The organism is Streptomyces sp. NPDC017448, assembly GCF_044330565.1.
Classification (GTDB): domain Bacteria; phylum Actinomycetota; class Actinomycetes; order Streptomycetales; family Streptomycetaceae; genus Streptomyces.
In genome coordinates this window covers 36,036-149,440 of record NZ_JBIRLM010000009.1, presented here as the reverse complement: position 1 = coordinate 149,440, position 113,405 = coordinate 36,036, and the positions used below count along the sequence as shown (strand labels likewise).

Here is a 113,405-nt window from a genome sequence, read left to right as displayed (position 1 = left end):
AGGTCGAGCACTGGTTCGGGCCGATGGTCCGCGAGCCGGGTTTCCACCGGGCGGTACGCGCCCACATCCGTGACGGGGCGGCCCTGGTGGCCGAGGCCGCCGGGCCCGCGACAGCCGTGGCCCCCGGCCTGTCGGGCGGCCTGCTCTTCGGGCCGGAACCGCCGACCTACCACGTGCACTGGCTCGTCACCTCCGCACACCTCAGGGGCGCCGGCGTGGGCCGGCTGCTGATGGCGGAGGCGCTGCGGCGGTACGTCACCGGGCCCGGCACCGTCGAGGTGATCACCTTCGGCCCCGACCACCCGGGGGCCGTGGAGAGCGGGGCCCGCCTCTTCTACGAGCGGCTCGGCTTCCGCCCCGGCGAGCCGGCCGGCCCGGGACCGGAGGGCGGCTCCCGCCAGCTCTACCGCCTCGACGTACCCGCACGGCAGGGGTGAGGCGACCGTGCGCGGGGGAGGCGCACGCGCGGGGAAACGCCGGAGCCCCCGTTCCCGAGCGAGGTCCTCGGGAACGGGGGCTCCGGCGTACCGGCGGAGGGCGGAGGCTACTTCGCCTCGGCCTTCCGGAGCTCGGCCAGCTCCTCGTCCGACTCCCGGCCCGGGGTCGGCAGGTTGAACTTGGTGATCGCGAAGCGGAAGACCACGTAGTAGACGGCGGCGAAGCAGAGGCCGACCAGGACCAGCAGCCACGGCTTCGACGCGATGCCCAGGTTCAGCAGGAAGTCGACCAGACCGGCCGAGAACCCGAAGCCGTCCTTCATGCCGAGCGCCCAGGTCAGGGCCATCGACACACCGGTCAGCACCGCGTGGATCGCGTACAGCACCGGGGCGACGAACATGAACGTGAACTCGATCGGCTCGGTCACACCGGTGACGAACGAGGTCAGCGCGAGGGAGAACATCATGCCGCCGACGACCTTGCGGCGCTCCGGACGGGCGCAGTGGACGATCGCGAGGCAGGCCGCCGGAAGGGCGAACATCATGATCGGGAAGAAGCCGGTCATGAACTGCCCGGCGCTCGGGTCGCCCTCCAGGAAGCGGGCGATGTCGCCGTTCTTGCCGTTGTACTCGCCCGCCTGGAACCACGGGAAGGAGTTCAGCAGGTGGTGCATGCCGACCGGGATCAGCGCGCGGTTGGCGACACCGAAGATGCCCGCGCCGACCGCGCCGGAACCGACCAGCCACTCACCGAAGTTGTGCAGACCGGAACCGAGGACCGGCCAGATCAGACCGAAGACGATACCGATGACCAGACCCGCGAGGGCGGAGAGGATCGGGACCAGGCGGCGGCCGCTGAAGAAGCCCGCCCAGTCGGGCAGCTTGGTCCGGTAGAACTTCTGGTAGAGCAGGGCCACCACGAGGCCCATCACGACACCGCCGAGGACCTTGGCGTCCACCGGCGCCTCGGTCATGACGATCTTGCCGTCGACGACCTTGGCGACCTTGGCCAGGTTCGGGTCCGTGAAGGTGGCCAGCACGTTCTTGAAGACCAGGTAGCCGGTGACGGCCGCGAGGGCGGTGGAGCCGTCCGACTTCTTCGCGTAGCCGATCGCGATGCCGACGGCGAACAGCAGCGCCATGTTGTCGAGGAGCGCGTTGCCGCCCGCGGCCATGTAGCCGGCGAGCTTGGTGACGAAGGTCGGGAACGACGGGCGGCCCAGCATGTCGTCGGCGCCGAGACGGACCAGGAGCGCGGCGGCCGGCAGCACGGCGACCGGCAGCATGAGGCTGCGGCCGATGCGCTGCATGACGGCCATCGCGCCGGCGCCCTTCTTCTTCTCGGCCGCGGGTGCGGTCTCAGCCGTGGTCATCAACTTCCTCCAGGGGGACACGGTGCCGCCCGGGTCGTTGATGAGGGGAGGCGGCGACGGCTCGACAGACGGCGGCAGACAGCCGTGGTCTGGACCACTCAGTGGTGTAGACCAGTTTTAGCACGGTGAGGGTTAGATAAGGAACCTTCGATTCCCTCCTTGATTCGCAGTAGCAGACGCGGCACGTTCGGTGACATGGCGAGGGCCCCCGGACCAGGTGGTCCGGGGGCCCTCGCCGAGCCCTGCGCGGCGGGGCCGGAGCCCCGCCGTCCTGCGATCCGACGCTACTTCGTCAGGTCCTTCTCCATCTCCTTCTCGATCTCCTCCGGTTCGCGCCCCGGCGTCTTGAGGTCGAACTTGGTGATCGCGAAGCGGAAGATCACGTAGTACACGACGGCGAAGCCCAGCCCGATCGGGATGATCAGCCACGGTTTCGTGTCCAGATGCCAGTTGACGACGTAGTCGATCAGCCCGGCCGAGAAGCTGAACCCCGCGTGCACCCCCAGCAGCCAGGTGATGCCCATCGACGCCCCGGTGAGCACCGCGTGCACGCCGTACAGCAGCGGCGCGACGAACATGAACGAGAACTCCAGCGGCTCGGTCACCCCGGTGACGAACGAGGTCAGCGCCACCGACACCATCAGCCCCGCCACCTCCTTGCGCCGCTCGGGCCGCGCGCAGTGCGTGATGGCCAGCGCGGCGGCGGGCAGACCGAACATCATGATCGGGAAGAAGCCCGAGGTGAACTGGCCCGCCGACGGGTCCTGCGCGAAGAACCGGGAGATGTCGCCCTGCACCGTCTGGCCGTTCGCCCCGGTGAACTCGCCCGCCTGGAACCAGAAGAACGTGTTCAGGAACTGGTGCATGCCGATCGGGATCAGCAGCCGGTTGGCGAAGCCGAAGATCGCCGCGCCCCACGAGCCGAGATCGATCAGCTGCTTGGAGAACCAGGTCAGCCCGTCGCCCACCGGCTGCCACAGCAGCCCGAACAGAACACCGAGGATCACGCAGAGGAACGCCATCAGGATCGGCACCAGCCGCCGGCCGTTGAAGAAGCCGAGCCAGTCGACCAGCTTGGTCCGGTGGTAGCGCTGCCACACGACGGCGGTCAGCAGGCCGATCAGGATGCCGCCCAGCACGCCCGGGTTCTGCGGTTCGCCGTCCGGAAGTTCGGCGGTCACCGAGCCGTCGATCGGGAAGGCCGTCAGCACCCCCCGGTAGACCAGGAAGCCGACGACGGCCGCCAGCGCGGTGGAGCCGTCCGCCTTCTTCGCGAACCCGATGGCCACGCCGATGCAGAACAGCAGGGGCAGGCCCAGCTCGCCGTCGAGGATCGCGCCGCCGCCGTTGAGCAGGACCTTGGACGTCTTGTCCCAGAAGTCGCCGTGCAGATAGGAGCCGAAGAGGTTGCCGAGGCTGACGAGCAGGCCGGCGGCGGGGAGGACGGCCACCGGGAGCTGGAGGCTCCGCCCGACCTTCTGCAGGCCCTGGACCGGTCCGTTCCACCATTTCTTCCGCGGGGCAGCCGCGGCGGCGCTCGAACTCATGGGCGTCCTCCCGGAACACTTCACGTTTGGCGGTCGTTGCAAACTGGTGTAGACCAGTTGCGTCACGGCCCGGAGTCCGTACCGGAAGGCAGGGCGCCGGTGATCGTTATCTTTCGGGATCATCCGGTTACCTGCCCGTGAAGTTGGGCCAACCGTGCGTTACCGTGACGAAACGGACCCGCAGCGGGCGGCCGTCTGCGCGTGAAACAGGGAGAAGGACATGGCCACCAAGGCTGAGAAGATCGTCGCCGGACTCGGCGGCATCGACAACATCGACGAGATCGAAGGCTGCATCACCCGCCTCCGCACCGAGGTCCACGACCCCAGCAAGGTCGACGAAGCCGCCCTCAAGGCCGCCGGCGCCCACGGCGTCGTCAAGATGGGCACCGCGATCCAGGTCGTCATCGGCACCGACGCCGACCCGATCGCCGCCGACATCGAAGACATGATGTGACCGGCTGACCCCCCGCCGGACCTTCACGGGCCCCGCCCTCCCACCCCGGAGGACGGGGCCCGCGCCGCACCCTCACCCGGGAGAGCGGACCGACGCACCCGAACGGAGCCACCCCCGCCAGCGGATAAAGTCGGCCCCATGTCTCGCATCGACGGCCGCACCCCCGACCAGCTCCGCCCCGTCACCATCGAACGGAACTGGAGCAAGCACGCCGAAGGCTCCGTCCTCATCTCCTTCGGCGACACCAGAGTCCTCTGCACCGCCTCCGTCACCGAAGGCGTCCCCCGCTGGCGCAAGGGCAGCGGCGAGGGCTGGGTCACCGCCGAGTACGCCATGCTGCCCCGCTCCACCAACACCCGCGGCGACCGCGAAGCCGTACGCGGCAAGATCGGCGGCCGCACCCACGAGATCAGCCGGCTGATCGGCCGCTCCCTGCGCGCCGTCATCGACTACAAGGCCCTCGGCGAGAACACCGTCGTCCTGGACTGCGACGTCCTCCAGGCCGACGGGGGCACCCGCACCGCCGCCATCACCGGCGCCTACGTCGCCCTCGCCGACGCCGTCGCCTGGGCCCAGGGCAAGAAGATCGTCAAGGCCGGCCGCAAGCCGCTCACCGACACCGTCGCCGCCATCAGCGTCGGCATCGTCGACGGCACCCCCCTGCTCGACCTCTGCTACGAGGAGGACGTCCGCGCCGAGACCGACATGAACGTCGTCTGCACCGGCGACGGCCGCTTCGTCGAAGTCCAGGGCACCGCCGAGGGCGCGCCCTTCGACCGCAGGGAGCTCGGCGCGCTCCTCGACCTCGCCACCGCGGGCTGCGTCGACCTCGCCGCGCTCCAGCGCGACGCGCTCGCGACCACGCGCGACGCGTAGCGACCCACCCCACCCGGGTGAAGAAGCAACCGAACACGCACCGCAGAGCGTCGTTACGGGCACGGGCGCACGGGTCGAACCGTGCGTCCGTCCACGTACCGACCCCCCGGGGAGGGACCGCATCATGGCTCCGCGCCGCCACCGACGCACCGCACTCGCCACCGCCGCCGCCCTGCTGACGCTGACCACCGCCGCGGGCTGCGCCGGCCTCGACAAGGCGCTCGACTGCGTCCGCACCGCCGACGCCATCGCCACCAGCGTCGGCAACCTCCAGCAGGCCGTCTCCACCGCCTCCGAGGACATCACCCAGGCGTCCGAGTCCCTGGACGAGATCGACCGCGAGCTGAAGAAGCTCGGCGACACCACGGACAACGCCGACCTCTCCAAGGCCGTCGACGACCTCCAGACGGGCGTCACGGAGGTCCGCACGTCCATCGAGGCCGGCGACGCCACCCCCGACGTCACGCCGGTGACGGAGGCGGCCAAGGAGATCGGCAAGGTCTGCAGCCCCTAGCCCCCCGGTCCCCCCGGAGCGGCGCGGGCGGAGGACCGTACCGGCACGAGGGCGGACGGGAGCCGGTACGGAAGAGGCCCGTACGGGCCGGGGGCCGGGCGGGGGCCGGGCCGGCCGCAGCGGCGGTCCGGCGATAATCGCCCCATGAAGCGCCTGATCCTCGCCACCCGCAACGCCGGGAAAATCACCGAACTCCACGCCATCCTCGCCGACGCGGGGCTCGACCTCGACCTCGTCGGCGCGGACGCGTACCCCGACATCCCCGATGTCAAGGAGACCGGCGTCACCTTCGCCGAGAACGCGCTCCTCAAGGCCCACGCCCTGGCCCGCGCCACCGGCCACCCCGCCGTCGCCGACGACTCCGGCCTGTGCGTGGACGTCCTCGGCGGCGCCCCCGGCATCTTCTCGGCCCGCTGGTCCGGCGCCCACGGAGACGACGAGGCCAACCTGAACCTGCTCCTGGCCCAGCTCGGCGACATCGACACCCCCCACCGGGGCGCGTACTTCGCCTGCGCCGCCGCCCTGGCCCTCCCGGACGGCACGGAACGCGTGGTCGAGGGCCGCCTGAACGGCATCCTCCGCCACGCCCCGTCCGGCGCCCACGGCTTCGGGTACGACCCGATCCTCCAGCCCGAGGGTGAGACGCGCACCTGCGCGGAGCTGACCCCGGCCGAGAAGAACGCGATCAGCCACCGCGGCAAGGCGTTCCGGGCGCTGGCGCCGGTGGTGCGGGAGCTGGTGGGCTGAGAGTGAGACAGGGCGGCTGCGACCTTCGGAACGAAGGTCGCAGCCGCCCTGCACCTGTGGGCCCGGTGGGACTCGAACCCACGACACACCGGACCTAAACCGGCGCCCTCTTGGCCAGCTGGGGTACGGACCCGCGTGCCCCACTCTACTGTGCGAGGCCGCGGCGATTCGCGAACGTCCGTGTCTGGCTGTGGCATGAGGGACACAGGTAACGGAGGTTCTCCCGGCGGTTGTCGAGCCGGTCGCCGTTGATGTGGTCGATCTCCAGGACGAGTCGTCTGCCTCGCCAGGTGTCTCCGGTGCCGCACTTCACGCAGACCTGAGGAACCCCGACCTCGTCCAGGGCCCGTCGTAATCGATCCGTCTTCGTCCGAGAGGCTCCGGAGTCCAGACGACGGAGTACCTCCGTCGCGGACATGCGGTTCGGTGAGCGCGTTCCGCGGCTGTGCCCCTGCCCGGTGAAGTGGTCCACTGACAAGCCGTAGGCTTCGATGTCCCGCTTCACCCGGGCGCGAGCGGCGTTGTTCTTGTCGCTCAGTCCCAGAGCTCTCAGGACACCGGCCAGACTGTGGGATGCGGCGACCGCCCGTGAGAGCTCGGCGCGCGGAGTCGAGGCCGTTCCGTACCGGCGGCCACTGGTGAAGTGGGACGTGTCGATGCCGAGCCGGTCCATTCTCGCGCGCAGGTAGCCGTAGGGGCTGTCGGTCGGCGGAAGGCCCATGTACGTGAACATCTCCCGGATGCTCCGCGAGCGCGAGGCGGCTTCGGCGAGGAGTTCACGCGGGTAGGCGCACCGCTTTCGCGGCGGGAGGTCTTCCTCCACGAAGTGGGAGGTGTCGACTCCGTAGTGCGCGAGCCGCTGTCGTACGTATCGCAGCGTCCGGCTGCCCGAAGGGGCGCCGAGACGGCGCAGGAGATCGACGAGGCTGCTCGATTCCGAGGCCGCCCGTGCCAGCAGCTCCCGGGGGTAGGTGGTGCTCACGCCGGGCTCCTGTGCTTGCGGCCCCGATAGGTATCGGTCGCCGCGTGGCAGTTGGGACAGAGGAGGCGCAGGTTCTCCGGACGGTCGTCCCACCAGTCGCCGTTGACGTGGTCCACTTCGAGCCGGAGCGGTTGCCCCAGCCACTCACCGGTGTTGCCGCATTCAGCGCATTCGTCCTCGACTCCTCGCCGGACGAGCTCTCTGCGGAGCCGGACGCCGGAGAGCCTGCCGTCCGCAGGCGTACGGAGAGTCAGGCGGTCTCCGGCCGGGCGTGTGGTCCGTCGTTCGCCGGACGGCACCGCGGTGAAGTGCGACGTGTCGATGCGCAGAGCGGTGAGGCGACGGCTGATGTGGGCGTGGTTACCGCCCACCGGGCTGATGCCCAACCCCCTTACGACGTCGGCGACGCTGGTGGAGCGTGCGACCAGGACGCGCAGCTTCTCTTCCGTGTGGCGTACGCGCGTGTTGGCGAAGTGCGTGATGTCCACACCCGCCTCCGCCATCTTCTTGCGCAGATAGCTCCGGCTTCCCGGTGTCGGCTTCCCGCCGCACCACAGGACCGCATCGGTGGCGTTCGTGGTCATGCGCGCCGCTTCCTCCAGCAGCTCGCGCGTGTAGCGAACCATCTCCGTCCCCTCCGGTCCCCGCCGCGCATGCGTTCGCGGCCTCGTACGGAGTAACGAACCGGTTATCGGACCGTCACGCCCGACATACGGCGATCAAGCGGAACGGTCCGCCCCGCTCAGGACGAGCGGGGCGGACCGTTCCTCCGAGGAAGGGGAGGCGGGGGGTCAGAACTTCGGGTCCGGTGACTGCGCCTGCACCAGTTCCGCGGCCTCCTCGTCCGTCTCCACCGACGGCGGGGAGCCGATCAGCGGCTGCTGGGCGGTCTCCTTCATGCAGGCCACCGCGATCACGCCGATCAGGGCCGCCGCCATCGCGTAGTACGCCGGCATCAGGTTGGAGCCGCTCCAGCTGATCAGGGCCGTGATCACCAGCGGGGTGGTGCCGCCGAAGATCGACGCGGAGAGGTTGTAGCCGACCGACAGGGACCCGTAGCGCACGTGGGTGGGGAAGAGGGCCGGGAGCGCCGCCGACATCGTGCCGAGCATGCAGACCAGGGAGAGGCCCAGCATCAGCATGCCGACCGTGATGGGGAGGATGCCGTCGATCCGGATGAGGAGGAACGCGGGGAGGGAGAGGAAGAGGAAGCCCAGCATGCCGGTCATCAGCAGCGGCTTGCGGCCGAAGCGGTCGGAGAGCTTGCCGACCTGGCTGATGATCAGCATCAGGAACACCATCACCGCCAGCAGGATCAGCAGCCCGTGGGTCTCGCTGTAGCCCAGCTCGTCGGAGAGGTACGTCGGCATGTACGACAGCAGCATGTAGTCGGTGATGTTGTACGCGCCGACCAGGCAGATGCAGAGGATCAGCGTCGGCCAGTACTGCCGGAAGATCTTGGCGAGGTCGCCCTTGGCCGTGGTCTCGACGCCGTCCGCCGCCTCCGACGCGTGCGCGATGCCGCCCTCCAGCTTCTGGAAGGCCGGGGTCTCGTCCAGCTTCAGCCGCAGGTAGAGGCCGACCAGGCCCAGCGGGCCCGCGACGAGGAACGGGATCCTCCACCCCCAGGATTCCATCTGCGCGTCGGTCAGCAGGGCGTACAGGGCCGTGACGAGGCCCGCCGCGCCGACGTAGCCGGCCAGGGTGCCGAACTCCAGGAAGCTGCCGAAGAAGCCGCGGCGCTTGTCGGGGGCGTACTCGGCGATGAACGTCGAGGCGCCGCCGTACTCACCGCCCGTCGAGAAGCCCTGGAGCATGCGGAAGAAGATCAGGAGGACCGCGGCCCAGACGCCGATCGTGTCGTGCGAGGGGATCAGGCCGATGGCGAACGTGCCGATCGCCATCAGGATCATCGTCAGCGCGAGGACCTTCTTGCGGCCGAGCTTGTCGCCCATGGGGCCGAAGAACATGCCGCCCAGCGGTCGTACCAGGAAGGCCACCGCGAAGGTCGCGAAGGAGGAGAGGAGTTGGGTGGTGTCGTTTCCGGAGGGGAAGAACACGTGCCCGATGGTGACGGCGAGGTAGGAGTAGATGCCGAAGTCGAACCACTCCATGGCGTTGCCGAGGGAGGCCGCTTTCACGGCCCGCTTGACCGCGGCGTCGTCCGTGACCGTGATGTCCGTCCGGCGCAGCGGGGGGTTCCGCCGTTTCCGGATGGCCCGGAAGAGGGTGGGGTGGCGTTTGACCGCTTCGGGGTCGGCCGCCTGGTGGGGGTCGGAGGCCGCCATGGCCGGGTCCTTTCCTCGGAGTGTGTTCCAGGAAAGGCTTCTGCGCGGAGATGGCGGTCGCAAACCGACTTCGGGGGGCGATGGGATCTCCCTCACACGATCTCGACGGGTTCTCCGGGCCGGAGAGGGTGTCGAGACCGTGTGCGGGCGGGAGGGGTTCCGGGTGCGGTCAGATGCCGAGGTCCCTGATGATCTTGGCCACGTGGCCGGTCGCCTTCACGTTGTAGAACGCGTGCTCGACCTTGCCGTCCTCGTCGACGACGACCGTGGAGCGGATCACGCCCGTCACCACTTTGCCGTAGAGCTTCTTCTCGCCGAAGGCGCCGTACGCCTCCAAAGTTTCTTTGGACGGGTCGCCCACCAGGGTGACCTTGAGGTTCTCCGCGTCGCGGAACTTGGCGAGCTTCTCCGGCTTGTCGGGGGAGAGGCCGATGACGTCGTACCCGGCGGCGGCCAGGACGTCGAGGTTGTCGGTGAAGTCGCAGGCCTGCTTGGTGCATCCGGGGGTAAGAGCGGCCGGGTAGAAGTAGACGATGACCTTGCGGCCCTGGTGGTCCGCGAGCGAGACCTGGTTGCCGTCGGCGTCGGGAAGGGTGAAGGCGGGAGCGGGGTCGCCGGGCTTCAGTCGCTCGCTCATCTGGTTCTCCTCGGGTGGTGCGCGGGTCGGACGGGACCGAGGGTAATAGGGGTGCCGCCGGGTGTGCGGGCGTTCGAGCTGACAGACTGTCGATGAAGGATCCAGACGAAGGTTTACCGGACGACGACCACGGAGGCGGCGCAGTGTCGGATGCCAGGACCCCTGCGCAGATCGAGGCGGACATCATCAGCAGGCGCAAGCGGCTCGCTGTGGTGCTCGACGAGATCGGGGTGCGCGTACACCCGAAGACGATCATCACAGACGCCAAGGCGAAGGCGGCCCAGTCCGTGGACCGGACGGCCGGCCGCGCCTTCGTCGCGGTGAACCGTTCGGTGTCGGAGGTGAAGGCGCAGTTCGTCGCGGAGGACGGCTCCCCGCGGTTGGAGCGCGTGGTTCCCGCGGCGCTGCTGGTGGTGGGCGTGGTGGGGCTGATCACCGTGTCGAAGCGTCGCGGGAAGTGAGTGGGGGGCCGGCGGAGGCGCCGCGGACCGGCCGGGTCTTCGGGGTGTGCCGTGCCGGGGCGCACCCGGAGGCGTGCGGTCCGGGGCGCGGCAGGTAGGTTGCGGGCGTGAGCGAGAACACCCGCGGAACCCCGCACGACGACAAGCTGCCCATCCGGATGCTGCACGACCGGGTGCTGGTGCGGAACGACACGGCGGAGGGTGAGCGGCGCTCCGGCGGCGGCATCCTGATCCCGGCGACGGCCGCGGTGGGACGGCGGCTGGCCTGGGCGGTGGTCGTCGCGGTCGGGCAGAACGTGCGGACGGTGGAGCCCGGCGACCGGGTGCTGTACGACCCGGAGGACCGTGCCGAGGTCGAGGTGCGGGGGGTGGCGTACGTACTGATGCGGGAGCGCGATCTGCACGCGGTGGCCGCCGACCGGTTCGAGGGTTCGGTGGATTCGACCGGGCTGTATCTGTAGTCGGCGCCGGCCGGGGCGGCCGCCCCGGCTGTTTCGGCCGTCCCGGCCGCCCCGGTTGTTTCGGGCGTCTCGGCCGAAAGGGCCTGGTGACCGCTGTCACCAGGCCCTTTCGCTGTTTTTTGCTACGGTGGGGCCACCCGACGAGACGCGCCGTACCGGGTTGGCAAAGACGACGCACCCGTTCTGTCCGCGTGGTTCTCGTCGGAGGTGCCTGTCATGGCGTGGGTTCTGTTGATCGTCGCCGGTCTGCTCGAAGTGGGCTGGTCGATCGGGATGAAGTACACCGAGGGGTTCACCCGGCTGTGGCCGAGCGTGTTCACCGGTCTGGGGATCGTGGCGAGCATGGTGTTGCTCTCCCAGGCGGCGAAGTCGCTGCCGATCGGTACGGCGTACGGCGTGTGGGTCGGTATCGGGGCGGCGGGGGCGGCGATCCTGGGGATGGTCGTGCTGAACGAGCCGGTGACCGCCGCCCGGATCTTCTTCGTCTGTCTGCTGCTGGTGGCCGTGGTCGGTCTGAAGGCGACGTCCGGCCACTGAGGGCCGGTCCGCCGTGACGGCCGGTTCCCCGTGTCGGCCGGTCCGCGGGTGGGGACCGGCAGCCGGGGCCGTCAGCCGGGGGACGGGGCGCCGGGGGCGCCCTCGCCCGTCGTGCCGCCCCCCGTGCTGCGGCCGCCCTCTGCCCCGCCGTCTCCTTCCCCACCGCCCTCGTCCGTGCCGTCGCCGGTTCCGCCGGGGGTGTTTCCGCCGGTCTCCGTGCCGGGTGGCGGCGGGGTGCTGCCGGGCGGGTCGTCCGGCGCCGTGCCGGAGGGGTCGGAGCTGGGCTCCGAGGAGGAGGACGGGTCCGGGGAGCCGTCGGAGTCCTCGTCGAGCGGGGCCTCGTCCTCGGCGGAGCCGGGGGCGGGCCGCAGGTCGAACTCCTGGGCGGGGGTGGAGCGGAGCGCCGCCTGCGTGTAGGCGGCCCAGGTCTCGGCCGGGGGGCCGCCCCCGTTGACGCGGGGCAGGCCGAGGGCTCCGTACAGCGGGGTCTGGGCGCCGGTGTCCGGGTTCTGGCCCATCACGGCGACGACGGTCGCGAGGTCGGGGGCGTACCCGGCGAACCAGGCGGCCCGGTCCTCCTCGGCGGTGCCGGTCTTGCCGGCGGCGGGCCGGCCCACCGCCCGGGCCGCTGCGCCGGTGCCGCCCTCGATGACCCCGCGCAGGACGGCGGTGGTGGTGTCGGCGGCTTCGCGGGGGACGGCCCGGGTGGTCGTGCGGGCGGGCAGGTCGATCTCCGCGCCGTCCTTGGTGACCTTGTCGACGAGGACGTGCCGGCCGTGCCGCCCGTGGTCGGCGAGGGTGGCGTACGCCTCGGTCATGTCGAGGACGCTGGCGTTGGCGGTGCCGAGGGCGATGGAGGGGGATGCGGTGAGGTCCGGGGTGTCGGCGGGGACGCCGAGGGCGACGGCGGTGGCGCGGACCTTGGCGGGGCCGACGTCCTGCGCCATCTGCGCGTAGACGGCGTTGACGGACTTGTCGGTGGCGGCCCGCACGGTGATGGAGCCGTAGTCGGTGTCGTCCTCGTTGGCGGGGGCGTAGTCGGTGGCGCCGAGGGGGCCGACGACCGCGCGTTTGTTGGTGCCGTCGTAGACGGTGTTCGGGGTGATGCGCCGGCCGTCCTGGGTGGTGGAGCCGTTGACGACGGCGGAGGTGAGGACGAACGGCTTGAAGATGGAGCCGACCTGGTAGTCGCGCCGGGTGGCGTTGCTGACGTACTGCTTGGTGTAGTCGATGCCGCCGTAGAGGGCGACGACCTCGCCGGTCTCGGGGACGATCGAGGCCCCGCCGACGCGGACGTTGCGGTCGGCCTCGCGGTCGGTGCTGGTCCTCGACGTCACGTGGGCGTCGACGGCCTCGACGAAGGCGTCCTGCTTGGCCTTGTCGAGGGTGGTGGTGATGCGGTAGCCGCCGGTGGCGAGGGTCTTCCCGTCGAGGATGCCGCGCTGGTCCAGGTAGTCCTCGACGGCCTGCACGATGTAGCCGCGCTGGCCGGAGAGGCCGGTGGGGGGCTTGGCCTCGCCGGGGGTGGGGAAGCGGGTGTCCGCCCGTTCGGCGGGGGTGAGCCGGCCCTCCTTGACCATGCCGTCCAGGACGTAGTTCCAGCGGTGCCGGGCGGCGGGCTCGTTGTCGGGGTGGGCGACGACGTCGTAGGCGCTGGGGGCGTTGAGGAGGGCGGCGAGGTACGCGCCTTCGGCGGTGGTGAGGTCCTCGACGTTCTTGCCGTAGTACGCCTGGGCGGCGGCCTGGACGCCGTACGCGTTGCGCCCGAAGTAGCTGGTGTTGAGGTAGCCCTCGAAGATCTGGTCCTTGGTCTTCTCGCGGTTGAGCTTGATCGCGATGATGAACTCCTTGGCCTTGCGCAGGAGGGTGCGTTCCTGGCCGAGGTAGTAGTTCTTCACGTACTGCTGGGTGATGGTCGAGCCGCCCTGCTTGCCCTTGCCGGTCACGGTGTTCCAGCCGGCGCGGACCATCGCCTTCACGTCCACGGCGCGGTCGGAGTAGAAGTCCCGGTCCTCGGCGGCGAGCACCGCGTGCTGGACGGTCGCGGGGACCTGGGAGAGCTTGACCTTCTCCCGGTTCACGTCGCCGTCGCGGGCGATGACGGTGCCGTCGTTGTAGAGGTAGACGTTGGACTGGGCGGTGGCGGCGGCGTTGGCGGCCGGGATGTCGACGAGCCGGTAGGCGGCGAAGATCCCGGCGCCCACGAGCAGGGCCAGGCCCAGAAGGGTGCCGAGGGCCGTCCGCCAGGTCGGAACGGCGCGCCGCCAGCCGGTGCGGCGGGGCCGCGCCTTCTTCCCGCCCCCGCCCTTCCTGCCGGGCGGCCTGCCGGACGCGTCCCCCGGTGGGGCCGCCGCGCCCGAGGGGTCGCGGGGGGCCCAGTGCTGTGACTCGTCGCTCATGTCGGTGGGGCTCCTCGGGCGTGGTCAGTGCTCCCATACTGCCCGTTTCGCCATGAAATCTTCGGTTAGCGACGTTTCGTTCCCTCCTCCGCCGCCCCGAAGGGTCGCCCGCCCGGCCGCCCGATATCCGGTCGCGGCGACCGGCGCCCCGCACTAGGATCGGACGCTTTGGCGCCGGGGGCCGGTGGCGGCGGGGGAGAGGGGACGGGGTGCGGCTCTACGCGGTGGTGGCGGCGGGCGGGTTCCGGCGCTACGCCACCTATCGGACGGCCACGGCCGCGGGAGTGTTCACCAATACGGTCTTCGGCTTCATCGTGGCGTACACCTACACCGCCCTCTGGGACGCGCGCCCGCAGCTCGGCGGGTACGACACCTCCCAGGCGCTGACCTACGTCTGGCTCGGGCAGGCCCTGCTGATGGCCTGCGCCATGATGGGCGGCGGTTTCGAGGACGAACTGGTCGAGCGCATCCGTACGGGGGACATCGCGGTCGATCTGTACCGCCCCGTCGACCTCCAGCTGTGGTGGCTGGCGGGGGACCTGGGGCGGGCGGCGTTCCACCTGCTGGGCCGGGGCGTCGTGCCGATGCTCCTGGGGGCGCTCGCCTTCGACCTGGCGCTCCCCGCCTCGCCGTGGACCTGGCTCGCGTTCCTCCTGTCGGTGTTCCTGGGCGTGGTGGTCGGCTTCGCGGTGCGCTACCTGGTCGCGCTGTCGGCGTTCTGGCTGATGGACGGGGCGGGCGCGATGCGGATCGTGTCGCTGGCCGGGCTGTTCTTCTCCGGGATGCTGCTCCCGCTGAACCTCTTCCCCGGGCTGCTGGGCGAGGTGGCGCGGGCGCTGCCGTGGTCGTCGCTGCTCCAGGTCCCGGCCGATGTGTTCCTCGGCAAGCACACGGGGTGGGGGCTGGTGGAGGCGTACGCGTTCCAGGGCGGCTGGGCGGTGGTGCTGCTGCTGGCGGGCCGGCTGGTGCAGGGAGCGGCGACCAGGAGGGTGGTGGTGCAGGGTGGCTGAGGACGCGGCACGGGCGGACGGGCCGGGTACGGTCGCGGCGGGCGGGGACCGGGCGCCGGCGGTGGCGGCCGAGGCTTTCCCGTTCCCGGAGCGGCGCCGGCTGCTGGAGGGCGTACGGGCGTACGGGCTGATCACGGCCATGTGGGTGCGCTCCACGATGGCCTACCGGGCCTCGTTCGCCATGACGGTGTTCGGGGACTTCGCGGTGACGGCCTTCGACTTCGTGACGATCCTGCTGATGTTCTCGCACGTCGACGCGCTGGGCGGCTACAGCCTGCCGGAGATCGCCCTGCTGTACGGGCTGTCGGCCACCGCGTTCGGCCTCTGCGACCTGCTGCTGGGGTCGATGGACCGGGTGGGCCGCCGGGTGCGGGACGGGACGCTGGACACCCTGCTGGTGCGGCCGGTCCCGGTGCTGGCGCAGGTCGCGGCGGACCGGTTCGCGCTGCGCCGGCTCGGGCGGATCACCCAGGGGCTGCTGGTGCTCGGCTACGCGCTCGTCGCGCTGGACATCGCGTGGACGCCGCTGAAGGTGCTGATGCTGCCGATGACGCTGGTGAGCGGGGCCGCGATCTTCGGGGCGGTCTTCGTGCTGGGGGCGGCGTTCCAGTTTGTCGCGCAGGACGCCTCGGAGGTGCAGAACTCCTTCACGTACGGCGGGACGACGCTGCTCCAGTACCCGCCCACGGTCTTCGCGAAGGACCTCGTGCGCGGGGTGACGTTCGTGGTGCCGCTGGCCTTCGTCAGCTGGCTGCCGGCGCTGTACGTGCTGGGCCGGGAGTATCCGCTCGACCTGCCGCAGTGGGTGGTGTTCCTGCCCCCGGCGGTGGCGGCCGGCTGCTGGGTGCTGGCGGGCCTCGCGTGGCGGGCGGGGCTGCGGGCCTACCGGAGCACGGGCAGTTGAGGGAAGCGGAGAGGGAGAGGGACGTGGGCGAGAGGGAGTCGGACGTGGCGGGCGTGGTGGCGCGGGAGGAGCGGGACGAGGGGGAGGGCGCGGGCGGCGACGGGTTCATCGCCCTCGACGGCGTCGAGAAGGTCTTCCGGGTCCGCCGCCGCACGGGGCTGCTGCGCGCCGAGCGCCGCGAGGTGCGGGCCGTGGACGGGATCAGCTTCCGGGTCGCGCGGGGCGAGATGGTCGGGTACATCGGTCCGAACGGCGCCGGGAAGTCGACCACGATCAAGATGCTGACGGGCATCCTCACCCCGAGCGGCGGCCGGTTGCGCGTCGCCGGCATCGACCCCTCCCGGGAGCGCACCCGGCTGGCGCACCGGATCGGGGTGGTGTTCGGCCAGCGGACGACGCTCTGGTGGGACCTGCCGCTGCGCGACTCGTACCGGCTCATGCACCGCATGTACCGCATCCCCGACGGCCGTTACCGGGAGAACCTGGACCGGTGCGTCGAACTCCTCGACCTGGGCGAGCTGTTGGAGGTGCCGGTACGACAGCTCTCGCTGGGGCAGCGGATGCGCGGCGACATCGCGGCGGCGCTGCTGCACGACCCCGAGGTGCTGTACCTGGACGAGCCGACGATCGGCCTGGACGTGGTCTCCAAGACCAGGGTGCGGCAGTTCCTCAAGGACCTGAACGCCGAGCGGGGGACGACGGTCCTGCTGACGACCCACGACCTCACCGACATCGAGCAGTTGTGCAACCGGGTCATGGTGATCGACCACGGGCGCCTGATGTACGACGGTTCGCTGGCCGGTCTCCACGAGGTGGGGGAGAGCGAGCGCATGCTCGTGGTGGACCTGGAGCGCGAACTCCCGCCGATCCGGCTGGAGTCGGAGGGGGCGGGGGGCCGGCCCCCCGTGCGCGTCGTCAAGGTGGAGGGCGTGCGCCAGTGGTTGGCGTTCCCCGCCGCCGCGTCGGCGGCCCCGCTGGTGGCGCGGATCGCCGCGGAGTACCCGCTGGTCGACCTGTCGGTGCGGGAACCGGACATCGAGGCCGTGATCGCGAGGATGTACGCGTCGGCGCCGTGAGGGGCGGGCGGAAGGGCCCCTTCCGGGGGCGGCGCGGGCGGGGCGCGGTCCGGTAAGCCTGTGTTCGGAACGGGTGCGTTCAATAGGCTGCGCGGTATGACAAGTGAACGTCCGGACATGCGCGCCTCCGATACCGAGCGCGAGCGGATCGCGGAACTGCTGCGCGAGGCCGTGGCCGAGGGCCGACTGGATATGGACGAGTTCGACCAGCGCCTCGAACGGGCCTACAAGGCGCGTACGCACGGGGAGTTGGAGCCGCTGGTCCAGGACCTTCCGGTGCCGGGTTCGGCCGTCGCCCCGGTGGGCTCGTCCGCCCCCGCCCCGCTGCGGGGCTCGGCGGCGGACTGGCCCGCGCGGATCGGCGGGAACGCCACCTCGAAGGGGGCGTTCGCCCTGTGGGGCGGGTTCCACCGGAAGGGCCGCTGGACGGTGGGCCGGCTGTTCACCGCGTTCGCGATGTGGGGCGGCGGCGAGATCGACCTGCGCGAGGCGCACTTCGAGGACCGCGAGATCGTGATCCGCTGCTTCACGATCATGGGCGGCATCCATGTGACCGCGCCGCCGGAGCTGAACGTCGAGGTCCGGGGCGTCGGCATCATGGGCGGCTTCGGCGAGGGCTCCAGCGAGGAGGGCGAGATCGCCCCCGGCTCCCCGCACGTGCGGATCACCGGCTTCGCCCTGATGGGCGGGGTCGGGGTGGACCGCAAGCGGACGAAGGCGGAGCGCCGCCGACGGGAGGCGGCGCGGGAGGCGGAGCTGGAGTCACGCCGCCGCCAGGGCCCGGAGGGCGGCCTCCGCAAGGAGCTCTGAGGGCGGTGCGGGGCCGGGCCGGGGGGCCGGGACGCACGGTCCGAACCGCGTCTACCGGTCCGCCGGGCCTCCGGGTTCCCGGTCCGCCGGGCCCCCGGGGCACCGCCTCCCCGGCGCCCCGCGCCCGGCGCGGCGCCTCACAGCTCGTCGGTGCGCGGCGTCCGGGCCCGGTCCAGCACCTCCAGGTCCACCCGGTCGCCCATGGCCCGGTACCCGTCGTCGTTGAAGTGCAGGTGGTCGCCGGAGTCGTACGCGGGAAGGATGCGGTTCGGCGCGGCGGGGTCGCGTACGGCCGCGTCGAAGTCCACGTACGCGTCGAAGACCGCCCCCGCCCGGATCTGCTCGTTGACCGCCAGCCGGACGGCGTTGCGCTGGGGGGTCCAGCTGGCGAAGCCCTCGAACGGCGTCAGCGTCGCGCCGATCACCGTGAGCCCGCGGGCGTGCGCCCGCTCGGTGAGGGCGCGCAGGCTGTCCACGATGCGCTGCGGGTCGGTCTCCTGGGGGGACTGCTGTACGTCGTTGATGCCGAGGGCGATGACGACCGTCCGGGCCCCGGCGACCGACAGGGCGTCGCGGTCGAGCCGGTCGGTGGCCGACTGGCCCCCGGTGCCGCGGCCGATGCCGACGATCCGGTTGCCCGCGATGCCCGCGTTGGCGACCCCGTACCGGCCGCCCAGCCGGTCGGCGAGGACGTCGGTCCAGCGGGCGTTGGCGTCGGTGGTGGAGCCGCTCCCGGCGGTCAGCGAGTCCCCGAGGGCGACGATCGCGCCGTGCGTCCGCTCGCTGCGGACGTCCACGGCGGTGAGGTAGCGCCAGTGGGTGGTGGGGAAGGTGCCGCGCTCGTCGATCAGGTACGAGGTCTGGTGGGTGTTGGGGTGGTAGGTGACCGGCCCGCCCGCCTTCGGGGTGCGGAAGCTGACCTGGAGGTCGGAGTCGGGCGCGACGGGGACCACGACCGGGTCGCTGACGACCCGTCCGCCGGCGGCAACGGTGACGGTCGCGGCGCCCTTGAAGGTCACCGGCCGTGTGTTGACGGTGGCCTGATCCACCACCAGGGGAGTGGTGCCGAAGAGGTTCGACAGGGTGATGCGGGCGACGTCCCCGCCGATGCTGGTGTGCACGACGTTACGGATGGTGCGTCCGGGGAATCCGTTCCCGGTGCCCGGTTCGGCGCGCACGGGTGGAGAGGTCCAGGTGGCGACCCAGGCGCCGCCCGAGGTGGCGGGGGCGACCGGATTGCGGGCCGCCGCCTGGGTCTCGGTGGGCGGGAGCGGGGTGGAGCGCGGGCCGGAGAGCAGCGTCGTACCGAAGGCGACGGCGGCGGCGAGCGCGGCGGTGCCCGCCACGAGGGCGATGAGCAGGGCATACCCCTGGCGCCTGGGCATGTGCGGTGGTTCTCCTTGTGATGGTCGTGCTGGTCCCATGATGCGACAGGCCGTCGGGAACTCGACGTGCGGCCCGGGAGTAGGGGAGGTAGGGACAATGCGTACGGCACGGGGGCGAGGCGTACGCGGACGGGTGGAGCGGATGGAACGGACCGGTTCCGGCGGGCAGGGACAGGGCGGGCACGACAACGAGGCCGGGAACGAGGTCGAGGGCGCGGTGCAGGACGCGGAGCGGTCGCAGGAGCCGTCGGAGCACGTGCCGGGGAGTCCGCCGGACCGCCCGGCGGAGAGTTCCCCCGCGCGCGCGGGGGAGCGTTCGCCGGGCCGGGGGGAGCCGGGAGCGCCGGAACCGGAGCCGGGCCGGGAGCCCGGCCGGGAGGCGCGGAGTGAGGGCCCCGGCCCGGGAGCGGGGTCGGGGTCGGGGCGTAAAGGGTCCGTGCCGGGGCCCGGCGGGTTCGGGCGGGGGTCCGAGGGGCCCGGGGCGTCGCCGCGCGGCGCGGGGCCGCTGGCCTCGTTCGCGTACACCTCTGCCGACGAGGAGAAGCAGCGCGGCGTACGGCGCATGAAACTCACGGCCACCGGCCTCCTTCTGCTCGTCGCGCTCGTCTACGTCCTGGCCACCTGGGCGAAGAACTCAGGCGTGGGGGGCTGGCCGGGCTACGTCGCGGCGGCTGCCGAGGCGGGGATGGTGGGCGCGCTGGCGGACTGGTTCGCCGTGACGGCGCTCTTCCGGCACCCGCTCGGCCTGCCCATCCCGCACACGGCCATCATCCCCACCAAGAAGGATCAGCTGGGACAGTCCCTCGGTTCCTTCGTTGGCGAGAACTTTCTCTCCGGAGAGGTCATTCGTGACCGAATTCACGCCCTGGGGGTCGGCCGGAGGCTCGGCGTGTGGCTCGCGGAGCCCGCGCACGCCGACCGGGTCACCGCTGAACTGGCGACGGCCCTGCGCGGCGCGCTGACGGTCCTTCGGGACTCCGATGTGCAGGCGGTCGTGGGCGAGGCCATCACCCGGCGGGCGAACGCGGTCGAGGTCGGGCCGGGGCTCGGCGCGATGCTGGAGAAGGTCGTGACGGACGGCGGCCACCGCAAGGTCGTCGACCTCGTCTGCGTACGGGCGCACGACTGGCTGGTGGAGCACGGCGACTCCGTGATGAACGCGGTGCAGGGCGGGGCGCCCGGCTGGACCCCGAGGTTCGTGGACAAGCGGGTGGGGGAGCGGGTCTACAAGGAGCTGCTGCGGTTCGTCACGGAGATGCGGGACATGCCCGAGCACCCGGCGCGCGGCTCCATCGACACCTTCCTGAACGACTTCGCGGCGGACCTCCAGCACGACGCCGACACCCGGGCCCGGGTGGAGCGCCTGAAGTCGGAGGTCCTGGGCCGGGGCGAGGTCCAGGACGTCATCGCCTCGGCCTGGTCGTCCGTCCGCACGATGATCCTGTCGGCGGCGGAGGACGAGCGCAGCGAACTGCGGCTGCGGGCCCGCGCGTCGCTGATGTCGCTGGGCGCGCGGCTGGCGGACGACGAACGGCTCCAGGGCAAGGTGGACGGCTGGCTGGAGGACGCGGCGGTGTACGTGGTGACGACGTACCGCGCGGAGATCACCTCCCTGATCAGCGACACGGTCGCGAGCTGGGACGCGGACCAGACGTCGAAGAAGATCGAGGCGCACATCGGCCGCGATCTCCAGTTCATCCGGATCAACGGCACGGTGGTCGGCGCGCTGGCGGGGCTGGCGATCTACACGGTGTCCCACGCCCTGGGCGGGTGAGGGCCCAGCCGGGCGGCGGGCCGCCCCGCCTTCCCGAGGTGCTCCGGCCGTCCCGACGTGCTCCGGCCGTCCCGGCGGGCGTCAGTCGGCCCGGCGGGTGACGGCCCAGGAGGCGGCGGCCATGCCGCTCGCCACGGCGAACACGGCGGGCCACGCACCGGTCCTCTTCGCGAGCGGGTGCGATCCGGCGAAGGCCGCGAGGTAGGCGGCGGTCAGCCCGGCGGCGGCCCGGGGCCCGGCCTGGCGGTTCCACTCGTACGCGGCGAGGGAGCCGGCCGCCGCGAGCGCCACACCGCCGAGCGGTCGCTTCCCCGTCCACCGGGCGACGCCGTACCCCCCGATGAGCCCGCTCGCCGCCACCGCCGCCGCCGGAACCTTCGCCATCGCCGCCACCCTCGCCTTCCGTCGCTTTCCGTGAACCGGGCCGTCGGGACCGTAGGGCTCCCGGAGCCAGGAGCCGTCCCGTCGTCCCCGGCGGGCGCACGACGCCTGCCGCGGAGCCTCGCCGCGTTGTCGGAACGCCTGAACCCCTCCAGTATGCAGACGTACCCTCCTCGCGACGCACCGCGTCCGGCGTCATGCGCCGGTCCTCCCGGGGCACGGAACAGCCCTCGGCGTGCGGGGCGGTGCGACCGGCGGGCGGGACGGCCGCACGACGGTGAGGGGGAGGGAAGGGGAGACGGGGTGGGGACGACGATCACGGTGACGGTCGAGGAGAGCGGAACGGAGGGCGGAGCCGCAGGCGGCTCCGCCGGTCCCGTACGTCTCGTCTGCACCGATCACGGCGGCGACGGCCCGCCGCTGCTCCTGCTGCACGGGCTGGCCGGCCACCGCGGCGAGTGGGACGCGCTGGCGGCCCGGTTCGCCGCCACGCACCGGGTGATCGCCTTCGACGCGCGCGGCAGCGGGGAGAGCACCCGCCGTCCCGGGGACGTGTCGCGGGCGGCGCAGGTGCGCGACGTCCTCGCGGTCGCGCGCCGGTTCGGTCTGGCCGGGGAGGAGACGGTGCTGGCCGGGCAGTCGATGGGCGGCCTCACCGCGCTGCTGGCGGCGGCCGCGCACCCGGAGGTGTGCCGGGCGCTGGTCCTGGTCGAGGCCGGCCCGGCGGGTCCGAGCCCCCGGCTGCCGGAACAGATCGGCGCCTGGCTCGACTCCTGGCCGGTCCCGTTCCCGGACGTGGCGACGGCCGAGGCGTTCTTCGGCGGCGGTCCGGCGGGCCGGGCCTGGGCCGCCGGCCTCGTGCCGGGCCCCGGCGGTCTGCACCCCCGGGCCGACCGCGACGTGATGGTGGCCACCGTCCAGGAGAACGCGCGACGGCACTTCTGGGGCGACTGGGACCGGGTGCGCTGCCCGGTCCTGGTGGTACGGGGCGGGAACGGTGCGATGAAGCCGGACGAGGCGGACCGGATGCGGTCCCTGCACCCCGCGACGCGGATCGCCGTGGTTCCGGGGGCGGGCCACGACGTCCACTTGGACGACACGGCAGCGCTGTACCGGGAGATGGCCGCGTTCCTCGCGTGAGGACGCGTCGCAGGGGCGTGTAAGGTCTCGTCCTTCCGACGAGGGGGCCCCATGCTGTTCCGTAACATCGCCGCTACGAGCGCTTCCTGTACGCATGCCGCTTGGAGGAGCGCTTTCTGCGCGAACGCGGCGTGCGCGGACGGCGTCCGTACGGGCACTGCCGCCGTCCGCCGTGGCGACGCCCGCCGCCCGGCCCGAACAGGGCTGCGTGCCGGGGTACTTGCCGCGGCCGCGGTCGCCGCGCTGGTGTCGTGCACCCAGACGTCGAGCGGCGGCGGCCCCGGTGCGGACGTCCCGAGTACGTCGGCGGACCCGGCTGCGGACCGCGCGCGGGGCGCGGAGGGGAACGCGGAGCGGGAGGCGCCGGCGCAGGAGGCCGCCACCGCGGCTTCACCCGGACCCGCGCGGGTCCGGGACGCCTTCGCGACGCTCCAGGCGACCCTCGGCGACACCTGTACACCGGGTGCGGGGGACTGCGCCTACTTCCTCGGGCGGGTCACCCGGGAACTCGCCGAGCTGGACGAGTCGATGCGGGCGGACGCCAAGGGCCCCGGCCATTTCTCCCAGCCGCTCGCCGATATGAAGGCCCTTTTCGCGACCTTGGGCGACGACCGGTCCGAGGCGCACCTGGAGAAGCACTTCTCCACGATCGTCGGCACGCGGGACGGCATCAACACCTGGATGCAGGACCACCCCGACGACTACCGCTGACGCCCCGGCCCGCGGCTCGTTGTGGACGGCCCGAGGCCCGTTCCGGGTGCCGTGTGACCGCCTTCACACGTTTCACCATCGCCGCTTCTTCCGGTCCGGGTGGCGGGAAACCGGTACCGGGGGACCCCCGCGGTTGCCCGGACACCTGCCCCGGCAGGGCCCGGAACGGCTGTGCGCGCTGTTCATCTGCCCGTCATCTGGGGACATAGGGGCAGCTCACGCCGGTGAACGGGAAGGGGCGAGCGAGGCTGCGCCCCTTACCCGGTGGGCCGATATGCGGTACATGCCATGAATTGTCTGACAGGCGATATGTGCCGCGTATGCCCGACCCGTTAACGCGACGGGTCACTGTCCGAAATCGATTGTTGACGGAAAGATTCCGCCCGGGATACGTTTCCCGGCGTAATAGCCAATCCTGCACGTGGAAATCGGTGAGAATCATGAGAATGGCTGCCCAGGCTCTGAACGCATACCGATTAAGCGAGCCGGAGGCGGAGAAGCTGAGCGAGCTGTCCTCGCTTGCCGCGCATTTATCCGACTCGATTCCCATCGTTCTTTCGGGACTCCTCCTGGATCTCCCCGAGGGAATGCGCAAAACGATCCTCGACTTCGGCGCGGACGTGGAATCCCAGGGATTCTGCCTCCTGCGCGGAATCCCTGTCGGCGAACTGCCCAAGACCCCCCGGGCACACGAGGCCCACATTCTCGACGGCCATCCGACCAACGGCACCCTGATGCTGGTGGCGGACCTCCTCGGTTCGCTCACCGGGTACCAGGACGAGAAAGCGGGCGCGCTCTTCCACGACGTGCACCCCGTGCACGGCGAGGAGACCCGGATCGAGAACAGCGGGTCGGTCGCGTTCGACTTCCACACCGAGAACGTGCACCACCCGCTCCGCCCCGACTACCTCGGCCTGCTCTGCCTGCGCCAGGACCACGAGCAGACCGCCGCCACCCGCGTCTCCTCCGTGCGCGACGCGCTGCCCCTGCTGACCGAGGACGAGGTGGCGGAGCTGCGGAAGCCGCAGTTCCACAGCCTGTACCCGACCTCCTTCGCCCGGAACATCCCGGGGCCCCGCCCCTCGGCCGGCCCCCACCCGGTGATCTTCGGCCCGGCGGACCGCCCGCTCATGCGCTTCAACTCGCACAACACGCAGGTCGACGATCCGCGGGCGCGGGCCGCGCTGCGGGCCCTGTCCTCGGCCCTGGAGCAGGTCTGCCGCGACCTGGTGCTCGCGCCGGGCGACCTCGTCGTCCTCGACAACCACGTCGTGGTGCACGGCCGCACCGCGTTCACCCCCCGCTACGACGGCCAGGACCGCTGGCTGCGCCGCTTCTACTCGCTGCGCGGCGCCCCGCTCTGGGCGCAGCGCATGATGCGGCACCCGCGCGTGCTGCCCGCGATGACGGAGATCCGCGGGGTCGTCTGACCCGGCGGCGGCGAGAACCCGGCCCCGGGAGCCGGGGCCACGTCATGTGAATGAGGAAGAGTGGAACTGTACGAGGTGCTCGGCCTGCTCGCCGCCGCGACGGCGGCGGGCTGGGTGGATGCCGTAGTCGGCGGCGGCGGGGTCCTGCTCATCCCGGTGCTCCTGCTGTCCTTCCCCCAGTATTCGCCCGCGGTGGCCCTGGGCACGAACAAGATCGCGGCGGTCATGGGCACCGCGACCGCCGCGTACATGTACCAGCGGCGCACCAAGCTGGACCGCTCGGTCCTGCTGCCGGCCGCCGGCCTCGCGGTTCCCTTCGGCGCGCTCGGCGCGCTGTCCGCGTCGAGCGTCCCCACCAGCTACTTCCGGCCCGTCATCATGGGCCTGCTCATTTCGGTGGCGCTCTTCGTGGCCTTCAAGCCCGGTTTCGGCGTCCAGCAGCGGAACATCGTCGTCACCCCGCGCCGCCGCACTACGGCGATCCTCGTCGCAGGGGTCGGCATCGGCTTCTACGACGGGGTGTTCGGGCCCGGCGTCGGCACCTTCCTCATCATTTCCTTCACCACGCTCCTCGCGACCCAGTTCCTGGAAAGCGCGGCCATGGCGAAAGTCATCAACGCCTCCTCCAATCTGGGGGCCCTGGCCGTCTTCGCCTGGCAGGGAAACGTCCTGTGGGCCCTCGGCCTCGGCATGGCCGTGGGAAACATCACCGGCGCCATGATCGGGTCGCGCACCGCAATGAAAAGGGGATCCGGGTTCGTTCGGATCGTCCTGGTCCTCGTGGTCACCGGAATGGTGGCCAAGATGGCGTACGACCAGTTTGCCTGACGGGCCCACGGGCCTGCGGAAATTCATCCGACGACGGAAGAGGATCCATGGCAAGGGAATTATCCGGGCTGTTGACGCTGACCGATTACGAGCAGGCCGCCGCGTCCGTCCTCGACGCCGCCTCCTGGGCATACGTGGCGGGCGGCGCCGACACCCAGCTCACCGTCCGCGCCAACACCGAAGCCTTCGACCGGGTCTGGCTCCGTCCCCGCGCCCTCGGCGGCACCGGCGCCAAGCCCGACACCTCGGTGACCGTGCTCGGGCAGCGGCTCGCCCTGCCCGTCCTGCTCGCCCCGACCAGCCCGCAGCGCCTCCTCCACGAGGACGCCGAGATCGCGACCGCCCGCGCGGCCGAGGCGACGGGCACCGTGTCGATCGTCAGCACCGACAGCCACTACGCCCTCTCCGACGTGACCGGAGCGGTGGGCAGCGACAGCTGGTTCCAGCTCTACGCCTACCGCTCCCGCGAAGACGTCGCCGCCACGGTCTCCCTCGCGGAGGACGCCGGCGCGACCGCACTCGTGGTCACGGTCGACGCCAGCTACGCGGCCCGCCGCATCACCACCCGACGGGCGGGGTTCCGTACCCCCGCGCACGTCGACTTCGGCAACCTCCGCGCCCTCGGCGTGCTCACCGGCCCGATCCCGGACGGCGCGCGCATCGAACGGCTGCCGCTGACCTGGGACGACCTGGAATGGATCCGGTCCCTGACGCGGCTGCCGATCGTGGTCAAGGGCATCCTGCGGGCCGAGGACGCCGAACGCTGCGTCGCCCTCGGCGCGGACGGCGTGATCGTCTCCAACCACGGCGGCCGCCAACTCGACGGCGCGGTCCCCAGCCTGGTCGCCCTGGAGCAGGTGGCGGCCGCGGTCGCCGGCCGCGGACTGGTCCTCATGGACGGCGGCATCCGCAGCGGCGTCCACGTCGTCAAGGCCCTCGCGTACGGCGCGGACGCGGTGTGCATCGGCCGCCCCTACCTCTGGGGCCTCGGCCTGGCCGGCCGGCAGGGCGTGGAGGCGGTGATCGACCTCCTCCGGAGCGAGATCGAGGACACGCTGCTCCAGCTCGGCGCGGACTCCGTCGCCGACATCGGCCCCGACTTCGCCCTCGACTCCCACCGGCCCGCGAGCCCCGCCGCGCGCTGACCCCCCAGCCGCTGACCGGCCGCGCGCTGACCCCTTGTCCGCTGACCGGCGGCCCGTTGACGTCCGTGCGCTGACCGGCCGCCCGCTGACGTCCGTGCGCTGACCGCCCTTACGCGTCACCCCTCTTCCGGTCCTTCGCGCGGCCTCGCCCTCTTCCCCCGGCAAGCCGCTCCCCTTCTCTCCCTCTCCCTCCCCTCCCTCCCGTACGCCTCAGCAAGGAGCCCCTGTGACTGCTGTGTCCGATGTGACCTCTGCGAAAGTCCACTTCTCGCGGGGCATCCCGCCTCTCGAAGCGATCCCGTCCGCCGAGATCGCCGAGCTGACCGGCTCGCTCCTCGCCGCCGAAGCGGACCGCCTCTTCCAGTACGCGCCGATCGGCCTCCACGCCGGCGACCGTGAACTCCGCGAGCAGCTCGGGGCGTTCCACTCCGTCGATCCCGAACGGATCTTCGTCACCAACGGTTCGCTCCAGGCCCTCGACCTGATCGCCGGCCACCTGCTCAGGGACGCGCCCCGCAGGAAGGTCCTCGCGGAGGCGCCGACGTACGACCGCGCCGTCCAGATCTTCGAGCGGCACGGGGCGCAGGTGTCCGGGATACCGCTGCGCCACGACGGCCTCGACCTGGACGTCCTGCGGGAGCGGCTGCGTACGGAGACGCCCGCCTTCGTCTATGTGATCCCGGACTTCCAGAACCCGGCCGGGGTCACCACGAGCGAGGAGAAGCGGCGGGAACTGGTCGCCCTGTCCGCGGAGTTCGGCTTCACCATCCTGGAGGACATCCCGTACCGGGAACTCCGCTTCGCCGGTACGGCCCCGACGCTCATCGGGGAACTGGCGGACGCGGTGGACGGCGCCCGGGTGCTGACCATCGGCTCGCTGAGCAAGGTCGTCAGCCCCGGGCTGCGCGTGGGTTACGTCATCGCCCCGCCCGGTACGCCGAAGGACCTCGCGGCGCTCGCGGAGAGCACCTACCTCTCGCCGGCGCCGCTGCTCCAGTCGGTCGCCGCGCGGGCCTTCGCGAGCGGTCTGGTCCGGCGGAACATCGACCAGGTCCGCGCACTGCTGCGGCCGCGCCACGACACGGCGGTCGAGGCGGTACGGAAGGCGCTCGGCGATGCCGCACTGTGCGTACCCGAGGGCGGCTACTACATCAGCGTGCATCTGCCGGTACGGACCACGGAGGAGAAGTTCCTCGCGGCGGCGGGGGCGGCGGACATCGCGCTCACCCGCGGTTCGGCGTTCTACCCGGCGGACTCGGCGCCGCCGTCCGGGACGGTGTTCCTGCGGCTGCCGTTCCAGGCCCTGAGCGCCGAGGAGTTCACCGAGGGCGTGACACGGCTCGCGGAGGTCGCGCAGCGGGCGGAGTAGGAACGGAACGGCCCTGCGAACGGCGATAACCTGCGCGGGAGTTACGGAACGGGGAGAGGGGCGGCACGTATGGCCACGGCCGAACAGGGCGCCGGTAGTGACACGGAGGACGAGGCGCCCGGAGCGGCCGGGGGGCCTGCGCCAGGGGTCCGCTCGGACAGGGAGACCGCAGGCGGGCCCCCGGGCGGGGAGGCCGTCGCCGGGCGAAGCTCGCGCGAGGGCACCCCGGCGGGTCCGCGCCCGGCCGGGGCCTCGGACGGGCAGCCGTCCGACGCGCGTCCCGGCGAGGGTGCCGGGACGGGGCCCGGGGAGGCCGGGAACGTGCCGGTTTCCCGGCGCGGGCCGGCGGCGGACGTCTCGCTCTCCGCCGTCCTCGCGGGCCTCATCACCGTCGTGGTCTCGTGCTCGGGCCCCCTCCTCGTGGTCCTGGCCGCCGCGTCGGCCGGCCGGCTGACCGACGCGCAGACCGCGTCGTGGGTGTGGGCGGCCTGCGTGGGCAGCGGCGTGACCGGCGCCGCGCTCAGCTGGTGGACCCGGATGCCGGTGATCACCGCGTTCTCGACGCCGGGGGCCGCCGTCCTCGTCGGCAGCCTCGGGGACTACACCTACCCCGAGGCTGTCGGCGCCTTCCTGGTCAGCGGCCTCCTCATGGCGCTGGTCGGGCTGACCGGCGTCTTCGGGCAGCTCATGCGCCGCGTCCCGCCGGGCATCGTGGCGGCCATGCTGGCGGGGGTGCTGTTCTCCTTCGGCGTCGACATGTTCGCCGCGCTGGACGGCGCGCCCCTCCCGGTCCTGGCCGCCCTCGCCACCTACCTGGCGGTCAAACAGCGGTCGCCGCGCTACGCGGTCGCCTGGGCCCTGGTCGCGGCGGTGGCCGCGACCGCCGTCGTCCCGGGCCTGCACGCCCCGTCCGTCGCCGTCGGGCTGACCCTCCCCGTCTTCACGGCGCCGGAGTTCACGCTCTCGGCGGTGGTGGGGCTGGCGGTGCCGCTGGCCGTGGTGACGACGGCCTCGCAGAACGCGCCCGGTCTCGGAGTCCTGGCGGCCTGCGGCTACCGCCCGAACGACCGGCTGTTGATCACCGCCACCGGCCTCGCCTCCACCGCCCTCGCCCCCTTGGGCGGCCACGCCGTGAACCTGGCGGCGATCACGGCCGCGATCAGCACGGGCGAAGAGGCCCATCGCGACCCGGACCGCCGCTATGTGGCCGGCCTGGCGTGCGGCGTCTTCTACCTGTTGGCGGGTGTGGGCGGGGCGGCCCTCGTCGGCCTGTTCGCGGTCCTGCCGCCCCACCTGATCGCCGTCATCGCCGGAGTGGCCCTGCTCGCCACGTTCTCCGGCAGCCTCGCGCAGGCGGTGGCGGACGAGCCGGGCCGGGACGCGGCGGTGGTCACCTTCCTCACCACGGCCTCCGGCGTCACCCTCGGCGGCATCGGCTCCGCGTGCTGGGGCCTGGTGCTGGGCCTGCTGACGCACCTGGCGCTGAACGTCCGGAGAAGCCGCGGACGTCAGCGGGATGACGTGTGAACTCCCTTGACGCAGAAGGTGGTTGAGGTCGTCCGCCGATCGCGCCCGGCCGGGAGGCGGCGCCGGAGGCCGTGACAGCCGCCCCCGGAGCCGGACCGGTCGACGCGCGGCCGTCAGTCGGCGTACCGCCGCCCCGACGGCTCAGCAGCCCAGCGGCTCGACCGTCCGGGGGGCGGGCGGTCGCGCCCCGGAGCCGTGCCCGCCCCTCACCGCAGGGCGACGCGGGCGAGGACGGGGAGATGGTCGCTGCCGGTGGCGGGCAGGGTCCGGATGTGGCCGACGGTTGCGGACCGGGCCATGACCTGGTCGATCCGGGCCACCGGGAAGGCGGCCGGGAAGCTGAAGGCGAAGCCGCGCTCCGCGACGTTCAACCGCGAAGTGAGAGGGGCCAGCCCCCGGTCCTCCACCGCCCCATTGAGATCACCGAGGAGGACCACCGCGTCGGTCCGCTCGTCGGCGATGGCGCGCCCCAGGAGCCGGGCGCTCTCGTCCCGCCGCTGGGACGCGAGCCCACCCGCCCCGATCCGGACGGAGGGCAGGTGGGCGACGTACGCGGCGACGTTCCCGTACGGCGAGTGCACCACGGCGCGTACGCCGCGGCTCCACCCCTCGGGGACGTCCGCGGGCTTGATGTCCACCGGCCGCTCACCGCTGAGGGGGTACGTGGACCAGAGGCCGACGGTCCCCCGGACGACGTGGTGCGGATAGCCGGCGGCGAGGGCCTTCTCGTACACCGCCAGCTGAGGGCCCACCAGCTCCTCCAACGCGACCAGATCGGCCCCGGTCCCGATCAACGCCCGGGCGGTGGCGGCCGGATCGCGGTTCTCGTCGCTGACGTTGTGCTGGACGACCGTCAACTCCCGCCCGCCGCCGCCCGTTCCGGGCAGGAGCAGGCCGCCGAAGAGGTGCACCCAGGCCGCCACGGGCAGCAGCACCGCCACCAGGGCGACGGCGGACCGCCGCACCAGGGCGACCACCAGCAACAGCGCGACGACCACCCCGAGCCAGGGCAGGAAGGACTCCAGCAGGCTCCCGATCCGCCCCGGCGTGTTCGGCACCGCTCGATGGAACGCCAGCACCCCGGCGAGAGCCCCGGCGATCCCGGCGACCACCCACCCGCCCCGTCCGCCTCGCACGCCGGGCGGCGCCGCCCGGGCCGCCCCCACCGCATCGGGCTCCGCCCGCTCCACCATGTCTTCCCATCCGCTCGGTCCCTCCCCAGGACGACCGGGAAGGGCGATCGGGTTCCGCACGCCCACCGCCACGTCCGGGAGGGCAGCGCCCCGCAGGGGGCGCCTGCCGCTCCGACGCCGCCCGCAGGGCACGCAAGGCGGGCGGCACGGAACCCCGTTGTCCGCCGCCCGGGCCCATGAGAGCATCGGGCCCCCGCGGTCCGGCCCCTCCCCTCGACGCCGCCCACGCGAAGGAGGAGGCGCGGACCACCGCCCTCCCCGCGGTTCCGACAGGGCCGCCGAAGTCTGCGAATGGCAGGTGCCGCCGGATGTACGCGACAGAGCCGGCCGAGGCCCGGATCGAGGAGGCGAACAACCTCTTGGTCGCGCCCTCCGCGCTGCGCGACGGTTCCGTCGAGGACTTCTTCGGGGCCGTCGTCACGCCGCAAGAGCTCGCCTCCGGTTCGGTCGACCCCGCACGGAAGACCGTCTACCTGTGCGGCGACGTGCGGGCGGTCGAGGCGAGCCGCCTGGAGTCGGCCGACCGCGTCTTCGTCGTCCGGGAACTCTCCCGCGGCTACGACGAGAACGCCGACGAGGGCGCCCGCGGACCGTGGCCGGTCGTCGGTCTCGGCCGGGTTCCGCTGCGCGTGCACGGCGTCGGCGTGTACTACCGACGCTATTTCGACCCCGACGCCGACTACTTCGGACGTATCAGCGCGGAGCACGTCTTCCAGTCCCTGACGGAGTCCACCAAGCCCGGGGCGGCCCACCGCAGCGGCATCTACCTGACGCCCGTGACGGGGGACGGCGAAGAGCGGCACTTCCGTCTGCTCCGGTGCTCCACGAACCTCTCGGGACCGACCGAGAACTTCCGCCCCACCGACACGCACATCGTCGAGGAGCTGAACCGCGAAGCCGCCACCGTCTTCCGGAACCACGCACCGCTCAACCACGTACTCGCGCAGATCTACCACAACGCCTCCGCCACACCCGAGCGCAAGCAGTCCAAGGCGAAGATCTCCTCCCACGCCGACAAGACGAAGGACATGCCCGTCAACGGCATCATGGCCTTCTGCACCTTCTACGACGGCCTGGACGCCCTGCACCCGTCCTCCACCGACCCCTTCGACCGCGGGGTGAAGGGCGTCAGCGCGCTGACCCGGCTCCATTTCCGCCTCAAGGAGCCGGCCGCGGAACTCGCCGGAACCCCGCTCCCTCCGCAGTTCGGCATCACGCTCCACCCGGGCTCGGTCTTCTTCATGCCCCTGTCCACCAACCGCCTGTACACGCACGAGATCCGGCCCTCCGCACTGAACGCCGAGCGGCTTCCGACCCGTCTGGGGTACGTGGTGCGCTGCTCGTCCGCCGAAGCGGTCCACAAGGGCGGCCGGACCTTCCTCAAGAAGGGCGGAGACCTGGTGGAGTTGGGCCCGCCCACCCGGAACGGCATGGACGAACTGCGCCGCCTGTACGCCGAGGAGAACAGGACGGCCTCCCTCATCGACTACGGCGACGCGTTCCTCTTCAGCATGAACACGGGAGACTACGTTGCCCCTGCCCTCTGAACCCACGGAGGCCGTCCGCTCCTACGCCCTGCCCGCCGAGGAGAACCCCTTCGCGGAGCTGCTGGCGTCAGTCCGGTGGGAGGACGTGGGAAAGGGGCGGCAGGGCGCGGTACTGACCAGGATCGACGCCGAGGGCCGCGCACCCCTGGTCCGTACGACCACCCGGTACGGCGTCCCGGCGCAGCGCTTCCGCCCGGTCCACGAAAGCCTGGCGCACCGGATCCAGGAACGCGCGGCCCTCCCGACGGCCTTCGACAACGCCCTGGTCGAGAACTACACGAACGCGTACACCACCATGGGCGCCCACTCCGACCAGGCCCTCGACCTGGCGGAGGGCTCCTTCATCGCGGTCTTCTCCTGCTACCGGAACCCCGGGGCGGGCCCCCCGAGGAAGCTGGTCTTCGAGACGAAGGAGCCGGACGGCGAGAGGTTCGAACTGCCTCTCGCGCACAACAGCGCCGTCGTGTTCTCCGTCGCCGTGAACCGCCGGCTCCGCCACCGGATCATCCTGGACACGTCCGCCCGAGCACCGGACAACACCTGGCTGGGCGTCACGTTCCGCACCTCCAGGACCCCGGTGCGCTACACCGGCGCGGGCCACGCCCACCTCCCCGGGGGCGAGCGCCTGCTGCCGGCGACCGACGAACAGGCGCAGGAGTTCTACCGCCTGCGCCGCCGCGAGAACCGGGAACCGGACTTCGCCTACCCCGCCCCCCTGACGTACACGATCAGCGAGAGCGACCTGCTGCCGCCGGCCTGAGCGGGAGGACCCGCGGCGAAGAGGGTGACGTCCGAAACGTCGTGTGGCGGGCCCCGTCGCCCTCGTCCGGCAGCACCGGCAAGGCTGCCGCCCGCGGATGCGCGGGCGGCAGCCGGTGGCCAGGCATGGGAGCGTTGTTCACCCCGCCCCGTGGCACCCCCCGTACGCCTCCCCCGAGCCGCACCAGCAGGCGGCCGTGCGCGAGGGGGGCCAGGGGGCGGCGCGGCCTCGGGCGGCGAGGGTGGTGGCGTACTGGGGGAGGAGGGCCGGGGTCGCCGGGGAGGCGGCTTCCGAGGCGGCGAACGCCTCGTACGAGGGGACCGTGCCCGTCACGATGCCCAGGTTCGGGGCGCCCGCCGCGTGGAGGTCCCGGAGCGCGGCCTCCAGGCGGTTCAGGTGGGTGGCGTGGTCCACGTACTCCTCGGTCAACTCCGGGTACGAGGCGAGGAGTTCGCGCAGTTCGTTCTCGGGCCAGTGCAGGACGGCCACCGGGAACGGACGGGACAGCGCCGTGCGGTAGGTGCCCAGCTCCGCGCGGAGACGGGCGATCTCGGCCCGCAGTTCGACCGGGTCCGAGGAGCCCAGCGACCACAGGCGCTTCGGGTCGTGCAGCTCGTCCAGGGGCACCGAGGCCGTGTGCAGCACGCCGGCCAGCTCGTCCCACGCGTCGTGTCCCAACCCCAGCATCCTGCGCACCCGGTGACGGCCGGTCAGCAGGGACTGCGTGGCGTACGGGACCTCCTCGCCCGGCGCCAGCAGCAGCGTCAGCGCCGTCGAGAAGAAGTCGTGCGCCGACTCCAACTCGTCGTGTGCCTCCAGGGTCTCCGCGGCGATCTGCCAGGGCCCGGCGTCCGGCGGGGCCGCCGCGCGGATCCCGTCGATGATCGCCCGGGCCTCGGCCTCGTGGCCGTACTCCCAGAGGTTGGCCGCTTTCAGGGCCTTGATCAGGTGCGGGTTCTCGACGCCGGCCCCGGGGGCCCCGAGCAGGTCGTCGTAGAGCGTGCTCGCGCGGGCGCGGTCGCCGGCGAGTTCCAGGTGGGCCGCGGCTTGGAGGACCAGCGGTTCGCGGTCCTCGGGGTACTGCGCCGCGGTGCGGAGCAGGCGCTCGGCTTCGGTGATGTGGTCGGCAGGCGTGTCGGGGCGCATGAATCACACGGTACTGCCGGAGGGTGACGGCGGGGAGGAGAGGTCGGGACAGGAGAAGCGGGAGAAGTGGGGAGAGTCGCGGGGTCCGGCCCTCGCGTGCCCGGCGCGCCGGAGGGCCCGCGGCCGCCGGCCCCCTCCCGCGCCGCCCCCCCCGCTGGGGTCGGCCCTCTCCCGCGCCCCCCCCCGCTGGGGTCGGCCCTCTCCCGCGCCGCCCCCCGCTGGGGTCGGTCCCCTCCCGCGCCGCCGCCCGCTGGGGCCGGGCGCACCCGGGGTCCGGCTCCCGCCCTCGCTTCGTCGTCCGGGGGAGGATCACCGCGAGGCGTCGGCGGTGAGCGGCGTACCGGGGCCGGGGGCGTAGGGTCTCCGGGTGTTCGGAGTGATCAGACGACGCCCCCAGCTGCTGTGGCTGCTGGCCCCCTATGTCCTGTACCTCGGGGCGCTGCCCCTCGTGAACCGCGTGACCCCGCTGGTGGGGGGCGTGCCGTTCCTCTTTGCGTGGCTTCTGGGGGCGACCCTCCTCACTCCGGTCGCCGTATGGCTCACCAGACGGGCGGACCGCCGGGAGCGGCGCCCGCACCGGCCGGACCGCGGCCCGGGCCCCGGGGACTGGGACGACCGCCGGGGGGACGGCCGCCGGGGGGCCGACCGCCGGCGGGACGACCGCCGGAAGGGCGGGCGCGCGTGAACGCCGTCGTCGCCACCTCCGTCTTCGCCGCCTTCATGGTCGCCACCGTCGCCCTCGGCCTCCTCGCCCTGCGCGGGCGCGGCGGAGGCGGCGGGCTCGCCGAGTGGTCCGTGGGCGGGCGCAGCCTGGGGCCCGTCTTCATCTGGGTGCTGATGGCCGGCGAGGGCTACACCAGCTTCAGCTACCTCGGAGCCGCGGGCTGGGGCTACAACTACGGGGCGCCCGTCCTGTACGTCGTCGCGTACATGTCCTGCGGGTACGCGATCGGGTACGTCGTCGGCCCCATGCTCTGGAGTTACGCCCGCCGCCACGGCCTCGTCGGGATCACCGACATGGTCGCCCACCGCTTCGGCCGGCCCTGGCTCGGCGCGGTCGTCGCCGTGCTGGCCACCGTCTTCCTCCTGCCGTACATCCAGCTCCAGATCACCGGCATGGGCGTGGTGCTCTCCACCGTCTCCTACGGGACCGTCAGCCTGAACTGGGCCTACTTCGCCGCCTTCGCCGTCACCACCGGCTTCGTCGTGGTCAGCGGGCTGCGCGGCAGCGCCTGGGTGTCCGTGCTGAAGGACGTCCTGGTCATCGCCACGCTCGGTTTCCTCGCGCTGTACGTCCCGCTGCACTACTTCGACGGGTACGGAGCCTTCCTCGACCGGCTCGTCGCCGAGAAGAGCGACTGGCTGACGTTCCCCGGGCACGGGGGCGGCGGCAGCGGGCTCGGCGAGCTGTGGTTCATCAGCACCACGTTCCTGAACGCGCTGACCGTCGTCATCTTCCCCACCACCGTCGCCGGCTACCTCGGGGCCCGGAACGCCGACGCGCTGCGCCGCAACGCCATGTACCTGCCCGCGTACAACGTCCTCCTCTTCGTCCCGATGCTGCTCGGGCTCGCCGCCCTGTTCGTGGTCCCGGGGCTGGCCGGCGCGGAGTCGAACCTCGCCCTGTTCAAGCTGGTCGTCGACTCGCTGCCCGCCTGGGCCGTCGGCGTCATCGGGGTCGCCGCCGCGCTCTCCTCCATCGTGCCCATGGCCGTCTTCATGCTGGTCATCGGCACGATGTGGGGCCGCAGCGTGCTCTCCCTCCTGCCGCGCTTCGCCGAGCGGCAGAAGTCGGCCGCCCAGATCGTCGTGGTCGTGGCCGGTTCGCTGGCGCTGCTGCTCACGTACACCGCGCCCAACACCCTCGTACGCCTCTCCCTCATCTCGTACGAGGGGATGGCGCAGCTCCTGCCGATGGTGCTGCTCGCCCTCGTCTGGCGGCGGCTCACGTTCCGGGGCGCGTTCAGCGGGCTGGTCGTCGGCGTCGCCGCGGTCTGCGCACTCGTCTTCAGCGGGAACGATCCGGTGGGCGGGGTGAACGCCGGGCTCGTCGCCCTCGCCGCCAACCTGGCCGTCGCGCTCGCCGTCACCTTCGCCGGGGACCGGGACGCGGACCCGCGCCCCGACGCCGAGGTGCTGGCCCGCGATCCGGTGGAGGAGGTGGAGGAGAAGGAGGAGAGCGAGGTCCTCCTGCGGGCTGACCCGGGCCCGCCCGGCCATCGTGTATAACGAAGTGAGTGCCCTGCGCATCGGCTTCCGGCAGGCGTGAGCCGTACGAGGAAGCGCCGGGGCCGCACGAGAAGCCGTACGGGGGAGCCCCCCGGGGAAAGGGAGGTGCCGCACACCATGCGCGACGCCACCTCCCCGCGCGACGTCCTCGCCCGGCTGCTCCGGCCCGCCGGGCTCCTCGTCCTCCTCCTCACCGGGGTCCTCCTCGCCGAGGGCGGCAGCCTCTCGGCCGCCGTCGCGCTCGCCGCCACCGCCGCCGCCGGCTCGGCGCTCCTCGCCTGCGCCGTCATCAGCGCCCGCTGCGCGCCCCCCGTGCACCGCACCCGGGTCCGTACGGCCATCAGGGACCGGGAGCGGCGCACCGCGTTCCTCCCGCAACGCGACCCCGACGCCCGGGGCCGCACCAGGCCCCGCGCACCCGGGCGCGCCCTCCTGACGGCCGCCGCGTAGGGGATCTCGAACCCCGCCGAGCCTCCGCACCCTCTACGAGAAGCCCCGCACCGCTTCCGTGCGTCCGTGAGCATCGCTCCCGCACGGTGAGCCTCGCTCCCGCACGGGAGTGTCGCTCCCGTACGCGAGCGCCGCTCCCGTGCGTTAGCGGCGCGCGGTTCCGTACGTGAAGGGCGCGGGATTCCGCGCGGTCGTCATGCCGAGTGATCACCCGGTACCTGCCCTCTTCGCAGCTACCCCCGGCACGACGAGACCCCGGAGGGCTCACCCATGTCCGCGTTCCTGTCCGCTTTCGCGAGCCTGGTCGGCTCCCTCGCCGATCTGCTCCAGCCGCTCTTCCAGACCGCGTCCGCCGCCGCCGCGATCGTCCTGTTCACCGCCCTCGTCCGGCTCGCCGTCCACCCCCTGTCGCGGGCCGCCGCGCGGGGGCAGAAGGCCCGCGGCCGGCTCCAGCCGCAGATCGCCGAACTCCGCGAGAAGCACGGCCGGAACCCTGAGCGGATGCAGAAGGCGATCATGGAGCTGCACGCCGCCGAGAAGGTGTCGCCGCTCTCCGGCTGCCTGCCGAGCCTCCTCCAGATGCCCGCCTTCTTCCTCCTGTACCACCTCTTCTCCAGCAGCTCGATCGGCGGCGAACCCAACGCGCTGCTCGGCCACGACCTCCTCGGCGCACCGCTCGGCGGACGCTGGCACGACGCCCTCGCGCACGGCGGGATGTTCGGCGGCCAGGGGCTGGTCTACCTCGGGATCTTCGCGGTCGTCGCCGCCGTCGCCACGTTCAGCTACCGGCACACCAAGCGGCAGCTGGCCGCCAACCCGATGACGCCCCCCGCCGGCCCGGACGGGCAGCCCGTGCCCGGCATGGGCGCGATGACGACGTTCATGCCGCTGCTGTCGTTCTTCACCCTGATCACGGTGGCCGTCGTCCCGCTGGCCGCCGCTCTGTACGTCGTCACCACCACGGCCTGGACGGCGTTCGAGCGGGCCTGGCTGTACCGGGACATGCCGGTCGGCGGCGGCTCCGTGGCCACCGCCGCGTGATCCGTACGCCGGGTCCGCCCGGCCCGCCGAGCGCTCGCCGTACGGCCCCGGGCCCGCCCGCCGCGCCCACCGGGCGGGCCCGGGGCCCGGCCCCGCGCCGGTCCAGTGGGTGAACGAGGTCTTGCGGACCGATCGCGTCTCTTGGACGATCGGCCACGTCCCGCGCCGGCCGCACCCCGCCGCGGGACGCCACACCTCGACCAAGAGGAGTTGGACCGTTGAAGCTGCTTCGAGTCGGTACGGCGGGCGCCGAGCGCCCCGCACTTCTCGACCGCGACGGGACACTGCGCGACCTGTCGGGGATCGTCCCCGACATCGACGGCGACCTGCTCGCCGACGCCTCCGCACTGGCCCGGGTACGGGCCGCCGCCGACGCGCCCGGCGTCCTCCCCGCCCTGGACGCCACGGGGCTGAGGATCGGCCCGCCCCTGGGCCGCATCGGCAAGATCGTGTGCATCGGGCTGAACTACCACGACCACGCCGCCGAGACCGGTGCGCAGATCCCCGCGGAGCCGATCCTGTTCTTCAAGGCCCCCGACACCGTCGTCGGCCCCGAGGACACGGTGCTCGTGCCGCGCGGCAGCCGTAAGACGGACTGGGAGGTCGAGCTCGCCGTCGTCATCGGGCGCACCGCCCGCTACCTGGAGACGGCCGACCAGGGGCTCGCGCACGTCGCCGGGTACGCGACGGCGCACGACGTCTCCGAGCGCGAGTACCAGATCGAGCGCGGCGGCACCTGGGACAAGGGCAAGAACTGCGAGACGTTCAACCCGCTGGGCCCCTGGCTGGTCACCGCCGACGAGGTGCCCGACCCGCAGGCCCTGCCGCTGCGCCTCTGGGTCAACGGCGAGCTGAGACAGGACGGCACCACGGCCGAGCAGATCTTCCCGGTCGGCGAGGTCGTCCGCTACCTCAGCCACTTCATGACCCTCTACCCGGGCGACGTGATCAACACCGGTACGCCCGCCGGGGTCGCGATGGGGCAGCCGGAGCCGAAGCCCTACCTGAGGGCGGGCGACGTGGTGGAGCTGGAGGTGGAAGGGCTCGGCCGGCAGCGGCAGGAGCTGAAGGCGGCGTAGGCCCCGGACGGTGGCGGGGCGGAGGGCGCACGGAGCCCCGCCCCGCCACGTCCGTCAGGCCCCCGCGCCCGCCCCCGCCGTGAACTGCTCCAGCGCCTCGACCACCAGTGCGTGGTCCTCGGCCTGCGGCAGCCCGGAGACCGTGACCGCGCCGATCACGCCCGCCCCCGCGACCGCGACCGGGAACGAACCGCCGTGCGCCGCGTAGGTGTCCGGGTCCAGCCGCGAGGACTCCTCGAACGTCGTGCCCTTCGCCCGGAACCGGCTGCCCACCAGGTACGAACTCTCGCCGTACCGCTCGACGACCCTGCGCTTGCGGTCGATCCACGCGTCGTTGTCCGCGCTGGAGCCGGGCAGCGCCGCGTGGAACAGCTGCTGCGCACCGCGCCGGATGTCGATGGCGACCGGCGCGTGCCGCTCGCGCGCCAACCGGACCAGCAGGCTGCCGAGCGCGAACGCGTCGTCGTACGAGAAGTGGGGAAGGACGAGCCGCCGCTCCTGGGCGATCAGCTCGGCGATGGTGGGGGAGGCGGTGGTCATCGGACGGGGTGCTCCTCGTCGGCCGGCGTGCCGGGCAGGGTGACGGTGACGCCCTCGCGGGCCGAGCGGCGCGCGGCCTCCAGGACGTCCAGCGCGGCGGCGGCCTGGAGCGCGGTGACCGGGTTGTCGCCGGCGCCGCGTACGGCGGAGGCGACGGCCGCGTAGTAGGCGGGGTAGTCGCCGGGCAGCGTACGGACCGGGGCGCCGCCCCCGGACAGCGGGGACTCGCCGGAGCCGAGGCGGCCCCACGACTCCTCCGGCTCCTCGCCCCACGGATCGCCGGCCACCGGGCGCAGCCCCTCGCGCAGGGCCGCCTCCTGTGGGTCCAGGCCGTACTTCACGTAGCCCGCCTTCGAGCCCAGCACCCGGAAGCGCGGGCCGAGCTGCGCCGTGGTGGCGCTGACGTACAGGTGCGAGCGGACCCCGTTCGCGTGGGTGATCGCGATGAACGTGTCGTCGTCCGCCGCCGCGCCGGGGCGTCGTACGTCGGACTCCGCGTACACCCGCACCGCCGGGCCGAACAGCACCAGCGCCTGGTCCACGACATGGCTGCCCAGGTCGTACAGCAGACCGCCGATCTCCTCCGGGTCGCCCGACTCGCGCCAGCCGCCCTTCGGCCGCGGACGCCAGCGCTCGAAGCGGGACTCGAAGCGCTGCACCTCGCCCAGCTCCCCGTCGTGGATCAGGCCGGCCAGGGTGCGGAAGTCGTTGTCCCAGCGGCGGTTCTGGAAGACCGAGAGCAGCAGCCCGCGCTCCTCCGCGAGGGCCGCCAGCCCGCGCGCCTCGGCCGCCGTCCCGGCGACCGGCTTGTCCACGACCACCGGCAGCCCTGCCTTCAGCGCGGCCGTCGCCAGCGGGACGTGCGTCTTGTTCGGGGTGGCGACGACGACGAGGTCCAGCTCGTCGGCGCGCTCCCACAGCTCGTCCGGCGAGGCGGCGAACCGCACGTCCGGGTACGCGGCGCGGGCCTCGGCCCTGCGCTCCTCGTTCGACGTCACGACCGTGTCGAGGGTCAGCCCCTCGGTCGCGGAGATCAGCGGTGCGTGGAAGACGGAGCCGGCCAGGCCGTAGCCGACGAGGGCGACGCGGAGGGGGGCGCCCGGGGCGTCGGGCGTGCCGGGGGCGCCGGAGGCGTTGGGGGTCATGCGTTCCACTTAAGCAACGCTGTTGCCGAAGTGCAAGCGACCGGCACAATGGGCCCGTGAACAGGCGCGGATCGTGGAGGTGGGGCGGGGGCGGGGTGTGAACGGGGCGGTTCGTGGTCGTGTGCTGGAGCGGGGCGTGGACGGGAGCGGGGCGTGGTCGTGGGACAGGGTCGGGGCGTGCACGGGAACCGGGCGGGGTCGGGGGCGGGGCCCCGGGCCGGGGTGAACCTGCCGGCCCTGCGCCACCACAACGCCGCGCTGGTCCTGGACCTGCTGCGGGCGGCCGGGGCGGAGGGCATCAGCCGGCTGGAGCTCGCCGAGGGCACCGGCCTCACCCCGCAGGCCGTCAGCAAGATCACCGCCCGGCTGCGGGAGGACGGGCTGGCCGTCGGGGCGGGGCGGCGCCCGTCCACCGGCGGCAAGCCGCGCACCGTGCTGAGGCTGGTCCCCGACGCGCAGTTCGCCGTCGGCCTGCACCTGGACCGCGACGGGCTCACCGCCGTCCTGGCCGACCTCGCGGGCCGGCCGGTCGCGGTCACCCGCGCGCCCCTCGATCTCGGCGCCCCGGCGGACCGGGTCCTCGCGGACGCGGCCGACGCGGTACGGGACCTGTGCGCGGCCGAACCGCACAAGCCGGTGCTGGGCCTGGGCGTCGCCGTTCCCGGCCCGCTGGACCACCGGGACGGCGTCCTGCGCCGGGTCACCGGGTTCCCGCAATGGGACGGTTATCCGCTGCGCGCCGCCCTCGCCGAGCGCACCGGCCTCCCGGTCGTCCTGGACAAGGACACCAACGCGGCCGCCCTCGCGCTGGCCCTGGCCCCGGAGGGTGCGGGCGACGGTGACTTCGCCTACCTCCACCTCGGTACGGGGCTCGGCGCCGGCCTGGTGCTCGGCGGCCGGGTGCACCGGGGGGCGCGGACGGGGGCGGGCGAGTTCGGCCACCAGACCCTCCAGCTCGACGGCCCGCTCTGCGGCTGCGGCGGACGCGGCTGCGTCGAGGCGCTGTGCCTGGCCGCCGAGGCGCGCGGCGACCGGGCCGAGGCCGCCCGGATCCTGGGGGCGGGCGCGGCGAACCTGGTCGGCCTGCTCGACATCGACCGCGTGGTCCTGGGCGGCCGGACGGTGGCCGCCGACGAGGACGCGTACGTACGGGGCGTCCGGGCCGTGATCGAGGAGCGGGCGGCCCGGGGCGGGGCGGGCGCGGGTGTGACCGTCACGGTCGCCCGGGGCGGTGACCGGCCGGTCGCGGAGGGCGCGGCCCAACTGGTGCTGGCGCCGGTGTTCGGGCGGGTGGGGGCGGGGGGTGACTGCTCCGAGCCGGAACGTGTGGGCCCGTTCTCGTCGGGACCTGTACGAGAACGGGCCCACCTCCCAACTCTCCAGGATGGGGGAGTGGACGCCCGGGTGGAACGGCTCTCTACCGACTGAAAAGGCTTCGGGAGCGCACACCGACTGCACAAGCAAGAGGAGCACACATCGAAGCGGTTTCCTCATGCTCAAATTGCAGTCAGGGGCGGTTCACGGTCCTGGAACCGAGCCAGTTTACCGTTCCGTTGTCGTTGATTCGCACGATAGTGACAGTGGCACTGGCTGCGCCGCCGGGGAAGTCCGCTTCCAAGGTGAAGTTGAACCCTGTGGTGTGATTGTTGCAGGCGGTTCTGGTCTCGTAGGCGCTCCCGGGGGAGGTCTGGAACACGGCCTGAATGCAACCGCTGATGTGGGACTCCACGCGCCCCGTCACGCCAACAGATCGGTTATAGAACTCGAAGCTACCGTAACTGCTGCCCTGACCGCCTGGCATGCTCCAACTCACAGGAGCGGCTGTGGCCGTTCCTGTAGCAGTCAGAAGAAGTGCAGCCGTGGTGGCCAGGACTCCCGTACCGCTGAGCATCTTTCGCATGAAGTACCTCCGAGTTGATTTGATTGATCATCACGTGTGGCGCACTCGCAGCTCGCAGGCGATTTTCTGCCTTGCTCAACTGGACGATCGGCCCGCACGTGTGCGGGAATCGCCGCGCCGCCTCGTCGCATCCACTTCTCAAGACGATGAGCCGGTCGATTCCTAAGAGCCCCACCAACCCATGCGAATTCAACCCCGACAGGTGCCTGCACTAGAGGGCTACCTCAAGGGGCAAGCCAGCGAGAGCGGTGACAGGGATGAAAGGCGGCTCCATGCCCTCAGGAGAGGCCGTCCCCCCGGCCCGGACGAAGGAATCCGCCTGCCGGGTCTGCGGACAAGCGCTCATCTGTGTGTGCTGCGGAAACGATTCGGATGTGTCCGACACCAGCCTTATGGGTGTCCGGAACTACCGCGGTTACTGGACGGAGAACGGAGCCGCCTGGCACTCCCCTCCTTCAATCCCCCGGACTGGGCTGTCCTCGAGCAGTTGGCCCGCATCCCAGCGGAATGGCGTTGAGTCGCTGTCATGGCCCGAGGGGATTTCTGCGGGGCATTAGACGGGTACTCGGTCCTGGGGTCAGCTGCAACCGGAGTTCCGAAAACACGTGGCGCTGTCCTTGGTCTGCCAACTGAAGCCGCCGTCCTCTGAAACCGAGTAGGACACCAGGACCTCCGCCGGGCCGCCCACTACGCTGGAGAAGTCCAGGGTCCCCGCAAATGGGCGAGTCCCGTCGGCCTCCATCCCCACGCACAGCTTGCTGGACGACCCACCCGTAATTGAGCCGTCAGGTGCCCACGCGGTGAAATTTACCTTTCGGCAGCCACTGGCCACGTGGTTGTTTCCGCTGAAGCTGACCGATCGATTGTGCCAGGTCAAGTTCCCCGTCGCGACGCTGTTGCCGTAAGAGACTCTGAATGGCGTTATCTCTGCGGCGTAGGCCGATGTTGAGAATCCCGTCGACAGCACTGTTGTGGCGCCCAGTACGGCTGCACATTTTACGAGTCTATTCATTGTTCCACTCCTCGTGTCTGCTATCACGGATTGCCCGGAAGGTTATGGCATTTCCGAGGCGTTGTTATCCGATGTTGATGGGCATTTGGTGTCAAGGGGAATTTCCCGTTCTCGTTCACTTTCATCGACAGGCGAGAGTTATGCTCAGCAACTGACGCGTCACGCGCGCACAATGCGCGACCTGTCTGTTGCTGACCAATCTTTCGCAGGTATGGCTGTATTCGCTGGTCCTTTTCAGTTCGGCAGTTCTGGCTGCAATGTTGCTGACACCATGTCGAAGATTCCCCAGTACCCCTCGATCCAGCTGCTGTCTGGCAGTCCGGTTCTGGTAGATACGTGAGTGAATGCCTCCACCCCGACCCAGCCTTGAAATTCGCCGGCGTCGTCGATGACCTGCAGCATCGGCCGGGGGTGGGAGTTGTACGCGTAGCACGGCTGGCCCTGGGCCAGGGACTGGCACCAGTACTCCTCTGTGTTCCGGCGGCCACCGGCGAGCTCCCCGATGTAGCGAACCCGGTCCTTGTCGGTGCTCGAGCACGAGGTATTGGGCTGGAGCCAGCCCATGCAGGGGCTGCCGTCACACAGCTTCCAGGGATTCGACGCAGCGCCGAAGCTCCAGGCCCCACCGGTTCCTTCCCGGCCCACGATCCCCGTTCGCGTGGCGGGGACGGACGATGACGCCTTGGCCACGACGTACGCGCCCCGGTAGGGCTCCGCGTTGTAGCGCGGGTCGTTGACGAGCTGAGCCATCGTGGCCCGGCTCTCGCGTCCCAGCGAGGCGTTGCTGCCGTAGCCGACTCCGAAGTTGGCGTGGGCGGAGAAGACCCCAGGTGCCGGGATGGTGACGTCGTTGCCGTACGCGCCGTAGAAGGTGGGGCTGGTGATGCGGGCCGCTCGTCCGTTCGCCAGCCCGGTGGTGACGTTCCAGTATTCGGTGACCGGCTGCCCCAGCGTGGTCCCGGAGGCCGTCCTGGTCCAGGTCACGGCGAGCCGGCCGTCGGCTGTGTAGGCGAAGGTGCCCTGATAGCCGCCCATCGGATCGCCGGCGAACCCGTCGACCGTACGGATCGGACAGGTCGGAACGTCTCCTCCGCAGTTCGCTGTCATGGCGTTTACCCGCTTGGCCTGGTCCCGCTGGTTCCAGGTCCAGTAGTTCGTGGTCACCGTGCCGTCGGTCTGGAAGGCGTAGTACCCGAGCCGTGCCCAGTTCCGGTAGTTGTTCTTCGTCGCCAGATCCAGGTAGCCGACGGAGACGACCCAGTTCGCCTTGCCCCCGGGCAAAGGTGTGGCGGCGGCCTGTACCGGTCCTGCGGTGACCAGCACCGAGGCCAGGAGGGCCATGACCGCCGCCAGTGCACCGGCCGATCTCATGACCACGCGTTTCACTACGCTGCTCACCATCAACTCCACCCCTGGGCACCCGTCGGGTGCTTGTTCGACACATCTCTTTACCCGGACGCCCCGATCGGGTTCACGGCAGCTGTGAACCCGATCGGGGCGTCCGGGTAAAGACGGGTGTACCCACACCACAGACTCGGAGATCCGCGTGAACGGCTCGCCCGGCAGACCTGATGACGACGCCCGCGTGATCGCCGAATCCCTGGTCCAGCCCGAGCTCTTCGGCGAGCTGTACTACCGTCATGTCGGCGCCATCCACCGCTATGTGGCCCGCCGGTTGGGCGAGGACGCGGCCGAGGACATCACCGCCGATACCTTCCTGAGTGCCTTCCGGGTCCGGTCCCGCTATGACCTCTCGCGCCCGAACGCCCAACCGTGGCTGTACGGGATAGCGGCCAACCTCATCGGGAAGCAGCGCCGGGCCGAGGTGCGGGCTCTCAGGGCGATGGCCCGCACCGGGCACGATCCCGTCGCCGATGCCTGGACCGAGCGCAGTGACAGCCGTCTCACGGCTCAGGCCGCCCAGTCGTCGTTGGCCGGAGCGCTGGCCGAGCTGTCGGCGGGAGACCGGCACGTCCTGTTGCTGGTGGCCTGGGCGGACCTCAACTACCAAGAGGTCGCCGAAGCCCTGTCCATTCCGGTGGGCACGGTCCGGTCCCGTCTCAACCGGGCGCGGAGAAAGGTCCGCCTCGCGCTCGGTGGCGTGGACCCCAGGCTCGTACACGATTTCGCGGGGATGGTCGGCCATGGATGAGATGGGCGAGGTGCGGCGGTTCCGGTCCGAGGCGCCGATGTTCGATGACACAGACCTTGCCCCGATTCATCGCCGGATGCGGGCGGAGATCGCCCGGGCCGGTCCGGCCCGGACCGCGCGGCGCTCGCGTGGCCGGTTCGCCATGGTCGGAGCGGTCGCCTCGGTCGTGGTGGTCGCGGTGCTGTCGACGCTGGTCCTGCGGCACGAGGACGCGCCGCTTGCCGCGCCCGAACCCCGCTCCCAGCCCTGGGTGTACCAGGAGGTGCGCTGGGACACCTGGCAATGCGGGGCCGGGGCCAGCACCGACGGCTACAGCGAGGTCGGCTCTTTCAACCTGAGTTCCGCCTCGCAGACATGCGGCACCGCCCCGGCGCCGCCGCAGCTCAAGGACAGGTGGATTCGCTACGACGGCTCCGCCCTGGCGACGCCGGACGAGAGTACGGGCCGACCGGACGACGTGGACGTCTGGGAGGGCGACTACCAGGCCGGTTGGCAGATGCTCTCGCCCGAGGACGCCCGTGATCTGGTGGCTCAGCTCCCGGCCGACCCCGCTGCCGCCCTGGACCTGATCCGCGCGCGGTCCGCACCGACCCGTTTCGCGGGCGCCCTCCGTCTGACTCAGGACCAGCGGGACTTCGCCGAAGTGGTGGGGGTGTTCTCCGCGGCCCCGGCCATCCCCGAGGGCAAGGCCCGGACCCTGTACGAGGTCATCGAGCGGCTGACCGGGGCGACCGAGCCGGTTCGGGTGACCGACGGGGTTGGCCGGGACGTCCTCGCCATCGGGGTGGACGGCACGCACCGCGACAACTCCGACGAACGCAACAGCATGCAGGTCCTGCTCGATCCCGAGTCCTTCGCCTACCGCGGCGTCCGATACGTGGCGGGGCTCGACTACTACGTCGGCGGCAAGTCGTCCGGAGGACCGTTCGTGCCGAAGGGGGCAGTCCTCGCCACCGCCACCCGTGCTTCGACGGCCATCGTCGACAGGGCGGGCGAACGCCCTTGACCGAGGGCCGGAGCTCAGAAGGAACGCAGCAGTTCGTCGGCGGCCGCGGCCGCCGCGTCCAACGCTGCCACCGGGCTCTTCCGGCCGGTCATGGCCGCTCGTATCTCGGGCGCGAGCAGTGACATCACCCGGCGCGACGCGGTGTGCGGCTCTCCGGCGGAGGCGCTGGCCAGCGCGGCCTGGTACTGCCTCGCGTACGGCGAGTCGATGGGTACGACGACATCGGAGCGGGGCGAGAGGTAGCCGCTCGCCTTCCCCAGAGAGCGAATCTGCTCCGGTTGGATCATGAAGGTGAGGAAACTTGTTGCTTCCGCCCGGTGCCGGGACTTCGCGCTGACGGCGAGGGCGCCCGGGGCGCCGAATGCGGCTTCCCGGGCAGGACCCTGGAGCGGTCCTCCCACCAGCACGTTCTCCCTGCCCCAGGTACGCGCGGCCAGTTCGGCATCGGCCAGTACGACGGAGTACCCCATGGCAGCCTGTCGTCTGCCGAGAGCCTGGCCGCCGAGTCGGTTGGTGTTGTCCATCGCCGACGAGGGGATCGAACCCTGCTGGTAGAGGTCGGTGAGGAAGGTCAGAGCCTCGACCCCCTCCGGCCCGTTGAAAGCGACCCGTGTTCCGTCCTCGGCGAAGACCCGACCTCCGGCCTGCCACAACAGGGGGTAGAAATTGAGGTTCAGAGATGCGTCGTCGGAAGTGGAGTAGTCGAGGAGGGCCACGCCTTCGCCGCGAAGTTTGGGCGCGGCAGCCTTGATCTCCTCCCAGGTGGCGGGGGGTGTGACGACGCCTGCGTCGGATAGCAGCCGCTTGTTGTAGATCGTGGTCGTCACGGTCTGGTAGATGGGGGCACCGTAAATCCGGTCGCCCACCGTCACCGCGTCCCGAGCCGTGGGGAGGAACTTGTCCACGTTCCCCTTCAACGCTGCCTCGATCGGGACGAGTGCCCCCTGGGAGGTGAAGAAGGGAATCTGGTCCGGCATCAGAAGGATCGCGTCCGGGCCGCCCTCGTCCGCGAGGGCCTCGGCGATGCGCGCGTCCCGGTCCGCCCACGGCATGCGTTCGACGTTGAGCCGAACGCCGGGTGCGGCCCTCTGGAACTTCTTCTCGATCCCCTCCCAGTAGGCGGCATCCGCCACGGGATCGGTGATGACCGGATACATCCAGACCGTGACGTCCACTGGGGGATCGCCAGGTCTGTCGCCGCACCCGGCGAGCAGAAGTGTGAAGGCGAGCACCGAACGGACGGCGACGCGCCGGTAAGGGGCGGGAATCCTGCGGGTGAGCATCCGCAGTGTCAGTTTGCCGGAGTGAGACGGGAGCCGATGGCGTCGATGACGGCTTCACGCGAAGCGCTACCGATCACGTTCCCTCCCCCAGCAGTCCTTGGATGAAGGGTGCCCTCACCCTGTGATCCCTTGGCCCGGATAATGCCATACCCGCCACGGGCCAGTCGGGTGATCCTATTAATTGAGTCGGCATGTCGACTCTTTGGCAACGCGCGCGCGTGATGGCCTCGGAGGTCACCGCCGGAGCCCCCGCCCCGGCCGTCCGCGAGAGCAGTGAAGGGTGACCCCCGATGCCCCCTCCCCCCTCCGTGCGGCTGCGCGACGCCCGTGCGGTGGCCGCCCTCGGGCTGGCCGCCGGGATCACGGTGCCCGCCGCCCTCCTGGGCGGCTCCCAGGCCGCCGCCCTGCCGGGCACGCCCACGCCGGGCCCCCTGTCCGTGGAAGCCACCGGGGTCGCGGACCCCGTCGAAGCCGTCGGCGCCCCGGACCGCGTCGGCGCCCCGGACCGCGTCGGCGTCGCGGAAGCCGCCCCGTCCCCACCGGCCGCCGGCGCCGCCGACGAGCAGCCCGGCTGCGGGCGCCCGGACGCGAAGGAGTTCCCCATCGCGGCCCGCATCCAGGACGCTCCGGACCGGTACACGGCGGGAGGGGGCCACGGGACCTGGGTCCTCGACCTCACCAACACCACCGACGCGACCTGCCCGGCCCTGCACCCGGTCCTCGTCCTCACCGACCGCGACCGGCGGCTGACGGCGGAACAGATCCGGGTGGAGTTCTCCGGGCCGGGCCGGGGCGGAGCCGCGCACCGGGTCGCCTGGGAGACCACCGACCGCGACGAGCACATCGGCGTCTTCGACGGTGGAGCGGGCAAGGGGAAGAGCGGCGGCGAGGAGGACGGCGACCGCTCCGACGAGCCGTTCCTCGGGTTCACCGTTCCTGCCGGGGAGACCGTCTCCGTCCGTGTCCGCATGGCCTTCACCCCGGACGCCGCCCCCGGCCCGGTCACCGCCCACGCCGCCGTCGTCCAGCGCCGCCACCAGGACAAGGCCAAGGGTGGTGGGCGTGAGGACGGCGAATGGGTGGGGGACTCGGGGGAGTACCCCTTCGTCATCGCGGACGGCGCCACCGGCGGCACCAGGGAGCCGGCGCCCCTCCGCACGGAGCGACCGCCCCGGCCCGACGCCTCGCCGCAGCGGAGCGGGCGGCCGGAGAGCCCCTCGCCGCAGCGGAGCGGCCGGCCGGAGAGCCCCTCGCCGCAGCACCCCGACCGCCCCGACCGTCCCGAGAGCCCTGCCCCGGACCGCAGCGGCCCGGGCACCGGCGCCCGCACCGACCCGGGAACCGGCCGGGACGCGACCCCGTCCGCGGACCCCGGCGCCCGCCCGCCCGCCGACCCCGATCCCGACGGCCGGGAGGAGCGCCCCGGCCACCCGCTCCGCGAGGGGCTCGGCCGCCCGCTGCCCGAACTCGCCCGGACCGGCCCGGCGTCGGCGGCGTGGACCGGGGCCGCCGCCGGGGCGCTCCTGATCGGCGGGGCCGGCCTGGTGCTGTACGCCCGCCGGGCCCGCCGCACCACCGGCTGACCGGAAGCGCCGGACGGCCCGCAGGGCCGGGGATCGCCCTCCCGTACCGGTCCGTTCACCCGCGTCTGCCACGATCGGCTGGTGGACTACCCGAACGACCAGGCACCTGGCGCACCGATCCGCTCCGGCATCCCCGAGCACGGCCGTATCCCGAAGTACTACGCGGTCAAGGCCCGCATCGCGGTGCTGCTGGACGAGCTGGGGGAGGGCGGCCTCCTGCCCACCGAACGGGAGTTGGCCCTCCGGCACGAGGTCTCGCGCGAGACCGTCCGCCAGGCGCTGCGCGAACTCCTCCTCGAAGGGCGGCTGCGCCGGCAGGGGCGCGGCACCGTCGTCGCCGGGCCCAAGCTGGAGCAGCCGCTCTCGCTCGCCAGCTACACCGAGGGCGTCCGCCGCCAGGGCAGGCGGCCCGGCCGCCACCTCATCGGCCTCGACCGCTTCCCCTGCCCCGAGGCCCTGGCCGCCGAGATCGCGGTCGAACGGGGCGAGCCGGTCTGGCACCTGGAGCGGGTGCTGCTCGCCGACGACGAGCGCGTCGGGGTGGAGAGCACGTACGTCGGCGTCGCCCGCGTCCCGGACCTGGACACGGAGTTCGACCCGGACTCCTCCTTCTACGCCTACCTCCGCGACCGGCTCCAGATCGCCTTCGGCGACGCGGACGAGCGGATCGAGACCGTGCTCGCGACCCCCCGCGAAGCCCTCCTCATCGGCACTCCGCCCGCGCTGCCGATGCTCCTCATCCACCGGCTCTCCCGAGACGCGGACGGCCGGCCGCTGGAGCGCGTGCGGACCCTGTTCCGGGGCGACCGCTTCTCCTTTTCCGCCCATCTGCGGGGCGACGGGCGGCGCTGAACGGACCGCACCCTCCTCCGGCCGTCCGACCCTTTCGGCAGCCTTTAAGGTCACGGAAGGGTAACGGGTCTGGTCCAAACTTGCGGGGCCGTTCACCGTCCCGTCGGTGACCGGACGTGTCCGGGACACCCGCCCCGAGGAGCGTGGCCGGTGTGAGAGTCATCGTCGTAGGAGCCGGCGTGGTGGGAACCATGCACGCCTGGCACGCAGTCAGCCGCGGCCACGAGGTCGTACAGATCGAGCGCGAGAGCGAGGCGCGCGGGGCATCGCTCCGCAATTTCGGACAGATATGGGTCAGCGGCCGGGCCGGTGGCGAGGAGCTGGAAACCGCCCTGCGCGCCCGTGAGCTGTGGGAGGCCATCGGGGAGCGGGTGCCCGGCCTCGGCTTCCGGCCGTGCGGCTCGCTGACTCCGCTGCGCACCGCGTACGAGGTCGCCGTCGCCGAGGCGGCCGTCGCCCGGCCCGACGCGGCGGCGCGCGGCTACAAGCTGTTGACCGCCGAGGAGGCGCGGGCGGTCAACCCGGCCCTGCGCGGCGCGTTCACCGCCGCCCTGTGGTGCGAGCGGGACGCGGCGGTCGAGCCGCGCACCGCCCAGCTCGCCCTCAAGGACCACCTGCTGGCCTCGGGGAAGTACACCTTCCTCGGCGGCCGTGAGGTGCGCGAGGTCGTCGGGACCGCCTCGGTGCGCGACGACCACGGCGACGTCCACACCGGCGACGCCGTGATCCTCGCGACCGGCGCCTGGCTCGGCGGTCTGGTGCGCGAACTCGCCGGGCCCGAACTGCCCGTCCGCCGCGTCCGCCTCCAGATGATGCAGACCGACCCGCTCGGCGAACCCCTCACCACCTCGGTCGCCGACGCCGACAGCTTCCGCTACTACCCCGCCTACCGGAGCGCGGCGCTCGACGCCCTCGACGCCGGGCAGCCGCAGGACCCGGTGGCCGCCGAACACCGCATGCAACTCCTCATGGTGCAGCGGCGGGACGGCGGGTTGACCATCGGGGACACCCACGAGTACGAGCACCCCTTCGCCTTCGACACCGTCGAGGAGCCGTACGAGCACCTCACGCGGGTCGTCGAGGCCTTCCTCGGCCGGCCGCTGCCGCGCATCCGCCACCGCTGGGCCGGCGTCTACGCCCAGTGCACCGACACCTCGCGCGTCGTCCACCGGCAGCAGGTGCGCGAAGGGGTCTGGCTCGTCACCGGGCCCGGCGGGCGCGGCATGACCTGCTCGCCCGCCATCGCCGAAACGACCGCCGACCACCTGGGCTGGTGACCACCATGACTTCAGCGACACCGACCACCGACCACCCCTTCGGCCTCGTCGTCCTCGACATGGCCGGGACCACCGTCGCCGACGGCGGCCTCGTCGAGCAGGCGTTCTCGGCCGCCGCCCGACGCCTCGGCGTGCAGCCCGGATCGGAGGAGCACGCACGTCAACTCGCCTATGTGCGGGCCACCATGGGCGAGTCCAAGATCTCCGTGTTCCGGCACCTGTTCGCCACCGAGGACCAGGCCCGGTACGCCAACACCGCTTTCGAGGAGGCGTACGGCGAACTCGTCGACGGCGGCCGCATCGCCCCGCTCCCCGGCGCCCGCGAGGCCGTCGAACGGCTCACCGCCGAAGGCCGCACCGTCGTCCTGACCACCGGCTTCGCCCGCGTCACCCAGGACGCCATCCTCGCCGCCCTCGGCTGGCAGGACCTCGTCCCCCTCACCCTCTGCCCCGCCGACGCGGGCGGTCGGGGGCGCCCTTATCCGGACATGGTGCTGGCGGCCTTCCTGCGAACCGCCGCCGTGGACGACGTCCGGCGGATCGCGGTGGCCGGTGACACCTCGTACGACATGCTCAGCGGCGTGCGCTCCGGCGCCGGGATCGTCGCCGGAGTCCTCACCGGGGCCCACGACCGGGAGCGGCTGACCCGGCACGGTGCGACCCACGTCCTCGGCTCCGTCGCCGAACTGCCCGACCTCATCGCCCGGGCCGAGGCATGAGCGGCGCGACCGGGGCCGCCGCCGCTCCCGCCGGCCCGGCCAGGACCGCCGCCCCCGCCCGGGGGAGCGAGGCCGCCACCGCCGCTCCCGCGTCCGGCCGGTCCGGCCGGTCCGGCCGAGAAGCCGCCACCCCCAGCGGCATCCGCTTCGACGGCGTCACCGTCGCCTACGGCGGGAACACCGTCCTCGACCGGCTCGACCTCACCGTCGAACCCGGCGAGGTGATGGCCCTCCTCGGTCCCTCCGGTTCGGGCAAGACCACCGCCCTGCGCGCCGTCGCCGGGTTCGTCCGGCCCGCCTCGGGGCGGGTCTTCCTCGGCGGCCGGGACGTCACCGCCCTGCCCCCGCACCGGCGCGGCATCGGCATGGTCGTCCAGAGCTACGCCCTCTTCCCGCACCTCAAGGTCAAGGACAACGTGGCCTTCGGGCTCAAGGCCCACCGCACCCCGAAGGCCGAGATCCCCGGCCGGGTCGCCGAGGCCCTGGAACTCGTCGGCATGGCCGCGTACGCCGACCGCCACCCGCGCCAACTCTCCGGCGGCCAGCAGCAGCGCGTCGCCATCGCCCGGGTGCTCGCCATCCGCCCCGGCGTGCTGCTCCTGGACGAACCCCTCTCCGCGCTCGACGCCCGGCTCCGCTCCGGAATGCTCGCCGAACTGGCGCGGTTGCACCGCGAGTTGCCCGACGTGTCGATCCTCTACGTCACCCACGACCAGGTGGAGGCGCTGACTCTGGCCGACCGGATCGCGGTCATGGACCGGGCCCGGCTCCAGGACTGCGGCACCCCCCGGGAGCTGTACCGCCGGCCGCGTACGGAGTTCACCGCCTCGTTCGTCGGCAACGCCAACCTGCTCCCGGTCACCGTGACCGGCGAAGGGGCCGTCGAACTCGGCCGCCGCCCCCTCGCCGTGCCCACCGGCGCCGCCGCCCCGGGGGCCACCGCCACGCTCTGCGTCCGGCCGCACCTGGTCGGCCTCGGCGCCGGGCCCAACGCGCTCACCGGCACCGTCACCGAGGTCCAGTGGCGCGGCTCCACCCACCGCGTCCACGCCGACGTCGAAGGCCACCCCGTCATGGCCGACCTCCGCGAACTGCGCGACCCCCCGGCCCTCGGCGAGCCGGTCACCCTGCACTTCGCGGCCGAGGACGCGGTGCTGCTCCCCGCCGGGGCGGCCGGAGCGACGGGGGCCGACGGAACCGCGGGGGTGGGCCCGTGACCACCGCCCCGACCGCCGCCCCCCGGGCCTCCGCCGCCCCGGCCCCCGCCGCCGCACCGGCCCCCCGCCGGTCCCGCTCCGTCCCCGCCTGGGTCTGGGCGCTGCCGCCCGTCGCCGTGCTCGCGCTCGCCTTCCTCTACCCGCTGGCCCTCGTCGTCCAGCAGTCCTTCACCCCGGACGAGGGCGGCGCCTCCCTCGACCCGTACGCCGAGGTCTTCGCCTCCGCCGCCTTCCGCTCCGCGCTCACCACCACCGTGTGGCTGGCCCTCGGCTCGACGGCCGGCTGCCTCGTCCTCGGCTTCGTCCTCGCGCTGGTCATCGCGTTCGTGCCGTTCCCGGGCGGGAAGGCGGTCGCCCGGTTCGTCGACGTGTTCCTCTCCTTCCCGTCCTTCCTCATCACCCTCGCCCTGCTGTTCGTCTACGGCTCCGTCGGGATGGCCAACGGGCTCTGGACCGGAGCCACCGGGGCGGCCGAGGGGCCCTTCCACTTCCTGACCACCCCCTGGGGCGTCCTGCTCGCCGAGATCACCTACTTCACGCCGTTCGTGATGCGGCCCCTGCTCGCCGCGTTCTCCCAACTGGAGACCGCGCAGCTGGAGGTGGCCTCCTCGCTGGGCGCCGGGCCCGGCCGGATCATCCGGCGGGTGATCCTGCCCGAGGCGCTTCCGGCCCTGGCGGCGGGCGGCAGCCTCGTCCTGGTGATGTGCCTCAACGAGTTCGGGATCGTCCTGTTCACCGGGGCGAAGGGCGTCACGACGCTGCCGATGCTCGTCTACAGCAAGGCGATCCTGGAGTCGGACTACGCCGCCGCCTGCGTCGTCGCCGTCGTCAACATCGCGATCTCCGTGGGCCTCTACAGCCTCTACCGGGTGGTGAGCCGTCGTGCTGGTGCATAGCCGGGCCGGGAAGTGGGCCACCTGGGCCGTCTTCCTGCTCCTCTTCGTCCCCCTGTTCGCGGTGCCCCTGCTCGTCATCCTCGCCGCGTCCTTCGCCACCCACTGGTCCGGGGCTTTCCCCTCCGGCCCCACCGCCGAGCGCTACGCCGCCGCGACGAGCGGCGACTCGCTCCAAGCCCTGACCACCAGCCTGGTCACGGCCGTCGCCGCGAGCGTGCTGGCCCTCGCCCTCGGCGGCTGGGCGGCCCTCGCCGCCGCCTCCCTCCGCACGCGCGGAAAGCGGCTCCTGGACGCCCTGTTCATCCTGCCGGTCGCCGTGCCCTCGGTGGTCGTCGGCCTCGCGGTGCTGGTCGCCTACAGCCGGCCGCCCGTCCTGCTCAACGGGACGCGGTGGATCGTGATCCTCGCCCACACCGTCCTGGTCACCGCCTTCGCCTACCAGTCGGTCTCCGCCGCCGTGCGCCGCCTCGACCCGGTGTACGAGCAGGCCGCCGCCGGCCTCGGCGCGAGCCCGGCCCGGGTCCTGTGGCGGGTGAAGCTGCCGCTGCTGCTGCCCTCGCTCACCTCCGCCGCCGGGCTCTGCTTCGCCCTGTCCATGGGGGAGCTGAGCGCCACGATGATGCTCTACCCGCCGGACTGGACCCCGCTGCCGGTGCACATCTTCGCCGCCACCGACCGGGGCTCCCTCTTCACCGGCGCCGCCCTCGCCGTGGTCCTGATGGCGACGACGCTCCTGGTCCTCGCCGCCGTCTCCCGCATCCGGACCCGCGCCTCCTACCGCTGACCCCGCCTCCCGTTCACTGGAGAACCCTCATGCGCATCCCCGCCCGCACCCTCGCCCTGCCCCTGGCCGCCTGCGCCGCCCTCACCCTCACCGCCTGCGGCGGCTCCTCCTCCGCCTCCGACGCGAAGTCCGTCACCGTCTACAGCGCCGACGGCCTCAAGGGCGAGAACGGCGACGGCTGGTACGACAAGGTCTTCAAGGACTTCGAGAAGAAGACCGGCATCGAGGTGAAGTACGTCGAGGGCGGCTCCGGCGAGATGGTCCAGCGCGCCGCCCGGGAGAAGTCCAACACCCAGGCCGACGTCCTCGTCACCCTGCCGCCCTTCATCCAGCAGGCCGACGCCAAGGGCCTGCTGACCGCGTACGAGCCGAAGGGCGCCGACCAGGTCGACGGCGCCGACCGCGCGGCCGACGGCAAGTGGACCTCCGTCGTCAACAACTACTTCGGCTTCATCCACAACACCAAGGAGCTGAAGACCCCGCCCCGCACCTGGGAGGAGCTGCTCGACCCCGCGTACAAGGAGAAGATCCAGTACTCCACGCCCGGCGTCGCGGGCGACGGGACCGCCGTCCTCATCAAGGCCATGCACGACTTCGGCGGGCAGGAGCCGGCCATGGCGTACCTGAAGAAGCTCCAGGCCAACAACGTCGGCCCCTCCGCCTCCACCGGCAAGCTCGCCCCCAAGGTCGACAAGGGCGAACTCCTCGTCGCCAACGGGGACGTCCAGATGAACTTCGCCCAGTCCAAGGACATGCCCCACCTCGGCATCTGGTTCCCCGCCAAGGGCGACGGCAAGCCCACCAGCTTCGCCCTCCCGTACGCGGCAGGGCTCGTCGCGAAGGCCCCGCACAGCGAGAACGGCAAGAAGCTGCTCGACTTCATGCTCTCCGAGCAGGCCCAGCGCGACGTCAGCGCGGTCGGCGGCGGGTTCGCCGCCCGCAAGGACATCGAGGCCACCGACGCCAACGCCGTCGAACTGGCCGCGCTGATGGAGGGCGTGGAGATCTTCGAGCCCGACTGGTCGGAGATCGGCGCCAACCTCGACACGTACGTCGACGCCTGGAAGTCGGCCACCGGAAGCTGACCGGCCACCTCTCCGCCACGGATCCCTGCCAAGGTCTGGACCCGGCCCGGATATCTCGCGAAGGTAACGGGTCCGGTCCAGCACCACGTTCACGTCCGGCCCCGATCGACCCGCCCCCTCTCCCTGGAGGAACACGTGTCCCGGTCCCCGTCCCGACGCTCCGTCCTCGCCGCCACCGCCGCCGCCACGGCCGCCGCCGTCGCCCCGCTCGCCACCGCCTCCCCGGCCGCCGCCGCTCCCGCCCTCCCGGAGGGCACCAGCAAGGACAAGGTGCTCGTCGTCGGGATGGACGGGCTGCGCCACGACGTCATCGCCGCCGCCGACGCCCCGCACCTCAAGGCGATGATGGCCGCCGGGACGTACGGCACCTCGCTGCTGTACGCGAACCCGATGGCCGCCACCTCCTCCGGCCCCGGGTGGTCGACCGTCTCCACCGGCGTCTGGCCCGACAAGCACGGCGTCAGGGAGAACTCCTTCGCCGGGAAGAACTACGCGCAGTACCCCGGCCTCCTCGCCCGGCTCGCCCAGGTCCGCCCCCAGCTCTCCACCTACGCCGCCGTCGACTGGAAACCCCTGGACACCCACGGCACCGTCACCGCGGGCGCCGACGCCAAGCTCGTCCTCGACGGCGACCGCGACGGCTACACCGGCCACGACGCGACCATCGCCGCCGAGACGGAGTCGGTCCTCCGGAACCAGAACCCGGACGTGCTCTTCGTCTACTTCGGCCAGACCGACATCGCCGGCCACGACTCCGGGGCGGCCAGTGCCGCCTACCGCCGGGCGATCGCCGTCCAGGACGGCCACCTCGGCCGCCTCCTCGCCGCCATCGAGGCCCGCCCCTCCTACGCCACCGAGCGGTGGACCGTCATCGTCACCACCGACCACGGCCACACCGACTCCGGCGGCCACGGCGGCAGCGCCATCGAGGAGCGCCGCACCTTCGTCCTCGCCCAGGGCCCCGGCATCGCGGCCGGCGCCCGCCCCACCGACACCCGGCTCGTGGACGTCGCCGCCACCGTCTTCCACCAGCTCGGCATCGTCCCCGACCCCGCCTGGGGGCTGGACGGCAAGCCGGTCCAGGAACGCTCCGCCGACCCGTTCGAGACCCTGTACCCGGCGCTCGCCGGCCGCACCGACGAGACCGGCATCCCGGCCGGGGTCCTCGGCTGGACCCGCACCGCGCCCAGCGGCTGGTCCGTCGTCAACTCCGCGATGGGCACCGGGGGCGTGGCCGAGTGGCGCGGCTGGTCCTTCGCCACCGACGAGTTCTGGAGCCGCAGCCAGCGCGACCAGTCCCGCGAGCTGAACGTCCGCTCGCGCGGGATCTTCGCCGTGGCGGACTCCGACGAGTGGGCCGACAAGGCGTCCTCCGGCCCGTACGACTCCACGCTCGTCACCCCGGCGTACGCCGTCTCCGGCAAGGCCACCGTGACCCTCGGCTTCACCACCCACTACCGGCAGGAGGGCAGCCAGAGCGCCCGCGTCCTCGCCTCCTGGAACGGCGGGACGCCCGTCGAGGTGAAGCGGTACACCGCCGACGTGGTCTCCCAGCCGCAGGCGCTGACCCTGGACGTGCCGTCCGGAGCGGCCAACGTGAGCTTCCGCTTCCACTACACCGGCAGCAACAACTGGTACTGGGCGATCGACGGGGTCAAGATCACCACGGCCTAATTATGCTGGGGGTGCCGGGACGGCGTGGTCCGGGCACCCCCAGCACGCAGTGCGTACGGCAGGAGTCCCGACACATGGCAGAGCGCAAGCCCATCACTTCCTGGCTGACCGACATGGACGGCGTCCTCATCCACGAGGGCACCCCCATCCCCGGCGCCGACGCCTTCATCAAGCGGCTGCGGGATTCCGGGCTGCCCTTCCTCGTCCTCACCAACAACTCCATCTACACCGCGCGCGACCTGCACGCGCGGCTCAAGCGCATGGGCCTGGACGTGCCCGTGGAGAACATCTGGACCTCCGCGCTCGCCACCGCCCAGTTCCTGGACGACCAGCGCCCCGGCGGCACGGCGTACGTCATCGGGGAGGCCGGCCTCACCACCGCCCTGCACGACATCGGGTACGTCCTCACCGACCACGACCCGGACTACGTGGTGCTCGGGGAGACCCGGACGTACAGCTTCGAGGCGCTGACCAAGGCGATCCGGCTGATCAACGCCGGCGCCCGCTTCATCTGCACCAACCCCGACGAGACCGGCCCCTCCGCCGAGGGCCCGCTGCCCGCCACCGGCTCGGTCGCCGCCCTCATCACCAAGGCCACCGGCAAGGACCCGTACTTCGCGGGCAAGCCCAACCCGCTGATGATGCGGACCGGGCTCAACGCCATCGGCGCGCACTCCGAGACCAGCGCGATGATCGGCGACCGGATGGACACCGACGTGCTGGCGGGGCTGGAGGCGGGGATGCAGACCTTCCTGGTCCTCACCGGGCTCACCACCGTCGCGGACATCGACCGCTACCCCTTCGGCCCGTCCCACGTCGTGGAGTCCATCGCGGACCTGGTCGACCTCATCGACCTCCCGGACCAGGTGGACCGGGGGGAGCAGTCGGGGGCGGCGGACCGCGCCTGACCCGGTCGGCCCTGACCTGACCTGACCTGACCTGACCTGACCTGACCTGCGAGGATCGCCTCCGTAGCCGCCCGAGGGGACGACCCCGTGTCGCCCGAATGGAGGACTGCGGATGCGGCCCGCCGCCGCAGAGCCGAACCTTCCCGTAGGAGGTTCACGATGCGTTCCACACCCATCACGTTCTGTGCGGTGGCGGCGGCCGTGCTCATAGCCGTCCCCGCACCCGTCGCCCTGGCTTCCCCGGCCGCCCCGGCCGGGGAGGACGACCGGCGCACCGGCACCGTCTCGATCACCCCGTCCACCACCGCCCCGGGCGCGGAGGTGGAGCTCTGGACCGACGCCTGCGGCAGGGGCCGCCGCGCCAAGGGCAACTCCGACGCCTTCGCCTCGGTCGCCCACTTCCGGCCCGCCGACGACAAGGGCCTCTTCGCCCGGGCCCGCATCCGGTCCGACGCCGAACCCCGCTCCTACGACGTCTGGGTGACGTGCGAGGACAGCGGCGGCCGGGCCACCGGCGCCCTCACCGTCGTCCACCACCACCGGCCCTCGCCCGCCGCACCCGTCAAGGCGGGCGGCGGAGGCGCCGCCACCCTCGCCGAACGCTCCGCCGACGAGCAGGGCCCCGGCGTCCGGCACGCGGTGACCGGCCTGGTGCTCGCCGCCGTCGCGGCCGTCGCCGTCGCCCTGCGCACCTCGCGCCGGCGCCGCACCCCGGCCGGCAGCTGAGATGAGCGCCCCGGACCGCCCGGCAGGCAACGGGCGACTGCTCACCGGAGTGACCTGGGCCGTGCTGCTGCTCGGCCTGTGGCTCTGGGGCAAGGAGGCCGGCGGCGGGTTCGGCGGACTGTCCGGCCCCACCACCGGGGACGTGGCCGCGGTCGGCCGTCCCTTCGGCGCCTCGCTGCCCCCGGCCCACGACCCGCTCGACGGGTCGGCCCCCGAACGCGTGGAGGTCCCCTCCGTGGGGATCGCGGCCCCCGTCGTCGCACGCGGCCTCGACGGGGACGGGGCCGTCGACCCGCCCCCGTACGGCATGCCGAGGACCGCCGGCTGGTACGGCGACGGCACCCAGCCCGGCGCGAAGGGGACGGCCCTCTTCGTCGGCCACGTCGACACCGACACCGAACCGGCGGTCTTCTACGGGCTCAGCGCGGTGAAGCCGGGCGCCCGGATCGAGGTCGCCCGGGCGGACGGAAGCGTCGCCGAGTTCACCGTGGACGACGTCCGGCTCGTCACCCGCGAACGGTTCGACGCGCAGAAGGTGTACGGGCCCCGCCAGGAGGGCCGGGCCGAGCTGCGGCTGATCACCTGCGGCGGGAAGTACGACCCGGCCACCCGCTCGTACACGGCGAACGTGGTCGTCTCCGCCTACCTCACCGGCGCGCAGGACGCGCGAGGCGGCGGGGACGGCGACCGGGACGGCGGTGAGCGCGCCCAGGCCGCGGCCGCCACCGGCCGCACCTGAGGCCCCCGCCGTCCTCGTACCGCCCGGCACGTCCCACCCGGCCCGGCCGGCCGCCTCCCCGGGGGCGCGCCCGCCGGGCCGGTCCTCGACCGCGCGCCCGGCCGCGGGAGCGGCCCGGCGCGGCACGGGAGGCCGGTGCGGGGCGGGGGCGCCCGGCCGCTGTGCCAGGATGGAGCGGACCGGCAGCACAGCGGTGCGACCGATGAGGAACAGTGCAGGCAGCACGCCCGAGGGGGAGTGGATGTACAGCGGTGACACCGGTCGGCCCCGGACGCGCGGGCGCGCGGCGGCCCTGCGGGCGGCCGGTACGGCGGCGGCGCTCGGGGCGGTCCTCCTGCTGGCGGGATGCTCCGGCGACGGGGACGGCGGCGACCGGAAGAGCGCCCCGGCCATCGGCCAGCAGCCCAAGGACCAGGACCCGTACTGGGTCAACCCCGACGGCAACGCGGCCCGCCAGGTCGAGGCGTACACGAAGGACGGCGACGACGAGAACGCCGAGCTGATCCGGAAGATCGCCCGGCAGCCGGTCGGCGAGTGGATCGGCCCGGACAACCCCGAGAACGAGGTCAAGGGCGTCACCGAGGCGGCCACCGCCGCCGACCGGGAGGCTCTGCTGGTCCTCTACAACGTCCCGCACCGCGACTGCGGCCAGTTCTCCAAGGGCGGCGCCTCCGACGGCGACGCCTACCGCGCCTGGCTGGACAGCGTCGCCAAGGGCATCGGGGACCGCGCCGCCACCGTGATCCTGGAGCCGGACGCCCTGCTCCACCTGGTCGACGGCTGCACCCCCCAGGAGTTCCACGAGGAGCGCTACGACCTGCTCAAGGGCGCGATCCAGCGGCTGAAGCAGCAGCCCGCCACCAAGGTCTACCTGGACGCGGGGAACGCCGGCTGGCAGTCGCCCGACGCGTTGTACCAGCCGCTCCAGCGCGCCGGGATCGCCGAGGCGGACGGCTTCTCGCTCAACGTCTCCAACTTCCAGACGACGGCCGTCTCCACGGAGTTCGGCAAGAAGCTGTCGCAGAAGATCGGCGGCAAGCCCTTCGTCATCGACACCAGCCGCAACGGCAACGGCCCCTACACGGGCGGCGACCCCGCCGAGAGCTGGTGCAACCCGCCCGGCCGCGCGTTGGGCGAGGCCCCCACCACCCGGACCGGCGACGAGCTGGTCGACGCCTACCTGTGGATCAAGCGCCCCGGCGAGTCGGACGGCGACTGCAAGGGCGGGCCGAAGGCCGGCGAGTGGTGGCCGGAGTACGCGCTGGGCCTGGCCCGCGCCACGAAGTAGCCCCCGCACCACGAAGCAGCCCCCGCACGGCGAAGGCCGCGTCCCGCAGGGACACCTCCTGCGGGACGCGGCCTCCGCCGGGTGCGTACGTGCTCCACGCGGCACGCCGTGCGGGGGACGCGCCCTACTCGGGCACCTCCACCCACATGCCCTCCGACGGGGTGCCCCGGTCGTCGGTGACGAACAGCATGTACCAGCCGGACGGCACCAGCGCCCGGTTGTCCGGCACGGTGACGGTGATCCCGTCCTTCGACTTCTCCATCTCCAGCGCGATGGTGCGCTGGTCGGTGTCGGTGACGTGGGTGACCGCCGAGGGCCGCATCAGCTTCGCCGAGGTGATCTTCGAGGCGTGCTGCGTGGTGAACAGGCCGGTGGAGCCGCGCTCGATCTTCTCGGGCCCGGCCGTCAACTCCGGCCGGAAGTCCCGGTAGAGGTAGGGCGGGGTGTAGATCTCGATCCGCTGCTCGAAGACGCCGGGCCGGGTGTTGGCCTTGTCCGAGAAGAGCGAGTCCGATCCGAAGATCATGACCCGGCCGTCCGGCAGCAGCACCGAACCCGAGTGGTAGTTCCGGCCGACCGCCGGGTCCGCGACCCTCTTGTAGGTGTCCGTCTTCGCGTCGTACAGCCGGGCCTGGAGCACGTCCGAGCCGCTGCGCCCCCGGTAGTCGCTGGAGCCGCCGGTGACCAGCAGGGAGTCGTCGGGCAGCAGGGAGGCGCTGGGGTAGCGGGTGCCCTCGGAGAGGGACGCGCCGTCGGTGAACCTCGGCTTCTTCTCCGTGAGGTCCACCAGCCGCGACTTCTCGCTGGACTTCTCCGACTCGCCGACCCCGCCGCCGCCGATCACCATGAACCTCTGGTCCTGCGCCGGGGGCAGCCGCACGGTGGCCGAGGTCTCCATCTGATCCGGGTCGCTGAGTCCGGGGATCTTCTTGAACGTGTTGGTCGCGAGGTCCCAGACGCCCGGGTCGCGGCCGACGTCCGCCGGACCGTATCCGGCGTTGGAGCCGGAGTAGAACAGCTTGCCGTCGTCGAGCAGGAAGACCGCCGGGTAGGTGGGGAACCGCCGCTCGATGCCGGTGTACTCCCACTCCTTGGTCTTCGGGTCGTAGATCTCGTCCTTGCCGGGGACGATCTGCCCGATCTCGTCCAGACCCGACAGCGCGAGGACCTTGCCGTCCTCCAGCGTCGTCAGCGTGGGGTACCAGCGGGCCTCCTTCATCGGGTCGACGGGTATGTACTTCTCCGCGACCGGGTCGAACTCGAAGGCCTCCCGGATCCCCTGGAAGTCCTTCTTGTCCAGGGCCAGCTTCTGCGCGATGCCGTAGACGTTGCGGGTGTCCGAGCCGGACAGGCCCGCCACCCGGTAGTTGTCCTCGGTGCCGGTCTCGTACTTCTTGCCGGTCTTCTGCGCCTCGACGTAGATCCGGCCGAGCCCGGGGTCGTTGCGCAGGAACGCGCCGGTCTCCTCGTCGAAGACCTTCTTGGCCTTCTCGACCAGGATCGGGTCCTTGGAGACGAACGTCTTCCCGTTCTTCTTGCCGGTGAACCGGGTGCCCGCGGGCAGGGTGATCGGCTTGTCCGGGTCCTCGTTGTGGACGATCATCAGGCCGCCGGCCTTGGTGACGTCGCCCTGGAGCTTCTCGTACCGCTTGGTGCCGCCGGCGATGAGGAGCTTGCCGTCGGGCAGCTGGGTGTGGCCGGCGCAGAACATGTCCTCGGGGGTGGGGATGTCCTTGAAGACCTCGGTCTTCGGATCCCACAGCACCGAGCGGAAGCTCTTCGCGTCGAAGTTCTTCTGGTTGTTCCCGGAGCCCGCGACGAGCAGCACCTTGCCGGTGTGGAGCAGCGCCGCGTGGATCGTGTTGATCCGGTGCTCGGAGGGGACGTCCAGGAAGTCCCAGTGGCCGTTGGCCGCCTTGTACTCCGGCTTGTTGATCGTGTACTCGTGGTAGCGCTCGGTGCTGAAGCGGTACAGCCACGGCCCGTTCGCCCCCGCGAGCGCGAGAACCACCGCCGTACTGATCGCCAGGCGGCGGGTACGGCGGCTCGGACGGTACTTCATTTCTTACGTCCCCCCAGGGCGATCTGCATGGTCTGGTCGTTGCCGGGCGCACCGGGCAGGGGAGCGGGCCGCGGCCGGGGGGCCGGTCCGCCGCTGCGGTGGGATCCGCCGGAGCGCCGCTTCTTCTTCTCGGCGCGGATCGTGTACCGCCACCCGATGATCGGCGCGGCGGTGATCAGCAGCGCCAGCGTGGCCCAGGTGACCATCGCGGGGTGGCTGTGGCCCAGGAAGAACGAGGCGGTCATCGAGGCGCCGAAGACGCCGATGAAGAACAGGTGGATGCGGAAGGTGCCGAAGAGGGTGTCCGGGCTGGAGGAGTCGCCCTTGGGGGTCACCACGAACGAGCTCTTGCGGCGCAGCACCGCGTCCATCAGCGAGCGGGCGTAGATCGGCGCGGAGAGCGCGGACATCACCATGCCGGCCAGGCCGCCGGAGCCCTCGGGCTCGTGGGGCGAGACGTTGTGGCGGCGGTTCCAGATGTACAGGCCGATCTGGAGCGCGGAGGCGTTGCCGTAGAGCATCATCCAGATCGTCGGGTCGATCTGGACGCCGGAGGCGCCCATGCCGAGGAAGAGCGCGCAACTGAGGGCGGCGAGGATCCAGTTCAGCGCCGACATCGGGTAGAAGATGATCATCATCGTGTAGTTGAAGAGCTTCCCGGGCGGCATGGTCCCGAAGCCCTTCCAGAACTGTCCGATGATCGTCTCGTACGTGCCCCTGGACCACCGCAGCTGCTGGGTGAAGAAGTCCGTCCACGCGGTCGGGCCCTCACCGACGGCCAGCACGTCCGGGGTGTAGACCGAGCGCCATTTCCTGCCGGTGGCGGGGTTGCGGTGGCGGTGGATCTCGAAGCCGGTGGCCATGTCCTCGGTGATCGAGTCGTAGAGGCCGCCGATCTGCTTGAGCGCCGAGATGCGGACCGCGTTGCTGGTGCCGACGAACATGGGCGCGCCGTAGCGGTTGCCCGCTCGCTGGATCAGGGCGTGGAAGAGGAACTGCTGCGACTCGGCGGCCTTGGTGACGAAGGTGTCGTAGTTGCCGTAGACCTGCGGTCCGATGACGAAGCCGACGTCCGGGTCGCGGAAGTAGCCGAGCATGCGCTCCAGGTAGTTCGCCATCGGGACGTGGTCGGTGTCGACCGAGGCGAAGAAGTCGTAGTCGCCGCCGTGCGCGTCCAGCCAGGCGTTGTAGTTGCCGTGCTTGGTCTTGGCGCGGTGGGGGCCCTTGGCCTGGTTCCAGTGGGCCACGCCCTTGCGGGAGAAGTGGTGCACGCCGAGCCGGGCGCAGACCTCCTTGACCGCCGGGTCGTCGCCCTCGTCGAGCAGCCAGACGTGCATCAGGCCGCGGTGGCGGATGCGCACGGCCGCCTCCAGGGTCTTCGTCACCATCTCCAGCGGCTCCTTGCCGGGGACGAAGGAGGTGAGGAAGGCGACCTTGGTGCCGGACTCCGGGACCACCGGGACCGGGTCGCGGGCGACCAGGGTGGCGTGGGCGTTGGAGAGGACGTTCATCGTGCGGAACAGCTCGATCAGACCGATCGAGACCAGCATGACGATGTCGAGGGCCAGCAGGAGGTCGTTGTCCAGGTTCGGATCGCGGTCCGTCCAGTGGCCGGGCTGCATCAGCCAGACGAAGAGGCCGAGCGAGACGAGGGGAGCCGCGCCGAGCAGGAGCGCCGCGCGCACCCGGTGCGGCTCCTGGGATATGAGCGAGCGGTACTGGACCTTGTACGGCTTGCCCGCGGGGGGCTGCGTCAGCGGTCCGGCGAGCCGGCTGTAGTGCTCGTAGTCGTAGCGCGGCAGCTCCTTTCCGGCCCGCCGCCGCGCCGCGCCGGCCCGCAGCTGCGCCGGTATCCGGAGCTGTGTCGTCCGGGAAGCGTCGTTCTCCTGCCGGTCGCCTGGCGGCGTCGACGTCATGGGTCATTCCCCCCGCACGCATGCTGGTGCGTGACTGGATCGGTCTCGTCGTGCGCGGTGGGTCCCCGTTCTTCACCGGGCACGCACACGGTGGCGAGCCGCCGTTCCCACAGACAGGGGACCGGCAGCTTTCCGGTTGCGTGACGCCCCTTCGGCGGCCGTTCCCGGGCGGGGCCCCCGCCGCCCGGTGCGAACAACCGGAACGTCACGCTCTGCTGCGTCAACTGTACGGACCGGCGGACCCCTTGAGGGTGTCGATCCCCAGACAGATTGTCCGACACCGCACGCGATCGCAAGGGTGAAATAGGCGGTACAAGGGCTTTAGGTGGGGTTTGACCCCAGGCCGTGGAGAGGATGTGACGAAGTGGAGATCTCCGTTCCCCGCACCGTCCGTCATCGACGCGTCGCGGAGCGGAGTCGAGCGGGTGGCTCTGTGTGCGCAGCCGCAGGAGACCGACGGGGCGTGCGGGGAATGGCCGAAGCCCCCTCACGTTCCGTGAGGGGGCTTCGGCTGTGCGTGCGCCGTCAGGGACTCGAACCCCGGACCCGCTGATTAAGAGTCAGCTGCTCTAACCAACTGAGCTAACGGCGCCTGCTGACCTGGAGAACTCTACCGGACGTCCAGGGGTGCTCCGAACCATTTACCGTCCGCCACGCCCTGTCGGATAGTCGTTTTTTCTCTTTGTTCCGTCAAAATGCGATATGTCGGACGAGTTGAGACGCTGACGCCCGTTGCGGCTGCGCCCGAAGATCTTGGCGAATGACGAGTGCGGAGGGGAATCGCATGACTGTGCCGGTGTTCGAGGAGTACGAACCCGCCATCGACTGCGCGTGTGCGGGGTGTGCCGTACGGCGGCGCTCCGCCGCGCGGGCCCTGCCGGTGCGGCGCGGCGGCCACCCCGCCGCCCACGGCGCGCGGCGCGCCCTCGTGCTGGCCACGGCCGCGGGGGTGGTGCTCTCCTGCGGGGCCGCGGGGGCGGCGGCCGCCGCCGGCCGCCCCGGCCACGCGCCGCACGCCGACGGGGGAGCCGATCCCGAGCCGGCCACCCCGCAGGGGGAGAAGGGGCCCCTGCGGGGCTCCGGCGCCTCGGGTCCGCCCTCCGCCGGTTCGGCGGTACGCACGACGACCCGGGCCGAGATCATGGAGCGGGCCCAGCGGTGGGTGGCCGCGAAGGTCCCGTACAGCATGGAGAAGTACTGGTCGGACGGGTACCGCCAGGACTGCTCGGGCTACGTCTCGATGGCCTGGAACCTCGGCGCCAACGAGTGGACCGGCAGCCTGGCCGCCTACGCCACCCGGATCGCCCGCGCCGATCTGGAGCCCGGGGACATCCTCCTCTTCCACAACCCCGCCGACCCCTCCCAGGGCTCGCACGTCACGATCTTCGGCGGCTGGACCGGCTCCGCGCGCACGCACTACACCGCCTACGAGCAGGCGCGCCCGCGGACGCGGAAGCAGTCCACGCCCATGGCGTACTGGAACAACTCCGACCGCTACGTGGCCTACCGCTACAAGGGCGTCACGGGGGGTTCGCCCGGCTCCGGGTCCGCCACCGCCTTCCCGGGGGCCGGGCGGTTCGGCCCCGGCGCCGCCAACGAGGACGTCACCCGGCTCGGGCGGATGCTGGTCGAGCGGGGCGGCAAGCGGTTCTACGCGGTCGGCCCCGGACCGGTGTGGAGCGCGGCGGACCGGCGGGCGACCCAGGCGTTCCAGCGGGCGCAGGGCTGGCGGGGAGAGGAGGCCGACGGCCTTCCGGGCCCGCACACCTGGCGTCTGCTGACCACCGGCGACGGACAGGACATTTCGGCCACCGGGGCCGGCGGCAGCCCGGATACGGCCGCGGCGTTCCCCGGACGCGGCTATTTCAAGCCGGGTCAGACCAACAGCCATGTCGACCGGCTCGGCGAACAGTTGGTGAAGAAGGGATACGGCAAGCACTACGTGTCGGGCCCCGACCCGCGCTGGACCGAGGCGGACCGCCGCAACGTCGAGGCGTTCCAGCGGGCCCAGGGCTGGCGCGGCGGTGCGGCCGACGGATACCCCGGGCCGGAGACCTGGCGCCGGCTCTTCGCGTGACGGATGCGACGGAAAGGAATCGGGTACCGGTGACCCCCCACGACGACCAGACCCCCTGGACCAACCCCACCCCCGCCCCCCACCCCCTGGACGACCGGCTTCCGCCGTCGCTCTTCGCCCCACCGGGCCAGGGGAGCCCGCCGCCGCTGTTCGGCGGGACAGGCCCGGCGGCCGCGCCGCCACCGGTGGCCGGCGGGGCGGACAAGGGCAAGGGCGTCCCCCCACCGCTGTTCCGGCCGGTCTCCGATCCCGCGCCCGCGCCGGACGGGGGACGCCCGGCCCTCCCCCTGCGCCCCGCGGGCACGGGCACCCCTCCGGGCGACGGCACGGCCGCGCCCGCGCCGCCCCGGCCCGCCCCCGACGCCCCGGCGCCGAGTCCGCGCCCCGGGCCGCCCCCGGACCGGGGCGCGGACCGGGGCGGGGACCGGCCGCCGACCGTCCCCGCCGCTGCCCCGGCCCCCGCCGCCGCTCCCGACCGGGACGGCCCCGGGCGGCCCGCCGCCGAACGCCCTGCCCCCGGGCGTCCCGTGCCGCTGGACGGGAACCTGCACCTCAAGCCCGTGCGACGGGGGCGGGCGGAGCCCTCGGCGGAGTGGACCCCGCTCCCGTCGTACGGGGTCGGACCGGGCGGCGCGAAGCCGGAAGGAGGAAAGGCCGAGGGCCGGGCGCCGGAGGCCGCGACATCCAAGAGCGCCGAGCGTGCGCCCCGGCGCGCCCCGGCCCGGGGGCCCCTCGACGACCCCGGCCCCGACACCGAGCTGGACCTCGTCCTGGATCTGTCCCCCGGCGACCGGGCCGCCTCCGCCACGTTCTCCGTACCCGGACCCGCTCCCGCCGCGACCACGACGGCCACCACCGGGGCCGCCGGGACGACACCCACCACCGGGGCCGCTCCCGCCGCGACCACGACGGCCGCCGCCGGGGCCGCCGGGACGACGCCCACCACCGGGGCCGCCACCACCACGGCGGCCGCCCCCGGGGCCGCCGCGACGACGGCCACCACCACGACGGCGACCACCACGACGACCGTCACCGGGGCCGCCGCGACGACCGCCTCCTCTCCCGCTCGCCGCCACTCCCTCATCGCCAACGAGACCACCGCCTCCATCCCCGTCCACCTCCTCTTCCGCGACGACCAGGAGCCCGGTCGGGCGGCGACGCTGCCCCCGGCAGTCCTCCGCCGGCCGGCCGAGGGCCGTGCGCCCGCCGCGCGGCGACCGCCCGTGCCGCGTGCGCCGCGGACGCGGATGCGGCCGTCGACCCGCCCCGCCCCGGACGCCGACCCCCGGCTCGTCGAACGGCCCGGTCCCGCGCTCCCCGGCTCCGCCGCCCTCCTCGCCGGTGCCGCCGCGATCGTCGGGGGAGTGGCCGTCCTGGGGTGGCGGGGCGTGCTGCCCGCCGCCTGGCAGACGGCGGTCGGGCTCACCCCCCGCCCCGACCTCGGCATCGGGGCGGGCGAGGGGGCTCTGCTCACCCTCCTCGCCGCCGTGGCCCTCCTCGCGCTGGGCGGCCTGGGCCGGGGCCGGGTCGGGTCCGCGTGGGTGCTGACGCTCTTCGGCGACTACCGGGGCAGCGTGCGGCGCACCGGTCTCGTCTGGGTCTCCCCCCTGTTGCTGCGCCGCCGCGTCGACGTACGGCTGCGGCACTGGCGGAGCGAACCGCTGCCCGCCGTCGACGCGACCGGCACCGCGCTGCGCGTCGTCGTCCTGGTGGTGTGGCGGATCAAGGACACGGTCCGGGCCGCGCTCGGCATCGAGGACCACGAGGCGTACCTGAGCGCCCAGGTCGAGGCCGCGCTGGCGCGGGTCCTCTCGCAGCTGCCCGCCGACGCGTTCCACGAGGAGGCCCCCAGCCTGCGCGACGCGGAGGCGGTCGGCGACGCGCTGACCCGGCTGCTGAAGGCGGAGTGCGAACCCGTGGGCGTGGAGGTGTACTCGGCGCAGCCGACCGGCATCGAGTACGCCCCCGAGGTCGCGGCCGCGATGCAGCGGCGGCGGATCGCCGCGATCGACGCCAAGCACCGGGACAGCGTGCTGACCTCGGTGGTGGACGCGGTGGACGACACGGTCGACCGGCTGACCACGCGGGGCATCGTCGAGCTGGACGACTACGAACGCAAGGCGCTCGTGAAGGACTTGACGGTCGCCTTCTACACCGGGCGCAGCGGGGGAGGCGACGGGGCCTGAGGGGCCGGGGAGGTTCGCGAGGTGCGAGGGGGGTCCCCGGGGCCGGTCCGGCGACCGTCCCCGGGGGCCTTCCGGAATATGACGCTCATTGGTCTGGACATGTTCATGCGGCGTCCATAACCTAGGACTTGGTCTAGACCGCAGCACCACGCATGCACCGCACCACGTACCAAGCGCGCAGCAGTCGAGCAATGCTCATGGAACCTCCCCCACGTTCTAGAGGAGCGACAGCCCATGCGGAAAAAGGCAAGCGCGGCCGTGATCGGCCTCGCGATAGCGGGCGTCTCGGTGCTCGCGACCACCAGCGCCAGCAGCCACGGTTACACGGACTCCCCGATCAGCCGCCAGAAGCTCTGTGCCAACGGCACGGTGACCGGCTGCGGCAACATCCAGTGGGAGCCGCAGAGCGTCGAGGGGCCCAAGGGCTTCCCGGCGGCAGGGCCGGCGGACGGCAAGATCTGTTCCGGCGGCAACGGGCAGTTCGCCCAGCTCGACGACCCGCGCGGCGGCAACTGGCCCGCCACCCAGGTCACCGGCGGGCAGGGCTACAACTTCCGCTGGCAGTTCACCGCCCGCCACGCCACCAGCGACTTCCGCTACTACATCACCAAGGACGGCTGGGACTCCACCAAGCCGCTCACCCGGGCCGCGCTCGAATCGCAGCCGTTCATGACCGTGCCCTACGGCAACCGGCAGCCGCCGTCCACCCTGACCCACCAGGGCACGATCCCCACCCAGAAGAGCGGCAAGCACATCATCCTCGCCGTCTGGAACGTCGCGGACACCACCAACGCGTTCTACGCCTGCTCCGACGTCAAGTTCTGATCCCGGAGCCCGGCGCTCCTCCGGTCGTCGTACGACGACCACGGGCGACCACCGGCCCGCCCCGGAGCACGACCCCACCGTGCTCCTTCATCGCCGGACGGTCGAGGGGGAAAGCACAGTGGGCGGTCTCCGTGAAGGAGACCGCCCACTGCGTGTCGTGCGCCGTCAGGGACTCGAACCCCGGACCCGCTGATTAAGAGTCAGCTGCTCTAACCAACTGAGCTAACGGCGCCTGCTGACTCGAAAATAATACCTGGTCCTCGGGGGTGCTGTTGACACCCGCCTCCGGGGCCCCTTCCGTAACGCCTTTCCCCCTTCGAACGAAAGGGCCTACCCCTCTCCGCCGGGCCCCCGCCCGCTCACCGCGTCCGGGATCAGCGGCCCGATCCAGGCCGCGAACGGCTCCCACAGCTCGTCGGCGGCCGACCGGACGATCACGTTGGGGTCCTCGGCGGGCTCCAGGCCGAAGCGGTCGCGCAGCCACGTCCGGAACGCCGGGTTCGCCGGACACGGGTCGTACGCGTCCTCGTCCCCGTCCGCCCCCTCGCGCTCGTCCGCGTAGTCCACGCCGTCCCAGCCGCCCATCGGCGTCCAGCCGGAGGCGAGGACGCGCAGCAGCTCGGGCAGATCGCGGGCGACGACGTGGACCCCGCCCTCGGCGCCGAGGAAGAGCACCGGCAGGGTGGCGAGGTCCTCCCGTCCGTCCCGCAGCCAGATCGCGTACGTCGAGCCGGAGCCGGTGGCCTGCGCGAAGGGCCGGATGCGGTCGGAGAGCTGCGGATAGCCGCCGTCGTCCTCGCCGAAGGGGGTCAGCTCGAACTCGGGTGCGAAATAGCCAGGGGCGCCGTCCTCGAACTCCTTGAGGAGGTTCAGCGCGGCGATCGGTGCGTACATGGCGGTGAGGCTACCGCCGACGCCCCACCGGGTCCGGCCCCCCTACAGCGCGAGCGACAGCAGCACCGGCGCCGCCCGCCGGCTCAGCGTCTCGGCCGCCGCCCGCAGCCGGTGCACGTCCGCGACCGGCAGCGACAGGGCGAGGCAGCCCGCCGAGGAGCCGGCCGTCAGCGGCACGGCCGCGCAGACCGTGCCCACCGCGTACTCCTGGAGGTCCAGCACCGGGACCGTGGCCGCCTGGGCGTCCAGCTGGGCGAAGAGGATCTTCTCGTCGGTGATCGTCCGGGAGGTGAGCCGGACCGTCCGGTGCCGGGAGAGGTGGTCCCGCCGCCCGTCGTGGTCGAGCTGGGCCAGCAGGCACTTCCCGGCCGCGCTGGCGTGCGCGGAGGAGCGGAAGTCCACCCATTCGTTGACCGCGGGCGTGAGCGGCCCGTCCGCCACCTGGACCACGCTGACCTCGCCGTCGAGGTAGCGGCTGAGGTAGACCGCCGCGCCGAGGGAGTCGCGCAGCTCGGCCAGGGCGTTCTGGAGGCGGCCCTCCAGGACCTGGCGGCGGGCGGCCCCGGAACCGAGCAGCAGCAGCGAGGCGCCGACGACGTACGCGCCGTCCCCGACCTGCTCCACGTAGCCCTCGCGGCGCAGGGTCAGGAGCAGCGGGGCGAGCCGGCCGGTCGGCAGCCCGGTCTCGCGGGAGAGCTGGGCGCCGGTCACGCCGTCCCCGTGCCGGGAGACCGCCTCCAGCACGCGCAGGGCGTGCTGCACCGAGTGGAACGGCGCGGTCGGCTCGGGCTTCAACGCCACGGTGTCCCCCTACCAGGTTGTGACCGCAAGCTTCCGCTCCACGATAGTCCCCGGAGCCCGCCGGCGGGGGGCCCGGCGGCGAGCGGATGGGCGCGCCCCGGGGCCGCTAGCTGGGGCGCGCCCGTCCGGCATATGCCACTGTCATGGGCGGTGGCTCAACGGCGAGGTCACAGCACCGCGTTGAGGAATGCGCGCGTACGTTCGTGGGACGGATCGGAGAAGATTTTCTCCGGCGGTCCGGACTCCACGACCCGCCCCGCGTCGAACATCAGGACCTTCTCCGAGACGTCCCGGGCGAAGTTCATCTCGTGGGTCACGCAGAGCATGGTGATGTCGGTGGTGCGGGCGATGTCCCCCAGCAGCTCCAGTACGCCCGCCACCAGCTCCGGGTCGAGCGCGGAGGTCACCTCGTCCAGCAGCAGGATCTCCGGCTCCATGGCGAGCGCGCGGGCGATGGCGACCCGCTGCTGCTGGCCGCCGGAGAGCTGCGAGGGGTGGGCGTCCACCTTGGCGGAGAGCCCGACCAGCTCCAGCAGATCCCGCGCCCGGACCTCGGCCTCCTCCCGGCTCCTGCCGAGCACGCTGACGGGGGCCTCGGTGATGTTCTGGATCACCGTCATGTTCGGGAAGAGGTTGAACTGCTGGAAGACCATCCCGATCTTCTTCCGGGACGCGCGCAGCTGCTTCTCGCCCGCCGGCTTGAGCGAACCGTCCGGGGCGCGTACGTGGGAGAGCGGTGAGCCGTCGACCCAGATCACGCCGCCGCTGACCTTCTCCAGCGTCATCAGCAGCCGCAGGATCGTGGTCTTGCCCGAACCGCTGGGCCCGATCAGGGTGACGTGCTCGCCGCGGTCCACCGTGAAGTCCAGCTCGTCCAGGACCACATGGTCGCCGTAGCGCTTGACCACCTTGTCGAACCGCACCAGCGGCTCACCGGCACGGGCCGCGGCCGGGGCGGCGTCCTGGGGAGCGGCGGCCGGCCCCGGCGACTCCGTCTTCTGCAGGGGGAGGGGTTCAGTGGCCAAGGCGCTTCTCCAGCTTTCTCATCAGCAGCGACGTGGGGTAGCTCGCGACCAGGAAGACCAGGCCCGCGAGGGTGAAGACCTCGGTGTAGGCGAAGTGGTCGGCCCCGTACTTCCGGGCCTCGAAGACCATCTCCTGCACCGTGATCACGGCGAGGAACGGGGTCTCCTTGAACATCGAGACCGCGTAGTTCCCGAGCGCGGGCAGCACGTTGCGCACCGCCTGCGGCAGGATCACGGCCTGCCAGCTCCGCCGGGGCGACAGCGACAGTGCGCGGCACGCCTCCCACTGGCCCTTCGGCACCCCGTCGATCCCCGCCCGGTAGACCTCGGAGGTGTACGCGGCGTAGTGGACGCCCAGCACGGCGATGCCGGTGTACAGCGGCTCCACCGTGTTGAACAGGGCGGCCGCGCCCACCAGTTGCACCAGCAGCGGGGTGGAGCGGACGAACTCCGTGACGATGCGCACCGGGAGCGTGACGAACCTGCTGGGGGCGCGGCCGGCCATCGCGACGGCCAGCCCCAGCACGGCGGCCACCAGGGTGCCGAGCACCGTGGCGAGCAGGGTGACCTTGAACCCCTCCATGAGGAGGGGCAGCGACTCCCCGACGGCCTTCCAGTCGAAGCCGTTCACCGGGTACCTCCCACGGCGGTCGTGGACGCGCTGCGGCTCTTGAACAGGCTCTTCGCGCCGGTGTCCAGGCCGAGCCGCCGCTTGGCGCTCCGCTCCAGCAGATTCATCAGCATCGTCAGGGCGTACGCCAGCACGAAGTAGGCGGCCAGCAGGGTCAGGTAGGCGGTCAGGGTCTCACCGGTGCGGTCGCGCAGCTGCTGGACCACCGTCATCAGATCGGCGGCCGAGATCAGCCACAGCAGCGGGGTCGCCTTCAGCAGTTGGATCAGCAGGTTGGTGAAGCTCGGGATCATCTGCACCCAGGCCTGCGGCAGGATCACCTTCCACATCCGCCTGGCCGGACTGAGGTTGAGCGCGACGGCCGCCTCGTACTGCCCGCGCGGAACGGAGTTGACCGCGCCACGCACCACTTCGGCGCCGTACGCGCCGAAGTTGAGGCCGAACGCCACCACCCCGCAGACCACGGGGGTCAGTTCGTAGCCGGTCAGCAACGGCATCGCGTAGTAGAGCCAGAACAGCTGGATGTAGAGGGAGGTGCCCCGAAAGAACTCCACGACCACCCGGGAGGCCCCCCGGACCAGGAGCAGCCCGCTGCCCGCCGACAGACCGAGCGCGAAGGCCAGCGCCCCGGCCAGCAGCGCGCCCAGGACCGTGGCCTGGAGCGTCACCCACAGGCCCGACCGGACGCGGGGGAACTCCTCGACGAGGAGGGAGAAGAAATCGCTCATGCGTGTGTGTCCGCCCCGTCAGCCCTTGCAGAGATCCGCCGTCTTCAGGTCGGCGGGCGGGATCTCCGTCTCCCCGAACCCGTACGGCTCCAGCAGCCGCACATAGCGCGAACGGTCGGAGACGATCTTCTTCAGCTCACGGTTGAAGGAGTCCCGCAGGTCCTCGTTGCCCTTGCGGAACACCGCGCCGCCGGGGGAGAACTGCTCCTTGCCGTCCAGCTTCGGCACGAACGCCTCGGTGACCTCGGTGTCCGGGTTGGTCTTCGCCAGCCAGCGCAGCGAGATGCCGGTGAGGAGGAAGGCGTCGATCCGGCCGCCCTTGACGGCGTCGGCCCCGTCCTGCGGCTTCTGCAGGGTCTTGATCCTGTCCTCGGGTATGCCCGCGCCCTTGGCGTAACTCCCCTCGACCGCACCGGACATGACGCCGACGGTGATCCCCGCCTCCTTGGCCGAGGCCAGATCGGTGACCTTCTTCGGGTTGCCCTTCCGCACCATCAGGGCGGTCGGCGAGATGAACTCCGGTTCGGAGAAGATCGCGTTGCCGCAGCGCTCCGGGGTGATGGCCATGCCCGCGCTCACCACGTCGTACTTCCCGGCCTGGAGTCCGGGGATCAGCCCGTCCCACTCGGAGAGCGTGGGCTTCAGCTCGTCCACCCCCAGGGCCTTGAAGATCTCCCGGTGCAGCGTCGGGGCCTCGCCCTTCAACTCCTTGCCCTCCAGGTACCCGTACGGGGCCTCGTTGGCGTACGCCACCCGGACGAAGCCCTGCTTGCGGAGCTTCTCCAGGGCGCCCTCGCCCGTCGCGGAGCCGGAATCGGTCTTGCTGCATGCGGTGAGCAGGCCGGGAACGACGAGGAGGCCGCCCACGGCCGCCGTTCCGTTGAGGAAGCCCCGGCGGGACAGGTTCGGGAATTCAGCCATGGTTCGCAGTCTCCTGGAGGTCGAACAGTCCGGACAGGGTGAGCGCCTGCCCGATCCCGTACGTCTCAGCGGGAGACCGGGGGCATGTAACCCAACAGTGGCCGGAAGGTGACCTTCCCGTGCCCGGGGCGGGGCGGAGGGCGACCGGAGGTGCGCGGTCCGTGTTCCCCCGGTACGCACGTTCATGACTCCGCATCAGCCGCTTCTGTGATCAGCTGGCGCCATGGTGGCGATATGGGCGAGCATCGTGGCGGTCGGGGGCACGCTCCTGGGGGCGGTGGTCACGCATCTCTTCCAGCGGCTGGCCGCCGGGCGCACCGAACGGTTCGCGAGGTCGGAGGCGCTGCGGCAGGAACGCACCGCCGCCTACAGCGCGTTCGCGGCGGCGGCGGAGGAGTACCGGCACGGGCAGGCGGGCCGCTGGTACCGCCGGGGGGAGGGCCGCGGAGCGGAGGCGTTCGTCGAGGCGCGCGACGAGGCCCACCGGCTGCGGACCGCCGCCCGGCAGGCGCTCTACCGGGTCAAACTCCTCACCGACGACCCGGAGGCGGTCCTCGCCGCCGAGCTGGCGTACGAGCGCGTCCGGGACATCTCCACCGCCCGGGACCAGGAGGGGCACGACGCGCTGCACGCCGAGGCGCGGGAGGCGATCGAGGCGTTCATCACCCGGGCCGCGCCGCTCACCCGCTGACCGGCGGGGAGCCCGAACCGTCCGGCGGGGCGGGACCGCGAGCGCCGGGGGCCCGGGGAACGGCCGCGCGCACCGGGGCCGGCCGCGCGCCCCGGCGGGCCGGCGGGGGAATACTGGGAACAGGTCGGGGCACGAGTGACCGGTCGCGCGGTCATGGCCGCCGGACCGACCGGAGGGCCGCGCCGCGATCCCGCGAGGGGCCGCCCGCCGCGCGGCGAGCCGCCGACGCACAGGAAGGGTGGACATGACGACCGTAGGACTTCTCTACCCGGGCCACGCAGCCGAGGACGACTTCCCGCGGACCGAGATCCTGCTCGACACCGACATCCGGCTGCCCCTCTTCTCCACCGGGACCGGCGAGGACGCCTACCGCCCCGACGCGCTGCGCGCGCAGGGCGAGGCCGCCCGGCTCGCCGAAGGCGTCGAGGAGCTGCGGCTCGCCGGGGCCGAGGCGCTGGTGTGGGCCTCCAGCGGCGGCAGCTTCGGGCAGGGCTGGGAGGGCGCCCACGAGCAGATCGCCACGCTCGCCCGGACGGCCGGCCTGCCCGCCTCCAGCACCTCCTTCGGCTTCGTCCACGCGGTGCGGGAGGTGGGGGCCTCCCGGGTCGCCGTCGCCGCGCCCTACCCGCAGGACGTCACCGGCCTCTTCGCCCGGTTCCTGGCCTCGGCGGGCGTCGAGGTGGTGGCGACCGCGTCCGGCGGGGCCGGTTCGGCGGCCGAGGCCGGCTCCTGGGGCCCGGACGAGGTGAAGCGGCTGGTGCGGGAGGCGGACCACCCCGACGCGGAGGTGGTGCTGGTCCCGGACACCGCCCTGCACACCGCCGCGTACGTCCCCGAGCTGGAGGAGCTGATCGGCAAGCCCGTCCTCACGGCCAACCAGGTCACGGTCTGGGAGGGGCTGCGCCTCGCCGACCGCCGGACCTGGGCCCCCGTGCTCGGCACCCTGTTCGCCACCCGCGAGCCGGTGCTGCGGACCCTGGAGCCGAAGGGCATCGAGGTACGGGAGTAGCCGCCGGGGCCGGGCCCCGGCCCGCCCGGCACGGGCACGGAGCCGCCGCCCGGTCTGCCTCCGACCTGCGCCCGGCCCGCTTCCGGTCTGTCTCCGGCCGCCGCCCGGCCCGACCCCCCCGCCCGGCCGCGGGAATAAAGCGGAGCCGCCCTCCTGTTGTACCGCTCCGATACGCAACGTACGACAGCAGCACCGGGAGAGCCGACACGTGGACGACATCCGAGGCGACCAGACCAGCGGCGACGCGAGCGGAGGCGCGGCGGACCCCGACGGCATCCGGGGCGCCGCGGCCGGCACGGCCGCCGTCCCCCTGTCCGTCCTCGACCTGGTCACCGTGGGACAGGGCCGCACCGCGACCCAGGCCCTGCGCACCAGCGTGGAGATCGCCGAGCTCACCGAGAGCCGCGGCTACCACCGCTTCTGGGTGGCCGAACACCACTCCATGCCCGGGGTCGCCTCGTCCTCCCCGGCCGTGATCCTGGCGCACATCGCCGCCCGCACCGAGCGCATCCGGCTCGGCTCCGGCGGAGTGATGCTGCCCAACCACGCGCCCCTCGTGATCGCGGAGCAGTTCGGCACCCTGGAGGCGATGGCCCCGGGCCGGATCGACCTCGGCCTCGGCCGCGCCCCCGGGACGGACGGGGCGACGGCGGCGGCCCTGCGGCGCAGCGACCGGCTCAACGAGGGGGCGGACGACTTCCCGCAGCAGCTCATGGAGCTGATCCGCTTCCTGGACGACGAGTTCCCCGACGGGCACCCGTACAGCCGGATCCACGCCGTGCCGGGTCCGGTCCAGGCGACCTCCCCCGGTGGTGTGCAGTCCGCGCACCGGCCGCCGGTCTGGCTGCTGGGCTCCTCCGGCTTCAGCGCCCGGCTGGCCGGAACGCTCGGGCTGCCGTTCGCCTTCGCGCACCACTTCTCGGCGCAGAACACCATTCCCGCGCTCGACCTGTACCGCGAGTCCTTCCGGCCCTCCGCCGTGCTGGACTCCCCGTACGCCCTCATCGGCGTCTCGGCGCTGGCCGCCGACGACGAACGCGAGGCCCGCCGGCAGGTGCTGACCGGGGCGCTGTCCATGGTCCGGCTGCGCACCGGCCGCCCGGGGCTGATCCCGAGCCCCGAGGAGGCGGCGGCGTACGACTTCTCCCCGATGGAGCGGGAGTTCGTCGACGGCTGGCTCGCCAACGTCGTCCACGGCACCGCCGACGCGGTCCGGGGCGGCCTGGACGACCTGGTCAAGCGCACCGGTGCGGACGAACTGATGATCACCGCCAACGCGCACGGCGGGGACGCGCGGCTGCGCAGCTACGAGCTGATCGCGGACGCGTACGGCCTGCCGACCGCCGCGTAGGCGGCCTCGCGGGGCACGGGCCCGGTCAGCCCTCCAGCGGCCGGGAGCCGATCAGGCCGGCGATCTGCTCCGGCGCCACGGCCCGCGAGTACAGCCAGCCCTGCCCGGTGTCGCAGCCGATCCGCCGCAGCCGCTCCGCCTGCCCGGCCGTCTCCACGCACTCCGCGGTGACGGTCAGGCCCAGGCGGTGGGCGAGCTGCACCATGGCCTCCACGATCGTCTCGTCGGCCGGGCTCGGATGCGTACCGTCCTCGTACCGGAAGCCCTTCACGAACGCCCCGTCCAGCTTCAGCACGGAGACGGGCAGGCGGCTGAGGTAGGCGAGGTTCGAGTACCCCGTCCCGAAGTCGTCGATGGCGATCCGCACGCCCATGTCGCTCAGTGCCTGGAGCGCCCGCAGCGGACGGCCGCCCGAGCCCATCACCGCCGACTCCGTCAGCTCCAGCTGGAGCAGCCCGGGGGCGAGCCCCGTCTCGGTCAGGATCTCCGCCACGTCCGCCACCAGGTCGGAGTCCCAGACCTGCCGTACGGCGACGTTGACGCTGATGAACAGGGGCGGCTCGTCCGGGTGGTCGAGTTGCCAGCGCCGCGCCTGGCGGCACGCGGTGCGCAGGATCCACCGGCCGAGCTGCACGATCGACCCGTCCTCCTCGGCGATCTGGACGAACCGATTCGGCGGCAGCACGCCGAACTGCGGGTGGTTCCAGCGCACCAGGGCCTCGACGCCGCGCAGCACCCCGTCCGCCATCCCGACCAACGGCTGGTACTCCAGAGTGAACTCGCCCCGCTCCACGGCGGGCCGGAGCGTCGAGGAGAGGGACTGCCGGGTCATGCGGTGGGCGTTGCGCTCGGGGTCGAACAGGGTCCAGCGGGCCCTGCCGTCCGCCTTCGCCCAGTACAACGTGGTGTCGGCGGCCTGCATCAGACCGGTGGGCGAGGTGCCCGCCGCGACCCGCTCGACCACCCCGATCGACGCGGAGACCGAGAGCCGCTGCCCGGCCAGGTCGAACGGCTGCTGGAGCGCGGCGAGGACCGAACGGGCCAGGTCGGTCAGCTCCTCGGTGCCGGCCGAGTCCTCGACCAGGACCGCGAACTCGTCGCCGCCCAGCCGGGCCACCAGCCGGTTGCCCCCGGCGTTGCGGGAGGCGTCGTTCTCCGCGCAGTCGGTGAGCCGCGCGGCGACGGCGGCCAGCAGCCGGTCCCCGGTCCGGTGGCCCAGGGTGTCGTTGATCGCCTTGAAACCGTCCAGGTCCAGATAGCAGAGCCCGATCCGGGCCTGCCGCCGGGCCGGCATCGAGTCGTCCTGGTACGGCGGGGTCTCCAGCACCGTGGCGAGGCGCTCGAAGAACAGCGTCCGGTTGGGCAGCCGGGTCACCGGGTCGTGCATCTGGAGGTGGCGCAGCCGCTCCTGGAGCTCGCGCCGGTCGCTGACGTCGGCGACCGTCAGGAGGACCCGGGCGGGCTCGGTGGCCGAGGCCCCGGTCATCGGCACGACGGTGATCTCGGCCCACAGGAACCGCCCGTCGGGGTGTTTGAGGCGGCGGGCGCAGCGGAACCGGGAACGGCGGCCCAGCAGGACCTCGCGGTAGGCGTGCCAGGTGCGGTCGTCGGAGGCGAGGTCGAGCAGCTCGCTCGCCTGCCGTCCGGTCAGGACCGCCGCCGGCGCGCCCAGCAGCCCGCCCAGCGCCTCGTTGGCCCGGACGACGTGGCCCCGGCCGTCGATGACGCCCATGGGGAGTGCGGCGGCGTTGAACGCGGCCCGGTGGTCGCGCAGCTCGGACGCGGCGGAGCACTCCCCGGGGCCGGACGCCCCGGCGGGGTCCGGCGCGCTCGCGGAGGCGGGGCCGACGGCCCCGGCGGCCGGGTGCGACGCGGCGGGGGGCGGGTGGCCCGCCTCCGCCGTATGACGCTCCGTGACCGGCGCGGGGGGCACGCCGGAGGCCGTGCCTGCCGGGGTGCTCGGCCCTTCGGAGGTTCCGCTCACCGCTCGCTCCCGCTGTCAAGATCGTCGTGAACTGGTGGGGTCGGACAGGCCACCGTGTGGCGGTCCCGGGAAGGGCCCGTTCCACGCGGGAAAGCGTGGTGAAGCATAGAGGGTGGCGCGTCGGCCGTTCCAGCTCACCGTCCGGTCCGGGCCACCGGGAAGGCCCCCCGAGGGGCGTAATCCAGCCTTCCGGTTTGCCCGGCCCTGGTCTTTTCTGTGCGGATCTGTTGCAGGAGCGGGCTGGACCGATCGGCGGTGACGTTCCGTGAAGGCGTGGCGAGTGCTTTCGTCCGCTGACCCGTGTGGGGCAGCAGAACAGGGCGTGGCGTGGTGAAGCGGCACAGGGTGGACGGGATGGACCGTGTTCCCCACCCGGAGGTCGATGTGCCGTCCCGTCGCGGAGCCGAGGGAGCGGAACGGCCGCCCCTGCGCAGTCTGGCCGCCGCCGCCACCTCCCTCCTGGCGCTCGCCGCCATGTCCCTGGTCGCGGGCCCCGCCGTGGCCGCCGCGGGGGACGCCGCGCCCTGCGCCCTGCCCCGGACGGCGGCGCACCACTCGCTCGGCCTGGACACCTGGAACACGGCCTACCCGCAACCCGACGAGGGCCTCGACGCGGTCATGGTCTTCCTGTCCTTCCCGGACTCCGAGCCCAGGGTCGACCCCGAGGTGCTCGCCGCCGACCACTTCCCGGCCACCACCCGCTTCTTCGAACGCGCCAGCTACGGCCGGTTCACCCTGCGCCCGCACCCCCGGCAGGTCTGGACGCCGATGCCGCGCGACTCCACCTGGTACGGCATAGAGCGCGACTGGAACGCCGAGCGGCGCTCCGCCTACCTCCGCGACGCCGTCGCCGCCGCCGACGAGGACGTGGACTTCTCCCGGTACGACGTCGTCTACCTGGTGGCCGATCCGGACGCCCCCGGCGTCGACTCCGACGCCACCAAGGTCGTCAACTTCGACCGGCCCCTGCGCGCCGACGGCAGCGACATCCGGCGGGTCGTCACGGTCTTCGAGCAGCACCCGCCCGACCGCAACGTCCTCGCCCACGAGACCGGGCACGTCTTCGACCTGGCCGACCTCTACCACCGGCCCGTCGACGGCAAGGGCGACTGGGACACCTACGTCGGTGACTGGGACGTCATGGGCAGCCAGTTCGGGCTCGCCCCCGACCTGTTCGGCTGGCACAAGTGGAAGCTCGGCTGGCTCGGCGGGCGCCAGGTCGTCTGCGTCCAGGGGGCGGCCGACCTCACTCTGGAACCGGTCGCCGCCGCCCCGCCGCCCGGCGGCACGCTCGGAACCCGGCTCGCCGTCGTCCGTACCGGCTCCGACAGCGCACTGGCCGTCGAGGCCCGCAGCGCCACCGGGAACGACCGGACCACCTGCGCCGAAGGCATCCTGGTCTACCGCGTCCGCAGCGAGACGGCTTCCGGCGGCGGCCCCGTCGAGGTGATCGACACCCACCCGGGGACCGGGGCCTGCTGGGGCCGCTCGGTCTACCCGCCGCTGGCCGACGCCCCGCTCGGGGTGGGGGAGACCTTCACCGTCCCGGGTGAGGGCATCCGCATCGAAGTCGCGGACCGTACGCCGTCCGGGTCCTGGACCGTCCGGATCACCGCCGGCGTCTGAGCCCGCGCACACCCCCGCAGGACGTTCCCGCAGGACACGAAGAAGCCCCCCGCTTCCGCGAGGGGCTTCTTCCGTCGGTGCGCCGTCAGGGACTCGAACCCCGGACCCGCTGATTAAGAGTCAGCTGCTCTAACCAACTGAGCTAACGGCGCCTGCTGACGTCGTAGACATTAGCACCCTGGTCCGCCCGAGGAAAAATCGTCCGGTCCCCGGCCCGGGGGAGCGGGGACCTGCTCACCCGTACGCACGCCCAGAGCAGCACGTCGGGGCCCGGCAGCCACGGGGAACGGGTGTCGGGGGCGACCAGCCAGCGCGGCCCGCCGTCCGGGGACGCGCAGGTCAGCGGCGGTACGGTCACGGCGTCACCGGTGCCGTGGCAGAGCAGGGACGGCATCGCGCCACGCCGCTCCCCGGCCTCGTCCACGCCCTCGGGGCCGCCGGGCCCCCACTCCTCCCAGGAGAGCAGCGAGGGCAGCCGCTGGGCCGTCCCGGGGGTGGCGAACAACAGCATGCGGCCCCGGTGCGTGGCGACCGGGCCGGAGCCGGGCCCCTCGGCCCAGAGCCGCTCCAGCATCCGCCGTCCGAACAGGGCCGGCACGTTCACCACGTCGAAGGCGGAACCGCAGGGGAGTACCCCGGGTGCGGTCGGCCGCTCCTCCCACTGGGCGAGCGTGCTGCGCGGGTAGGGGGTGGCCCCGGCCAGCCAGGCGGCGCCGGCCGCCGTGACCTGTGCGGCCTGGGAACCGCACTGGTCCCGCAGCAGGGCGAAGAGGCCGACGCCGTGGTGCGGGGCGGCACCGGGGTGCAGGGTCGTTTCGTCTTTCAGCCATGCGCTCATGGAGCAAGGTCTACCAAGAGTGACGGAACTGATTCCGAGAGTTGCCGGAAAACGGGACAGGGCGGCGGAGGGAGGGGTATCTTGCCCGCCGGAATATGCCACGGGCCCTGACCTCCGGCCTGGTGCCGCCCCACCTGCCCCTCAGGTCCCACCGGTCTCCTCGGCGCCCCGGGCCCCGTACGGGAGCACGCGCCCCCGGATCCCGGGTGCGGGGCGCGCCCCCCGGCCTGCCCGAGCGCGGGCTCGCGGCTTCCGTGCGGGCCCTGGCTCGCACCGGCCCGGGCCCGCACCGGCCCGGGCCCGCACGGTCCGGCTCAGGCCCTCGGCGTGTCCAGCAGGGAGCGGCCGAACTCGATCATCTTCTTCGCGTAGTCCTCGGTCCACTCCGCGCGCTCCGCGACGTCCGCAGCCGTCAGCCGGTCGAACCGGCGCGGATCGGCGAGCTGCGCCGCCGCGATCGCCTGGAACTCCACCGACCGGTCCGTCGCCACCCGGAACGCCTGGGTCAGCTCGGTCGCCCGGGCCAGCAGCTCCCCGGGGTCCTCCATCGACTCCAGGTCGAAGAAGTGCTCCGGGTCCGCCACGGCCTGAGACGGCTCGAAGAGCAGCGGCGCGGGACGCAGCCGCTGCCGTTCGTTCCGCTCGGACTCTGTCATGTGCTGTTCCTTCCTCGCGCGGCCGGGACGGCCACCTTCCATTGTCCGACCCCGCGCAAGAGGCCCCGCCCGGCAGCCCCGCTACGGCCGCCACCGGACCCGGTGCTCGGCGAGGTGGGCCAGCACCGCGTGGTTGGCCTCCCAGCCGTCCGGGAACTTCACCGTGACGCCCAGCTGGACCGGCTCCGTGGACGGGTGCTCGTCCAGCAGCTCCGCCACCCCCTCCCGGCACACCACGACGCAGGCGTGCCGGTGCCGGGACGCCAGCACGCACAGCCGGCCCGTCTCCAGGTGGAACGCGGTCGCGTCGGGCCGCCCCGACAGCGGGTGCAGCACCACCGTGACGTCGAACTCACGGCCCTGGAGCCGGTTCGCCGTGTCCACCGCCACCCCCGTGACGCCCAGCTCCGCGAGGGCCGCCCGCACCGCCGCCGCCTGGTCGCGGTGGGCCGTGCCGACCGCCACCCGGTCCGCCGTCACCGGAACGGGCCCGTCCGCCCGCTCGCTCGTCGCGACGCCGCCCCGGTCCAGCAGCCGCCGGACCACCAGCGCCACCGCCCGTACCGCCTCGGGGTCGGTGCGCGGGGTGTGCCGGGCCGGCAGCTCCAGCAGCCCCCACCCGGACTCCGCCGCCTCGTCCAGCACCCGGTCGGGCCCCGAGCCGTCCGACGCCACCCCGAACGAGAGCTTCCGGTCCCCGTGGCCCGTACCGCTGCGGAACGGCGTGTACGGGTAGAACGCGTCCGACACCAGCGGGGCCGCCGACGCCGGGAGCCGCCAGGAGACCGGCAGCCGGTGCTGCGGCAGCTCCGGATTGTGCGCCAGCAGCGTGGAGACCGCGCTCGCGGACGGGTCGTAGCTCAGCCCCGCCCACTGGTCCGCGCCCACGATCGAGAACGGGTCCAGCTGGCCCGGATCCCCGACGAACAGCGCCCGCTCGAACAGCCCGGCCACCGCCAGCAGCGCATCCGAGCGCATCTGGTACGCCTCGTCGACGATCGCGTGCCCCCACGGCTCCACGTTCTTCACGTGCGCCCACTTGGCGGCCGTCGAGATCACCACGTCGAGCCCGGCCAGATCCGCCGCCTTCGCCGACTTGGCGACGTTGGCGAGCCCGTCCAGGACCTTGTCGTACGGGTCGGAGTCGCTGCTGTGCAACCGCCCCACCGGCAGCTCCGGGTCCTTCTCCGCGAGCCGCACCACCAGGTCGTCGACCTGGGCGTTGGTCTGCGCGATCACCATCAGCGGACGCCCGGCGGCGGCCAGCTCCAGGGCCGCCCGCACCACCAGGGTCGACTTGCCCGCGCCGGGGGGCGAGTCCACGACGACGCCCCGGCTGCCGCCGTGCAGGGTGTCGTCGAGGATCGCGCCGGTCGCACGGGCCGCCGCCGCGCCCGGGTCGAAGACGGCGGTCACAGCGGTCCCTCCGGGGCGGTGGGCGTCGGGGTCACAGCAGGTCCTCCGGGGTGACGGGGTCGGGGTGCTCCGCGCGTGCGGCGGCGTCCGCGCCCGGCGGACCGCCGTGGGTCCACGGCGTCTCCTCCGGGTCCGGCAGCTTCGGCCCGCCGCGCTGGTCGTGCTCGAACAGGGTCCAGGCGATCCGCTCCCCGGGCTCCGGCACCGAGCCGGGCGCGGGCTCCCTGCCCCGGCCCATCCGGTCCAGGACCCGCAGCACCAGCAGGACCTCGCCGCCGTCGGCGGGCCCGGGGGCCGGGGGGCCCTCCGCCCCGGCCGGGAAGCCGCCCGCGTCAGCCGTGGAGCCCGGGGGCGTCCCGGCTGCGGACCCGGGCGCGCCCGCGCCGTCCGGGGGGCTCTCCGCGTACCGTACGAACTCCGCCGTCTGCGGCTTCCCGTCCAGGGAGCGGTAGACCTTCGTCCGCTCGGCCAGGTGCGGGCGCTCGTCCGTGCGGACCGTGACCAGCGGGCGCGGGGAGGGCCGCTTGGACTCGGTGTACGCCATCTCCACCCCGGTCACCGTGGCGAGGAACGCCTCGCCCGCCAGCCGCCGCCCCGCCAGCACCAGCGGATCGTCCAGCGCCTCCTGCGCCTCCAACTGCGCCTGGGCGGTCTCCCGGGACGCCAGCTTCTGGGCCGCCGTCACCGCGTCGTCGCGGCGCGGCTGCGGCGGCTCGCCCGAGCGCACCCGGTCGCGGTGGCCGGTGAACGACCACCGGTCCCGGGACCAGCGGTCCTCGGCCCGGTCCCCCTCGGGCAGCTCCCGCAGCAGGTCCAGACCCCGCCACACCGCGTCCCAGGTCGGCAGCATCACCCGCGCCAGCAGCGAACGGATCTGCCGCTCGGCGCCGCTCAGTTCGGCCAGGCGGGCATCGGCGGCCAACCCGTCCTCGGCGGAGGCGAACGCCGTCCGGGCCCGGTCGTACCGCTCGATCGCCGGGGCGAGCAGGCGGTTGTCGAAGTCCGGGTCGGTCGCCGGACCGGCCGGCGGGCACAGCAACTGGCCCTCCCCGTCCCGGGCCAGCTCCGCCCGGAGCGCCGCCTCGGCCCCCGAGGAGCCGGCCGGCGGGTCGATCCAGGACAGCAGCGCGCCCAGGTGCTGGTCCTCCAGGCTGCTCTGCCCGGTCGCCCAGTGCCGGTTCAGCAGATCCGTCGCGGCCAGCAGCAGGGAGGAGCCGGGCACCCGGGCCCGCTCCCCGTAGTGCGTCAGCCAGCGGCCCAGCAGCGGCACCCGCGCCGGGGCCGGATACGGGGTGTCCGGGTCCTCCTCGGCGGTGCGGCGGAACCGCATCGACCGGCCCAGCAGCCGGACGAACTCGATGCCCGCCCGGCTCGGCACGATCAGCTGGGCGGCGTCCGTGCACAGTTCGACCTCGACCTTGGTCCTCTTGCCGGTCGCCGGGTCCGTCTCGTTGCGCTCGGCGGGCTCGACGACGTCCGCGTACGCCTCGATGTGCGGCAGGACTGCCTCCGCCAGCTCGGCCAGGAACGCGAACCGCAGCTCCCGGTCGCGCGGCTGGGCCACGGCCAGCAGCCGGGGCGCCTCGCGGTCCGTGCCGACCAACGCCCCGAGCGGGGCCCCGGCCTCACCGGCGGTGGTCAGCGGCACCAGCACGAGCGGCCGGTCGGTGAGGTGGCGGTGGCGCACGGTCGCCAGCGGCTGGGCGCGACCCGAGTCGACGGCCTCCAGCCGGGCCAGGGTGGTGATCAGCGACACGGGCCCGCCCCCTCGGACGCCCCGGGAACCGCATCGGCCGCGCCCCCGGCCCCCGACGCTCCGCGGTCCGCGCCGCCCCCGGGCGGGGAGGCCGCTTCCCACGCCCCGCCCCCGGCGCGCAGGGCGGCGGCGCTCTCCAGGGCCTCGGCGCGCAGGGCGGCGGCCCGGCGGAGCGCGGCGACCGTGGGGTCGGCGGGATCGCCCTCCTTGCCCGCGGCGGCGGCCAGCACCCCGGCCACCGTGGTCAGCCCGCCCAACTCGCCCCGGACACCGCGGCCCAGCGCCTCCACCGCGCCCTCGGCGCGGGACTTCGCCCGGCAGTGGAAGGCCAGTTCGCAGGCGGCCAGGCACTCCGGGGCGTACGCCGGTGGCACCGCGGCCACGGCGGCGTCCAACTCCTCGGGGGCGCACGCCGGATCGAACGTCGTCCCCTCCGGCAGCTCCGCCGCGATGTCCTCGATCCGGGTCAGCCGGGTCAGCTGCCGCCGGGTCACAGCACGCTGCTTGCGTACGTCCACGACGGAGGCGGTCGGCAGGTTGGAGAAGTCCTTGGGGCAGACCAGCAGCACTCGGTGCCCGACCTCCGCGCCCTCGGTCACCGCAGCGACCCGCTCCAGCGCCAGCACGTAGACGGCGGCCTGCCGGGCGGCGGCGCCGACCTTCGACGCGTCGGCCGACGCGTCGATCATGGGGAACGACTTGATCTCGACCACCGTCCACCGCCCGTCCGGGTGCACCACCACCGCGTCGGGCTCCAGATAGGCGGGGGAGCCCGCCACCTCCAGGGCCAGCATCGGGTGGTCCAGCAGGGCCCAGCCGCCCGCCGCGGTCGCCTCCCGCAGGGCGAGGGCGGTGCGCGCGGCGCGGCCCTCGGGGCCGGCGGCGCTCAGATCGGGTGCGGCGGCGTCCCCGGCCGGGGCCGGCGCTCCGCCGCCGAGCCGCTCGTACAGCAGGCGCAGCAGCTCGGCGCCGCCGTCGGCCTTGACCTTCGCCTCGAACGCGTTGCCCCGCATGAAGGCGAACTGGGACTGCCCGAAGGGGGCCGGGGAGCCCAGCGCGGTGGCCAGCACGCCCTTGTCCACCCCCGCGCCGTCGAGCAGGGCCCGCCGCTTGCAGCCGGGGTTGGCGGCGAGGGCGGCGAGGGCTCTCGCGTCGAGCGGATGCGGTGCGACGGACGGGCCGCGCAGCTCAGCGAGCCGCTGCCGGAGCGTCGTCGCTGGTGGCCGCGGGGCCGGCGCCGTCGGCTGACGCGCCGTCGACTGCCGTGCCGGGGGGATCTGCGGAGGTGGTCCGCTGGCCGGGGATGCGCTCACCCGGGGAAGTCTCGCATCCTGTACTGACATTCGGGGGCGTGGCCGCGGATACGGCACCGGCGGCGGGCCGTTGGCGACCGCCCCCGGGCCGGCCCCTCGCCCCGTCCCCCGCCGCCTTCGCCGTCCCGCCCGCGGCCCCCCTCCCGGACCCGTCCGCGGGCCCGCCGGTGAACAGGACGGCGGCCGGCCCGGTGAACCGGGCCGCGCCCCACGCCTTGGCCCGGTCGGCGCACCGCGTCACGGGCTTGACCAGCAGGGCTCCGGCCCCCATCACCGCCGCGCCCGCGACGGCGTCCAGGAAGTAGTGGTTGGCGGTGCCCATCACGATGAGCGTGGTGAGCAGCGGATAGGCGATGCCCGCCACCCGTACGAGGGGGTGGCGGCCGTGCCGCCACAGCAGGATTCCGCACCAGAGCGACCAGCCGACGTGCAGGCTGGGCATCGCCGCGTACTGGTTGGTCATCCCGCTCAGCCCGCGCGGGGCGCTCGCCCCCGCGCCCCACCAGCCGTACGCGCTGTACTGCGCCATCGTGTCGACGAAGCCGTGGCTCGCGTCCAGCAGCCGGGGCGGGCAGGTCGGCATCAGCGAGAAACCGACCAGTCCCAGCAGCGTGGAGTTCATCAGCCAGATCCGGGCCGACCGGTACAGCGCCGACCGGCGCCGGAACATCCATATGAGGACGGCCGGGGTGACCGCGTAATGCAGGGAGGCGTACGCGAAGTCGGCGGGTATCCCGAGGGAGGGCGTGGTGGTGAGGAGACGGTTCAGCGGGTGTTCGGCGTTGAGGTGCAGCGCCTGTTCGAGGCGGAGTATCGCCAGGCCGTGGTCGACCGCCGTCGTCACGTCCCCGCGGACCAGGAGCCGCCCCACCGAGTACAGCGCGTAGACCACCGCGATCAGCGGCAGCTCGGTCCACCAGCGGGGCCGATGACCGGCCGCGGGCTGCGCGATGGCGTGCGGCATCCGGTAGCTCCCCCAAGGTCGTGCGGCCGACGGCGAACGTTCAACCGTACGGTGGCGCCGTGCCCCCGTATCCACCGGGGGCCTCTTCCGGACGCCCGGCCGCAGCGGTTCCGCCGGGCCCGATCCCGCTGCCCGGCCGCCGCGCAGGGAGGGACGCCGGCCGGGCCCGGCAGGTTGCCCGCCGATCCGCTACGGGATGATGGAAGGTCCCACCAGCACCAGCACCAGCACCAGCGTTCCAGGGAGAGCCTTCATGGCACCGCGCATCCTCCTCGCCCGCCACGGCCAGACCCAGTGGTCGGTCCGGGGCAACCACACCGGCCGGACGGACATTCCGCTCCTGGACTCGGGGCGCGAGGGCGCCGTGCTGCTCGGCGAGCGGCTGCACCGGGCGCCGTGGGACGGGCTGCCCGGGGTCGAGGTCCGCACCAGCCCGCTGGTCCGGGCCGCCGAGACCTGCCGGCTCGCCGGGTTCGGGGAGCGGGCCGAGCCGTGGGACGCGCTGATGGAGTGGGACTACGGGGCGTACGAGGGGCTGACCCCCGCAGAGATCAAGGCGGACCGGCCCGACTGGCTGATCTGGCGCGACGGGGTTCCCGGGGGCGAGTCCGTCGCCGACGTCACGGCCCGCGCGGACGAGATCGTCGCCTGGGCGCGGTCGGCGGACCGGGACGTCCTGGTCTTCGCCCACGGCCACATCCTGCGGGCGCTGGGGGCTCGATGGCTGGGCGAGGACCTGTCCTTCGGCGCGCGCGTGCGGCTGGAGCCGACGTCGCTGTCGGTGCTGGGGTGGGCGTACGGGATGCCGGCCCTGGAACGCTGGAACGACACGGGCCACCTGGACCGGTAGCGGGTCAGCGGGTCAGTCCTCCGTGCCCGTCCGGCCCGGCCCGTCCGACGCGCCGGGGAACGTCCCGTGGCGGGCCAGGAAGGCCGCCACGTCCGCCGCTCCGGCCCGGGGCTCCAGCATCCGAGCCGCCTCCGCCAGCATTCCCCGGATCCGCGACGACTGCACCCGGTCCAGCAGGTCCAGCACCTGGTGGCCCGTCGCCGCCGCCTCGTCCACCCGGCCCGCCCGCGCCAGGTCCGCCGTGAGCTGCGCCCGGTACAGCGCCAGGTTCCGGGTGAAGTGGGCGTCCTGGAGCACCGTCGCCCGCCGCCCGTGCCGCGCCGCCCGGGACCAGTCGCCCAGCGCCGACCAGCACTGCGCCTCCAGCAGCTCCAGCTCCGCCTCCCGGAAGAAGCTCATCCACTCCGGATCGCCCGCCGCCGGGCCCCGCTCGAACGCCGACCGGGCCCGTCCGATCGCCCGGTCGCACCCCGTCCGGTCCCCGAGCCCCGCCCGGCCCCCCGCCTCCCGCAGCGCCAGCAGCGCCACCAGCCGGTGCGACCCGAGCGTGCGGGCCGCCCGCAGCCCGGCCTCCGCCGCCCGGACCGCCTCCCGCGGCCGACCCGCGTCCCGGGCCAGGAACGAGGTGTTGCAGAACGCGTGCGCCTCCAGCCCCGCGTCCCCCGCCAGCCGCGCCGTGGCCAGCGCCTCCGCGTAGTGCGAGCGGGCGTCGTCGAGCCGCCCCGAGTCGTGGGCCAGCCACCCCACCGAGAGGGCCAGCTCGCCCGCGCCCGCGTGCAGCCGGTCCGACGTGGCCCGCCGTGCGGTGGTCCCGGCGTCCAGCAGTTCGTAGGCCGCGCGCAGCGGGCGGGCGGCCCGCCGGTAGAGCCCGTCCGCGCCGCGCCGGTCGTCCAGCAGCCGGATCTGCCGTACGGCTTCCTCGACGGCGCTCACCTCCGCCTCGCCGACCCGGCGCTGCGCGGGCAGGGAGACCCGGGGGGCGGCGGAGGCGTGCGGCCGGCCGAAGCCCAGGGAAGCGGCGGCCACCGTGGCGGTGCCGCTCGTCATGAACACGCGACGCAGCACGTCGCTCTCCTCGGGGATGTCGTGGATGTCGGGGGCGCCGGGGACGCCGGGGCCGGCGGGGCCTTCATCGGGGTCGGGGGCGCGACCGGGACGGGCGGACGGGGAGGGCGCCGCGTGGCCGGCCGCGGGCGGGGGTCCGGAGGCGATCCGGGCGCCCCGCCCCCGTACGGTCTCGCGTGCCGAGAACCCCAGGTCGGTCAGGGCGAGCCCGGGGAACATGTGCAGGAAGACGCGTTCGTAGGCGTAGTTGGGGCAGCGGATCTCCCCGGACTCCACGCGCCCGATGTACCGGGCGTCGCACGCGACCTGCTCCCCGATCTCCCGCGCCGCTCGGCGGACGGCCGCCGCGAACTCCCCGGCGGAGCGCGGCCCGCGCAGCCGGCGGAAGGCGAGGTTGGGAACTGCCGCTGTCGACGCCATGACCGGTCCCTCTCTGGTGCGGCCGGGGTGCGTGCCACCCGGTGTCCCCGGTGCCCCGGCGGAGCATGAACGTACCTGCTGTGACGAGCCGCACACACAGCGTTTCGTTGCGAAAAGGGGCATACCGCTCCTGAACCGCCATGAACTGCCACCCTTTGCGGCGGTGTCGGGCCGTAGCCCTTGACGCTCCCCAGGCGTTGGTCCCCGTGGAGACGGAGTGTGGCTCCGTTCGGCGATGAGAGGAGGGGTTCCCTTGTTGCACCTCGGCGGGGAGACCAGCTCACGGACGACCGCGACGCAACCGGTGACCCCCGAGCCGCCGGTGACCCCCGAGCCCCCGGCGGCCCCGGCCCAGGGGAGCCCGTCCTGCGACCTGGTCACGGTCCCGGCCCGGCAGGGGCTGGAAGCCGTCGACATCCTGCGGCGCGGACGGGACCAGGAGGCGGTCGGCCCGGTCCTGCACGACGGGGCCTGCGACATCCTCGGCTTCCTCGTGCCCCCGGGCACCGCCGAGGGCTGGGACGTGCCCGGCAGCGCCTGTACGCGGACCGACGGGCGCGGGCTGCGCCTCCCCGTCGTGCCGCCCGTCTCCGGCTCCGGCTGGCTGCTGCCGCCCGCCGAGGACGCCCCGGTCACCGATCCGGCCGTGCTCCGCGCCGCCCTCGACCAGGCCGCCCGGATCATCGAGGCGGCCGACAACTGCCGCTGAGCCCATAATGGGCACACCGGCCGGACACCTTCGCGAGGCCGGCGAACCGGGCCCCCACCAGCAAGGACCAGCGAACGTGGCACGTCGAGGAGGGCAGGGCGGGGGCAAGGCCGCGGCCAAGGACAAGGCCGCGGCCAAGGGTGCGGGCGCGAAGGCGCAGGGGCGTCGGAGCGGCGGCCGGGCCGAGCGCGAGCCGGTTTCCCGGCCGGTCGGCGGCGGGGTCGCCGAGCTCATACCCGACCGGGAGCGCCCCCGCGGCTGGACGCTCCTGATCGACGGGGCCCCGCAGTCCCACGTGGACCTCGACGACCCCGCGCACCTCTCGTTCGCCTACCAGCGCCGCATCGGCCACGTCATCGACCTCGCCGCGCCCCCCTCGCAGCCCCTGCACGTCCTGCACCTGGGCGGCGGCGCGTTCACCCTCGCCCGCTACACCGCCGCCACCCGCCCCCGCTCCACCCAGCAGATCGTCGAACTCGACGCCCCCCTCGTCCAGCTCGTCCGCGACCACCTCCCGCTGGACCCCCGGGCCCGCGTCCGGGTCCGGGCGGCGGACGCCCGCGAAGGGCTCGGCAAGTTCCCGGACGGCTGGGCGGACCTGATCGTCGCGGACGTGTTCGGCGGGGCCCGCACCCCCGCCCATCTCACCTCCGCCGAGTTCCTCACCGAGGTGCGCCGGGTGCTCAAGCCCGCCGGCCGGTACGCCGCCAACCTCGCGGACGGCCCCCCGCTCGCCCACCTGCGCGGCCAGGTGGCCACCGCCGCCGCCGTCTTCCCCGAACTGGCACTCGCCGCCGACCCGGTGGTGTGGCGGGGCCGCCGCTTCGGCAACGCGGTGCTGCTCGCCTCCGCCCTGCCGCTCCCGGTCGCGGAGTTCACCCGGCGGGTGGCGACCGACCCGCACCCCGGCCGCGTCGAACACGGCCGCGCGCTCACCGACTTCACCGGCGGGGCGGCCGTCGTCACCGACGCGGCGGCCGAGCCCTCGCCCGCGCCCCCGCCGTCCGTCTTCGAGAACCCCTGACCCCCCGCGGGCCCCCGACCGGCTCGCCCTGCCTCACGGCTCGACGACCTGCACCGTCGGCGGCGTCCCGTTCCAGGTGCAGAACACCGAGTACGTCGTCCCGTCCTCGCCGCCCCCGTCGCTGAAGTCCACCCGGATCCAGGCGTCGTTGGTCCACACCTGCATCGACCAGCCCGGCTCCGGGGTCGCGGAGACGAGCTTCGCCGACCGCCTGCCCAGCTCGAACACCACCCGGCCGCCGTCCGTCCGGTAGCCCTTCACCTCGCCCGAGGCCGACGAACCGGCCGATCCGGACGCCCCGGACGCCCCGGCGGTCCCGGACGCCCCGGTCCGCGTGGACGGTCTCGACGGGGCGGGCGGCGGCGTACGGGCGGGAGGCGGGGCGGACGCCGAGGGGCGCACGCCGCCGGAGCGCGGGGAGCCGGTGGGGGAGGGCGACGGCCGGTGCGTCGAGGAGACGAGCGGCGGGCCGCCTCCCTGCCCGACGTGCGGGGGAGCCCCGGGGCCCACCGAGACCGGCACGGTCCGGGGCCGGTCGTAGAGCGTCCCCGACATGACCGTGTGCACGCCCCACCACGAGAGCGTGACCGCCGCGCCGGTGGCGAGCGTCCACGCCAGCACGTGTACCAGTCCTCGTCGCATCGGGCACATCCTGCACCACCCGGGCCGCCTCCGCCCCGCCTCCGTACGGCACTTGGCGGCGGCGAGGGCCCCCGTACACGCCCTTCTCCGGCCTTTGCGGAGGATTGCGGCGGGGTCGGGACCGGGCCCGCCGCCATGGCGTACGGTGCCGCCCATGGCAAGTGTGCTCGTGGTCGAGGACGACCAGTTCGTGCGTTCCGCCCTGATCCGGCACCTCAGCGAGGCGTCCCACACGGTACGCAGCGTGGGCACCGCGCTCGAAGCGCTGCGCGAGGTCGCGCACTTCCGCTTCGACGTGGTCATCCTCGACCTCGGACTGCCCGACCTGGACGGCGGCGAGGCGCTGAAGATGCTGCGCTCCATCACCGACGTGCCCGTGATCATCGCGACCGCACGGGACGACGAGAGCGAGATCGTCCGGCTGCTCAACGACGGCGCCGACGACTACCTGACGAAACCGTTCTCCGTGGATCACCTCTCCGCGCGGATCGCCGCCGTGCTGCGCCGCTCCCGCGCCGCCGGGGCCGGGGCCCCACCGCCCGGGGTGCTCCGCGTCGGCGGCCTCTCCATCGATCCGCTGCGCCGCACCGCCGAGCTGGACGGCGCCGGACTCGACCTGACCCGGAGGGAGTTCGACCTGCTCGCCTTCCTCGCCGGACGGCCCGGCGTGGTCGTCGCCCGCAAGGAGCTGCTGGCCGAGGTCTGGCAGCAGTCCTACGGCGACGACCAGACCATCGACGTCCACCTCTCCTGGCTGCGCCGCAAACTCGGCGAGACGGCCGCCCGGCCGCGCTATCTGCACACCCTGCGCGGCGTCGGCGTGAAGCTCCAGCCGCCCGCCGACGCCCCGGCCGCGGAGCCGCCCGCATGAGATGGGCCCTGGTCAAGGTCTGCCTGGCGGTCACGGCCATGGTCGTCATCGCCTTCGCCGTACCGCTCGGCATCGTCATCCGGGAGATGGCCGGCGACCGGGCGTTCTCGGACGCCGAACGCCAGGCCGCGACGATCGGCCCGACCCTCTCCATCACCACCGACCGCGCCGAACTGACCCGGGCCGTCCTGTCCACCGAACCGGGCGGCCGGGGACACCTCGCCATCCATCTCCCCACCACCGCCGGCCCGTTGGACATCGGAACCGGACGTGCCGCACCTGAGGCCGTGGAGGCCGTGCGCAAGGCCGGGCGCGCCTCCGTCGCCGAGGTCGTCGGCGGGTTCGCGCTCCTGCAGCCGACCGCGCTCGGCACCGGGGAGATCGCCGTCGTCGAGGTCCACGTCCCCGAGGGCGAGGTCGCCCACGGGGTCGCCACCGCCTGGCTCATGCTGGCGGGCGTCGGCGTCGCGCTGATCCTCGGCTCGGTCGCGGTCGCCGACCGGCTCGGCGTACGGATGGTGAGACCCGCCCAACACCTCGCGGGCGCCGCCCAGGAGCTGGGGGAGGGGAAGCTCTCCGCCCGGGTTCCCGAGGAAGGACCCACCGAACTGCGGTCAGCAGCCGTCGCGTTCAACTCCATGGCCGACCAGGTCGTCCAGCTCCTCGCCAACGAGCGGGAGTTGGCCGCCGACCTCTCGCACCGCCTGCGCACCCCGCTCACCGTGCTCCGGCTGAACGCCGCCTCCCTCGGGGAGGGCCCGGCGGCCGAGCAGACCCGGGCGGCGGTCCGGCAGCTGGAGCACGAGGTCGACACGATCATCCGCACGGCCCGCCAACAGCGTCCGCAGACCCAGGGGCCGCCGGGGGAGGCGGGATGCGACGCCTCCGAGGTGATCCGTGAACGCATGGGCTTCTGGTCGGCGCTCGCGGAGGACGAGGGCCGCGAGATGCGGGTGGCGGGGGTCGGCCGTACGGCCCGCGTCCCCGTCGCCCGCCCCGAACTGGCCGCCGCCCTCGACGCGTTGCTCGGGAACGTCTTCCGCCACACCCCCGTGGGCACCGCCTTCGCCGTCGACGTCCACCACAGCGGCGACGCGGTCATCGTCCTGGTCTCCGACGCCGGTCCGGGCATCGCCGACCCGGAGGCCGCCCTCGCACGGGGCGGCAGCGGGCGCGACGGGGCGGGCGGGGCCGTCGGCTCCACCGGACTCGGCCTGGACATCGTGCGCCGGGTCGCCGAGTCCACCGGCGGCGACCTGCGCATCGGCCGGTCCGTCCTCGGCGGGACGGAGATCCGGATCTGGATCGGTCTGCACGGCGGCGGCCCCGAACGCGACCGGCGCGGCCACGGCCGCCGGGTCGGGCGCCGGGTCGGCCGGTGGCGGCGCCGGGCGCCCCGGGCCACCGCCGGGCCGCTTCATTAACCCGCTGTGATGCGTCCCTTAAGCGCACCCTAAGAACGTCGCCCGCTGTCCGTAACGCCCTCTTCGCCCGTTGCGCAGCGGCTAGCGTTCTCTCGAAGCCCCTCGGGAAGTCGTCGAACCCCACCTCCCCCGGGGGAACCCCCACGTCGGGCCCCGCCGCCACCGTTCGCCCCGGTGACGGCGGGGAAACCGGCCCCGGGGGACCGCCCACCGCCGACCCCTACGGGCCACCGCCCCCGGCCCACGCGGACCGCCCGGCCCCGGCCGCCGCCCCGCCCGCCCGCCCGCCTCCGGCCGCCGCCCCCCGGTCACGGGCCCGGAAGACCCACCCCGCGCGACCCCCGGTCCCTTCACGCTCCCCACCACGCGTCCCGGCCGCCCCCCCTCCGGCCGGGACGCGTTCCTCTTCCGGGAGCCCCCGTCCCCGTCCCCGGACCCGTCCCCGTCCCCGTCCCCGTCCCCGGACCCGTCCCCGTCCCTGGACCCGTCCCCGTCCCCGTCCCCGGACTGGCCGTCCGGACCCGTCCCCGGACCGGCCGTCCGGACCCGTCCCCGGACCGGCCCGTTCCGTATCGGCCGTCAGCCCCGGGGCGGTTGCGTCCCGACCGCCCGGGACCGGCAGGCCGGGCCGGGTGAACGGGTCAACCGGGGGGAAGAGACGGCCCGCAGGGGCCCGGGCCCCCGGCCCCCTGCGGGCCGCTCCCGTTCACCTTTCGACGGCAGACCGGCTGCGGACCCCGCCGCAACGCCCCGGACATCGCTCGGCAACGGAATCGTCTTCAACTCTTGACACCCACCGCCTCCAGGCAGCAACCTTCCGACACGGCGTATGGGAGCGCTCCCACTCACGGGGAGCGCTCCCGCCCGCCCTCTCTCGCCGCCCCCGGACCAGCCGCCTGCGCCCTGCCTCGCGGAACGGCGCCGGACGCCCCTGGAACCATCCCCGGAACAAGGAGCAGTGGAATGCGCATCACCCGCAGCGTTGCCGGTCGACGCCGGAGAACCGCCCTCGTGGCCACCACGGGCCTCACGGTCACCGCCCTCCTCCTCACCGGATGCGGCGGCTCGTCCGACTCCGGCAAGGGAGCCGACGCGGACGGGAACATCACCCTGACCGTCGCGGACTTCGGGCAGTTCGGGTACAAGGAGGCCGGACTCTTCGAGAAGTACCACGAGTTGAACCCGAAGATCACGGTCAAGGAGGACACCACCGCGGAGGAGAAGAACTACTACCCCAAGCTCCTCCAGCAGCTGAACTCCGGCAGCGGCCTCGCGGACGTCCAGGGCATCGAGGTCGGCCGGATCAAGGAGATCGTCGACACCAAGGCGGACTCCTTCGCCGACCTCTCCAAGGTCATCGGTGTGGACGAGTGGGTGTCGTGGAAGGCGAAGCAGGCCACCGCCCCCAACGGTGCGGTCATCGGCGCGGGCACCGACATCGGCCCCATGTCCCTCTGCTACAACCGCGAGTTGTTCGAGAAGGCCGGTCTGCCCGCCGACCGCGCCGAGGTGGCGAAGCTGACGGCGGGCGGCTGGGAGGACTACCTCGCTCTCGGGGAGCGGTACAAGAAGAAGGCCCCCTCCGGCACGTACTTCATGGACTCCGCGAGCGCCATGTTCAACGCCGTGGTCAGCTCCAGCCCGGAGCAGTACTACGACGCGAGCGGCAAGCCGGTCTACCAGGAGAGCGCGAGCGTCGAGAAGGGCTGGAAGCTCGCCGCCCAGGCCGCCTCCAAGAAGCTGACGCAGGGGCTGGCCCAGTTCGAGGACCAGTGGCAGGCGGCCCTGCGCAAGAGCACCGTCGCCACCGTCGTCTGCCCCGCCTGGATGGCCGGCCAGATCTCCACGTACGCCGGTGACGCCAACAAGGGGAAGTGGGACATCACCCGCGCTCCCGGCGAGACCTCCGCCAACTGGGGCGGCTCCTTCCTCGCCGTCCCCAAGTCCGGGAAGAACGTCGACGAGGCCGCCAAGCTCGTCAAGTGGCTGACCGCCCCCGAGCAGCAGGCCGCCGTCTTCAAGGCGATCGGCGTCTTCCCGTCCAACCAGGGGGCGTACGACCTGCCCGAGGTGAAGAACGCGACCCTGCCGTACTTCAACGACGCCCCGATCGGCCAGATCTACGCCGACGGCGCGAAGTCCATCCCCGAGGCGGTCCTCGGCCCGAAGGACGGCGTGATCAAGGACTCCATCTCCACCCAGATCAACAACATGGAGCAGCGCGGCACCAGCCCGGACGACGCCTGGGACGCGGCCGTGCGCACGATCGACAAGGCCATCGGCTGACCCGGAGCCGCCGGGGGCGCCCGAGCGCCCCGGCACCCGACAGGCCCGGCCGGTAGCGGTGCCGGGGCCGGCGCCGCCCGCCCGCCCCGGCCGCCCGGCCAGCGCCGCCCGCCCACCCCCGCCCCCATCGCCCCTCCACCGCCCGGCCGTCAGTCGGCGCCCCCAGGGAAGGACCCCCGCCCGTGGCAACCTCGACCCCCGCCCGGGACGCGCGCGCGACGACGTCCCGCGCACCCCAGAAGGAACCGCCCGGCTCACGGCGGCAGGTGTGGCGCAGCCGGCTGTGGCGGTTCGACGACAAGGCGTCCCCGTACGCCTACATCGCCCCGTTCTTCCTCGTCTTCGGAGCCTTCGGGCTCTACCCGCTGCTCTACACCGGCTGGATCGCCCTGCACCGGGTGGAGATGACCGGACTGGACTCGATGGAGTGGGTGGGCTGGGAGAACTTCGACAAGATCCTGCACGACCCGGAGTTCTGGACCTCGCTCTCCAACACCTTTCTGATCGGCGTCATCTCGACCGTTCCGCAGCTCCTGATGGCGCTGGGCCTGGCCCACCTGCTCAACTACCGGCTGCGGGCCAGCACGTTCTGGCGCACGATCATCCTCACCCCGTACGCCACCTCCGTCGCCTCCGCGGCCCTCGTCTTCGCGCTGGTCTTCCGGGCCGACGGCGGACTGCTCAACTGGGCGCTCGGCCTCGTCGGCTTCGACGGGACCAACTGGGCCAACGGGCACTGGACGTCGAAGATCGCCATCGCCGTCATCGTGATCTGGCGGTGGACCGGCTACAACGCCCTGATCTACCTCGCCGCGATGCAGGCCGTCCCCAACGACCTCTACGAAGCAGCCTCGTTGGACGGCGCGTCGCGCTGGCAGCAGTTCCGCAAGGTCACCATCCCCTCGCTGCGGCCGACGATCCTCTTCACCATCGTCATCTCCACCATCGGCTCCATGCAGCTCTTCGGCGAGCCGCTGCTGCTGGAGGGCGGTGCGCTGGGCGCGACCGGCGGCAACGAGAACCAGTACGAGACGCTCGCCATCTACCTCTACAACTACGGCTGGAACCTCGGGCACCTCGGCCCGGCCGCCGCCGTCGCCTGGGCGATGCTCGCCCTGCTGCTGATCATCGCCGCGGCCAACTGGATCGTCGGCCGATTCGTCCGCACGTCCGCGGTCTGACCGGGAGCGCCCCCATGACCATGACCAGCCCCACCCCCACCGCCCCGGTGAAGCTCGCGCCGAGCCCGAAGTCCGGTGGACCGTCCCGCCCGCGCCGCTTCCGGATGGGCGCCGGACAGCAGATGAAGGGCGGCCCCTTCGCCTACGCCGCGCTCGCCGTCGTCGGCTTCGGCTCCCTGCTGCCGCTGTACTGGACCCTGGTCGCGGCCTCCCGCACCCAGGACGAAGTCCTCGCCTCCACACCGCCGTTCCTCCCCGGCGGCAAGCTGGTCGAGAACGTCCGGACCGCCTGGGAGCAGGCCAACCTCGGCACGGCGATCGTCAACAGCGTCATCGTCTCCGCCTCCATCACGGCGGCCACGCTCTTCTTCTGCACGCTCGCCGGCTACGCCTTCGCCAAGATGCGCTTTCGCGGCCGCGGTTGGCTGATGACCGCGGTCATCGCCACCCTCACCATCCCGCCGCAGCTCAGCGTCGTCCCGCTGTTCATGATGATGTCCGGCCTCGGCTGGGGCGGGCAGCTCGAATCGGTGATCTTCCCGACGCTGGTCAGCGCGTTCGGCGTGTTCTTCATGCGCCAGTACCTCATCGAGGCGCTGCCGTACGAGCTGATCGAGGCGGCCAGGATCGACGGCGCGAACAACTTCCGCATCGTGCGGAGCGTGGTCCTGCCGGTCGCCCGCCCGGCGATGATGGTGCTCGGGATGCTCACCTTCGTCCAGGCGTGGAACGACTTCTTCTGGCCCTACCTGGCCCTCAACCAGCAGAACCCGACCCTCCAGGTGGCCCTCGGCCAGCTCAGCGCCTCGTACACCCCCGACCAGTCCATCGTGATGGCGGGCGCGCTGATCAGCACGCTGCCGCTGCTGGTGGTGTTCGTGGTCTTCGGCAAGAAGATCGTCGGCGGGATCATGTCCGGCGCGGTCAAGGGCTGACCCTCCCCGCCCCGGGCGTCCCGCCCCCCTCCCCCCTTTCCCCCTTCCTTCCTCACCCCTCACTTCCCCAGGGAGCGCTCCCGCATGACAGCCGTCCGACCCGACACCCTCCCGCAGCAGACCGCCGCCGCCCCCTTCCCGACCGGCTTCCTCTGGGGCGCGGCCACCGCCGCGTACCAGGTGGAGGGGGCCGCCGCCGAGCGGGGCCGCACCCCCTCCATCTGGGACACCTTCAGCCACACGCCCGGCCGGGTCCTCGGCGGGGACACCGGGGACGTGGCCGCCGACCACTTCCACCGCTACCGCGACGACGTCGCGCTGATGAAGCGCCTCGGACTCCAGGCGTACCGCTTCTCCGTCTCCTGGTCCCGTGTCCAGCCCACCGGCCGGGGGCCCGCCGTCGAGCGCGGCCTCGACTTCTACCGCTCGCTCGTCGACGAACTGCTGGCGGCCGGCATCAAGCCCGTCGCCACGCTCTACCACTGGGACCTGCCGCAGGAGCTGGAGGACGCGGGCGGCTGGCCGGAGCGCGCCACGGCCGAACGGTTCGCGGAGTACGCCGCCATCGTGGCCCGCGCGCTCGGCGACCGGGTCTCGCTGTGGACCACGCTCAACGAGCCCTGGTGCTCGGCCTTCCTCGGTTACGGCTCCGGGGTCCACGCCCCCGGCCGCACCGAACCGGCCGCCGCCCTGCGGGCCGCCCACCACCTCAACCTCGCCCACGGCCGGGCGACCGAGGCGCTGCGCGCCAACCTCCCCGCCGCCGCGCAGACCTCGGTCACCCTCAACCTCCACCAGGTGCGCCCGCTGACCGCGAGCACGGCGGACGCCGACGCCGCCCGCCGGATCGACGCGGTCGGCAACCGGATCTTCACCGGGCCGATGCTGACGGGCGCGTACCCGCAGGACCTGCTGGAGGACACCGAACACCTGGTGAACTGGCGGGAGTTGATCCACGATGGCGACCTCGACGCCATCGCCGCCCCGATCGACGTGCTCGGCGTCAACTACTACACGCCCACCATCGTCTCCACCCCCGCCGACGGCGGGGGCGACACCCGCAACGACGGCCACGGCAGCAGCGAGCACTCCCCGTGGCCGGGCTCGGAACACGTCGCCTTCCACCTCGCCGAGGGCCGGCCGGTCACCGCGATGAACTGGTCGGTCAAGCCGGAGGGCCTGTACGACCTCCTCATGGACGTCGCCCGTGAGCACCCGGACCTGCCGCTGATGGTCACCGAGAACGGCGCCGCCTTCGACGACGCCCCCGACGCCGACGGCCGGGTCCACGACCCCGAGCGCATCGCCTACCTCCACGGCCACCTGGCGGCGGTGCGCCGGGCGGTCGAGGACGGGGCGGACGTACGGGGCTATTTCCTCTGGTCCCTGATGGACAACTTCGAGTGGGGCTACGGCTACGCGAAGCGCTTCGGCGCGGTGTACGTCGACTACGCGACGCAGCGCCGCACGCCCAAGTCCAGCGCCCACTGGTACGCCGACGTGATCGCCCGGCACGCCCTGCCCCCGGCCGCCGACCCGAACGCCTGACCTCGGAGGGAGCGGCGGGCCCGGCCGTCCTCGGCCGGGCCCGCCGTTGCTTTCCGGCCGCCCTTGGGAGCGCTCCCATTACTCTGTCCGTACGCTCGTCGGGGTGATCGATCCAGGACTTGGATTGACTGTACGGCTATGAGAAATTGACCGGGAACGGGGAGGCGGCCATGGCGGCAGCGCGAGTACGGAGCGGCGGGCGGCCCACGCTCGAAGAAGTGGCGGCACGGGCGGGCGTCGGCCGCGGCACCGCCTCGCGGGTCATCAACGGCTCGCCCCGGGTCAGTGAAGCGACCCGGCAGGCGGTCGAGGCGGCCGTGGTCGAGCTGGGATACGTCCCCAACCGCGCCGCCCGCGCCCTGGCGGGCAACCGTACCGACGCCATCGCCCTGGTGGTGCCCGAGCCGGAGACCCGGTTCTTCGCCGAGCCGTACTTCTCCGCGATCGTGCGCGGGGTCGGCGCGGCCCTGGCCGACACCGAGATGCAGCTCCTCCTCACCCTCGTCGGTAGCGACCGCGAGCGCCGCCGCCTCGCCCAGTACCTCACCGCCCACCGCGTCGACGGCGTCCTCCTGGTCGCGGTGCACGCCGACGACCCGCTGCCCGAGCTGCTGGAGCAGCTGGGCATGCCCTGTGTGATCAGCGGCGCGCGCCACGCGGGTGAGACGCTGCCCTCGGTCGACTCCGACAACTACGAGGGCGCGCGGGCCGCCGTCGAGCACCTGGTCTCCCGGGGCCGCCGCCAGGTCGCCACGATCACCGGCCGACTGGAGGTGTACGGGGCCCAGCGCCGTCTCGACGGCTACCGCGCGGCCGTCTCCGCCGCCGGCCTGGCCCCCGACGAGCGGCTGATCGCCCCCGCCGACTTCACCGAGGAGGGCGGCGCGCGGGCCATGCGCGACCTCCTGGCGCGCCGCCCCGGGATCGACGCGGTCTTCGTCGCCTCCGACGTGATGGCCGCCGGGGCCCGCCAGGTCCTGCGCGCGGCGGACCGTCGCATCCCCGAGGACGTGGCCCTGGTCGGCTTCGACGACTCGGTGGTCGCCCGCCACATGCACCCGGCGCTCACCAGCGTCCGCCAGCCCATCGAGGAGATGGGCCGCCGCATGGCCCGGCTCCTCCTCGACGAGATCGCCGGCCGGACCCCGGGCGGCGACCGTCCTTCGGTGGTCCTCCCCACGGAGCTGGTGGTCCGCGACTCGTCGTGACCGCGCGCCGGTGGCCGATCTTCCGGATTTCACAAGTTCTTCACCCTCTCCGGTTCCTGCGGCTAATGTTCGCTGCGTACGGCGATTGTGTGACGCACCACACACGTCACACGGTGGGCTGCCGGAGTGCGTTCCGGACGGCTGTGCATCTGGGGGGCCTCGTGCACGAGATGGTCAAGGGCGCCAACGTCGGCCTGGCGGCGTTGAGCGAGAACGTCGGGTCCGTGGTGGTCAGCCTGGGGTGGAGCAGCTCCACGGGCGAGGGCGACGCTGACGTCTCCGTCCTGCTGCTCGACGCCGACGGCAAGGTCCGCAGCGACGTCGACTTCTGCTTCTACAACAACCCTGTCGCGGGCGACGGCAGCGTGCAGCTGCTCGGCAAGACCCCGACGGCCGACGGCGACGAGGACCGGATCTCCTTCGACCTGGACGCCGTCCCGGCGGAGGTCGACAAGGTGGTCATCGCAGCCAGTCGCTACGGGGGGTCCCGCTTCGGCGAACTGGACGACCTCCGGCTCACCCTCGCCGACAGCGCGGGCGACGGGCTCGTCCGGTTCGCCGTGCAGGACGTCGACGAGGTCAGCGCCCTGATCTTCGGTGAGCTGTACCGGCGTGCGGGGGAGTGGAAGTTCCGCGCGGTCGGCCAGGGATACGCTTCCGGGCTCGCGGGGCTGGCGACCGACTACGGCGTCGACATCGACGACGACGCCGAGCAGAACGGCGCGGAGGCCGAGGACCCCGCCCCGGGCGCGGAGGACTCCGGTCCGGACGCGGGGGAGCGGTCCACGCCGGCTCCCGCCCAGAGCGGGGACGGGGGCATGGCGGACCGGGCAGCAGGGGCGGAACCGGCGGCCGGGCCGGAGGGGGCCGGTGCTCCGCCCGGCCCTGCCGTGCCGACGGTCGCCGCTCCCGTGCCCGTGCCGAAGCCCGCGCGCCGCCCCCGTACGGCGAAGAAGAAGGTCACGCTGCCCCGCACGGCCAGGAAGTCCCTCGCCGACAACGACGCCTGGCGCACCGCCCGGCTGTTCCCCGTCTCCGCGCTCAAGAGCGACCGGGAGCGCGAGACGCGCGCCACCTCCGTGGTGCTGTCCGTGATGGCCCAGGTGCCGGAGTTCGGTCGCCGCCTCACCGCCGGATTCGGTGCGCCGGCCGGTCGGATGGAGACGTTCACCGAGGTCGCCCTGGCCCACGGGGAGACGCCGCGCCGCCCGGACGGGGTGGTCCGGGTCGAGCGGGCGGGCAAGCTGTGGACCGCGCTGGTGGAGACCAAGACCAATGGGAACGGGCTCAAGGCCGACCAGGTCCAGGCGTACATGGACATCGCCGCCCGGCGCGGGTACGAGGCGGTGATCACCCTGTCCAACGATGTCGCGCTGGAGGGCAGCCCACTCGTCGACGTGCGGATCGACCGGCGGCGCAAACACAAGGTGGCGCTCTGGCACCTGTCCTGGGCCGAGGTCGTGCACCAGGCGCAGATGCTGATCCGCCACGAGGGGGTCGGCAACGCCGCGCACGCCTGGTTGCTCCAGGAACTCCTCCAGTACCTCCAGCACGAGAATTCCGGCTGCCACGGCTTCCAGAACATGGGCGCGGCCTGGGTCCCCGTACGCCGGGGGATCGACGAGGAGACCCTGTGCCAGGGGGACGCCCGCGCGCTGGAGGTCATCGAGAACTGGGAGCGGCTGGTCCGGCAGGTGTGCCTGCGGCTGGGGGGTGAGCTGGGACAGAAGGTCCTGCCGGTCCAGCGCACCCGGCGCGGCTCCGATCCGGGCGCACGCCGCACCGAACTGGCCGACCGCCTCTGCGAGCAGGGAAGGTTGAACGCGGAGATCCGCATCGAGGGCACCCCGGGCGTCCTCGGCATCACCGCTGATCTGCGCACCGGCAAGCTCCGTACGTCGATCGAGATCCCCGCCGAAGGGGCGGGCTACCCCCTCGCCCGGGCCAAGCGGCTGGTGCGGCGGCTCTCCGAGGCCCCGGCCGACCTGCACGTCGAGACGCTCGTGGACGGCGGCGGGGCCGGGCCGCGCGGCACGTTGGAGAGGCTGCGTCCGGAGCCCGCCGACATCCTCCCGAAGGACGGGGCGCAGATCACCGGCTTCCGGCTCTCCCTGTTCAAGGGCATGGGCAACGGCCGGGGCAGCGCCGAGACCGGTTTCATCCGCAGCGTCGACGACGCGGTGGACCGCTTCCATGCCCAGGTCGTCACCCATGTGGAGACCCCGGCGCTCTGACGGCGGCTTCCGCGCGCCGGGCCGGTCCCGGGTTTTTTGGGGGGCCGGCCCGGCGCGCGTGCGCACCCGGGCGACTTTCAGTGGTGTGGACATGACCAAAGGACAGGACTACCCTCCGTCTTGGTCTAGACCAAGCGCGGCGAGCCGTCGCGCTCCGGTCCGTCTGTCCGCAAGCTCCACCCCTCACCTCAGGAGCACCACATGCGCAGAAAGATCACGTCCTTACTCCTCGGCCTCGGCATCGCCGGGGCGTCCCTGCTGGCCACCTCCGGCAGCGCGCAGGGCCACGGGTACACCGACTCGCCGATCAGCAGGCAGCAGCTCTGCGGCAACGGCACGGTCCGCAACTGCGGACAGATCCAGTGGGAGCCGCCGAGCGTGGAGGGCCCCAAGGGCTTCCCGGCGCGCGGCCCCCGTGACGGCCTGATCTGCGCCGGGGGCAACCAGCGGTTCGCCGAGCTGGACGACCCGCGCGGCGGAGCCTGGCCCGCCACCTCCGTGAGCGCCGGCGCGAGCCACACCTTCCGCTGGCGGATCACCGCCCGGCACGCCACCACCGACTTCCGGTACTACGTCACCAAGGACGGCTACGACCCGTCGAAGCCCCTCACCCGGGCCGACCTGGAGCCGCAGCCCTTCCTGACGGTGCCCTTCGGCGGCCGGCAGCCGGGGGCCACGGTCACGCACGCGGGCGCCCTGCCCCAGAAGTCGGGCAAGCACCTGATCCTCGGCGTCTGGACCATCGCGGACACCGGCAACGCGTTCTACGCCTGCTCCGACGTCACGTTCTGACCGGACGCGCCACGGGAAAAGCGGAAAGGCCCGGGTCCGCGGACCGGGGCCTTTCCTTCAGGGTGAGTAACGGGACTTGAACCCGCGACATCCTGGACCACAACCAGGTGCTCTACCATCTGAGCTATACCCACCATGTCGTCCGGTCGTTTCCGACCGGACGAGAAAAAGTGTACAGGGTCTGGGAGGGTGCTCGCGCCACCGTTTCCCGGGGCCGGTCCACGGGCGCTCTCCGCGCCCGTGACCAGCGGGTTCCTACGGCGCGGCCGGGGCCGCCAGCCGCGCCGCGATCTCCTTGGCGCGCTCGGAGTCGGGGCCGGGCTGCGGCACGAAGACCGCCTCCCGGTAGTAGCGGAGCTCCGTGATGGAGTCACGGATGTCCGCCAGCGCCCGGTGGTTGCCGTTCTTCTCCGGACTGTTGAAGTACGCCCGGGGGAACCAGCGCCGGGCCAGCTCCTTGACCGAGGACACGTCCACGATCCGGTAGTGGAGGTAGCCCTCCAGCTCCCGCATGTCCCGCGCCAGGAACCCGCGGTCGGTGGAGATCGAGTTTCCGCAGAGCGGGGCCTTGCCGGGCTCCTTCACATGCTCGCGGACATAGGCCAGGACCTGCTCCTCGGCGTCCGCCAGGGTGGTGCCCCCGGCCAGCTCGTCGAGGAGGCCCGAGGCGGTGTGCATCTGCCGCACCACCTCGGGCATGGTCTCCAGGGCCGCGTCCGGCGGGCGGATCACGATGTCCACCCCTTCGCCGAGCACGTTCAACTCCGAGTCGGTGACCAGGGCGGCCACCTCGATGAGTGCGTCGTCCGTCAACGAGAGCCCGGTCATCTCGCAGTCGATCCACACCATGCGGTCGTTCATGGCCCCCACCCTACGGGGCGCTCCGCTGTCCCGGCAGGGCCGGGCGGCCGGGAACGAACGCGTCAGGACCGGGCAGGGAGTGCTCCCCGGACCCCACCGAGGCCGCCAGGACGACCGGTGCGGAGGACGCCGGGGAACCCCGCCGTCCGGACGACGGCCCCTGGCTGGGCACCACCGCCTCGACCGCCGTCGCGACGCTCTCCGCTCCCCCCTGCGGACGACGGGCCCGGTAGGCGGCCCGGTAGGCGGCGGGGGAGGAGCCGAGCTGGCGGCGGAAGTGCCCGCGCAGCGCGACCGGGGAGCGGAAGCCGCAGCGGCCGGCGACCTCGTCGACCGAGTAGTCGGAGGTCTCCAGCAGCCGCTGCGCCTGCAGCACCCGCTGGGTGATCAGCCACTGCAGCGGTGCGCTGCCGGTGAGCGAGCGGAACCTGCGGTCGAAGGTCCGCCTGCTCATGTAGGCGCGCGCGGCGAGCGTCTCCACGTCGAACTGCTCGTGCAGATGCTCCAGGGCCCAGGCCACGACCTCGGCGAGCGGGTCGGAGCCGATCTCCTCCGGTAAAGACCTGTCCAGGTAGCGCTCCTGCCCCCCGCTGCGCCGCGGCGGCACGACGAGACGGCGGGCGAGCGCCCCGGCGGCCTCCGCACCGTGGTCGGTGCGGACTATATGGAGGCAGAGGTCGATCCCGGCGGCCGTGCCGGCGGAGGTGAGCACGTCGCCGTCGTCCACGAACAGCTCGCGCGGATCGACGTGCACCGACGGATAGCGCTTGGCCAGCGTCGGCGCGTACATCCAGTGCGTGGTGGCCGGGCGGCCGTCCAGCAGGCCGGCGGCCGCGAGCACGAAGGCTCCCGTGCACAGGCCGACGATGCGGGCGCCCTCCTCGTGGGCGCGCCGCAGCGCTTCCAGGGCCTCGGCGGGCGGCGGCGAGGTGATCGACCGCCAGGCGGGCACCACCACGGTGCCGGCCCTGCTGATCGCCTCCAGGCCGTACGGCGCGGTGAGTTCGAGGCCGCCGGTGGTGCGCAGCGGTCCTTCCTCGCCGCCGCAGACCAGCAGGCGGTAACGGGGAACTCCCGCGTCCTGCCGGTCGATTCCGAAAACGGAGAGCGGGATGGAGCTCTCGAAGATAGGGCCACCGCTGAACAGCAGCACGGCAACGACTTCCCGGCGTCGCCGCCCGGTCAGCTTGCGTGCGGCCTCCGTCGCGGTGGCGGAGTCCTGGCTCATGACGCTAAGCCCCCCTCGGTGTTCGCGTCTCCCTGGTCCTTACGGGCCTGTCGCTCCTGCACGTTTCCCCTCGGTGTCGCACGTGTCCCCAGTCCCCGATTTCAAGATCAAAATCTACTGCGTCGCGTGGTTCCGCCGTGACACCTTCCCCCACCAGCTCAATGTCGATAAGGAAACGTGGCGTGAAGCGTTCGATCACGAAGCGTTCCACTCGCGAAGCGCACACGGAAGTGCCCTTCGCGAAGGTGGCCCGTCCGCGTCGGGTGAAAGCGTACCGCGCGGTCCGTTCCTGCCTGGGGGGCGGCGGGGTGTCCGGCCATCCGGCGAAGGGTGGGGGTCTCAGCTGAAGTTGGCTTGAAACAATCGGGTGTGTGTGCTGAATCCGGTCACGCCGGGCGCACAACCGCCGTGAGAACACTGCGCCGGTGCGCTCCCTCGACCCCGCGCGCTTCGCGACGCCAGGGGCGCCCCGAGGCGCGCGGCGGCCCCCCGCGGCGGGCGGCGCGCCACGGCGGCCCGAGGCCGTGCGCACCGGCCCGATGCGCCGTGGGACACGAGATCCACCGTGCCCGCGCCGGGGCGGGCGGCCTGCCGGGGAAGGCTCGGACGCCCCCGCGGCCGACCTCCGGGGAGGCCGCCGCCGGGTCCGGACCGGAGGGGCGCCGCCGCGGGTCCGCCGAGGGCTCGCCGGCCCCGGCGGCGGACCCGCCGCGGCGTGGCCAACAGAGACCGGTGCGCGCCTCGCCGCCGGACCCGCGGGGCTGCTCCCGGTCGCCGCGGAAAACAGGACGGTCGCCCGTGTTCGGCCGTACCGAGGCGCGTGTACGACACAACCGGCATTGCCATCCCGGGCGGGCTCGTGCATGCTCCCTCCAGCATCGCGCACGCTTTTGCGGGGGTCTGGGCGATGGAGGAGTGACGCCGTACCCTTGGGGGTATGGGGTTGGGAAGATGATTCCCGGACACAGCTTCACCCTCAGCTGACGCACCCGAAGCACGTCGAAACCGTTCCCTCCTCACGAGGATTCTCTTCGCCGAGACACCGATGGCCGGTCACGAAATCCCTGAACCCAAGGACCGCAAGCCGGTAGCCGACCCCGAGTCGGAGCCGCGGACGGTCGAAGAAGCACGCCATGCGTGCGATCCCGCCTTCCGGCACGGAGTGGTGGTCGGTTTCGACGGCTCCACCTCCAGCGAGCGGGCCCTGGCGTACGCCATCGGCGTGGCAGGCCGGTCGGGCTCCGGCCTGATCATCGTGCATGTCGCCAACCGGCTGCCGACCACGGTCTGGGCGGGCTGCGAGCCCCCCGTCTTCGTGGACGTCCCCGACCACCGCACCGAGGTCCTCGGCCTGGAGCTGGCCTGTGCGGACTACCTCTCCGACGTGCCCTGGGTGCTGGTCGAGCGCGGCGGCGACATCTGCCACGAACTGGAGGAGGTCGGCCGGGAGTACGCCGCCGACGCCATCGTCGTGGGCTCCACGCACGGCATCGTCGGCCGGATCTTCGGCTCGGTGGCGGGCCGCCTCGCCCGCCGCGCGCAGCGCCCCGTCATCGTCATCCCCTGAGCGGAACCGACCGGGAAGCCGCCGGAAGCCGCCGGGAGCCGCCGAGCGGTCCAGGGAAGCTGAGGGTCCGCCAGAAGCCCTGCCCCCACCACGCGTTGGGCCCCGTACCGCCACGAAGGCGGTACGGGGCCCAACGCCTGCGCGCGGCCGTCTACTCGACCGTCACGGACTTCGCCAGGTTGCGCGGCTTGTCGATGTCGCGGCCCATCGCGAGGGCCGTGTGGTACGCGAACAGCTGGAGCGGGATGCCCATGAGGATCGGGTCCAGCTCGTTCTCGTTCTTCGGCACGACGATGGTGTGGTCGGCCTTCTCCTGCACCTGGTGGGCGACGGCGAGGATACGGCCGCTGCGGGCCTTGATCTCCTCCATCGCGGCGCGGTTCTTCTCCAGCAGGTCGTCGTCCGGAACGATCGCCACGGTCGGCATCGCCGGTTCGATCAGCGCCAGCGGGCCGTGCTTCAGCTCGGAGGCGGGATAGGCCTCGGCGTGGATGTACGAGACCTCCTTGAGCTTCAGCGAGGCCTCGCGGGCCACCGGGTAGCCGCGCACCCGGCCGATGAACATCATCGACTTGGCGTCCGCGTACTCCGCCGCCAGCCGCTTGATCTCGTCCTCGTTCGCCAGGATCTCGCTGATCTGCTCCGGCAGCCGGCGCAGCCCCGCGATGATCCGCTTGCCGTCCGCGACCGACAGGTCGCGGATGCGGCCCAGGTGCAGGGCGAGCAGCGCGAAGGCGACCACCGTGTTGGTGAAGCACTTGGTGGAGACCACGCAGACCTCGGGGCCCGCGTGGACGTACGTGCCGCCGTCGGCCTCGCGGGCGATCGCGGAGCCGACGACGTTGACCACGCCGAGGACCCGGGCCCCCTTGCGCTTCAGCTCCTGGACGGCGGCCAGCACGTCGTACGTCTCGCCCGACTGGGAGACCGCGACGTACAGGGTGTCGGGGTCCACGACCGGGTTGCGGTAGCGGAACTCGGAGGCCGGCTCGGCGTCGGCGGGGATGCGGGCCAGCTCCTCGATGAGCTGGGCGCCGATCTGGCCCGCGTGGTACGAGGTGCCGCAGCCGAGGATCTTGATCCGGCGCACCCCGCGCGCCTCGCGGGCGTCCAGGTTGAGGCCGCCCAGGTGCACGGTGGAGAACCGGTCGTCGATCCGGCCGCGCAGCACGCGGTCCACGGCGTCGGCCTGCTCGGAGATCTCCTTGTGCATGTACGTGTCGTGGCCGCCCATGTCGTACGACTCGGCCTCCCACTCCACGGTGGTCGGCGTGGCCGTCGTGGTCGAGCCCTCCGTGGTGTACGTACGGAAGTCGTCGGCCTTCAGCGTGGCCATCTCGCCGTCGTCCAGGGTGACGACCTGGCGGGTGTGGGCGACCAGGGCGGCGACGTCGGAGGCGACGAACATCTCCTTCTCGCCGATGCCGAGGACGACCGGGGAGCCGTTGCGGGCGACCACGATGCGGTCGTTGAAGTCGGCGTGGAGCACGGCGATGCCGTAGGTGCCCTCGACGTGGCGCAGCGCCTCGCGGACCTTCTCCTCCAGGGTGTCGGCCTGGGCGCGGGCGATCAGGTGGGTGAGCACCTCGGTGTCGGTCTCGGAGAGGAAGACGACGCCGTCGGCGGTGAGCCGGGTACGCAGCTCGGAGGCGTTGTCGATGATCCCGTTGTGGACGACGGCGACCTTGTTCTCCGCGTCCAGGTGGGGGTGGGCGTTCTCGTCGCTGGGGGCGCCGTGGGTGGCCCAGCGGGTGTGGGCGATGCCCGTGGTCCCGGCGAACCGCTTGGGGACCCTGGCCTCCAGCTCGCGGACCCGGCCCTTGGCCTTGACCATCTTCAGCGTGCCCGGCTTGCCCGCCGCCGCCTTGCCGGTGATGACGATGCCGGCGGAGTCGTACCCCCGGTACTCCAGCCGCTGGAGCCCTTCCAGCAGCAGCGGAGCGACGTCACGCTTCCCGATGTATCCGACGATTCCGCACATGGCTTCTCTGCCCCTCCTCGACGTACACGTACACACGCGTGGTGGGCGCCCCGCACGGGCGCCCGGCTCGCTCAGCCGTAGACGATGCGGCGCAGCTGGCGGAGCGAGAGCTCCGGCGGCGCCACGGCGCGGTGCGGCAGCTCGGCCGCGATCCGCTCGAAGATCTCCGTGTTGACCAGGCCGCCCGCCTGAAGCTCGCGGTGGCGGCGCCTGACGAAGTCGTCGGTGCTCTCGTCGAAGTACGCCAGCACGTCGAGGACCACCCGGGCCGCCTCGCCGCGCTGGAGCGCGGTGGAGCGTACGAGGTGGTCGATGAGGTCGTCATGCGACGAGCGGCGTTCCAGCACCCGTTGATATTGCGTGCCGGAGCGCGCTTACGCAAGAAATCTGCCCAATATCGGGCAGCGGGGTCCGAGAAAAACTTGCCGATCGCCTCACATGCTCCGCAGGACGGCCTGCTTCGCGGTGCTGAACTCGTCGTCGGTGAGGACCCCGGCCCGGTGCAGCTCGCCCAGCTCCCGCAGCCGCCGCAGCAGCGCGTCGTGGTCGCCCGCCGCCGGGGCGGGGGCGGCCTCGACGGGGGCGGGGGCGGCCTCGGCGGGCGCGGGCTGCGGGGCGTCGAGCGCCTTCCGGGCGCCGGGCAGCCGCATCAGCACCGCCGCCGCGACCAGGACGGCGGTGTGCTCCTTCTTGGAGATTCCCCACAGGTCCAGGGCGTACGGGTCGTACTTGGGCGGTGCGGAGACGGGCCCCTCGACCGGTTCGAACCGCAGAAAGCCGTTCTCCAGCCCGATCGAGGGCATCCACCGCACGGCCGCGATCCGCGCCAGCGGGATGACGGCCGGGCCCCCGGCGGTCTTGGACTCCTCGGCCTTCCAGTTCCAGGTCAGCCGTACGGCCTCGCCGTCGAAGGAGGCCGTACCGTCGCCGCCCCCTCCGGAGACCGGCAGGGCGGGGCCGGGCAGCAGGAAGCGGTCCACCGGGCCGTCCGGCACCTGTTCGATCAGCAGCGCGTTGCGCACCTCGTCGACGAAGTACTCCGCGACGCCCGTGCGGTCCTTCTCGACGGTCAGCGCGTAGGGGTCGGCGCCGTCGCTCAGCCGCCCGTCGGCGGCCCGCAGCACCGGGCAGGCCCCGCCGCGCGGCCGCAGCCGCAGCCGCCCGCCCTTGCGGTCCGGTTCGAACGAGACGCCCGCCACCGCCTGCAGGGGTACGGCGATCTCACCCAGCGCCAGCCGGACCGGGTGCGCCTTCCCTCCCGGCACGATGCGCACGGTGTTCCCGTCGAACGTCCACGTTCCGTCCCGCTGGATGATTTCCGCCATGGCCCCGATTCTGCCAGCCCGCCCCGCCGCACCACGGGGGAGCGGACGAGCGGGCCGGGGGGCCCCCGGGGGGGCGCCCCGCCCCCCCGCCCGGGTGCGGGGGGGGGGGGGGGGGGTTGGGGCCCCCGGGGGGGGGGATACACCCCCCCC

100 protein-coding genes, 5 tRNA genes, 1 pseudogene and 1 riboswitch (1 of these 107 only partly in view) are annotated in these 113,405 nt (G+C 72.9%); of the genes and pseudogenes, 63 read left to right on the top strand and 43 right to left on the bottom strand.

Annotation, left to right across the window (positions count from 1 at the left end; all coding sequences use genetic code 11):
• Nucleotides 1-437, top strand: partial view of a GNAT family N-acetyltransferase gene (locus tag ACH4K1_RS17420; RefSeq protein ID WP_398090169.1) — the 3' portion only. It extends 61 nt beyond the left edge of the window; 437 of the gene's 498 nt are visible here — the last part of the coding sequence; its start codon lies beyond the left edge, outside the window; it ends in the stop codon at nt 435-437.
• 107 nt (nt 438-544) lie between these two features.
• On the opposite strand, the gene ACH4K1_RS17415 is transcribed toward ACH4K1_RS17420, so the two are convergent.
• On the bottom strand, nt 545-1,810 hold the full coding sequence (locus ACH4K1_RS17415) for a PTS transporter subunit EIIC (RefSeq protein WP_398090168.1): 1,266 nt from the start codon (nt 1,808-1,810) through the stop codon (nt 545-547).
• Nucleotides 1,811-2,094: 284 nt separating this feature from the next.
• Entirely contained in the window at nt 2,095-3,357 is a 1,263-nt protein-coding gene (locus tag ACH4K1_RS17410; RefSeq protein ID WP_398090167.1) for a PTS transporter subunit EIIC, read from the bottom strand.
• A 220-nt stretch (nt 3,358-3,577) separates the two neighbouring features.
• On the opposite strand from ACH4K1_RS17410, the gene ACH4K1_RS17405 reads away from it, so the two are divergent.
• From ACH4K1_RS17405 to rdgB, 4 genes are all read left to right on the top strand, one after another.
• A complete protein-coding gene (locus ACH4K1_RS17405; protein WP_010062050.1) occupies nt 3,578-3,811 on the top strand; it encodes a glucose PTS transporter subunit EIIB in 234 nt (77 codons plus the stop codon).
• Nucleotides 3,812-3,949: 138 nt separating this feature from the next.
• A complete protein-coding gene (gene rph, locus ACH4K1_RS17400) occupies nt 3,950-4,687 on the top strand; it encodes a ribonuclease PH (protein ID WP_228991598.1) in 738 nt (245 codons plus the stop codon).
• Between the two features lie 124 nt (nt 4,688-4,811).
• Entirely contained in the window at nt 4,812-5,201 is a 390-nt protein-coding gene (locus ACH4K1_RS17395; protein ID WP_398090166.1) for a hypothetical protein, read from the top strand.
• Nucleotides 5,202-5,345: 144 nt separating this feature from the next.
• The gene (gene rdgB / locus ACH4K1_RS17390) at nt 5,346-5,948 is read left to right on the top strand and encodes an RdgB/HAM1 family non-canonical purine NTP pyrophosphatase (RefSeq protein ID WP_398090165.1); all 603 of its coding nucleotides are present in this window, start codon (nt 5,346-5,348) and stop codon (nt 5,946-5,948) included.
• Between the two features lie 57 nt (nt 5,949-6,005).
• Here the strand turns inward: rdgB and ACH4K1_RS17385 are convergent.
• From ACH4K1_RS17385 to bcp, 5 genes are all read right to left on the bottom strand, one after another.
• Nucleotides 6,006-6,081 (bottom strand) — tRNA-Leu (locus ACH4K1_RS17385).
• Nucleotides 6,082-6,093: 12 nt separating this feature from the next.
• Complete coding sequence (locus ACH4K1_RS17380) at nt 6,094-6,930, bottom strand: HNH endonuclease signature motif containing protein (protein ID WP_398090164.1); 837 nt, start codon at nt 6,928-6,930, stop codon at nt 6,094-6,096.
• Entirely contained in the window at nt 6,927-7,556 is a 630-nt protein-coding gene (locus ACH4K1_RS17375; RefSeq protein ID WP_398090163.1) for an HNH endonuclease, read from the bottom strand. The genes ACH4K1_RS17380 and ACH4K1_RS17375 overlap by 4 nt, the downstream gene beginning before the upstream one ends.
• Nucleotides 7,557-7,721: 165 nt before the next feature.
• Entirely contained in the window at nt 7,722-9,218 is a 1,497-nt protein-coding gene (gene proP / locus ACH4K1_RS17370) for a glycine betaine/L-proline transporter ProP (protein WP_398090162.1), read from the bottom strand.
• Nucleotides 9,219-9,387: 169 nt separating this feature from the next.
• On the bottom strand, nt 9,388-9,855 hold the full coding sequence (gene bcp / locus ACH4K1_RS17365; protein WP_398090161.1) for a thioredoxin-dependent thiol peroxidase: 468 nt from the start codon (nt 9,853-9,855) through the stop codon (nt 9,388-9,390).
• Nucleotides 9,856-9,998: 143 nt separating this feature from the next.
• Here bcp and ACH4K1_RS17360 point away from each other — a divergent pair, with 143 nt between their 5' ends.
• The 3 genes from ACH4K1_RS17360 (at nt 9,999) to ACH4K1_RS17350 (ending at nt 11,314) form a co-directional block, all read left to right on the top strand.
• A complete protein-coding gene (locus tag ACH4K1_RS17360) occupies nt 9,999-10,316 on the top strand; it encodes a DUF3618 domain-containing protein (protein ID WP_398090160.1) in 318 nt (105 codons plus the stop codon).
• A 158-nt stretch (nt 10,317-10,474) separates the two neighbouring features.
• Nucleotides 10,475-10,777 (top strand): co-chaperone GroES, encoded by a 303-nt coding sequence (locus ACH4K1_RS17355; protein ID WP_043974418.1) that lies wholly within the window; start codon nt 10,475-10,477, stop codon nt 10,775-10,777.
• A gap of 116 nt (nt 10,778-10,893) precedes the next feature.
• Nucleotides 10,894-10,956: riboswitch (guanidine-III (ykkC-III) riboswitch) on the top strand.
• Between the two features lie 37 nt (nt 10,957-10,993).
• On the top strand, nt 10,994-11,314 hold the full coding sequence (locus ACH4K1_RS17350) for a multidrug efflux SMR transporter (RefSeq protein WP_073766462.1): 321 nt from the start codon (nt 10,994-10,996) through the stop codon (nt 11,312-11,314).
• 71 nt (nt 11,315-11,385) lie between these two features.
• Here ACH4K1_RS17350 and ACH4K1_RS17345 read toward each other — a convergent pair whose 3' ends face one another.
• The gene (locus tag ACH4K1_RS17345; RefSeq protein ID WP_398090159.1) at nt 11,386-13,713 is read right to left on the bottom strand and encodes a transglycosylase domain-containing protein; all 2,328 of its coding nucleotides are present in this window, start codon (nt 13,711-13,713) and stop codon (nt 11,386-11,388) included.
• A 209-nt stretch (nt 13,714-13,922) separates the two neighbouring features.
• Here ACH4K1_RS17345 and ACH4K1_RS17340 point away from each other — a divergent pair, with 209 nt between their 5' ends.
• The 4 genes from ACH4K1_RS17340 (at nt 13,923) to ACH4K1_RS17325 (ending at nt 17,513) form a co-directional block, all read left to right on the top strand.
• Complete coding sequence (locus tag ACH4K1_RS17340; protein WP_398090158.1) at nt 13,923-14,723, top strand: ABC transporter permease; 801 nt, start codon at nt 13,923-13,925, stop codon at nt 14,721-14,723.
• Nucleotides 14,724-14,784: 61 nt separating this feature from the next.
• The gene (locus ACH4K1_RS17335) at nt 14,785-15,627 is read left to right on the top strand and encodes an ABC transporter permease (RefSeq protein WP_398090260.1); all 843 of its coding nucleotides are present in this window, start codon (nt 14,785-14,787) and stop codon (nt 15,625-15,627) included.
• A 53-nt stretch (nt 15,628-15,680) separates the two neighbouring features.
• The gene (locus tag ACH4K1_RS17330; protein WP_398090259.1) at nt 15,681-16,703 is read left to right on the top strand and encodes an ATP-binding cassette domain-containing protein; all 1,023 of its coding nucleotides are present in this window, start codon (nt 15,681-15,683) and stop codon (nt 16,701-16,703) included.
• A 117-nt stretch (nt 16,704-16,820) separates the two neighbouring features.
• Entirely contained in the window at nt 16,821-17,513 is a 693-nt protein-coding gene (locus tag ACH4K1_RS17325) for a DUF1707 domain-containing protein (RefSeq protein WP_398090258.1), read from the top strand.
• Nucleotides 17,514-17,650: 137 nt separating this feature from the next.
• On the opposite strand, the gene ACH4K1_RS17320 is transcribed toward ACH4K1_RS17325, so the two are convergent.
• The gene (locus tag ACH4K1_RS17320) at nt 17,651-18,898 is read right to left on the bottom strand and encodes an SGNH/GDSL hydrolase family protein (RefSeq protein WP_398090157.1); all 1,248 of its coding nucleotides are present in this window, start codon (nt 18,896-18,898) and stop codon (nt 17,651-17,653) included.
• A gap of 97 nt (nt 18,899-18,995) precedes the next feature.
• On the opposite strand from ACH4K1_RS17320, the gene ACH4K1_RS17315 reads away from it, so the two are divergent.
• Complete coding sequence (locus ACH4K1_RS17315) at nt 18,996-20,672, top strand: DUF445 family protein (protein WP_398090156.1); 1,677 nt, start codon at nt 18,996-18,998, stop codon at nt 20,670-20,672.
• 81 nt (nt 20,673-20,753) lie between these two features.
• On the opposite strand, the gene ACH4K1_RS17310 is transcribed toward ACH4K1_RS17315, so the two are convergent.
• Nucleotides 20,754-21,056: a hypothetical protein gene (locus tag ACH4K1_RS17310; protein WP_228991586.1), complete on the bottom strand. Its 303-nt coding sequence runs from the start codon at nt 21,054-21,056 to the stop codon at nt 20,754-20,756.
• Between the two features lie 300 nt (nt 21,057-21,356).
• Here ACH4K1_RS17310 and ACH4K1_RS17305 point away from each other — a divergent pair, with 300 nt between their 5' ends.
• From ACH4K1_RS17305 to ACH4K1_RS17275, 7 genes are all read left to right on the top strand, one after another.
• Nucleotides 21,357-22,193: an alpha/beta fold hydrolase gene (locus ACH4K1_RS17305; RefSeq protein WP_398090155.1), complete on the top strand. Its 837-nt coding sequence runs from the start codon at nt 21,357-21,359 to the stop codon at nt 22,191-22,193.
• A gap of 204 nt (nt 22,194-22,397) precedes the next feature.
• Nucleotides 22,398-22,904, top strand: a complete 507-nt coding sequence (locus ACH4K1_RS17300) for a hypothetical protein (RefSeq protein WP_398090257.1) — start codon at nt 22,398-22,400, stop codon at nt 22,902-22,904.
• 446 nt (nt 22,905-23,350) lie between these two features.
• Complete coding sequence (locus tag ACH4K1_RS17295) at nt 23,351-24,334, top strand: TauD/TfdA family dioxygenase (protein WP_398090154.1); 984 nt, start codon at nt 23,351-23,353, stop codon at nt 24,332-24,334.
• 60 nt (nt 24,335-24,394) lie between these two features.
• Nucleotides 24,395-25,162, top strand: a complete 768-nt coding sequence (locus ACH4K1_RS17290) for a sulfite exporter TauE/SafE family protein (protein ID WP_398090153.1) — start codon at nt 24,395-24,397, stop codon at nt 25,160-25,162.
• 47 nt (nt 25,163-25,209) lie between these two features.
• Nucleotides 25,210-26,307 carry an alpha-hydroxy acid oxidase gene (locus tag ACH4K1_RS17285; RefSeq protein WP_398090152.1) on the top strand — a complete coding sequence of 366 codons (1,098 nt, stop codon included), beginning with the start codon at nt 25,210-25,212 and terminating at the stop codon, nt 26,305-26,307.
• A gap of 226 nt (nt 26,308-26,533) precedes the next feature.
• On the top strand, nt 26,534-27,676 hold the full coding sequence (locus ACH4K1_RS17280; protein WP_398090151.1) for a PLP-dependent aminotransferase family protein: 1,143 nt from the start codon (nt 26,534-26,536) through the stop codon (nt 27,674-27,676).
• Between the two features lie 321 nt (nt 27,677-27,997).
• Nucleotides 27,998-29,203 (top strand): benzoate/H(+) symporter BenE family transporter, encoded by a 1,206-nt coding sequence (locus ACH4K1_RS17275; RefSeq protein ID WP_398090150.1) that lies wholly within the window; start codon nt 27,998-28,000, stop codon nt 29,201-29,203.
• Between the two features lie 206 nt (nt 29,204-29,409).
• On the opposite strand, the gene ACH4K1_RS17270 is transcribed toward ACH4K1_RS17275, so the two are convergent.
• Complete coding sequence (locus ACH4K1_RS17270; protein ID WP_398090149.1) at nt 29,410-30,396, bottom strand: endonuclease/exonuclease/phosphatase family protein; 987 nt, start codon at nt 30,394-30,396, stop codon at nt 29,410-29,412.
• Nucleotides 30,397-30,704: 308 nt separating this feature from the next.
• Here ACH4K1_RS17270 and ACH4K1_RS17265 point away from each other — a divergent pair, with 308 nt between their 5' ends.
• Both ACH4K1_RS17265 and ACH4K1_RS17260 read left to right on the top strand, forming a co-directional pair.
• Entirely contained in the window at nt 30,705-31,943 is a 1,239-nt protein-coding gene (locus tag ACH4K1_RS17265) for a hypothetical protein (RefSeq protein ID WP_398090148.1), read from the top strand.
• Entirely contained in the window at nt 31,927-32,703 is a 777-nt protein-coding gene (locus ACH4K1_RS17260) for an alpha-ketoglutarate-dependent dioxygenase AlkB (RefSeq protein WP_398090147.1), read from the top strand. The genes ACH4K1_RS17265 and ACH4K1_RS17260 overlap by 17 nt, the downstream gene beginning before the upstream one ends.
• 138 nt (nt 32,704-32,841) lie before the next feature.
• Here ACH4K1_RS17260 and ACH4K1_RS17255 read toward each other — a convergent pair whose 3' ends face one another.
• Complete coding sequence (locus ACH4K1_RS17255; protein WP_398090146.1) at nt 32,842-33,849, bottom strand: SEC-C domain-containing protein; 1,008 nt, start codon at nt 33,847-33,849, stop codon at nt 32,842-32,844.
• Between the two features lie 367 nt (nt 33,850-34,216).
• Here ACH4K1_RS17255 and ACH4K1_RS17250 point away from each other — a divergent pair.
• From ACH4K1_RS17250 to ACH4K1_RS17230, 5 genes and pseudogenes are all read left to right on the top strand, one after another.
• Nucleotides 34,217-34,411, top strand: a pseudogene (locus tag ACH4K1_RS17250) (DUF3311 domain-containing protein); the annotation flags it as partial.
• Nucleotides 34,412-34,530: 119 nt separating this feature from the next.
• Nucleotides 34,531-36,078, top strand: a complete 1,548-nt coding sequence (locus ACH4K1_RS17245) for a sodium:solute symporter (protein ID WP_398090145.1) — start codon at nt 34,531-34,533, stop codon at nt 36,076-36,078.
• Nucleotides 36,079-36,195: 117 nt separating this feature from the next.
• Complete coding sequence (locus ACH4K1_RS17240; RefSeq protein WP_228991574.1) at nt 36,196-36,528, top strand: DUF6412 domain-containing protein; 333 nt, start codon at nt 36,196-36,198, stop codon at nt 36,526-36,528.
• A gap of 270 nt (nt 36,529-36,798) precedes the next feature.
• Nucleotides 36,799-37,569, top strand: a complete 771-nt coding sequence (locus tag ACH4K1_RS17235; protein ID WP_398090144.1) for a YidC/Oxa1 family membrane protein insertase — start codon at nt 36,799-36,801, stop codon at nt 37,567-37,569.
• 218 nt (nt 37,570-37,787) lie between these two features.
• Nucleotides 37,788-38,648 carry a fumarylacetoacetate hydrolase family protein gene (locus tag ACH4K1_RS17230; RefSeq protein ID WP_398090143.1) on the top strand — a complete coding sequence of 287 codons (861 nt, stop codon included), beginning with the start codon at nt 37,788-37,790 and terminating at the stop codon, nt 38,646-38,648.
• Between the two features lie 54 nt (nt 38,649-38,702).
• On the opposite strand, the gene ACH4K1_RS17225 is transcribed toward ACH4K1_RS17230, so the two are convergent.
• Together ACH4K1_RS17225 and ACH4K1_RS17220 are read right to left on the bottom strand one after the other, a co-directional pair.
• Nucleotides 38,703-39,188, bottom strand: coding sequence for a heme-degrading domain-containing protein (locus tag ACH4K1_RS17225; RefSeq protein WP_398090142.1), 486 nt, complete (start codon nt 39,186-39,188; stop codon nt 38,703-38,705).
• Entirely contained in the window at nt 39,185-40,333 is a 1,149-nt protein-coding gene (locus tag ACH4K1_RS17220) for a Gfo/Idh/MocA family oxidoreductase (RefSeq protein WP_398090141.1), read from the bottom strand. The genes ACH4K1_RS17225 and ACH4K1_RS17220 overlap by 4 nt, the downstream gene beginning before the upstream one ends.
• A gap of 177 nt (nt 40,334-40,510) precedes the next feature.
• Here ACH4K1_RS17220 and ACH4K1_RS17215 point away from each other — a divergent pair, with 177 nt between their 5' ends.
• Nucleotides 40,511-41,761, top strand: coding sequence for an ROK family protein (locus tag ACH4K1_RS17215; protein WP_398090140.1), 1,251 nt, complete (start codon nt 40,511-40,513; stop codon nt 41,759-41,761).
• Between the two features lie 79 nt (nt 41,762-41,840).
• Here ACH4K1_RS17215 and ACH4K1_RS17210 read toward each other — a convergent pair whose 3' ends face one another.
• Together ACH4K1_RS17210 and ACH4K1_RS17205 are read right to left on the bottom strand one after the other, a co-directional pair.
• On the bottom strand, nt 41,841-42,233 hold the full coding sequence (locus ACH4K1_RS17210; RefSeq protein WP_398090139.1) for a hypothetical protein: 393 nt from the start codon (nt 42,231-42,233) through the stop codon (nt 41,841-41,843).
• A gap of 1,246 nt (nt 42,234-43,479) precedes the next feature.
• Entirely contained in the window at nt 43,480-44,646 is a 1,167-nt protein-coding gene (locus ACH4K1_RS17205) for a hypothetical protein (RefSeq protein WP_398090138.1), read from the bottom strand.
• Between the two features lie 145 nt (nt 44,647-44,791).
• Between ACH4K1_RS17205 and ACH4K1_RS17200 the strand changes: the two genes are divergently transcribed.
• Both ACH4K1_RS17200 and ACH4K1_RS17195 read left to right on the top strand, forming a co-directional pair.
• Nucleotides 44,792-45,397 (top strand): RNA polymerase sigma factor, encoded by a 606-nt coding sequence (locus tag ACH4K1_RS17200; RefSeq protein WP_098890888.1) that lies wholly within the window; start codon nt 44,792-44,794, stop codon nt 45,395-45,397.
• Entirely contained in the window at nt 45,390-46,403 is a 1,014-nt protein-coding gene (locus tag ACH4K1_RS17195) for a hypothetical protein (RefSeq protein ID WP_398090137.1), read from the top strand. Before ACH4K1_RS17200 ends, ACH4K1_RS17195 begins: the two co-directional genes overlap by 8 nt.
• 14 nt (nt 46,404-46,417) lie before the next feature.
• Here the strand turns inward: ACH4K1_RS17195 and ACH4K1_RS17190 are convergent, their stop codons facing one another.
• Entirely contained in the window at nt 46,418-47,578 is a 1,161-nt protein-coding gene (locus tag ACH4K1_RS17190) for an ABC transporter substrate-binding protein (RefSeq protein WP_398090136.1), read from the bottom strand.
• A gap of 398 nt (nt 47,579-47,976) precedes the next feature.
• On the opposite strand from ACH4K1_RS17190, the gene ACH4K1_RS17185 reads away from it, so the two are divergent.
• From ACH4K1_RS17185 to ACH4K1_RS17125, 13 genes are all read left to right on the top strand, one after another.
• A complete protein-coding gene (locus ACH4K1_RS17185; RefSeq protein ID WP_398090135.1) occupies nt 47,977-49,269 on the top strand; it encodes an LPXTG cell wall anchor domain-containing protein in 1,293 nt (430 codons plus the stop codon).
• 81 nt (nt 49,270-49,350) lie between these two features.
• Nucleotides 49,351-50,121 carry a GntR family transcriptional regulator gene (locus ACH4K1_RS17180; protein ID WP_398090134.1) on the top strand — a complete coding sequence of 257 codons (771 nt, stop codon included), beginning with the start codon at nt 49,351-49,353 and terminating at the stop codon, nt 50,119-50,121.
• 152 nt (nt 50,122-50,273) lie between these two features.
• Nucleotides 50,274-51,398 (top strand): TIGR03364 family FAD-dependent oxidoreductase, encoded by a 1,125-nt coding sequence (locus ACH4K1_RS17175; protein ID WP_398090133.1) that lies wholly within the window; start codon nt 50,274-50,276, stop codon nt 51,396-51,398.
• A gap of 5 nt (nt 51,399-51,403) precedes the next feature.
• Entirely contained in the window at nt 51,404-52,117 is a 714-nt protein-coding gene (locus ACH4K1_RS17170) for a phosphonatase-like hydrolase (RefSeq protein ID WP_398090132.1), read from the top strand.
• Nucleotides 52,114-53,334, top strand: a complete 1,221-nt coding sequence (locus ACH4K1_RS17165) for an ABC transporter ATP-binding protein (protein WP_398090131.1) — start codon at nt 52,114-52,116, stop codon at nt 53,332-53,334. The genes ACH4K1_RS17170 and ACH4K1_RS17165 overlap by 4 nt, the downstream gene beginning before the upstream one ends.
• Nucleotides 53,331-54,230 carry a 2-aminoethylphosphonate ABC transporter permease subunit gene (locus tag ACH4K1_RS17160; RefSeq protein WP_398090130.1) on the top strand — a complete coding sequence of 300 codons (900 nt, stop codon included), beginning with the start codon at nt 53,331-53,333 and terminating at the stop codon, nt 54,228-54,230. The genes ACH4K1_RS17165 and ACH4K1_RS17160 overlap by 4 nt, the downstream gene beginning before the upstream one ends.
• The gene (locus ACH4K1_RS17155) at nt 54,217-55,014 is read left to right on the top strand and encodes an ABC transporter permease (RefSeq protein ID WP_398090129.1); all 798 of its coding nucleotides are present in this window, start codon (nt 54,217-54,219) and stop codon (nt 55,012-55,014) included. The genes ACH4K1_RS17160 and ACH4K1_RS17155 overlap by 14 nt, the downstream gene beginning before the upstream one ends.
• Nucleotides 55,015-55,043: 29 nt before the next feature.
• Nucleotides 55,044-56,099 carry a 2-aminoethylphosphonate ABC transporter substrate-binding protein gene (locus tag ACH4K1_RS17150; protein ID WP_398090128.1) on the top strand — a complete coding sequence of 352 codons (1,056 nt, stop codon included), beginning with the start codon at nt 55,044-55,046 and terminating at the stop codon, nt 56,097-56,099.
• Between the two features lie 135 nt (nt 56,100-56,234).
• On the top strand, nt 56,235-57,773 hold the full coding sequence (locus ACH4K1_RS17145; protein WP_398090127.1) for an alkaline phosphatase family protein: 1,539 nt from the start codon (nt 56,235-56,237) through the stop codon (nt 57,771-57,773).
• A gap of 74 nt (nt 57,774-57,847) precedes the next feature.
• Nucleotides 57,848-58,681: an HAD-IIA family hydrolase gene (locus ACH4K1_RS17140; RefSeq protein ID WP_398090126.1), complete on the top strand. Its 834-nt coding sequence runs from the start codon at nt 57,848-57,850 to the stop codon at nt 58,679-58,681.
• Nucleotides 58,682-58,840: 159 nt separating this feature from the next.
• Nucleotides 58,841-59,407: a hypothetical protein gene (locus ACH4K1_RS17135; RefSeq protein ID WP_398090125.1), complete on the top strand. Its 567-nt coding sequence runs from the start codon at nt 58,841-58,843 to the stop codon at nt 59,405-59,407.
• Nucleotide 59,408: 1 nt separating this feature from the next.
• Nucleotides 59,409-60,146 carry a class F sortase gene (locus ACH4K1_RS17130; RefSeq protein ID WP_398090124.1) on the top strand — a complete coding sequence of 246 codons (738 nt, stop codon included), beginning with the start codon at nt 59,409-59,411 and terminating at the stop codon, nt 60,144-60,146.
• Nucleotides 60,147-60,387: 241 nt separating this feature from the next.
• Nucleotides 60,388-61,434, top strand: a complete 1,047-nt coding sequence (locus ACH4K1_RS17125; protein ID WP_398090256.1) for a glycoside hydrolase family 6 protein — start codon at nt 60,388-60,390, stop codon at nt 61,432-61,434.
• A 124-nt stretch (nt 61,435-61,558) separates the two neighbouring features.
• Here the strand turns inward: ACH4K1_RS17125 and ACH4K1_RS17120 are convergent, their stop codons facing one another.
• From ACH4K1_RS17120 to ACH4K1_RS17110, 3 genes are all read right to left on the bottom strand, one after another.
• A complete protein-coding gene (locus ACH4K1_RS17120) occupies nt 61,559-63,496 on the bottom strand; it encodes a galactose oxidase-like domain-containing protein (RefSeq protein WP_398090123.1) in 1,938 nt (645 codons plus the stop codon).
• On the bottom strand, nt 63,493-65,412 hold the full coding sequence (locus ACH4K1_RS17115; RefSeq protein ID WP_398090122.1) for a glycosyltransferase: 1,920 nt from the start codon (nt 65,410-65,412) through the stop codon (nt 63,493-63,495). Before ACH4K1_RS17115 ends, ACH4K1_RS17120 begins: the two co-directional genes overlap by 4 nt.
• A gap of 518 nt (nt 65,413-65,930) precedes the next feature.
• Nucleotides 65,931-66,004 (bottom strand) — tRNA-Lys (locus ACH4K1_RS17110).
• A 192-nt stretch (nt 66,005-66,196) separates the two neighbouring features.
• On the opposite strand from ACH4K1_RS17110, the gene ACH4K1_RS17105 reads away from it, so the two are divergent.
• From ACH4K1_RS17105 to ACH4K1_RS17095, 3 genes are all read left to right on the top strand, one after another.
• Nucleotides 66,197-67,489: a peptidoglycan-binding protein gene (locus tag ACH4K1_RS17105; RefSeq protein ID WP_398090121.1), complete on the top strand. Its 1,293-nt coding sequence runs from the start codon at nt 66,197-66,199 to the stop codon at nt 67,487-67,489.
• Between the two features lie 29 nt (nt 67,490-67,518).
• Nucleotides 67,519-69,675, top strand: coding sequence for an SPFH domain-containing protein (locus tag ACH4K1_RS17100; protein ID WP_398090120.1), 2,157 nt, complete (start codon nt 67,519-67,521; stop codon nt 69,673-69,675).
• Nucleotides 69,676-69,909: 234 nt separating this feature from the next.
• Nucleotides 69,910-70,500 (top strand): lytic polysaccharide monooxygenase, encoded by a 591-nt coding sequence (locus ACH4K1_RS17095; RefSeq protein ID WP_398090119.1) that lies wholly within the window; start codon nt 69,910-69,912, stop codon nt 70,498-70,500.
• 158 nt (nt 70,501-70,658) lie between these two features.
• Here ACH4K1_RS17095 and ACH4K1_RS17090 read toward each other — a convergent pair.
• The 7 genes from ACH4K1_RS17090 to ehuB form a co-directional block, all read right to left on the bottom strand.
• Nucleotides 70,659-70,732: transfer RNA gene (locus ACH4K1_RS17090), tRNA-Lys, on the bottom strand.
• A gap of 98 nt (nt 70,733-70,830) precedes the next feature.
• A complete protein-coding gene (locus tag ACH4K1_RS17085; protein WP_398090118.1) occupies nt 70,831-71,394 on the bottom strand; it encodes a hypothetical protein in 564 nt (187 codons plus the stop codon).
• A 42-nt stretch (nt 71,395-71,436) separates the two neighbouring features.
• Entirely contained in the window at nt 71,437-72,195 is a 759-nt protein-coding gene (locus ACH4K1_RS17080) for an IclR family transcriptional regulator (protein ID WP_398090117.1), read from the bottom strand.
• 167 nt (nt 72,196-72,362) lie between these two features.
• Nucleotides 72,363-73,220, bottom strand: a complete 858-nt coding sequence (gene ehuA, locus ACH4K1_RS17075; protein WP_398090116.1) for an ectoine/hydroxyectoine ABC transporter ATP-binding protein EhuA — start codon at nt 73,218-73,220, stop codon at nt 72,363-72,365.
• Complete coding sequence (ehuD, locus tag ACH4K1_RS17070; protein WP_398090115.1) at nt 73,210-73,851, bottom strand: ectoine/hydroxyectoine ABC transporter permease subunit EhuD; 642 nt, start codon at nt 73,849-73,851, stop codon at nt 73,210-73,212. The genes ehuA and ehuD overlap by 11 nt, the downstream gene beginning before the upstream one ends.
• Nucleotides 73,848-74,579: an ectoine/hydroxyectoine ABC transporter permease subunit EhuC gene (ehuC, locus tag ACH4K1_RS17065; protein ID WP_398090114.1), complete on the bottom strand. Its 732-nt coding sequence runs from the start codon at nt 74,577-74,579 to the stop codon at nt 73,848-73,850. The genes ehuD and ehuC overlap by 4 nt, the downstream gene beginning before the upstream one ends.
• 18 nt (nt 74,580-74,597) lie before the next feature.
• On the bottom strand, nt 74,598-75,500 hold the full coding sequence (gene ehuB, locus ACH4K1_RS17060; protein ID WP_398090113.1) for an ectoine/hydroxyectoine ABC transporter substrate-binding protein EhuB: 903 nt from the start codon (nt 75,498-75,500) through the stop codon (nt 74,598-74,600).
• A 223-nt stretch (nt 75,501-75,723) separates the two neighbouring features.
• Between ehuB and ACH4K1_RS17055 the strand changes: the two genes are divergently transcribed.
• From ACH4K1_RS17055 to ACH4K1_RS17045, 3 genes are all read left to right on the top strand, one after another.
• Complete coding sequence (locus tag ACH4K1_RS17055) at nt 75,724-76,191, top strand: hypothetical protein (protein WP_398090112.1); 468 nt, start codon at nt 75,724-75,726, stop codon at nt 76,189-76,191.
• 244 nt (nt 76,192-76,435) lie between these two features.
• Complete coding sequence (locus ACH4K1_RS17050; RefSeq protein WP_398090111.1) at nt 76,436-77,200, top strand: decarboxylase; 765 nt, start codon at nt 76,436-76,438, stop codon at nt 77,198-77,200.
• Nucleotides 77,201-77,408: 208 nt separating this feature from the next.
• The gene (locus ACH4K1_RS17045; RefSeq protein ID WP_398090110.1) at nt 77,409-78,551 is read left to right on the top strand and encodes an LLM class flavin-dependent oxidoreductase; all 1,143 of its coding nucleotides are present in this window, start codon (nt 77,409-77,411) and stop codon (nt 78,549-78,551) included.
• 25 nt (nt 78,552-78,576) lie between these two features.
• Here the strand turns inward: ACH4K1_RS17045 and ACH4K1_RS17040 are convergent, their stop codons facing one another.
• On the bottom strand, nt 78,577-80,535 hold the full coding sequence (locus tag ACH4K1_RS17040; protein WP_398090109.1) for a putative bifunctional diguanylate cyclase/phosphodiesterase: 1,959 nt from the start codon (nt 80,533-80,535) through the stop codon (nt 78,577-78,579).
• Between the two features lie 354 nt (nt 80,536-80,889).
• On the opposite strand from ACH4K1_RS17040, the gene ACH4K1_RS17035 reads away from it, so the two are divergent.
• A complete protein-coding gene (locus ACH4K1_RS17035) occupies nt 80,890-82,161 on the top strand; it encodes a M6 family metalloprotease domain-containing protein (protein WP_398090108.1) in 1,272 nt (423 codons plus the stop codon).
• 78 nt (nt 82,162-82,239) lie between these two features.
• On the opposite strand, the gene ACH4K1_RS17030 is transcribed toward ACH4K1_RS17035, so the two are convergent.
• The 7 genes from ACH4K1_RS17030 to ACH4K1_RS17000 form a co-directional block, all read right to left on the bottom strand.
• Nucleotides 82,240-82,313 (bottom strand) — tRNA-Lys (locus tag ACH4K1_RS17030).
• On the bottom strand, nt 82,304-82,999 hold the full coding sequence (locus ACH4K1_RS17025; RefSeq protein WP_398090107.1) for a bifunctional DNA primase/polymerase: 696 nt from the start codon (nt 82,997-82,999) through the stop codon (nt 82,304-82,306). The genes ACH4K1_RS17030 and ACH4K1_RS17025 overlap by 10 nt, the downstream gene beginning before the upstream one ends.
• 314 nt (nt 83,000-83,313) lie before the next feature.
• On the bottom strand, nt 83,314-83,655 hold the full coding sequence (locus ACH4K1_RS17020; protein WP_398090106.1) for a hypothetical protein: 342 nt from the start codon (nt 83,653-83,655) through the stop codon (nt 83,314-83,316).
• A gap of 81 nt (nt 83,656-83,736) precedes the next feature.
• Nucleotides 83,737-85,071 carry an AAA domain-containing protein gene (locus ACH4K1_RS17015; protein WP_398090105.1) on the bottom strand — a complete coding sequence of 445 codons (1,335 nt, stop codon included), beginning with the start codon at nt 85,069-85,071 and terminating at the stop codon, nt 83,737-83,739.
• Between the two features lie 31 nt (nt 85,072-85,102).
• Entirely contained in the window at nt 85,103-86,827 is a 1,725-nt protein-coding gene (locus ACH4K1_RS17010) for a hypothetical protein (RefSeq protein ID WP_398090104.1), read from the bottom strand.
• The gene (locus ACH4K1_RS17005) at nt 86,818-87,909 is read right to left on the bottom strand and encodes a hypothetical protein (protein ID WP_398090255.1); all 1,092 of its coding nucleotides are present in this window, start codon (nt 87,907-87,909) and stop codon (nt 86,818-86,820) included. Before ACH4K1_RS17005 ends, ACH4K1_RS17010 begins: the two co-directional genes overlap by 10 nt.
• Before the next feature lie 106 nt (nt 87,910-88,015).
• Nucleotides 88,016-89,104: a phosphatase PAP2 family protein gene (locus ACH4K1_RS17000; protein WP_398090103.1), complete on the bottom strand. Its 1,089-nt coding sequence runs from the start codon at nt 89,102-89,104 to the stop codon at nt 88,016-88,018.
• Between the two features lie 253 nt (nt 89,105-89,357).
• On the opposite strand from ACH4K1_RS17000, the gene ACH4K1_RS16995 reads away from it, so the two are divergent.
• The gene (locus ACH4K1_RS16995) at nt 89,358-89,954 is read left to right on the top strand and encodes a histidine phosphatase family protein (RefSeq protein ID WP_398090102.1); all 597 of its coding nucleotides are present in this window, start codon (nt 89,358-89,360) and stop codon (nt 89,952-89,954) included.
• Nucleotides 89,955-89,966: 12 nt separating this feature from the next.
• Here the strand turns inward: ACH4K1_RS16995 and ACH4K1_RS16990 are convergent, their stop codons facing one another.
• A complete protein-coding gene (locus tag ACH4K1_RS16990; RefSeq protein WP_398090101.1) occupies nt 89,967-91,439 on the bottom strand; it encodes a tetratricopeptide repeat protein in 1,473 nt (490 codons plus the stop codon).
• 253 nt (nt 91,440-91,692) lie between these two features.
• Here ACH4K1_RS16990 and ACH4K1_RS16985 point away from each other — a divergent pair, with 253 nt between their 5' ends.
• Together ACH4K1_RS16985 and ACH4K1_RS16980 are read left to right on the top strand one after the other, a co-directional pair.
• The gene (locus ACH4K1_RS16985) at nt 91,693-92,148 is read left to right on the top strand and encodes a hypothetical protein (RefSeq protein ID WP_398090100.1); all 456 of its coding nucleotides are present in this window, start codon (nt 91,693-91,695) and stop codon (nt 92,146-92,148) included.
• 76 nt (nt 92,149-92,224) lie between these two features.
• Complete coding sequence (locus ACH4K1_RS16980; protein WP_398090099.1) at nt 92,225-93,172, top strand: spermidine synthase; 948 nt, start codon at nt 92,225-92,227, stop codon at nt 93,170-93,172.
• Nucleotides 93,173-93,205: 33 nt separating this feature from the next.
• Here ACH4K1_RS16980 and ACH4K1_RS16975 read toward each other — a convergent pair whose 3' ends face one another.
• Nucleotides 93,206-93,814, bottom strand: a complete 609-nt coding sequence (locus ACH4K1_RS16975) for a hypothetical protein (RefSeq protein WP_398090098.1) — start codon at nt 93,812-93,814, stop codon at nt 93,206-93,208.
• Between the two features lie 154 nt (nt 93,815-93,968).
• On the opposite strand from ACH4K1_RS16975, the gene ACH4K1_RS16970 reads away from it, so the two are divergent.
• The 9 genes from ACH4K1_RS16970 (at nt 93,969) to ACH4K1_RS16930 (ending at nt 106,293) form a co-directional block, all read left to right on the top strand.
• Complete coding sequence (locus ACH4K1_RS16970) at nt 93,969-94,685, top strand: response regulator transcription factor (RefSeq protein ID WP_398090097.1); 717 nt, start codon at nt 93,969-93,971, stop codon at nt 94,683-94,685.
• Nucleotides 94,682-96,109, top strand: a complete 1,428-nt coding sequence (locus ACH4K1_RS16965) for a sensor histidine kinase (RefSeq protein ID WP_398090096.1) — start codon at nt 94,682-94,684, stop codon at nt 96,107-96,109. Before ACH4K1_RS16970 ends, ACH4K1_RS16965 begins: the two co-directional genes overlap by 4 nt.
• 963 nt (nt 96,110-97,072) lie before the next feature.
• Nucleotides 97,073-98,395: an extracellular solute-binding protein gene (locus tag ACH4K1_RS16960; RefSeq protein WP_398090095.1), complete on the top strand. Its 1,323-nt coding sequence runs from the start codon at nt 97,073-97,075 to the stop codon at nt 98,393-98,395.
• A 182-nt stretch (nt 98,396-98,577) separates the two neighbouring features.
• Complete coding sequence (locus ACH4K1_RS16955; RefSeq protein WP_398090094.1) at nt 98,578-99,576, top strand: carbohydrate ABC transporter permease; 999 nt, start codon at nt 98,578-98,580, stop codon at nt 99,574-99,576.
• A 14-nt stretch (nt 99,577-99,590) separates the two neighbouring features.
• Complete coding sequence (locus ACH4K1_RS16950) at nt 99,591-100,511, top strand: carbohydrate ABC transporter permease (protein WP_398090093.1); 921 nt, start codon at nt 99,591-99,593, stop codon at nt 100,509-100,511.
• An 84-nt stretch (nt 100,512-100,595) separates the two neighbouring features.
• Complete coding sequence (locus ACH4K1_RS16945) at nt 100,596-102,059, top strand: GH1 family beta-glucosidase (RefSeq protein WP_398090092.1); 1,464 nt, start codon at nt 100,596-100,598, stop codon at nt 102,057-102,059.
• Between the two features lie 170 nt (nt 102,060-102,229).
• Nucleotides 102,230-103,267, top strand: a complete 1,038-nt coding sequence (locus ACH4K1_RS16940) for a LacI family DNA-binding transcriptional regulator (RefSeq protein ID WP_398090091.1) — start codon at nt 102,230-102,232, stop codon at nt 103,265-103,267.
• 170 nt (nt 103,268-103,437) lie between these two features.
• Nucleotides 103,438-105,501 (top strand): TerD family protein, encoded by a 2,064-nt coding sequence (locus tag ACH4K1_RS16935; protein WP_398090254.1) that lies wholly within the window; start codon nt 103,438-103,440, stop codon nt 105,499-105,501.
• 201 nt (nt 105,502-105,702) lie between these two features.
• Nucleotides 105,703-106,293, top strand: coding sequence for a lytic polysaccharide monooxygenase (locus tag ACH4K1_RS16930; protein ID WP_398090090.1), 591 nt, complete (start codon nt 105,703-105,705; stop codon nt 106,291-106,293).
• A 61-nt stretch (nt 106,294-106,354) separates the two neighbouring features.
• Here ACH4K1_RS16930 and ACH4K1_RS16925 read toward each other — a convergent pair.
• The 3 genes from ACH4K1_RS16925 to ACH4K1_RS16915 all read right to left on the bottom strand — a co-directional run bounded on the left by ACH4K1_RS16925 (nt 106,355) and on the right by ACH4K1_RS16915 (nt 108,382).
• Nucleotides 106,355-106,427, bottom strand: a tRNA-His gene (locus ACH4K1_RS16925).
• A gap of 121 nt (nt 106,428-106,548) precedes the next feature.
• Nucleotides 106,549-107,154, bottom strand: a complete 606-nt coding sequence (gene orn / locus ACH4K1_RS16920; RefSeq protein WP_398090089.1) for an oligoribonuclease — start codon at nt 107,152-107,154, stop codon at nt 106,549-106,551.
• A gap of 10 nt (nt 107,155-107,164) precedes the next feature.
• Nucleotides 107,165-108,382: a helix-turn-helix domain-containing protein gene (locus ACH4K1_RS16915; RefSeq protein WP_398090088.1), complete on the bottom strand. Its 1,218-nt coding sequence runs from the start codon at nt 108,380-108,382 to the stop codon at nt 107,165-107,167.
• A gap of 1,045 nt (nt 108,383-109,427) precedes the next feature.
• On the opposite strand from ACH4K1_RS16915, the gene ACH4K1_RS16910 reads away from it, so the two are divergent.
• Nucleotides 109,428-109,949, top strand: coding sequence for a universal stress protein (locus ACH4K1_RS16910; RefSeq protein ID WP_073766336.1), 522 nt, complete (start codon nt 109,428-109,430; stop codon nt 109,947-109,949).
• 151 nt (nt 109,950-110,100) lie between these two features.
• Here the strand turns inward: ACH4K1_RS16910 and glmS are convergent, their stop codons facing one another.
• The 3 genes from glmS to ACH4K1_RS16895 all read right to left on the bottom strand — a co-directional run bounded on the left by glmS (nt 110,101) and on the right by ACH4K1_RS16895 (nt 113,255).
• Nucleotides 110,101-111,930: a glutamine--fructose-6-phosphate transaminase (isomerizing) gene (glmS, locus tag ACH4K1_RS16905; protein ID WP_398090087.1), complete on the bottom strand. Its 1,830-nt coding sequence runs from the start codon at nt 111,928-111,930 to the stop codon at nt 110,101-110,103.
• A 71-nt stretch (nt 111,931-112,001) separates the two neighbouring features.
• Complete coding sequence (locus ACH4K1_RS16900) at nt 112,002-112,277, bottom strand: hypothetical protein (RefSeq protein ID WP_019765915.1); 276 nt, start codon at nt 112,275-112,277, stop codon at nt 112,002-112,004.
• Between the two features lie 87 nt (nt 112,278-112,364).
• Nucleotides 112,365-113,255, bottom strand: a complete 891-nt coding sequence (locus ACH4K1_RS16895) for a DUF4429 domain-containing protein (protein ID WP_398090086.1) — start codon at nt 113,253-113,255, stop codon at nt 112,365-112,367.
• Nucleotides 113,256-113,405 lie beyond the last annotated feature (150 nt).

Bases quoted from the DNA above. Each gene is read 5' to 3' on its own strand.
- ACH4K1_RS17415 (WP_398090168.1), bottom strand. From the start codon at position 1,810: ATGACCACGGCTGAGACCGCACCCGCGGCCGAGAAGAAGAAGGGCGCC.
- ACH4K1_RS17410 (WP_398090167.1), bottom strand. From the start codon at position 3,357: ATGAGTTCGAGCGCCGCCGCGGCTGCCCCGCGGAAGAAATGGTGGAAC.
- ACH4K1_RS17405 (WP_010062050.1), top strand. From the start codon at position 3,578: ATGGCCACCAAGGCTGAGAAGATCGTCGCCGGACTCGGCGGCATCGAC.
- rph (WP_228991598.1), top strand. From the start codon at position 3,950: ATGTCTCGCATCGACGGCCGCACCCCCGACCAGCTCCGCCCCGTCACC.
- ACH4K1_RS17395 (WP_398090166.1), top strand. From the start codon at position 4,812: ATGGCTCCGCGCCGCCACCGACGCACCGCACTCGCCACCGCCGCCGCC.
- rdgB (WP_398090165.1), top strand. From the start codon at position 5,346: ATGAAGCGCCTGATCCTCGCCACCCGCAACGCCGGGAAAATCACCGAA.
- ACH4K1_RS17375 (WP_398090163.1), bottom strand. From the start codon at position 7,556: ATGGTTCGCTACACGCGCGAGCTGCTGGAGGAAGCGGCGCGCATGACC.
- proP (WP_398090162.1), bottom strand. From the start codon at position 9,218: ATGGCGGCCTCCGACCCCCACCAGGCGGCCGACCCCGAAGCGGTCAAA.
- bcp (WP_398090161.1), bottom strand. From the start codon at position 9,855: ATGAGCGAGCGACTGAAGCCCGGCGACCCCGCTCCCGCCTTCACCCTT.
- ACH4K1_RS17355 (WP_043974418.1), top strand. From the start codon at position 10,475: ATGCTGCACGACCGGGTGCTGGTGCGGAACGACACGGCGGAGGGTGAG.
- ACH4K1_RS17350 (WP_073766462.1), top strand. From the start codon at position 10,994: ATGGCGTGGGTTCTGTTGATCGTCGCCGGTCTGCTCGAAGTGGGCTGG.
- ACH4K1_RS17345 (WP_398090159.1), bottom strand. From the start codon at position 13,713: ATGAGCGACGAGTCACAGCACTGGGCCCCCCGCGACCCCTCGGGCGCG.
- ACH4K1_RS17325 (WP_398090258.1), top strand. From the start codon at position 16,821: ATGCGCGCCTCCGATACCGAGCGCGAGCGGATCGCGGAACTGCTGCGC.
- ACH4K1_RS17320 (WP_398090157.1), bottom strand. From the start codon at position 18,898: ATGCCCAGGCGCCAGGGGTATGCCCTGCTCATCGCCCTCGTGGCGGGC.
- ACH4K1_RS17315 (WP_398090156.1), top strand. From the start codon at position 18,996: ATGCGTACGGCACGGGGGCGAGGCGTACGCGGACGGGTGGAGCGGATG.
- ACH4K1_RS17310 (WP_228991586.1), bottom strand. From the start codon at position 21,056: ATGGCGAAGGTTCCGGCGGCGGCGGTGGCGGCGAGCGGGCTCATCGGG.
- ACH4K1_RS17295 (WP_398090154.1), top strand. From the start codon at position 23,351: ATGGCTGCCCAGGCTCTGAACGCATACCGATTAAGCGAGCCGGAGGCG.
- ACH4K1_RS17285 (WP_398090152.1), top strand. From the start codon at position 25,210: ATGGCAAGGGAATTATCCGGGCTGTTGACGCTGACCGATTACGAGCAG.
- ACH4K1_RS17270 (WP_398090149.1), bottom strand. From the start codon at position 30,396: ATGGTGGAGCGGGCGGAGCCCGATGCGGTGGGGGCGGCCCGGGCGGCG.
- ACH4K1_RS17265 (WP_398090148.1), top strand. From the start codon at position 30,705: ATGTACGCGACAGAGCCGGCCGAGGCCCGGATCGAGGAGGCGAACAAC.
- ACH4K1_RS17255 (WP_398090146.1), bottom strand. From the start codon at position 33,849: ATGCGCCCCGACACGCCTGCCGACCACATCACCGAAGCCGAGCGCCTG.
- ACH4K1_RS17240 (WP_228991574.1), top strand. From the start codon at position 36,196: ATGCGCGACGCCACCTCCCCGCGCGACGTCCTCGCCCGGCTGCTCCGG.
- ACH4K1_RS17235 (WP_398090144.1), top strand. From the start codon at position 36,799: ATGTCCGCGTTCCTGTCCGCTTTCGCGAGCCTGGTCGGCTCCCTCGCC.
- ACH4K1_RS17225 (WP_398090142.1), bottom strand. From the start codon at position 39,188: ATGACCACCGCCTCCCCCACCATCGCCGAGCTGATCGCCCAGGAGCGG.
- ACH4K1_RS17220 (WP_398090141.1), bottom strand. From the start codon at position 40,333: ATGACCCCCAACGCCTCCGGCGCCCCCGGCACGCCCGACGCCCCGGGC.
- ACH4K1_RS17210 (WP_398090139.1), bottom strand. From the start codon at position 42,233: ATGCGAAAGATGCTCAGCGGTACGGGAGTCCTGGCCACCACGGCTGCA.
- ACH4K1_RS17205 (WP_398090138.1), bottom strand. From the start codon at position 44,646: ATGGTGAGCAGCGTAGTGAAACGCGTGGTCATGAGATCGGCCGGTGCA.
- ACH4K1_RS17195 (WP_398090137.1), top strand. From the start codon at position 45,390: ATGGATGAGATGGGCGAGGTGCGGCGGTTCCGGTCCGAGGCGCCGATG.
- ACH4K1_RS17185 (WP_398090135.1), top strand. From the start codon at position 47,977: ATGCCCCCTCCCCCCTCCGTGCGGCTGCGCGACGCCCGTGCGGTGGCC.
- ACH4K1_RS17170 (WP_398090132.1), top strand. From the start codon at position 51,404: ATGACTTCAGCGACACCGACCACCGACCACCCCTTCGGCCTCGTCGTC.
- ACH4K1_RS17165 (WP_398090131.1), top strand. From the start codon at position 52,114: ATGAGCGGCGCGACCGGGGCCGCCGCCGCTCCCGCCGGCCCGGCCAGG.
- ACH4K1_RS17150 (WP_398090128.1), top strand. From the start codon at position 55,044: ATGCGCATCCCCGCCCGCACCCTCGCCCTGCCCCTGGCCGCCTGCGCC.
- ACH4K1_RS17140 (WP_398090126.1), top strand. From the start codon at position 57,848: ATGGCAGAGCGCAAGCCCATCACTTCCTGGCTGACCGACATGGACGGC.
- ACH4K1_RS17135 (WP_398090125.1), top strand. From the start codon at position 58,841: ATGCGTTCCACACCCATCACGTTCTGTGCGGTGGCGGCGGCCGTGCTC.
- ACH4K1_RS17130 (WP_398090124.1), top strand. From the start codon at position 59,409: ATGAGCGCCCCGGACCGCCCGGCAGGCAACGGGCGACTGCTCACCGGA.
- ACH4K1_RS17125 (WP_398090256.1), top strand. From the start codon at position 60,388: ATGTACAGCGGTGACACCGGTCGGCCCCGGACGCGCGGGCGCGCGGCG.
- ACH4K1_RS17120 (WP_398090123.1), bottom strand. From the start codon at position 63,496: ATGAAGTACCGTCCGAGCCGCCGTACCCGCCGCCTGGCGATCAGTACG.
- ACH4K1_RS17115 (WP_398090122.1), bottom strand. From the start codon at position 65,412: ATGACGTCGACGCCGCCAGGCGACCGGCAGGAGAACGACGCTTCCCGG.
- ACH4K1_RS17105 (WP_398090121.1), top strand. From the start codon at position 66,197: ATGACTGTGCCGGTGTTCGAGGAGTACGAACCCGCCATCGACTGCGCG.
- ACH4K1_RS17095 (WP_398090119.1), top strand. From the start codon at position 69,910: ATGCGGAAAAAGGCAAGCGCGGCCGTGATCGGCCTCGCGATAGCGGGC.
- ACH4K1_RS17085 (WP_398090118.1), bottom strand. From the start codon at position 71,394: ATGTACGCACCGATCGCCGCGCTGAACCTCCTCAAGGAGTTCGAGGAC.
- ehuC (WP_398090114.1), bottom strand. From the start codon at position 74,579: ATGAGCGATTTCTTCTCCCTCCTCGTCGAGGAGTTCCCCCGCGTCCGG.
- ehuB (WP_398090113.1), bottom strand. From the start codon at position 75,500: ATGGCTGAATTCCCGAACCTGTCCCGCCGGGGCTTCCTCAACGGAACG.
- ACH4K1_RS17055 (WP_398090112.1), top strand. From the start codon at position 75,724: ATGGTGGCGATATGGGCGAGCATCGTGGCGGTCGGGGGCACGCTCCTG.
- ACH4K1_RS17050 (WP_398090111.1), top strand. From the start codon at position 76,436: ATGACGACCGTAGGACTTCTCTACCCGGGCCACGCAGCCGAGGACGAC.
- ACH4K1_RS17035 (WP_398090108.1), top strand. From the start codon at position 80,890: ATGGACCGTGTTCCCCACCCGGAGGTCGATGTGCCGTCCCGTCGCGGA.
- ACH4K1_RS17025 (WP_398090107.1), bottom strand. From the start codon at position 82,999: ATGAGCGCATGGCTGAAAGACGAAACGACCCTGCACCCCGGTGCCGCC.
- ACH4K1_RS17020 (WP_398090106.1), bottom strand. From the start codon at position 83,655: ATGACAGAGTCCGAGCGGAACGAACGGCAGCGGCTGCGTCCCGCGCCG.
- ACH4K1_RS17000 (WP_398090103.1), bottom strand. From the start codon at position 89,104: ATGCCGCACGCCATCGCGCAGCCCGCGGCCGGTCATCGGCCCCGCTGG.
- ACH4K1_RS16995 (WP_398090102.1), top strand. From the start codon at position 89,358: ATGGCACCGCGCATCCTCCTCGCCCGCCACGGCCAGACCCAGTGGTCG.
- ACH4K1_RS16990 (WP_398090101.1), bottom strand. From the start codon at position 91,439: ATGGCGTCGACAGCGGCAGTTCCCAACCTCGCCTTCCGCCGGCTGCGC.
- ACH4K1_RS16975 (WP_398090098.1), bottom strand. From the start codon at position 93,814: ATGCGACGAGGACTGGTACACGTGCTGGCGTGGACGCTCGCCACCGGC.
- ACH4K1_RS16970 (WP_398090097.1), top strand. From the start codon at position 93,969: ATGGCAAGTGTGCTCGTGGTCGAGGACGACCAGTTCGTGCGTTCCGCC.
- ACH4K1_RS16965 (WP_398090096.1), top strand. From the start codon at position 94,682: ATGAGATGGGCCCTGGTCAAGGTCTGCCTGGCGGTCACGGCCATGGTC.
- ACH4K1_RS16960 (WP_398090095.1), top strand. From the start codon at position 97,073: ATGCGCATCACCCGCAGCGTTGCCGGTCGACGCCGGAGAACCGCCCTC.
- ACH4K1_RS16950 (WP_398090093.1), top strand. From the start codon at position 99,591: ATGACCATGACCAGCCCCACCCCCACCGCCCCGGTGAAGCTCGCGCCG.
- ACH4K1_RS16945 (WP_398090092.1), top strand. From the start codon at position 100,596: ATGACAGCCGTCCGACCCGACACCCTCCCGCAGCAGACCGCCGCCGCC.
- ACH4K1_RS16940 (WP_398090091.1), top strand. From the start codon at position 102,230: ATGGCGGCAGCGCGAGTACGGAGCGGCGGGCGGCCCACGCTCGAAGAA.
- ACH4K1_RS16935 (WP_398090254.1), top strand. From the start codon at position 103,438: ATGGTCAAGGGCGCCAACGTCGGCCTGGCGGCGTTGAGCGAGAACGTC.
- ACH4K1_RS16930 (WP_398090090.1), top strand. From the start codon at position 105,703: ATGCGCAGAAAGATCACGTCCTTACTCCTCGGCCTCGGCATCGCCGGG.
- orn (WP_398090089.1), bottom strand. From the start codon at position 107,154: ATGAACGACCGCATGGTGTGGATCGACTGCGAGATGACCGGGCTCTCG.
- ACH4K1_RS16915 (WP_398090088.1), bottom strand. From the start codon at position 108,382: ATGAGCCAGGACTCCGCCACCGCGACGGAGGCCGCACGCAAGCTGACC.
- ACH4K1_RS16910 (WP_073766336.1), top strand. From the start codon at position 109,428: ATGGCCGGTCACGAAATCCCTGAACCCAAGGACCGCAAGCCGGTAGCC.
- glmS (WP_398090087.1), bottom strand. From the start codon at position 111,930: ATGTGCGGAATCGTCGGATACATCGGGAAGCGTGACGTCGCTCCGCTG.
- ACH4K1_RS16895 (WP_398090086.1), bottom strand. From the start codon at position 113,255: ATGGCGGAAATCATCCAGCGGGACGGAACGTGGACGTTCGACGGGAAC.